Origin of the sequence: Streptomyces sp. NPDC002463 (assembly GCF_042889835.1) — a bacterium.
Classification (GTDB): Bacteria; Actinomycetota; Actinomycetes; order Streptomycetales; family Streptomycetaceae; genus Streptomyces; species Streptomyces nymphaeiformis.
Map to the genome: position 1 here is coordinate 1 of NZ_JBIARL010000014.1, position 113,074 is coordinate 113,074.

Here is a 113,074-nt window from a genome sequence, read left to right on the forward strand (position 1 = left end):
GGGGGGGGTTTGGGGGGGGGGGGGGGGGGGGGGGGGGGGGGGGTGGGGTGTGGGGGGGGGGGGGGGGGGGGGGTGGGTGCCGGCGGGGGGGGGGGGGGGGGGGGGGGGGGGGGGGGGGGCGGGCGGGGGGGGGGGCGGGGGGGCCCCCCCCCCCACCGCCGGTGCTAGCCCTTCGCGCGCAGGACCTTCAGGAATTCGCGCATCCAGGTGGGGTGGTCCGGCCAGGCCCGGGAGGAGACCAGGAGGCCGTCGACCACGGCCGCGCTGTCCTGGAAGGTCGCACCCGCCGCCTGCATGTCGAGTTCCAGGGCCGGGTAGGCCGTGACGCGGCGGCCCTCCAGGCTGCCGACCGCCGCCGTCAGGAGCGGGCCGTGGCAGATCTGGGCCACCGGCTTGTCCGCGTCGAAGAAGGCCTTGAGGATCTTGCGGAGCTCGGGGTCGTTGCGCAGGTACTCCGGCGCCCGGCCGCCCGGGATCACCACCGCCACGTACGCGCCCGGGTCGACCTCCGAGAAGGCCAGGTCGGCCGGCCAGGTGTAGCCCGGCTTCTCCGTGTACGTGTCGTACCCCGGCTCGAAGTCGTGGACGACGAAGCGGAGCGTCTTGCGGGCCGGGGCCGCGATGTCGACCTCGTAGCCCTCCTCCAGAAGCCGCTGGTAGGGGTACATCACCTCCAGCGACTCCGCCGCGTCCCCGGTCACGATCAGGATCTTCGCCATGGCTCTCCCAGATCACAGATGGTCGGTCCGTCGTGCTGCGCCCATGCTCGCGTACACCGTGCCGCCGGCGGGGCGCTTTACCAAGAGGTCATGTGTCGCTGTCCAAAGCGTCAAACTTCCCCCGCTCTTTTGTACGCATACGGCTCATGACGGTTCGGGGGTCGGGGGCGATAGGCTTTTCCCGTGATCAGCGCGATACGCCGTGGGGGCAGCGAAGCCCCCGGCTGCCGCCCGGTCCGCGACAGCGGCCGGGTCGACCGTGCGTTCGATCCTCTCCGTCCGGGCGTGCCACGCTCCGTGGCCGATAACGTCCTGGGCATCTCTCATCCGGGCATAACGTCGACTTCGACCGGAATCACCGCGTCGTGGCGTTGTGTCCTTTCTTCCACCGACGTCACGCAACGGCGCGCGACAGGAGTCAGAGGACATGCAGACCAAGCTGGACGAAGCAAAGGCCGAGCTGCTCGAGAGGGCCGCCCGGGTAGCTGAGCACAGCCCTGTCGGAGGGCGACTTCCGACGGGCCCGGAAGGCGCCGGTGAGCGTCCGGACCGGGACACCGTGCTCGACTACCTCCAGCGCTACTACCTGCACACCGCGCCCGAGGACCTCACGGACCGCGACCCGGTCGACGTGTTCGGCGCCGCGCTCTCTCACTACCGGCTCGCGGAGAACCGCCCGCAGGGCACCGCGAACGTGCGCGTCCACACTCCGACGGTGGAGGAGAACGGCTGGACCAGCAGCCACTCCGTCGTCGAGGTCGTCACCGACGACATGCCCTTCCTCGTCGACTCCGTCACCAACGAGCTGTCCCGCCAGGGCCGCGGCATCCACGTCGTGATCCACCCGCAGGTCCTCGTCCGCCGTGACGTGGCCGGAAAGCTCATCGAGGTCCTCTCGACCCAGATCCACGGCGAGCTGCCGCACGACGCGCTCACCGAGTCCTGGATCCACGTCGAGATCGACCGCGAGACCGACAAGGCCGACCTCAAGCAGATCACCAACGACCTGCTGCGCGTCCTGTCCGACGTCCGCGAGACGGTCGAGGACTGGGAGAAGATGCGCGATGCCGCCCTGCGCATCGCCGACGGCCTGCCCGACGAGCCCACCGCCTCCGACCTGCGGCCGACCGAGGTGGAGGAGGCCCGCGAGCTGCTGCGCTGGCTCGCCGACGACCACTTCACCTTCCTCGGCTACCGCGAGTACGAGCTGGTCAACGGCGACGCCCTGTCCGCCATCCCCGGCACCGGCCTCGGCATCCTGCGCTCCGACCCGCAGCACGGCGCCGACGACCAGGGCCACCACGCCCACCCCGTCTCGCCCTCCTTCAGCCGGCTGCCCGCCGACGCCCGCGCCAAGGCGCGCGAGCACAAGCTGCTGATCCTGACGAAGGCCAACAGCCGGGCGACCGTCCACCGCCCCTCGTACCTCGACTACGTCGGTGTGAAGAAGTTCGACACCGACGGCAACGTCATCGGCGAGCGCCGCTTCCTCGGCCTCTTCTCGTCCGCGGCCTACACCGAGTCCGTCCGCCGCGTCCCCGTCGTCAAGCGCAAGGTCCAGGAGGTCCTGGACGGCGCCGGCTTCTCGCCCAACAGCCACGACGGCCGCGACCTGCTCCAGATCCTGGAGACCTACCCGCGCGACGAGCTCTTCCAGACCCCGGCCGACCAGCTGCAGTCCGTCGTCACCAGCGTCCTGTACCTCCAGGAGCGGCGCCGGCTGCGGCTCTACCTGCGCCAGGACGAGTACGGCCGCTACTACTCGGCCCTCGTCTACCTGCCGCGCGACCGCTACACGACCCGCGTCCGGCTGCGGATCATCGACATCCTGAAGGAGGAGCTCGACGGCACCAGCGTCGACTTCACCGCCTGGAACACCGAGTCGATCCTCTCCCGCCTGCACTTCGTCGTCCGCGTCCAGCCCGGCACCGAGCTGGCGAAGCTGACCGACGCCGATGTCGACCGCATCGAGAGCCGGCTCGTCGAGGCCACCCGCTCCTGGGCCGACGGCTTCGGCGAGGCGCTCAACGCCGAGCTGGGCGAGGAGCGCGCCGCCGAGCTGCTGCGCCGCTACGGCAACGCCTTCCCCGAGGGCTACAAGGCCGACCACTCGCCGCGCGCCGCCGTCGCCGACCTCTGCCACCTGGAGGCCCTCGCCGGCAGCGGCAAGGACTTCGCGCTCTCCCTGTACGAGCCGGTCGTCGCCGGCCCCGGCGAGCGCCGCTTCAAGATCTACAAGACGGGCGACCAGATCTCCCTGTCCGCCGTCCTGCCGGTCCTCAACCGGCTCGGCGTCGAGGTGACCGACGAGCGTCCGTACGAGCTGCGCTGCGCCGACCGCACCCACGCCTGGATCTACGACTTCGGTCTGCGGATGCCGGCCGCCACCGGGAACGGCGGCGACTACATCGGCGACGACGCCCGCGAGCGCTTCCAGGAGGCCTTCGCCGCCACCTGGACCGGCCAGGCCGAGAACGACAACTTCAACTCGCTCGTCCTCTCCGCCGGTCTCAACTGGCGCGAGGCGATGGTGCTGCGCGCCTACGCCAAGTACCTGCGCCAGGCCGGGGCGACGTTCAGCCAGGACTACATGGAGGACACCCTCCGCGACAACGTCCACACCACCCGGCTGCTCGTCAACCTCTTCGAGGCCCGCATGGCCCCGGAGCGGCAGCGCGCCGGCACCGAGCTGATCGACGCGCTCCTGGAAGAGCTGGACGCCGCCCTCGACCAGGTCGCGAGCCTGGACGAGGACCGGATCCTGCGGTCCTTCCTCACCGTCATCAAGGCCACGCTGCGGACCAACTTCTTCCAGAAGTCGGCGGACGGCGAGCCGCACTCCTACGTCTCCATGAAGTTCGACCCGCAGGCCATCCCGGACCTGCCGGCCCCGCGCCCGGCCTTCGAGATCTGGGTGTACTCCCCGCGCGTCGAGGGCGTCCACCTGCGCTTCGGCAAGGTCGCCCGAGGCGGTCTGCGCTGGTCCGACCGCCGTGAGGACTTCCGTACGGAGATCCTCGGCCTGGTCAAGGCGCAGATGGTGAAGAACACCGTCATCGTGCCGGTCGGCGCCAAGGGCGGCTTCGTCGCCAAGCAGCTCCCGGACCCGTCCGTGGACCGCGACGCCTGGCTGGCCGAGGGCATCGCCTCGTACAAGACCTTCATCTCGGCGCTCCTCGACATCACCGACAACCTGGTCGCGGGCGAGGTCGTGCCGCCGGTCGACGTGGTCCGCCACGACGAGGACGACACGTACCTCGTGGTCGCCGCCGACAAGGGCACCGCGACCTTCTCCGACATCGCCAACGGCGTCGCGGAGTCGTACGGCTTCTGGCTCGGCGACGCCTTCGCCTCCGGCGGCTCCGCCGGCTACGACCACAAGGGCATGGGCATCACCGCCCGCGGCGCCTGGGAGTCCGTCAAGCGGCACTTCCGCGAGCTGGGCCACGACACCCAGACCGAGGACTTCACCGTCGTCGGCGTCGGCGACATGTCCGGCGACGTCTTCGGCAACGGCATGCTGCTCTCCGAGCACATCCGCCTGGTCGCCGCCTTCGACCACCGCCACATCTTCATCGACCCGAACCCGGACGCGGCCGCCTCGTACGCCGAGCGCCGCCGGCTCTTCGACCTGCCGCGCTCCTCGTGGGCGGACTACGACACCTCGCTGCTCTCGGCGGGCGGCGGCGTCCACCCCCGCAGCGCCAAGTCCATCCCGGTCAACGCGCAGATGCGGGCCGCCCTCGGCATCGAGGCCGGCGTCACCAAGCTGACCCCGGCCGAGCTGATGAAGGCGATCCTCCAGTCGCCCGTCGACCTGCTGTGGAACGGCGGCATCGGCACGTACGTGAAGTCCTCGGCCGAGTCCAACGCCGACGTCGGCGACAAGGCCAACGACGCCATCCGCGTCGACGGCCAGGACGTCCGCGCCCAGGTCATCGGCGAGGGCGGCAACCTCGGCGCGACCCAGCTGGGCCGCATCGAGTTCGCCCGCACCGGCGGCCCCGAGGGCCAGGGCGGCAAGGTCAACACCGACGCCATCGACAACAGCGCCGGCGTCGACACCTCCGACCACGAGGTCAACATCAAGATCCTGCTCAACGGGCTCGTCGCCGAGGGCGACATGACCGTCAAGCAGCGCAACAAGATCCTCGCCGAGATGACGGACGAGGTCGGCGCGCTCGTCCTGCGCAACAACTACGCGCAGAACACCGCCCTGGCCAACGCCGTCGCCCAGTCGCCGTCCCTGCTCCACGCCCACCAGCGGTTCATGCGCCGCCTGGGCCGCGACGGGGCCCTCGACCGCTCCCTGGAGTTCCTGCCCAACGACCGGCAGATCCGCGACCTCCTCAACGGCGGCAAGGGCCTGAGCCAGCCCGAGCTCGCCGTCCTCCTCGCGTACACCAAGATCACGGTGGCCGACGAGCTGATCGGTACGGAGCTGCCGGACGACCCGTACCTGCGCGGGCTGCTCCACGCGTACTTCCCGACGCTGCTGCGCGAGAAGTTCGCCGAGGCCGTCGACAACCACGCGCTGCGCCGCGAGATCATCACGACGGTCCTGGTCAACGACACCGTCAACACCGGTGGCTCGACCTTCCTGCACCGCCTCCGCGAGGAGACCGGCGCGTCGATCGAGGAGATCGTCCGCGCGCAGACCGCAGCCCGGGTCGTCTTCCGCCTCGGCCAGGTCTGGGACGCCGTCGAGTCCCTCGACAACCGGGTGCCGGCCGAGATCCAGACCCAGATGCGACTGCACTCCCGCCGGCTCGTCGAGCGCGGCACGCGCTGGATGCTCAACAACCGGCCGCAGCCGCTCCAGCTCACGGAGACCATCGAGTTCTTCGCGGACCGGGTCGAGGAGGTCTGGACGCAGCTGCCGGGCCTGCTGCGCGGCTCGGACCTGGAGTGGTACCAGTCGATCCTGGACGAGCTGACCGAGGTCGGCGTGCCGGAGGAGCTCGCGCTGCGCGTCGCCGGCTTCTCCTCCGCCTTCCCGATCCTCGACGTCGTCGCGATCGCCGACCGGATGGGCAAGGAGCCGCTCGCGGTCGCCGAGGTCTACTACGACCTGGCCGACCGGCTGCGGATCACCGACCTGATGGACCGGATCATCGAGCTGCCGCGCAGCGACCGGTGGCAGTCGATGGCCCGCGCCTCGATCCGCGAGGACCTCTTCGCGGCGCACGCGGCGCTGACCGCCGACGTCCTGACGGTCGGCAACGGCACGACGAGCCCCGAGGAGCGGTTCAAGGCCTGGGAGGAGAAGAACGCGGCGATCCTGGGCCGCGCGCGGACGACCCTGGAGGAGATCCAGGGCTCGGACACCTTCGACCTGGCGAACCTGTCGGTCGCGATGCGGACGATGCGGACGCTGCTCCGCTCGCACAGCTAGTGCCGTAGACAGGACATGAGGAAGGGCCCCGCCGGTTTTCCGGCGGGGCCCTTCCTCATTCCTTCACGGGTGTCGCCGTCGAGGTCCACAGGCGGCGGGCGGCGAGCAGGGCCGCCGCGAGGAGCAGGCCGTTGCGGAGCAGCATGACGGCCACGCCGGTGGCGGTGCCGTAGAAGACCTCGTCGTAGAGGACGGGGTACGCGAGGGAGCTGAGGGCGGCCGCCGGGAGGAGCAGCAGGGCGACCGGCCGCATCACGGTGTGGCGGGAGGTCAGGCAGACGGCGGCGAGGCCGAGCAGCCAGATCATGTACTGGGGGCTGATCACCCGGCTGGTGACGGTGAAGAGCAGCACGGCGGCGAGAGCCGCGTCGAACGGGGTGGCGGGGGTCCAGCGGCGGGCCTGGAGCCGCCACAGGAGCAGCCAGGCGAAGGCGATGACGGTGAGCAGCAGGGCGAGGTGCCCGAGGCTGGAGACGTACGGGCCGACGTACTCGAAGGCGCCGTAGCGGAACTCGACCCTGCCCGGCCAGGCGCCGGCGGCGTGGGCCGTCGCGAGGGCCGTGCCCCACAGGGATTCGATCTGGATGCCGCGGCTGCCCTGCTGGCGCAGGAAGCCGAGGGACTCGGAGAAGAACAGCGCCAGGGTGGCGAGGAGTGCGAGGGCGGTGACGGCGGCGGCGGTCCAGGCCTCGCGGGTGGTACGGCCCCGGGGCGTGCCGATCAGGGCGAGCGCGGGCCACACCTTGACCATGGCGCCGATCCCGGCGAGCGCCCCGCCGAGCTGGTGGGCGGCGGTGCGGCGGGCGTTCAGGGCGAGCAGGGCGAGGACGGCGAGGGCGGTGGTCTGGACGTCGTACCGGGCGAGGGGGAGGTGGAGGAGGAGCGGGAGGCCGCAGACCCAGATCCAGGCGCCGTGGGTGAGGCGGGCGCTGTCGGCGCGGGCGAGGGCGAGCGTGACGACGGCGTCGGCGAGGAGGGTGAGGGTGACGAAGGCCTGGAAGTAGGTGAGCCAGGGGAGGATGCCCGGCGACATGATCACGAGTCCCGCGCCGGGCGGGTACTGCCAGGTGACGTCGCCGGGCGGGAAGGTGCCGGAGGCGAACTGTCCGTACCAGTGCTGGTAGAGGTCCACCTCGCGGGCCACCCCGCCGATGCCGAGGTTGTCGCGGGAGAGCAGCAGGAGCATGCCGGCCCGGCTGAGGAACCAGGCGGCGGCGAGGGCGAGGAGGGGGCCGCGGCCGACGGCGACGAAGGTGGCGGAGGTGAAGGTGTCCGAGTCGAAGGGGGACCCGGTGAGCGTGGGGGGTTCGCTTCCGGAGCGGGGCGGGGTGTCGCCCGTGGAGTCGCGGGGTGACTGGGGGTGATCGGTCGTCATCCCACCGCACTTTAGACCGCGATGTCCCTTTAATTCGGTTTCTTCGGCCCCGGCTTGGCCGTGAACTCCTCGTATGCCGCCACCACCTCCTTCGCCGGCCCGTCCATCAGCAGCGTCCCCGCCTCCAGCCACAGCGCCCGCTCGCAGGTCTCCGTGATGGTGGAGTTCGAGTGGCTGACCAGGAAGACCGTTCCGGCCTCCGCCCGCAGTTCGTCGATCCGCTGCCGGCTGCGGTGGCGGAAGCGCGCGTCGCCGGTCGACAGGGCCTCGTCGATGAGCAGCACGTCATGGCTCTTTGCGGCGGCGATGGAGAAGCGCAGCCGGGCGCCCATCCCGGAGGAGTACGTCCGCATCGGGCGGGAGATCGCGTCGTCCTTCTCGTTGATGCCGGAGAAGTCGACGATCCCGTCGTAGCGCTCGCGGATCTCCGTACGGCTCATGCCCATCGCGAGGCCGCCCAGGATCACGTTCCGCTCACCGGTCAGATCGCTCATCAGAGCCGCGTTCACGCCGAGGAGGGAGGGCTGGCCATGGGTGTAGATCCGGCCCCGGTCCACGGGCTGGACCCCCGCGACGGCCTTCAGGAGGGTGGATTTCCCAGATCCGTTCGAACCGATCAGGCCAATTGCCTCGCCCCGGTACGCGACGAAGCTGACGCCCTTCACGGCGTGCACCTCGCGGCCGGCCGGGGCCTTGCGCCGGTGCAGCATCCGGCCGAGGGCGGCGGTGGCGGCGCCCCGGCCGCCGGGGCGCCCGCCGTGGACGGTGTACGTGATGTGGACGCCGTCCGCCACGACGGTGGGCTTCCTCGTCGACTCAGCCACGGCCGTACGTCTCCTCCGCCTTCCAGAACCAGACGAAACCGCCCGCGAAGGCGAGCACGGCCCAGCCCGCCGCCAGCGCCCACACGTGCGGCGGCAGCTGCGCGGCGGTGAAGCTCTCGATCAGCGCGAAGCGCATGAGGTCGATGTAGAGCGCCGCCGGGTTGTACTGGAGCGCGATCACCACGGCCTCCGGGAAGCGCCCGCTGCCCGCCAGGTTCTGGATCGAGAACATGGCGCCCGAGGCGTACATCCAGGTGCGGAGCACGAACGGCATCAGCTGGCTGATGTCCGGGGTGCGGGCGGCGAGCCGGGCCAGCACGAGCGCCACGCCCGTGCTGAACAGCGACTGGAGGAACAGCGCCGGGACGGCGAGCAGCCAGCTCCAGGTGGGGAACTCGCCGAAGCAGGCCAGCATGACGACGAGTGCGGCGAGCGAGAAGAGCAGCTGCTGGAGCTGCTGGAACGCGAGCGAGATCGGCAGGCTCGCGCGGGGGAAGTGCAGGGCGCGGACCAGGCCCAGGTTGCCGCTGATCGCGCGGGTGCCGGCCTGGACCGTGTTGGCGGTGAAGGTCCACACGAAGATGCCCGTGATCAGGAAGGGCACGTAGTCGGGCACGCCGTTCTTCGCGTTCATCACGATGCCGAAGATCAGGTAGTACACGGCCGCATTGAGCAGCGGGGTCATCACCTGCCAGACCTGGCCGAGGCGCGCCTGGCTGAACTGGGAGGTGAGGCGGGCCGTCGCGAAGGCGGTGATGAAGTCGCGGCGGGACCAGAGCTCCCGCACGTAGACGGGGAGCGAGGGGCGGGCGCCGCTGACGCTCAGGCCGTGGCGGCGGGCGAGGGCGGCGAGGTCCTCGGCGGCGGGCGGAGCCTGCTGCTGGGGTACGGCGGGGGCCAGGGTCGTGGTCACGGGCGGGCGCTTTCGACGAGGGGTGCGGGGGCGCGTGCTGCCGTCGGCGATGGAACGGGTCCGTATCGTCGCTACGGGGAGGTTAGAGCCCTCGCACGACGGAACGCAACCGTATCGTCGCAACGACCCCGGGATATCGCGGTTGGTTAGGATGCCGTTCATGACCGATCCGACCCCCCGCCGCGCCCCCGCCGGAGCCGCCGTACTCCGCGAGGACGTGACCGAGGCCATCCGCGCCGCCGTCTTCGAGGAGCTTGCGGCCGTCGGCTACGCCCGGATGTCCATCGAGGGCATCGCGCGCCGCGCGGGAGTCGGCAAGACGGCCGTCTACCGACGCTGGAAGTCCAAGCTCTCCCTCGTCCTCGACCTCGTCGGCGCCTTCGCCGCCCAGGGCCTGCCGGCACCCGCCAGCGGCTCCCTCTACGGGGACGTGCGCGCCCTCCTCGAAGTCGCCTCGCACGCCCTGCGCCACCCGGTCGCCTCGCAGGTCATCCCGGACCTGCTCGTCGAGGCCGCCCGGCACCCCGAGATCGCCGAGACCGTCAAGGCCGTGCTGCTCGACGGGCAGCAGGGCGTCATGACCCAGATCGTCCGCGAGGCCGTCGCGCGCGGCGAACTCCCCGAGGGCGCCGACCCGGGCAAGGCCCTCGACCTGGCCGTCGGCCCGCTCTACTGGCGCCTCGTCGTCGTCCGCACGCCCCTGCCCAAGGGGTACCTGGACGAACTCGCGCGCTCGGCGGTCGCGGCGCTGCGCGCGTGACCCGGGCTACTTCACCGCGCCCGCCATCACGCCCGACGTGAACTGCCGCTGGAACGCGAAGAACACCACCAGCGGCACCACCATCGACACGAACGCCCCCGGCGCGAGCACGTCGACGTTGTTGCCGAACTGCCGGACCTGCTGCTGGAGCGCCACCGTGATCGGCGGCGACTGCGAGTCCGCGAAGATCAGCGCGATCAGCATGTCGTTCCACACCCACAGGAACTGGAAGATCCCCAGCGAGGCGATCGCCGGACCGCCGAGCGGCAGCACCACGCGCGTGAACAGCCGGATCTCACCCGCCCCGTCGAGCCGCGCCGCCTCCAGGAGCTCGCGCGGGATCTCCGCGAAGAAGTTCCGCAGCAGGAAGATCGCGAACGGCAGGCCGAACGCCGTGTGGAAGAGGACCACCCCCGCCGTCGTCTCGAACAGCCCCACCGCCCCGAACAGCTTCGACACCGGGACCAGGGCCACCTGCACCGGCACCACGAGCAGCGCCACCACGCCCAGGAACCACCAGTCCCGGCCCGGGAACTCCAGCCACGCGAAGGCGTAACCGGCGAGCGAGCCGATGAGGAGGACCAGGAGCGTGGCCGGGACGGTGATCAGGACCGTGGAGAGGAGCGAGCCCGTGATCGTGTCGTTCGCGAGGAGACGGGTGTAGTTCTCGGTGGTCAGCTGGGCCGGGGCCGTGAACACCCGCCACCAGCCGCTCGCCGCGATGTCGGACGGCGAGCGGAGCGAGGAGAGCAGCAGCCCGACCGTCGGCAGCAGCCAGAACAGGCCGGCGAGCAGGAGGAAGACCCGGACGGCGCCCCCGGCCGTACGGGCGGCGACGCGGGCGGCGAAGCCCTTCATCGGCGGGACTCCCTTCGGATGCGGCGGATGTTGACCACCATCACCGGCAGCACGAGAAGGAGCAGGACGACGGCGATGGCCGAACCGACCCCGAGATCCGCGTCCGTGCCGAAGGACGAGCGGTACAGCTGGAGCGCGAGCACGTTCGCGTCGTCCTGCGCGGAGCCCGGCGCGATGACGAAGACCAGGTCGAAGACCTTCAGCACGTTGATCATCAGGGTGACGAGGACGACCACGAGGACCGGCGCCAGGAGCGGCACCGTGATCCGCCGGAACACCTGCCACTCGTTCGCCCCGTCCACCCGCGCCGCCTCCAGGAGTTCGCGCGGCACGGCCGCGAGCCCCGCGCCGATCAGGACCATCGCGAACCCGGCCCACATCCACACGTACGCCCCGATCACGGCCGGGGTGACGAGCGAGGGGCCCAGCCACTCCACGCCGTCGTACTGCTCCCGGAAGTTGCTCGCGGGCAGCCGGAGTACGGCTCCGTCGGCGCGGTCGGCGGGCAGGGCGAAGCTGCCGTCGGCCGCCGCCGTGACCGCGGCGACCACCTTCCCGTCCCGTACGGCCTCGATCCGCAGCCCCTTCAGGCCGAGCTCCCCCGGATCGACGACGTTCGGCCTGCCGCCGCCGCCCCGGGTGAAGTCCAGCCAGGCGGTTCCGGTGATCTGCCCGTCTGCCGTCGCGGGGGCGTGCGCGGGGCGGGCGTCCTTCGGCATCCGCCCCGGCGCGACCCCGACCAGCGGGAGGAGTACGGGCACCCCGGCCCGTACCGGCGTCCTCGTCTCGTACGCGCCGCCGCCCGCCGCCTTCAGCGGGTGCACGGGCAGCGGCCGGGCCCGGGGGAAGCCGGAGGCCTCGGCGAAGGTGTCGTGGACCCCGACCCAGACCGCGTTGGCGACGCCACGGTCCGGGTCCTGCTCGTACACCAGCCGGAAGATGATCCCGGCGGCCAGCATCGAGATCGCCATCGGCATGAAGACGACGAGCTTGAACGCCGTCCCCCAGCGCACCCGTTCGGTGAGCACCGCGAAGATCAGACCGAGCGCGGTGGCGACCGCCGGGGCCACCACCAGCCAGACCAGGTTGTTGCGGACGGCGGTGCGGAGGGAGTCGTCGGTGGCGAGCGCGAGGTAGTTGTCGAGGCCGACGAAGGTGCCGCCGGAACGGTCGAAGAGCGAACGCCGGACGGAGTACCCGATCGGGTAGACGACGAGCGCGCCGAGCAGGAGCAGTGCGGGGAGCAGGAACCCCGCCGCGACCACCCTGCTCCTTCTGGTGATGCGTGGCATGGGGGCGTCAGCCCTTCGAGGAGGCCTTGTACGCCTTCGCCGCGTCGGCCTCCAGGCGCGCCTGGGTCCCGGCGATGTCCTTCGGGTTCTTCAGGAAGTCCTGGAGCGCCTTCCACTCGCCCTTGCCGGGCGTCCCGCCGAACGACTGCGGCATCTGGTCGGACATGTCGAAGCGGAAGTCGTCACCGGCGTCGATGAGCGCCTTGGCGATCTCGCGCTGGACGTCGTTCGGGTACGCCGCCGGGGCCAGGCTCTTGTTGGGGGAGAGGAACCCGCCCTCGGCCGCCCAGATCCTCGCCGCGTCCGGGGAGGCGAGGAAGGCGAGCAGCGCCTGCGCGCCCTTGGTGTCCTTCAGGGCCACGGCCGCGTCGCCCGCCGTCACCACCGGGGACGTGTCGCCCGCCTTGGGGAACGGGAAGACCTTCGCGTCCTTCCCGATCTCCGCCTTCGTCTGCGCGATGTTGACCGCGGCGAAGTCGCCCTCGAAGACCATCGCGCCCTTGGGCTGGTCGCCGCCGGTGAAGGTCTGCGTGACCGAGGCCGGGTACTCCGTCTGCAGCGCGCCGGCCGAACCGCCCGCGATCAGCGACGGCTTGCCGAAGAGCTCGGCGAGGGTCTTCAGGGCGGCGGCGACGGACGGGTCCGTCCACTTGATCTCGTGCTTCGCCAGCTGGTCGTACCTGGCCGGGCCCGCCTGGGAGAGGTAGACGTTCTCGAACCAGTCGGTGAGGGTCCAGCCGTCCGCGCCGCCGACCGAGACCGGGGTCACGCCGGAGGCCGAGACCGCCTCGGCGGTGGCGAGGAAGTCCTTCCAGGTCTTCGGCTCGGCGGCGCCCGCGTTGTCGAAGACGGCGGTGTTGTACCAGACCAGGGACTTGTTGGCGGCCTTGAAGTAGACCCCGTACTGGGTGCCGTCCACCGCGCCGAGGTCCTGCCAGCCGCGCGAGTAGTTCGCCGCGAGCGCCGCCTTGGCCTCCGGGCCGACCGGCTTCAGCCACTTCTGGGCGGCGGCCTGCTGGATCGCGCCCACCTGCGGGAGCATCGCCACGTCGGGCGGCGAACCGCCGGCGATCTTCGTACCGAGGAAGTTCACGATCGGGTCCTGCGCGGGCACGAAGGTGACGGTCGCGCCGGTGCGCTTCTCGAACTCCTTCAGGACCTTGACGAAGTTCTCCTGCTCGGGGCCCGTCCAGACGGCGGCGACCTCGATCTTCTCGCCCTTGAGGGAGAGGTCGGGTGTCGGCCCCTTCGTGGTGTCGCCGTCGTCTCCGCAGCCCGCGAGGGCGGTCAGCGCGGCTAACGCCGTCAGGGTCGCTGCGGCCTTGCGTGGACGAAGAGTTGTACGCATCGCTGCCCCGTCTCTTTCGTGCGCTTCGCTGTCCGTCCGACAGGTCTACGCCCGGGTGCGGGGCCCCGCAATACCGCCTTCGGCTTCAAGTGGGGGATCGTGATGCCCTTGTGACGTGTCGTCAGGCGTGCGGGGTGGGGGTCAGCGGGGCCACGGGTGTCGCCTCGACCGAGCGCGCCGCACGGTCGAGGGCGCTCGCCAGGAGGGCCAGGTCCGTCGGGCCGTTGCCCAGCTCGCGGACCGGGCGCCGGGTGGGCGGGTCGCCCATCCGCTCCCACTCCAGCGGGACGACCGTCGGGCGGAGCGTCGCCGTCCGGGGGATCCGGCCCGTGACGCGGCCCGCCTGGAACGGGGTCACCCGGCCGTCGGGATGCCCGAGACGGCCCCGCCCGGCCGCCGGCACGTCCGGGCCCGCCGCGACCGGGGGCGCGTCGAGCACGATCCGCAGCCGGGCGCCGTGGGCCAGCTCCGTGTCGGAGGTGCGGTCCGGGCGCGACGAGGTCGCCACGAGGTGCACCCCGAGCCGCTCCCCGTTCCGCGCGACGGCCTCCAGGGCCCGCACGACGGACCCGGCGGCGGGCCGCCCGGGGGCGCCGAGCGCGGGCGCGACCAGGGCGTCGTAGTCGTCGACGAGCACGACGAGCCGAGGCAACTGCCCCACACCACCGGCCCGCGCGGAAGCCTGCTCCCCGGAGGCGGGCCGAGGAATCCGCGCGACGGACTCCTCGGGGACGCGTCCGCCGGCGCGGCCGGTGAGGTCCTCGGCGCCGGGGTGCGGGATGCGTCCGCCGGCCCGTCCGGTGATGTCCTCGCTGCCGGGGTGGGGGATGCGGCCGCTCGTACGGCCGGTGACGTCGTCCGCGCCGGGGTAGGGCACGCGTCCGCTGGGTCGGCCCGTGACGTCGTCCGCGCCGGGGTACGGGAGGCGTCCGCTCGCCCGGCCGGTCACGTCGTCGGCCCCCGCGCGGCGGGTGCGGGCGCTCGGGTGGTCGGTGAGGTCGCCGTCGCCCGTGCGGAGGGTGCGGCTGCTCGGGCGGTCGTCGAGCGCCCCGCCCTCCCGGCGCGGCAGACGCCCACTGGGCGTGTCGGCCAGGAAGGCGTCCCCGCCGGACCGCGCCCGCGCGCTGGGACGCTCGTCGAGCGCGCCGTCCCCGGTGCGGGAGACGCGCCCGCTGGGCCGGTCGGCCAGATCACCGGCCCGGGGCACGCGCCCGCCGGCGCGGCTGCTGAGGTCCTCGCCGCCGGGGTACGGGACCCGTCCGCTGGGCCGTCCCGTGAGGTCCTCGCTGCCGGGGTGGGGGATGCGGCCGCTCGCACGTCCGGTGACGTCGTCCGCGCCCGGGTAGGGCACCCGTCCGCTGGGTCGGCCCGTGACGTCGTCCGCGCCGGGGTACGGGACCCGTCCGCTGGGCCGTCCCGTGATGTCCTCGCTGCTCGGGTGGGGGATGCGGCCGCTCGTACGGCCGGTGACGTCGTCCGCGCCGGGGTAGGGCACGCGGCCCTGCGTCTCGCCCGCGCCCGTGCGGAGGGTGCGGCCGCTCGGGCGGTCCGTGAGGTCGCCGGTGTCCGGGAGGCGGACGGTCGCGCGGGCGCCCTGCGGCACGGATTCCGCCGCGCTCGGGGCGCGCTGCCCGATCATCCGGTCGGCGGCGCGCGCCACCCCCCGGCGGTCCGCGAAGTGGCCGTCGCCCAGGAGCTCCGCCCGGCGCTTCAGCTCGGCGCCGAGCGCCTGCGCGAACTCCCGCATCCGTACCGGGTCCGAGGCGACCAGGTGCTCGGTGACGTGCGGCAGTTCCGTACAGACCGCGAGTCCTTCGCCGCGCTCGCCGCCCGCGCCGTCCACGAGGAGCAGGCCGAGGCGGTCCGGGCGGCCGCCCGCCGCGAGCGAGGCTGCGATCGAGCGGAGCAGTTCCGTGCGTCCGCTGCCGGCCGGGCCCTCGATCAGGAGGTGCGGGCCCTCCTTGGTGAGGTCCACGGCGAGCGGTCCGCGCGGGCCGGCGCCCAGGACGGCGGTGCCGTCCGCGGCGGAGGCCCAGCGGGCCATGAGGGAGGCGGGCGTGGCCCGGGCGAGCCCGAGCTCGTCGAGGAGGCGGGCCGACGGCGGCAGCGCGGCGGCCCGGGCACCCGGCGCCGCGGCCGTCTCGGGGCGCAGCGGGGCGAGGGCCCGGCCGAACCGTTCGGCCCAGGCGACGGAGACCGCGTCCACCACGCCGACCGTGCCGTGGCCCGCGAGCCGCCCGCCGGATGTACGCAGCAGCCGCAGCGCCGTCGCCACATCGCCGCTCAGGAGCGCGGCGGCCCCGCACTCGCGGAAGGCGAGGGACGCGGCGCACGCCGCCTCGTACGTGGCGGCGACCGGCGAGTCCGGGGTGGCGGACGGCGCCTCGGCGAGGCACAGGAGGTGGATGCCGGCCGCCGCGCCGACGCCCGCGAGCCGCGCGACCGTCTCGCGCAGGGCCGCGGAGCCGGGGTCGCCGTCGACGATGACGACGGTCGCCGGCCCGTCGTGGCGGGCGGCGGCCTCGGCGACGGAGGCGCGGTCGGCGCTGGGCCAGCCGGGGCCCAGCGGGCCGTCGTCGAGCCGCCGGGTCAGCTCGGCCGTACGGGCCTGGGCCTGCTCGCGGTCGTACGCCAGGAGGAGCCGGCAGTCCTGGCCGTGGGCGGGCCGGACGTGCGGGAGCCAGCCGAGCCAGCCCCAGGCCCGGCGCCGCTCCTCCAGGGAGCGGTTCCGGTCGGCGCTGATGAGCACGATCTCCAGGTCGGAGGGGGAGTGCAGGGCGGCGAGCTGGGCCACGACCGAGCGCGCGAGCCCGGTGAGCCGGTCGCCGGGGCCCGCGAGGCCCAGGGAGCCGGCCTCGCGCAGGCCGACGGTGACGGGGACGCCGGAGAGCTCGGCGCGGTCCGTCGTGCCGAGGCGGACGACGAGGGACTCGGGGTGGTCCTGGGCCCGCTCCCAGAGCCGGGGGCCGGGGCCGAGGGCGGTGAGGAGGACGGTGGCCGGGTCGGGCCAGGTGTCGGCGACGGGTGCGGGGACGGGGGCGCCGGCCCGCACGCCGGGGCCGGGGCGGGTGCCGGCGTGCGTGTCGGGGGAGGGGTGGTGGCCGGCGGCGGGGGCCGGGAGCTCCTCGCGGCCGCCCGCGAGGCGCCGGGCCCACGCGCCGAGCCCGCGCTTGGCGGGAGGCGTGGGTGCGGCGGCCGGGTCGGTCTGCCGGGTCCTGCCGTGCGGCTCGGCCCCGCCGTGGCCGTCGAGCGCGTCCCCCGCGTGCGCGTGGCCCCCGTCGTGGACCTCGCCGAACGCGATGCCGCGCGCCCCGCCGTGCGTGGTGTCGTCCGAGGGCGCCCCCCGGTCCGTCTCGTGGGCGACGCGCAGGTGGCCCTCGCCGTCCGGGGCGGTCGCCAGCGCGTCCGTACCGGCGGCGCCCGTCAGGCGCAGGGCGGACTCGCCGAGGCGCAGCAGCGCGCCCGGCCGGAGCGGGACCGGGCGGTCGCCGACGGGGGCGCCGTCGAGCGTCGTGCCGTTCGTGGAGCCGCGGTCGCAGACCGTGACCCGGCCGTCCTCGCCGACGGTCACCGTGCAGTGGGAGCGGGAGACGTCCGGGTCGTCCAGCGGCACGTCCGCGTCGACGGAACGGCCGATTCTGATCGCTCCGCCGTGCAGCAGGTGCACCCCGCCCGCGTCCGGCCCGGCGACCACGTGCAGTCGGGCGGAGGCCGTCTCGTCGGCCCGGTCGTCCGGGCCGGGGACCTGGAGGGAGAGCACCGCGCCGTCGACGAGCGGCGGCTCGCCGAGGACGCAGCGCCGGCCGTCGAGCCGCTCCGCGCCCGCGTAGAGCACGGTGCTGCCCGAGGCGGAGGTCTCGGGGCCGGTGACGGCGGCGGCGAGGTTCGAGGCCACGGCGGCCAGGGCCGTCCCGGCGGGGGCCGTGACGAGCACGTCGCAGGCGCGCCCGGCGCCGTGGCCGGCGTACGGCGCGAGGACGGTCAGCCGGATCTGCATCGCCGTCAGCGGTCCCTTCTGCGCGAGCCGGCTCGGCAGGGGGGAACCGCCCTGTGTCTCCCCCCACCCGGCACGGACGCATCGCCCGGTACAGGTCGGCACGGCGCGGGGGCTCCCGACCCCGTCGATGCGACGTGCTGTAGGCATCCTCGCACCTGCCACCGACAACACGCCCGCGGGTCGGCCACAAGTGATCTTGAATGGTCGGCCGAGGACGGGAAATAGCCTGGTTGGGCATGCCTTCGGAGCATGCCTGGCAACCGTCGCCCGCCCTGGAGCGTCTTCTTCCGGACAAGTTCCGTTCGCCCCGGCCCCGCGACGGGCCCCCGGCGAGCACCGGACACCGCAGCGGAATCGGCCTGTGGGCGACCGGTCTGTGACCCGTTCGGCGGCACTAAAGTGGGTCGGACGCCCGGACGGGTCACAACAGAGGACAGGGACCCCGGGGACACATCGGGAAACACCCCAGGACCACGATCAGCAGGGAGCGCGTGACGTGCGGCCTATCGGCAGCAAGTACCTGCTCGAGGAGCCGCTCGGCCGCGGCGCCACGGGCACCGTCTGGCGAGCCCGCCAGCGGGAGACGGCGGGCGCCGAGGCGGCCGTGCCCGGCGAGCCCGGCGAGACCGTCGCGATCAAGGTCCTCAAGGAGGAGCTGGCCAACGACGCGGACATCGTGATGCGCTTCCTGCGCGAGCGGTCCGTGCTGCTCCGGCTCACCCACCCGAACATCGTGCGCACCCGCGACCTGGTCGTCGAGGGCGATGTCCTCGCGCTCGTCATGGACCTCGTCGAGGGCCCCGACCTGCACCGGTACATCCGGGAGAGCGGCCCGCTCACCCCGGTCGCCGCCGCGCTCCTCACCGCCCAGATCGCCGACGCGCTCGCCGCCAGCCACGCCGACGGCGTCGTCCACCGCGACCTCAAGCCGGCCAACGTCCTGCTCGCCGAGCAGGGCGGCCAGATGCACCCGATGCTGACCGACTTCGGCATCGCGCGCCTCGCCGACTCCCCGGGCCTGACCCGCACCCACGAGTTCGTCGGCACGCCCGCGTACGTGGCGCCGGAGTCCGCCGAGGGCCGCCCGCAGACCTCCGCCGTCGACATCTACGGCGCGGGCATCCTCCTCTACGAGCTGGTCACCGGCCGGCCTCCGTTCGCGGGCGGCACCGCCCTCGAGGTCCTCCACCGGCACCTCAGCGAGGAGCCCCGCCGCCCCTCGACGGTGCCCGGACCGCTGTGGACGGTCATAGAGCGCTGCCTCAGCAAGAACCCCGACCAGCGGCCGAGCGCCGTGAACCTCGCCCGCGGCCTGCGCGCGGTCGCCGCCGGCATCGGCGTGCACGCCACGCCCGCCCAGATCGAGGCCGCGGAGGGCGTCGGCGCGCTCCTCGCCCCCGACCCGGCGCCCGCGCCGGTCCCGGGGACCCCGGAGACGCAGACCCCGGGCGCCGCCGACCCCACCCAGGTGCTGCCCACCGGCGCCGCCGGGGCCGCGGCCGCCGCCGGGATGCCCCCGCAGTACGACCCCGCCGCCGCGACCAGCGTCATGCCGACCAGCGGCCCCGCGGACGCCGCCGACCCGACGGCCGTCATGCCCCCCGTACCGCAGGGCCCTCCGGCGGAGGACCCGCACCCCTGGCAGAGCCAGCTGCGGCAGGTCCGCGACCGCAACGAGCAGACCCAGGTGCAGTACCTGGACCCGAGCGACGACCCGCTGCGCCGCCGCCCGCAGCGCCGGCCGCAGCAGCCCCAGCAGCCCGGTCCGTACGGGCAGCAGCACGGGCAGCAGCCGCCCCCGCCGTACCAGCAGCAGCGCCCGGCCCCGCAGCGCGCGCCCCAGCCGTACCAGCAGCAGCCGCAGCAGTACGCACCCCCGCCCCCGCCGCAGCAGTACGCCGCCCCGCCCCAGCAGCAGTACACGCCGCCGCAGCCGCCGCCCCAGGCCCCCGCGCCCCGCGAGCCGCGCCCGCCGCGCCAGCGCAGCGCGAACCCGGTGCACATCCCCGGTCTCGGCTGCCTCAAGGGCTGCCTGATCATGATCGTCCTGTTCGTGGTCGCCGGCTGGCTCGTCTGGGAGCTCACCCCGCTCCAGGACTGGGTCGCCCAGGGCAAGGGCTACTGGGAGGCCATCGGCGACGGCATCTCGACGGTCACCGACTGGTTCTCCTCGATCTTCGATTCCACCGGTTCCGGGGGTACTACCGGCGGTACGGGGCAGTAACACTGCCGATTTGTCGACTTCCGAGGGGTGATTTCCCCTCGGAGGTCGAGACCGGCGGCCGTGGACGCGTAGCTTTGTCGAGAACCGCAGCCGCTGAGGGAGCAGTCTTGGCACGGAACATCGGCAGCCGCTACACCGCCCACCAGATCCTCGGGCGGGGCAGCGCCGGAACGGTGTGGCTCGGCGAGGGACCCGAGGGGCCCGTCGCCGTCAAACTGCTGCGCGAGGACCTGGCGTCCGACCAGGAGCTCGTCGGCCGCTTCGTCCAGGAGCGGACCGCGCTCCTCGGCCTCGACCACCCCCGCGTGGTCAAGGTCCGCGACCTCGTCGTCGACGGCAACGACCTCGCCCTCGTCATGGACCTCGTCCGCGGCACCGACCTGCGCACCCGGCTCGACCGGGAGCGGCGCCTCGCGCCCGAGGCCGCCGTCGCGATCGTCAAGGACGTCGCCGAGGCCCTCGCCGTCGCCCACAAGGCCGGGATCGTCCACCGGGACGTCAAGCCGGAGAACATCCTGCTCGACATGGAGGGCCCGCTCGGCCCCGGCGGCGCCCACCCCGCCCTCCTCACCGACTTCGGCGTCGCCAAGCTGATCGACACCCCCGGCCGCACCAAGGCCACCCGGATCATCGGCACCCCCGACTACCTCGCCCCCGAGATCGTCGAAGGCCTCCCGCCGCGCGCCGCCGTCGACATCTACGCCCTCGCGACCGTCCTGTACGAGCTGCTCGCCGGCTTCACCCCGTTCGGCGGCGGCCACCCCGGCGCGGTCCTGCGCCGCCACGTCACCGAGACCGTCGTCCCGCTCCCCGGCATCCCCGAGGAGCTGTGGCAGCTGATCGTCCAGTGCCTCGCCAAGGCCCCCGCCTCCCGGCTGCGCGCCTCCGAGCTCGCCGCCCGCCTCGCGGACGTCCTGCCGCTGCTCAAGGGCATCCCGCCGCTGGACGTCGACGAGCCCGACGCCGAGCCGGCCCCGGAGCCGTACGAAGAGGACACCTACTCCACCAGCACGGGCGCGGGCGAGCCCGGCCCCCGCCGCGCCGCCGTCCCGCTCGTCCCCGGCGCCTCCGCCGACTCCAACCGCGACACCCACACCTCCATGCGGGTCCCGGCCCCCGACGAGCTCTCCGGGGGCCCCCTCGGCACCGCCCGCGCCCCGCGGCCCGCCGGCGCCCGCCGCCCCGGCTCGGCCCGCCACAAGGCCGGGGCGGTCCGCAAGAGACGGATCACCCTCGCCGTCGCGGCCGTCGTGATCGCGGGCGCGCTCGGCACCGGCGGCTACCTGGCGGCCTCCGGCGACGGGGACGCTCCGCCGCAGGACTCCAAGCAGTCCTCCCAGCCGTAGGTTCGGCTCCAGGCCCGGAGCCGTTACGCTGGACGCGTGGCAGTCGTCGATGTATCCGAAGAGCTGAAGTCCCTCTCCTCGACCATGGGGTCGATCGAGGCCGTCCTGGACCTCGAGAAGCTGAGGGCCGACATCGCCGTGCTCGAAGAGCAGGCCGCGGCCCCGTCCCTGTGGGACGACCCGGAGGCGGCGCAGAAGATCACGAGCAAGCTTTCGCACCTCCAGGCCGAGGTCCGCAAGGCCGAGACCCTGCGCGGCCGGATCGACGACCTCGGGGTGCTCTTCGAGCTCGCCGAGGAGATGGACGACCCGGACACCCTCGCCGAGGCCGAGACGGAGCTGGTCTCCGTCCGCAAGGCCCTCGACGAGATGGAGGTCCGCACCCTCCTCTCCGGCGAGTACGACGAGCGCGAGGCCCTGGTCAACATCCGGGCCGAGGCCGGCGGCGTCGACGCCTCCGACTTCGCCGAGCGGCTCCAGCGCATGTACCTGCGCTGGGCGGAGCGCCACGGCTACCCGACGGAGATCTACGAGACCTCGTACGCGGAAGAGGCGGGCATCAAGTCCACCACCTTCGTCGTGAAGGCCCCGTACGCCTACGGCACGCTCTCCGTCGAGCAGGGCACCCACCGGCTCGTCCGCATCTCGCCCTTCGACAACCAGGGCCGCCGCCAGACCTCCTTCGCCGGCGTCGAGGTCCTGCCGGTCGTCGAGTCCTCGGACCACGTCGAGATCGAGGAGTCGGACCTGCGCGTCGACGTGTACCGCGCCTCGGGCCCCGGCGGCCAGGGCGTCAACACGACCGACTCGGCCGTGCGCATCACGCACCTTCCGACCGGCATCGTCGTCTCCTGCCAGAACGAGCGCTCCCAGATCCAGAACAAGGCGAGCGCCATGAACGTCCTCCAGGCCAAGCTCCTCGAGCGCCAGCGCCAGGAGGAGCGGGCCAAGATGGACGCCCTCAAGGACAGCGGCAGCTCCTGGGGCAACCAGATGCGTTCGTACGTGCTCCACCCGTACCAGATGGTCAAGGACCTCCGTACGGAGTTCGAGGTCGGCAACCCGCAGTCCGTCCTGGACGGCGAGATCGACGGCTTCCTGGAGGCGGGCATCCGCTGGCGCAAGCAGTCGGAGAAGTAAGCCCCTCGCTCGTACGGGACCGGGCCCCGCACCTTTCGGTGCGGGGCCCGGTCCCGTTCCGTGGCCGTCCGCGGATTCGCTGACGCAAGCGGAAGCGGTGCTGTCGGGGCGCTTTGTCGACAAGGGAACTACCGCTGCCGGGCCCGGAGTTCCGGGTTTACGTCACAGTTGCATCGTCGCATGTCGGTCACCTGGTGATCTTTCGGGCATCGCACGCGCAACGACCTTGACGCTTCATCGGAAACTCGGAAGGGTGGCGTACTGGCATGCGCTTTCCTGGGACGCGTGTGAACGGGGGCCGGTCCAGTGATTCCGTCGCCCTTGCCGCGCGGGCCCGAGCGCTGCCCCATGACGAGATGAGCTACTGGGGGTAGCAGCCAGATGACCAACAAGACGCGAGTCCGCCTGGTGCGGGTCGCGGCCAGTGCCGTGATCATCGCCGGTGCGTCCCTGACGGCGGCCGGTGCCGCGCAGGCCGTCGGCGGGTTCGGAACCGACACCAACCAGACCCAGGACGCGGGTCTCGGTATCCAGTCCGAGGGCGAAGACGACGGCGGCAACGCGATCCTCGGCCAGATCTCCGGTGGCCAGGACACCACGGGTACCACGGGTACGACCGGTACGGACGGCTCCACGGGCTCGACGGGTACGGACGGCTCCACCGGTACCACGGGTACGACGGGTACGGACGGCTCCACGGGCTCGACCGGTACCGACGGTTCCACGGGCTCGACGGGTACGGACGGTTCCACCGGTACCACGGGTACGACCGGTACGGACGGCTCCACGGGCTCGACGGGCACGGACGGCTCCACCGGTACCACGGGCACGACGGGTACGGACGGCTCCACGGGCTCGACCGGTACCGACGGTTCCACGGGCTCGACGGGTACGGACGGCTCCACCGGTACCACGGGTACGACCGGTACCGACGGCTCCACCGGTTCCAACGGTACCGACGGCTCCAACGGCTCCGACAGCTCCACCGGCTCCAACGGCTCCAACGGCTCCAACGGGTCGAACGGCTCCAACGGGTCCAATGGCTCGAACGGCTCGAACGGCACCGACGGCTCCAACGGGTCGACCGGCACCAGCACGAGCAGCAGCGGCTCCAACGGCACCAGCGGGAACGGGTCCTCGACCAGCGGTTCCACCTCCACCACCGGTGGCAGCTCGACCACCGACGGTGGCGCCGGCACCTGCACCGTCGACCTCGACGGCGCCGAGTGCGTGGACACCCCGAACAACACCGACCCGAACCAGGGCGGCTCGCAGCCGGTGCAGCAGGGTGACGCGAAGGAGGAGCTCGCCGAGACCGGTGCGGCCGAGACCTCGTTCCTGATCATCGGCGCCGCGACCATGATCGCCGGCGGCATCGGCTTCCGTATGCTGCCGCGTCTCGTGGGCGGCGGTCGCGCCGCCGTCTGAGGCGCGTGACGCATGACGAAGGGCCGGGGAGTCGACTCCCCGGCCCTTCGTCATGGTTCCGGCTCGTGGGCGCCGCTCGCGCCCTCCGTCAGGCCGCCTGGATCGCGGCGAGCAGGGCGATCGCCGCGAGCAGCGCGACCGCCAGCGTCAGCAGCATCGCGGGCGACAGTCCCTGAGGGGTCAGGCGCTCCCGGTTCGCGCGGCAGACGGGGCAGCGGCCCTCGGCGACCGGGGCCGCGCAGTTGGCGCACACCAGTCGGTCGTAGGTCATGCGCTCTCCTCCTCCCGCACTGGGGTACACACCAGGACAACGTCCGGAGGGGTCCGGACGTTCCCCCTACCACTGTGCCAGCTCTGCGGCGTTTCGGCGCGCCCCACCGGTTCGCCCGGCTTCCGTCCGGAAGGGCGAAAAGGATAAACCGCGCAAGCCAGGACCGCGACTGCGCGGGCCGTGCCCGGTCGCGTAAGGTCACGCACACCTACTCCCGGCCGACCGTGGTGCATCCGTGATCCGATTCGACAACGTCTCCAAGTCCTATCCGAAGCAGAGCCGCCCCGCGCTCCGGGATGTCTCCCTGGAGATCGAGAAGGGGGAGTTCGTCTTCCTCGTCGGTTCCTCCGGCTCCGGAAAGTCGACTTTCCTGCGACTGCTCCTGCGTGAGGAGCGTGCCAGCCAGGGCCAGGTGCACGTCCTCGGCAAGGACCTGGCCAGGCTCTCCAACTGGAAGGTGCCGCAGATGCGGCGCCAGCTGGGCACCGTCTTCCAGGACTTCCGCCTGCTGCCGAACAAGACCGTCGCCGAGAACGTGGCCTTCGCGCAGGAGGTCATCGGCAAGCCGCGCGGCGAGATCCGCAAGGCCGTGCCGCAGGTGCTCGACCTGGTCGGACTCGGCGGCAAGGAGGACCGGATGCCGGGCGAGCTCTCCGGCGGTGAGCAGCAGCGCGTCGCCATCGCCCGGGCCTTCGTCAACCGGCCGATGCTGCTGATCGCCGACGAGCCCACCGGCAACCTCGACCCGCAGACCTCCGTCGGCATCATGAAGCTGCTCGACCGGATCAACAGGACAGGGACCACCGTCGTCATGGCGACCCACGACCAGAACATCGTCGACCAGATGCGCAAGCGCGTCATCGAGCTCGAAAAGGGCCGCCTCGTCCGTGACCAGGCGCGCGGCGTCTACGGCTACCAGCACTGACGGCGGGGGATCCAGAACACCATGCGCGCCCAGTTCGTGCTCTCGGAGATCGGTGTCGGTCTCCGTCGCAACCTGACGATGACCTTCGCCGTGATCGTCTCCGTCGCCCTGTCCCTCGCCCTCTTCGGTGGCGCCCTGCTCATGCGCGAGCAGGTCAGCACGATGAAGGACTACTGGTACGACAAGGTCAACGTCTCCATCTTCCTCTGCAACAAGGCGGACGCGGCCACGGCGGCCAAGTGCGCCAAGGGTGCCGTCACCCGCCAGCAGTGGGAGCAGATCGAGGCCGATCTGAAGAAGATGGACATCGTCGAGTCCGTCCATCACGAGACGGCCGACGAGGCGTTCGCCCACTACAAGCAGCAGTACGGCGACACCGCCATCGCCTCCGTGGTGACGCCGGACCAGATGCAGGAGTCGATCCGGGTCAAGCTCAAGGACCCGGAGAAGTACAAGGTCGTCGCCACGGCCTTCGCCGGCCGGGACGGCGTCGAGTCGGTCCAGGACCAGCGGAACATCCTGCAGAACCTGTTCGACCTGATGAACGGCATGAACATCGCCGCGCTCGGCGTCATGGGCCTGATGCTGGTCATCGCGCTCATGCTGATCGTCAACACCGTCCGCGTCTCGGCCTTCAGCCGACGCCGCGAGACCGGCATCATGCGGCTCGTCGGAGCGTCCAGCTTCTACATCCAGATGCCGTTCATCATGGAGGCCGCCTTCGCCGGCCTCCTCGGCGGCGGCGTCGCCTGCGTGCTGCTGCTCGTCGGCCGGTACTTCCTGATCGACCACGGCATCGCGCTCGCCGACAAGATGCAGCTGGTCAACTTCATCGGCTGGGACGCGGTCCTCGCGAAGCTCCCCCTGGTGATCGCCATCGGCCTCCTCATGCCGGCCGTGGCCGCCTTCATCGCGCTGCGCAAGTACCTGAAGGTGTGACAAGACACCTGTGACAACGGATGGCGTCGTACGGCCAAAGCCCGTGCGGCGCCATTGTCTTGTCCTAGAGTGGGCGCCATGCCGGCCGGCGGTGGCGATCTCTGTATCCGGCCCCGCGGAGTCGTCCGTGGGGCCGTTCTGACGTTGGTGTTCACCGGGGTTCTCGCCGCCGCTGCCGCCACCGGGTCGCTGCCCCGGCAGGACCCCGTGGGGGAGAGGCGGGCGGCGCCGGTTCGTGCGGTGGATGGGGCGACCGTCGACAGTGCCGCTCTCGCGCAGGCCGCCGCCGCGGCCATGGCCGACGGGAAGTCGGGGAAGAAGGCCGCCGAGGAGTTCGTCAGCCGCAGTGGCGACCGGTGGGGCGCGGTGTACGACAAGAAGGAGTACGCCGAGTTCGAGCAGGCCCTCGGCGGTGCCTACACCGGGGTCGGTCTGTCCGCGGGGCGCCTCGGCGCGAGCGGGGTGCGGGTGACGCGGGTGCAGGCCGGCGGGCCCGCCGGCAAGGCGGGGCTGCGGGTCGGTGACCGGCTCGTCTCCGTCGACGGGCGGCCGGTCGACGGGCTCTCCGTCTCCGAGGTGGTCTCGCTGCTGCGCGGTGACGGCGTTCCCGGCTCGTCCGTCGTCCTGGGCGTCGAGCGCGGCCGGGCCGCCTGGACGCAGCCGCTGCGCAGGGCCCGGCTCGCGACGGACCCGGTCACCGTCCGTCGCCTCGACGACGGGGCCGTGCTGATCCGGGTCGCCGCCTTCACCAAGGGCGCCGGCACGCGCGTGCGTGACGCGGTGCGGGCCGCCCCGGCCGGCGCCGGAGTCCTCCTGGACCTGCGGGGCAACTCGGGCGGCCTGGTCGCGGAGGCCGCCGTCGCCGCCTCCGCCTTCCTCGACGGCGGGCTCGTCGCCACGTACGACGTGGAGGGCGAGCAGCGGGCCGTGTACGCGGAGGGCGGCGGGGACACCGGCCGGCCCCTGGTGGCGCTGATCGACGGGGGCACGATGAGCGCGGCCGAGCTGCTCACCGGCGCCCTCCAGGACCGGGGCCGGGCGGTCACCGTCGGTTCGCGGACCTTCGGCAAGGGCTCGGTCCAGATGCCGAGCGCGCTGCCCGACGGCTCCGTCGCCGAGCTGACCGTCGGCCACTACCGCACCCCCGCGGGGCACGCCGTCGACGGCCGCGGCATCACGCCGGACCTGGCGGCGGAGGACGGGGCCGAGGAGCGGGCGAGAACGGTATTGAGTGGCCTCGGAGGGGGCTCGTAGTGCGAAAATGGCCGCACTATGGCAAAGGGACTCGTGAACGTGCAGGGCAAGCCTGCGAAGAAGGCATCGGACAAGGCGCCTGAGCGCAAGCTCATCGCGCAGAACAAGAAGGCGCGGCACGACTACCACATCATCGACACCTACGAGTGCGGTGTGGTGCTCATGGGCACCGAGGTGAAGTCGCTGCGCATGGGCCGGGCCTCGCTGGTCGACGGCTTCGTCCAGATCGACGGCCACGAGGCGTGGCTGCACAACATCCACGTGCCCGAGTACATGCAGGGCAGCTGGACCAACCACCACGCGAAGCGGAAGCGGAAGCTGCTGCTGCACCGGGCCGAGATCGACAAGCTGGAGTCGAAGTCGCAGGAGACGGGTCACACGATCGTGCCCCTCTCGCTGTACTTCCTGAACGGCCGGGTGAAGTGCGAGATCGCGCTGGCCAAGGGCAAGAAGGAGTACGACAAGCGCCAGACCCTGCGGGAGAAGCAGGACACGCGCGAGACGAACCGGGCGATCGCGTCGGCACGGCGCCGGCAGCGGGCGGCGCAGAGCGCGTAGGGTCCTGCGCCTCGCCCCGTTAATGCGCTGGCAACCGGGACCGTCGGTCACGTACGATGGGACCTGCACCCCACAGAGGGTGCGACCTTTGAAAAAACAACATGGGGATGATCGGTTTCGACAGCGGATGTCGAAGCAGTGGGAAGCGTGTCGAGGAAGCGGCAATGATCTCGTAAACCATATGTCGCAACCAATAATCGCCAACACCAAGAGCGATAACTCCCGCTTCGCCCTCGCTGCCTAATTTTAGGTAACGAACAGAAGCCTCTGTGAGGAGCGTCAGCCCGGGGGTGGTCCCGACCCGGATCCTGGCGTCATTTAGGGATCTAAACCTCCAGCCCCGGTCACGGGGGTTGGAGGGAAATCAAACAGTGGCTGAGCCCGTTCCGGACTTGTCTGGGTGATCCGGAGGGCTGAGAAACTCGTACCAGACTGCACACGGAGAAGCCCTGATTCCGCACCGTTGGACGCGGGTTCGATTCCCGCCATCTCCACTCATCCCATGTGGGCACAGGCCCGGTGGTCGCGCGAGCGACTGCCGGGCCTTTGTCATGCCGTGTCGTGGCGCCGGCCCTCTTGTGGGCTTGGTCTGGACCTGACACCCTGCGGGGCGCCGCCCCCCACGCCACGGCACTCCCGGAGGTACGTATGCGTCACAGACCCCTCGCGGTCCTGCTCATGCTCCTCGCCCTCCTCGTCCCCGCCACCCTGCCCGCCGGAGCCGCCGCGCCCGCGCCGGTGCAGGTCTACGGCGCCTGGCACTGCGGAGACGACTACTGCACCTGGTCCACCGTCCGCGACGTCGCCGAGTTCGACGCCAAGAACCACTGGCTGATCGACCGCGGCGACGGACGCCCCTCGGTCAACCTGGTCGTCCTCAGCTTCGTCGACCCGCTCAAGCTGCTGCACCGCACCACCGACGCGACCACCGCGAACGGCGTGCCGGTCGGCATGAGCCGCGGGATCGTCCAGTACTTCACCTCGCGCGGGATACGCGTGATGCTCTCCATCGGCGGGATCACGTACACCGACGCCTGGGACGCCGCCCTCGCCGAGAACGCCACGCAACTGGGGCTCGACGCCGCCTCGGTCGCCGCGGACCTCGGCGTCGGCATCGAGATCGACTACGAGCAGAACACCGCCCCGAACCTCGTCGGGCTCCAGGCCTTCGTCGACGCCTACCGGTCCGTCCACCCCTACGACGCCTCCGGTACGCGGCCGGCCGCGCGGCTCACCATCGACACCGCCGCAGGCGACCGCTGGCTCATCGACATCAACCGCAAGGCCACCGCCGACTGGCTGCGCACCGACAGCCCCGTGCTCGACTACGCGAACGCGATGGTGCCCGCCCGGCCCACCTCGGCGAGCTCGCACATCGCGAACTGGCAGGAACACCTCGACGGCAAGCCGCAGTTCTCGCCGCCGGTCGCCCCGCTCGCCCCCGCCAAGCTCACCGCGGGGCTCTACCTCGCGTACGGCCGCAGTCCGCTGCCGGAGTGCACCGACTTCGCGAACTCGCTGCAGAAGGCGACCGGTGACTGGGTGCGGAACGCGGCGCCCCACGGGGCCGGGACCACGCCGGGGCTGCTCGGCTACATGTTCTGGGCCGCCGAGAAGCCGTCCACCCGTGGGCTCGGCACCCAGGAGCCCGACGGCTGCGCGGGAGGCGCCGGAGCCGGGGCCACCGCGTACGGAGTGCCCGTACCGATGGGGCCGCTGCGGCAGGGCTAAGCCCCTTCCTGTGCACGGCGGCCCACACCCGTCGCCGTGCACAGGGCCAGGGCCAGGGCCGCCGCCGTCACCGGGATCAGGAAGCCGAAGGCGGCGAAGGGGGCGTGGTCGGCGGCCCAGCCGCCGGTGGCCGAGCCGGTGGCGATGCCCGCCAGGAGCGCGGTCACGGCGAGGGCCATGCCCTCGTTGAGCTGGGCCGCCGGGGCGAGGCGCTGGATCAGGCCCATGCCCGTCACCATCGTCGGGGCCGTCGCCATGCCCGCGAGGAGGAGGCCGGCGGCCAGGGCGAGCAGGGAGCCGGTCGAGGCGCCGAGCAGCGGCATCGCCATCAGGACGGTCATCGCGGCCAGGCAGGTGCGCAGGCGGGCGGTGCGCCGGGCGTGGCCGTAGAGGAGGCCCGCCGCGCAGGAGCCCGCGGCCTGGAGGGCGAGGACCGGTCCCGCGACGGGCCCGTCCACGTACGCCAGGGTCACGACCTCCATGGAGCCGAAGACCGCGCCCGTGGCGAGGAAGACCGCGAGCAGGGGCGCCATGCCCGGGACCCGTAGCGGAGAGCCCGCCGCCGTGCGCGGGGCGACCGGGGGCTCCGTGGAGCGCTGGGCGCTGAGGATCAGGACGCCGGAGAGGAAGAGGAGGGCCGCGGTGAGCGTGCCGGCCTCGGGGAAGAGCGCCGAGCACAGGACGGCGGCGAGCACCGGCCCGAGCATGTAGCAGAGCTCGTCGACGGCCTGTTCGAAGGCGTTGGCGGTGTGCAGCGCGTCCGGGTCGTCGCGGAAGAGGTGGGCCCAGCGGGCCCGGGACATGCCGCCCGTGTTCGGGGTGGTGGCGGTGACGGCGGTCGTGAGGAAGAGCGCCCAGGCGGGGGTCCGCTCGTGGACGCAGAGCAGGAGGACCAGGTGGCCCAGGACCGCGTAGGCGGTGGCCGGGACCGCGATCCTGGCCTGGCCGTACCGGTCGACGAGCCGGGCGATGAGCGGGCCGGTGACGGAGCCGACGGCGAGGCCGGTGGCGGCGACCGCGCCGGCGAGGGCGTAGGAGCCGTACGCCGCGGCGATCATGATCACGGCGCTGACGCCGAACATGCCCATGGGCAGTCGGGCGATCAGGCTGCCGACGGTGAAGGCGCGGGTGCCGGGGTGGGTGAAGAGGCGGAGGTAGGGGTTGCGGGGGAGCGCGCGGGGCGTTTCGCGGTAGCGGGGGGCGAGGGCCGGGCCCGCCGGGGTGAGGGTGAGGTCCGGTTGCGGCATGGATCAAGGGTCCGTTGGCATGGCCCTGCCGGTCCAACACCTACGCGGTGGTGATTCACGCACCTGTGTTGTTAGATGCGTGCATGCCCGCTCCCCGTGACGTCGAACCACGGCTCCTGCGCGCCTTCACCGCCGTCGCCGAGGAGCTCCACTTCACCCGTGCCGCCGCCCGCCTCTACCTCGCCCAGCAGGCCCTCAGCCGTGACATCCGGCGCCTGGAGCGGGAGTTGGGCACCGACCTGTTCGTGCGGACCACCCGGCAGGTCGCCCTCACCCCCGACGGCGAACGCCTCCTCCCGTACGCCCGCCGGGTGTTGGCCGCCCACGACGAGCTGACCGACGCCTTCCACGGCGCACCCCGGCCGCTCCTCGTCGACCTCAACAGCCCCGACCTCGTCCAGGAGCGCGTCCTCCTCCGGGCCCGTGAACTCGCCCCGGAGCAGGAGCTGATGGCCCGCTACGAGAGCGGACTCACCGGCGCCGTCCAGTCCATCCTCGCCGGCCGGCTCGACACCTCCTTCGGCCGGTACGGGGGACTCGACGCCCGGCTCAGGGCGCGGCTCGACTTCCAGTTCATGCGGTACGAGCCGATGGCCGTGATCCTCCCCGAGGACCACCCGCTCGCCGGCCTGCCCGAAGTCCCGCTCGCCCGGCTCGCCGGGGAGCGGATCTACGCCGGGGCCGGGAACGACCGCACCCCCGAGTGGACCGACCTCGCCGCCCGCCTCTTCGCAGGGCGCGGCATCGAGGTCGCCCCGCCCGCGCCGCTGGCGATCGGACGCGAGGAGTTCCGCCGGATCATGGCCAAGCACCGCCACCCGGTCCTCGCCGTCGTCGACTTCCCGCCCATGCCGAACTGCGTCACCCGGCCGCTCGTCGCCCCCGTCCCCCTGTCGCCCGTGAGCCTGGTGTGGCGCAAGGGACTCCGCCACCCCGGCCTCGACGCCCTGCGCCGGGCGGCCGCGGAGCTCGGCGCCCGGGAGGGCTGGCTCGTCCGGCCGCCCGGCGCCTGGCTGCCGGAGGGGGAGCCCGGGCCGCCCGCATAGGGCGGGGGCGCTCACCACGGGGGCGCTCACAGGGGGTGCGTACGCCGGGTGAGAGCAAGGTTCCGTCACCGTCACCTCACGGCACCGGACTGAAACGCGCCCTTCCTAGCGTCGGACGCATCAGGGATCCGACTCCGTGGAGGTGCGAGATGGGTGGCCGCTGGATCGAACGCTGGGAACCGGAGGACGAGACCTTCTGGCGCGAGAAGGGAGAGCGGATCGCCCGGCGGAACCTGCTCTTCTCCGTCCTCTCCGAACACATCGGCTTCTCCATCTGGAGCCTGTGGTCGGTCATGGTCCTCTTCATGGGCCCCCAGTACGGGGTCGACCCCGCCGGCAAGTTCTTCCTCATCGGCACCGCCACCTTCGTCGGCGCGCTGATCCGCATCCCGTACACCTTCGCCGTCGCCCGCTTCGGCGGCCGCAACTGGACGATCTTCAGCGCCCTGCTGCTCCTGCTGCCCACCGGCCTCGCCTTCGCGGTGATGCACCCCGGCACCCCGTACACCACCTTCGTCCTCGTCGCCGCCCTCACCGGCGTCGGCGGCGGCAACTTCGCCTCCTCGATGACCAACATCAACGCCTTCTTCCCGCTGCGGAAGAAGGGCTGGGCGCTGGGCCTCAACGCGGGCGGCGGCAACATCGGCGTCCCCGTCGTCCAGCTCGTCGGCCTCCTCGTCATCGGCACCGCCGGAGCGATGCACCCGAGGATCGTGCTCGGCGTCTACCTGCCGCTGATCGTCGCCGCCGCCGTCTGCTCCGCGCTCTTCATGGACAACCTCGCCCCCGTGAAGAACGACACCGGAGCCGTCAAGGAGGCCGTGACCGCCCGCCACACCTGGATCATGGCGTTCCTGTACGTCGGCACCTTCGGCTCCTTCATCGGCTACAGCTTCGCCTTCGGCCTCGTCCTCCAGACCCAGTTCGGCCGCACCCCGCTCCAGGCCGCCTCGCTCACCTTCATCGGTCCGCTGCTCGGCTCGCTCATCCGGCCCGTCGGCGGCTCCCTCGCCGACCGGCACGGCGGCGCCCGCATCACCCTGTGGACCTTCGCCGCGATGGCCGCCGCCACCGGCGTGGTGATCTACGCCTCCGTCGTCGAGTCCCTCGCCGTCTTCCTCGTCGGCTTCATCGGCCTCTTCGTCCTCAGCGGCCTCGGCAACGGCTCCACGTACAAGATGATCCCGGCGATCTTCCTCGCCCAGGGGCACCGCAAGGGCCTCGCGGGCGAGCCCGCAGAGGCCTACGGGCGGCGACTCTCCGGAGCCTCCATGGGCCTCATCGGCGCCGTCGGCGCGCTCGGCGGCCTCGGCATCAACCTCGCCTTCCGCCAGTCCTTCCAGACCGCCGGCACCGGCACCGCCGCCTTCGTCGCCTTCCTCGCCTTCTACGCGGCCTGCATGGCCGTCACCTGGGCGGTATACCTTCGGGCGCCCGGCGCCGTCCCCGAGACCCCCGAGGCGGTCACGGAGCCCGAGGCCCGGTCCGGCTACGCGCGGGTGTGACCCCCGGTGCCCGGCGCGTACCGTAACGACGAGGAAATACGGGCGAACCCCGACCGACACGCACCCCCGTCAGGCTCAGGCCCCATGGACGAGCAAGAACACGGCCCCCTCGCCGGCTTCACGATCGGCGTCACCGCGGCACGGCGCGCCGACGAGCTGATCGCGCTGTTGCGCCGGCGCGGCGCGGCCGTCGTCCACGGACCGGCCCTGCGGATCGTGCCCCTCGCGGACGACACCGAACTCCTCGCCGCCACCAAGGAGCTCATCGACCACGCCCCGGACGTCGTCGTCGCCACCACGGCGATCGGCTTCCGGGGCTGGGTCGAGGCCGCCGAGGGCTGGGGGCACGGGGACGAGCTCCTCGCCGTCCTGCGGGACGTCGAGCTCCTCGCCCGCGGGCCCAAGGTCAAGGGGGCGGTACGGGCCGCCGGGCTCACCGAGTCCTGGTCGCCCTCCTCCGAGTCCATGGCCGAGGTCCTCGACCGGCTCCTCGCGGAGGGCGTCGAGGGCCGGCGCATCGCGCTCCAGCTGCACGGGGAGCCGCTGCCCGGGTTCGTGGAGGCGCTCACCGCGGGTGGCGCCGAGGTCGTCGGCGTACCGGTCTACCGCTGGATGCCGCCCGAGGACCTCGGGCCGCTCGACCGGCTCGTCGACGCGACCCTCGCGCGCGGCCTCGACGCGGTCACCTTCACCAGCGCGCCCGCCGCCGCCTCGCTGTTCTCCCGGGCGGCGGAGCGGGGCGTACGGGACGAACTCCTCGCCGCCCTCCGGCACGACGTGCTCGCAGTGTGCGTGGGGCCCGTGACGGCGCTGCCGCTCCAGGCCGAGGGCATCGACACGTACCAGCCGGAGCGCTTCCGGCTCGGGCCGCTCGTCCAGCTCCTCTGCAAGGAGCTGCCCGCCCGCTCCCGGGTCCTGCCGGTCGCCGGGCACCGCGTCGAGGTCCGCGGGCACGCCGTCCTCGTCGACGGCGGCCTCCGGCCCGTCCCGCCCGCCGGCATGGCGCTCCTCGGCCTCCTCGCCCGCCGCCCCGGCTGGGTCGTCTCCCGCGCGGACCTCCTGCGGGCCCTGCCGGGCGCGGGCCGCGACGAACACGCCGTCGAGACGGCGATGGCCCGCCTGCGCACCGCCCTCGGCACGCCGAAGCTGATCCAGACCGTGGTGAAGCGGGGCTACCGGCTGGCGCTCGACCCGACGGCGGAGGAGAAGTACGACGGCTAGGGGCCTGTCTTTCGGATCATGCCGGGCCCGTGGGGCCCGGCATGATCCGAAAGACAGGCCCCTCACCCCCCGGCAGGCGCCCCGCGCCTGACACCAGGCCCCCCTGTGGCGTACGCTCGACGGCTGCCCAGTGCACGTGAGAAGGGGGCCTTAGGTGGCCGCGCAGGAAGCCGTGGACACGGTCAGAGACCGTGAGATCGGTGTCGAGCAGGAACATCTGGATCAGGTCTACCGCCGCCTCGAGGAGAAGATCCACGAGGCGGAGTTCCTGATGAACGACGCCGCCCAGCGGGGCCAGGTCGGCACGCCCGGCGCCCTCGCCGAGCGCGACGCCCAGGTCTTCCGGGCCGGCATCCACCTCAACCGGCTCAACAACGAGTTCGAGGACTTCCTCTTCGGTCGGATCGACCTGCTGTACGGCAAGGACGGGAAGAAGGGCCCGGACGGCGCCTACACGTCCGTCGAGCCCGCCGAGGACGCCGTACGGCCCGACAACACCGCCGAGATCGGCGAGACCCTCCACATCGGGCGGATCGGCGTCCTCGACTCCGACTACGCGCCGCTCGTCATCGACTGGCGCGCGCCCGCCGCCGCGCCGTTCTACCGGTCCACCCCCGTCGACCCCGGCCGCGTCGTGCGCCGTCGTGTCATCCGCTCCAAGGGCCGTCAGGTCCTCGGCGTCGAGGACGACCTCATGCGCCCCGAGCTGCGGGCCACCCTCGACGGGCGCGAGCTGCCCGTGATCGGCGACGGCGCCCTGATGGCCGCCCTCGGCCAGGCCCGCAGCCACACCATGCGGGACATCGTGTCCTCCATCCAGGCCGAGCAGGACCTCGTCATCCGGGCGCCCGCCGCCTCCGTGACGTACGTCGAGGGCGGGCCGGGCACCGGGAAGACGGCGGTCGCGCTGCACCGGGCCGCCTACCTGCTCTACCAGGACCGCCGGCGGTACGCGGGCGGCATCCTGATCGTCTCGCCGACCCCGCTCCTCGTCTCGTACACCGAGGGCGTCCTGCCCTCCCTCGGCGAGGAGGGCCAGGTCGCGATCCGCGCCGTCGGCTCGCTGGTCGACGGCGCCGAGGCCACCGCGTACGACGAACCGGCCGTCGCCCGCGTCAAGGGCTCCTCCCGCATGCTCCACGTGCTCCGCAAGGCCGCCCGCGGCGCCCTGGACAGCCCGGACGCCCCGCAGCTCCTGCGCGTCGTCGCCTTCGGGCGCCGGCTCGAACTCGAAGCCGACGAGCTGCGCCGCATCCGGCACAACGTCCTCGGCGGCACCGCCCCCGTCAACCTGCTCCGCCCGCGCGCCCGCCGGCTGCTCCTCGACGCGCTGTACGCCAAGTCCGGCGCCGCCGGCCGGCACAGCGACCCCGAGCTCGCCGCCGAGCTGCGCTCCTCCTTCGACGAGGACGTGTCGACCGAGGACTCCTTCCTCGGCTTCCTCGACGCGTGGTGGCCGGAACTCAGCCCCCGCCAGGTCCTCGACGCGATGACCGACGAGCGGCGGCTCGGCCGCTGGGCCCGCCGGATCCTCAACCCGGGCGAGGTGCGCCGGCTCGCGCGCTCGCTGCGCCGCCGGGAGCTCTCCGTCCACGACGTCGCCCTCCTCGACGAGCTGAACACCCTGCTCGGCGCCCCGGCCCGGCCCCGCAAGAAGCGGGAGTACGACCCGCTGGACCAGCTCACGGGCCTGGAGGAGCTGATGCCCGTACGGGAGGAGACCCAGCGGGAGCGGGCCGAGCGGCTCGCGGCGGAGCGCACCGAGTACGCGCACGTGATCGTCGACGAGGCCCAGGACCTGACGCCCATGCAGTGGCGGATGGTCGGGCGGCGCGGCCGGCACGCCACCTGGACGGTCGTCGGCGACCCGGCGCAGTCCTCCTGGTCGGACCCGGACGAGGCGGCGGAGTCCCGCGATGAGGCCCTCGGCACCCGGCCGCGGCGCCGCTTCGAGCTCACCGTGAACTACCGGAACCCGGCGGAGATCGCCGAGCTGGCCGCGAAGGTCCTCGCGCTCGCCATGCCGGGCAAGGAGTCGCCGCGCGCGGTCCGCTCGACGGGCGTCGAACCCCGCTTCGTCGCCCTCGGCGAGGCGGCGGATCTGGCCGAAACCGTACGTTTGGAGGCCGAGCGGCTGCTCGGCGAGGTGGACGGGACGGTCGGTGTCGTCGTCGCGATGAACCGGCGCGCGGAGGCCGCCGGCTGGCTCGCCGGGCTCGGCGACCGGGTCGTGGCGCTCGGCTCCCTGGAGGCGAAGGGCCTGGAGTACGACGCGACGGTGGTCGTCTCGCCCGCGGAGATCGCGGACGAGTCCCCGGCCGGCCTGCGGGTGCTCTACGTGGCGCTGACCCGGTCCACGCAGGCCCTGACGGTGCTCTCGGGCGACCGGGACATGCCGGACGAGGCCGGGGTCCCGGACCTGCTGCGGGACTGAGCGGCCGGGGTGCGGGGCGGGGTCCGCTCCGCCGCCCGGGGCTGATTTCAGGTCAACCTGCGGCGCTGGAATCACCAGGCAGGGTGGTTTGTTAGCCTTGTCGTGGCACCGGCTCGATCCAAGCCCCCGGGCCCAACCTTCGTCCCTCAGAGGGACCACTTGCCGCGAGGCGAGCATGGCGGGTCGGTGCCACTCAGATGTACGTACAAAGTTGAGGCCCCTGTCACCTCCGGGTGACGGGGGCCTCTTCTGTTTCCCCGCGACTTCTCGTATGGTGGAAACTACTTTCCGAAAACAAAATGACCGTATTACCTGCTACCGGCAGGTAGGTGCGACCATCGGAGGGCGCCGCCAGGCAACCAGCCGGGGCGGCGTAGCAACGAAGCTCAGGGAAAGCAGAGGAACTCGGCCATGGCAACGGCGCCCAGCGTCTCGTACTCGATGACGGTCCGGCTGGAGGTTCCCGCGAGCGGAACCGCGGTCTCCCAGCTCACCACGGCGGTGGAGTCCCACGGCGGATCCGTCACCGGCCTCGACGTGACCGCCTCCGGCCACGAGAAGCTCCGCATCGACGTCACCATCGCGGCCACCTCGACCGCGCACGCCGACGAGATCGTCGCGCAGCTGCGCACCATCGAGGGCGTCGTGCTCGGCAAGGTCTCCGACCGCACGTTCCTCATGCACCTCGGCGGCAAGATCGAGATGGCGTCGAAGCACCCCATCCGCAACCGTGACGACCTCTCGATGATCTACACCCCGGGCGTCGCCCGCGTGTGCATGGCGATCGCCGAGAACCCCGAGGACGCGCGCCGCCTCACCATCAAGCGCAACACCGTCGCGGTCGTCACCGACGGCTCCGCCGTCCTCGGCCTCGGCAACATCGGCCCGATGGCCGCCATGCCCGTCATGGAGGGCAAGGCGGCCCTGTTCAAGCGCTTCGCCGACATCGACGCCTGGCCGATCTGCCTCGACACCCAGGACACCGACGAGATCGTCGCGATCGTCAAGGCGATCGCCCCCGGCTTCGCGGGCATCAACCTGGAGGACATCTCCGCGCCCCGCTGCTTCGAGATCGAGGCCCGGCTGCGCGAGGCCCTCGACATCCCCGTCTTCCACGACGACCAGCACGGCACCGCCATCGTCGTCCTCGCCGCCCTCACCAACGCGCTGCGCGTGGTCGGCAAGGGCATCGGCGACGTACGGGTCGTCATGTCCGGTGCCGGCGCCGCCGGTACGGCCATCCTCAAGCTGCTGATCGCGGCGGGCGTGAAGCACGCCGTGGTCGCCGACATCCACGGTGTCGTGCACGCGGGCCGCGAGGACCTGGTCGACGCCGCCCCCGGAACCCCGCTGCGCTGGATCGCCGACAACACCAACCCCGAGGGCGTCACCGGCACCCTCAAGCAGGCCGTCGTCGGCGCGGACGTGTTCATCGGCGTCTCGGCCCCGAACCTGCTGGGCGCGGAGGACGTCGCCGCCATGGCCGAGGGCGCCATCGTGTTCGCGCTCGCGAACCCCGACCCGGAGGTCGACCCGGCCGCCGCCCGGCAGACGGCCGCCGTCGTCGCCACCGGCCGCTCGGACTTCCCGAACCAGATCAACAACGTGCTGGTCTTCCCGGGCGTGTTCCGCGGTCTGCTCGACGCCCAGTCCCGTACGGTCAACACCGAGATGATGCTCGCGGCGGCCTCCGCCCTCGCCGACGTGGTCACCGAGGACGAGCTGAACCCGAACTACATCATCCCGTCGGTCTTCAACGACAAGGTCGCCGGCGCGGTCGCCGGAGCCGTCCGGAACGCGGCGAAGGCCGCGGGCGCGGGCGCGGCGCCCGGCGGGCGCTGACGGCGCGTCGCGGGTCGCGGAGCCGTAAACCCGCCTTTAGGGTGGCGTTTCGGCTCCGCGCTGTTTCCGCGGCGTCGACCGAACGTCACCACCACGGGGCTCTGGCGCTTTTCGTGTGACCCGAGGGGGTGCCGGATTGGCGTTCCCGCCGCTGGTGGGGGCAGGATGCGTGTTTGGGCGCGCGGGTCTGTCATTTGACCCGGGTCCGGGGACTGTCCGAGGGCCCTGGCAGCATCGGCTTCGCTGTACCCAATCACGCGGCTTCCGCCGCGTGGCACGCCTCACAGGCAAGAAGAACACGGGAGTAACAACATGAACCGCAGTGAGCTGGTGGCCGCTCTGGCCGACCGTGCCGAGGTGACCCGCAAGGACGCCGACGCCGTGCTGGCCGCTCTCGCCGAGACCGTTGGTGAGGTCGTCGCCAAGGGCGACGAGAAGGTCACCATCCCCGGCTTCCTGACCTTCGAGCGCACCCACCGTGCCGCTCGCACCGCTCGTAACCCGCAGACCGGCGACCCGATCGACATCCCGGCCGGCTACAGCGTGAAGGTCTCCGCGGGCTCGAAGCTCAAGGAAGCCGCCAAGGGCAAGTAAGGCGGCCTAGAGGCGACGAAAGGGCGGCCACCCTGTCAGGGGGTGGCCGCCCTTTCGTATGAGCCCGTACGGGCCCTTGCGGGCCCTTGGCGCCTTACAGGGCCCCGGCCGGGGCCCTGTGCGGTACGTCAGACCAGCGCGCTGCCCGGCAGCTCGACCTTCGCGCCCAGCTCCACGAGCTTCTCCATGAAGTTCTCGTAGCCGCGGTTGATCAGGTCGATGCCGTGGACCCGGGAGGTGCCCTGGGCCGCGAGCGCCGCGATCAGGTACGAGAAGCCGCCGCGCAGGTCGGGGATGACCAGGTCGGCACCCTGGAGCTTCGTCGGGCCCGACACGACCGCGGAGTGCAGGAAGTTCCGCTGGCCGAAGCGGCAGTCGGAGCCGCCCAGGCACTCGCGGTACAGCTGGATGTGCGCGCCCATCTGGTTCAGCGCGGACGTGAAGCCGAGCCGGGACTCGTACACCGTCTCGTGGATGATGGAGAGGCCGGAGGCCTGCGTCAGGGCCACGACCAGCGGCTGCTGCCAGTCCGTCTGGAAGCCGGGGTGCACGTCCGTCTCCAGGTGGATCGCGTTGAGCGAGCCGCCCGGGTGCCAGAAGCGGATGCCCTCGTCGTCGATCTCGAAGGCGCCGCCGACCTTCCGGTACGTGTTGAGGAAGGTCATCATCGAGCGCTGCTGGGCGCCGCGCACGTAGATGTTGCCCTCGGTCGCCAGCGCCGCCGACGCCCAGGAGGCCGCCTCCAGGCGGTCCGGGAGCGCCCGGTGGGTGTAGCCGTCGAGGCGGTCGACACCGGTGATCCGGATGGTCCGGTCGGTGTCCATGGAGATGATCGCGCCCATCTTCTGCAGGACGCAGATCAGGTCCTCGATCTCGGGCTCCACGGCCGCGTTCGACAGCTCGGTGACGCCCTCCGCGAGGACCGCCGTGAGCAGCACCTGCTCGGTCGAGCCGACCGAGGGGTACGGGAGGCGGATCTTGCAACCGCGAAGGCGCTGCGGGGCCTCCAGGTACTGCCCGTCCGCCCGCTTCTCGATGGTGGCGCCGAACTGGCGCAGCACGTCGAAGTGGAAGTCGATGGGCCGGCCGCCGATGTCGCAGCCGCCCAGGCCCGGGATGAACGCGTGGCCGAGGCGGTGCAGCAGCGGGCCGCAGAAGAGGATCGGGATGCGCGACGAGCCGGCGTGGGCATCGATGTCAGCGACGTTCGCGGACTCGACGTGCGTCGGGTCGAGGACGAGCTCGCCGGGCTCCTCGCCCGGGCGGACCGTCACTCCGTGCAGCTGGAGCAGCCCGCGGACCACGCGGACGTCACGGATGTCTGGAACGTTGCGCAGGCGGCTGGGGCCGCTGCCGAGCAGGGCGGCGACCATCGCCTTGGGCACGAGGTTCTTCGCGCCGCGAACGCGGATCTCGCCCTCGAGCGGGGTTCCGCCGTGGACAAGCAGGACATCGTCTGTGCCGGTCATGTATCTCGCGTTCCGAAAGTGGGGTCCGACGGGTGGCCAGAGAAAAGGGTAAGGGTCCATGAGACCCCCTTCGGGTGCCTCGGGGGGCCTGCCAGATGTAATGAATTCGGCACAACACCCTCTGCTTCCGTGAACGTGCGGAGCGTCACCGTCCGCTTGTCTGTGCGGGGTGGCCCGACGCCGCCGTCCCGTCCCTCCTGAGCTGCGGTGGGCTCCGCCTTCCCGCCTTCGCGCCCGACAACCCTCCGCGAACGCCGAAGATGCGGGATCATGTGTCGCATGACCGAGGTGTCCTCGCTCACAGGACGGCTGCTCGTGGCCACCCCCGCGCTGGCGGATCCGAACTTCGACCGCGCGGTCGTCCTGCTGCTCGACCACGACGACGAGGGCTCCCTCGGCGTCGTCCTCAACCGGCCCACGCCGGTGACCGTCGGTGACATCCTCGCCCCCTGGGCCGCCCTCGCCGGCGAGCCCGGCGTCGTCTTCCAGGGCGGTCCCGTCTCGCTCGACGCGGCCCTCGGCGTTGCCGTGATCCCCGGCGACGAGGGCCCCCTCGGCTGGCGGCGGGTGTACGGCGCGATCGGCCTGGTCGACCTGGAGGCCCCGCCCGAGCTGCTCGGACCGGCCCTCGGCTCGCTGCGGATCTTCGCGGGGTACGCGGGCTGGGGCCCCGGCCAGCTGGAGTCCGAGCTCGGCGACGGCGCCTGGTACGTGGTCGAGTCGGAGCCCGGCGACGTCTCCTCGCCGCACCCCGAGACGCTCTGGCGGCAGGTGCTGCGACGGCAGCGCGGAGAGCTCGCGATGATCGCCACGTACCCCGACGACCCGTCCCTCAACTGACGTCCCGGGCTTTCAGTACCCTTGGCGGTTATGAGCACTCTCGAGCCCGAGCGCGGGGCAGGTACGGGAACCCTCGTCGAGCCGACGCCGCAGGTGTCCCACGGTGACGGCGACCACGAGCGCTACGCCCATTACGTCCAGAAGGACAAGATCATGGCGAGCGCCCTCGACGGCACGCCCGTCGTGGCGCTGTGCGGAAAGGTCTGGGTGCCGGGGCGCGACCCCAAGAAGTACCCGGTCTGTCCGATGTGCAAGGAGATCTACGACTCCATGGGCGCCGGCGGCGGCGACAAGGACAAGGGCGGCAAGGACAAGTAAGAGGTCCTGACGCCGGGGCGGCCCCCGTCGTGCGTACTTCGGTACGCACGGCGGGGGCCGTTTCGCGTTCTGCGGCGCGGTCCTCGGGGCGGGTCGATGTGGCCGATGTGGTCGAGACCTCTTGTCGGCCCGCCGGAGCCGCGCCTAACCTCACGCGTGTTGTGCAGCACGAAACGCTCATTGCATATGTTGCAACGCACGCATTCGGAGGGGACCTGCCGTGAAGTCCGTCGTGAAACCGCCCGCCCGCCTCATCTCCCCGGCCGCCGCACTCCTGCTCGCCGCCCTCACCGCCACCGCCTGCGCGCCCCAGACCTCCGGGGGCACCGCCACGGCCGACGACAAGAGCGGGACCCTGCGCGTCTGGCTCTTCCAGGAGGTGGGCAACAAGCCCAAGGAACAGGTCGTCCGGCAGGCCGTCGCCGCCTTCGAGAAGAGCCACCCGGGGGCGAAGGCCGAGGTCGAGTACATCCCCGTCGAGACCCGCGCCCAGCGCGTCAAGGCCGCCTTCAACGACCCCGCCTCCGCGCCCGACCTCATCGAGTACGGCAACACCGACACCGCCGGATACGTGAAGGACGGCGGACTCGCCGACATCAGCGCCGAGTTCGCCGCCTGGGACGAGGCGAAGGACACCGACCCCACCGCCCGGCAGTCCGTCACCGTCGGCGGCAAGGTCTACGGCGCCCCGCTCTTCGTCGGCGTCCGCGCCCTCTACTACCGCACCGACGTCTTCCGCGAACTCGGCCTCGGCGCCCCCAGGAGCCAGGCCGAACTCGTCTCCACGGCCCGGAAGATCCGCAAGGCGAAGCCCGAGCTCTACGGCATCGCCGTCGGCGGCGCCTACACCTACGGCGCCATGCCCTTCGTCTGGGCCGCCGGCGGCGAACTCGCCACCGCGCACGGCGACACGTACAAGGCCGCCGTCGACAGCGAGGCCGCCCGCGCGGGCATCAGCACGTACACCTCGCTCTTCGGCGACGACAACTGCCCCGCCGCCAAGTGCGCCCAGATGGGCGGCAACGCCACCGTCACCGCCTTCGCCTCCGGCAAGGCCGGCATGGCCATCGGCGGCGACTTCAGCCACGCCGCCGTCGAATCCGGCACCGTGAAGGGCAAATACGCCGTCGTCCCGCTCCCCGGCAAAACCCCCGGCTCCATCGCCCCCGCCTTCGCCGGCGGCAACAACATCGGCGTCCTCAGGAGCACCTCGCACCGCACCCTCGCCGTCGACCTCCTCAAGTCGCTGACCGGCAAGGAGACCCAGGGCAGGCTGTTCGACGCGATGGGCTTCCTGCCCACGTACACCGACGTCCGCGCGGACGCGGCCCGGCGGCAGCCCTTCGTGAAGCCCTTCATCGACACCCTCGGCGCCGGCACCAGGTTCGTCCCGGCGTCCCCCGGCTGGGGACGGATCGACGCCTCCCTCGTGCTGCCCACGATGTTCCAGGAGGTCGTCAGCGGCCGCAAGGACGTGAAGACGGCGTCCGGCGACGCCGCGAAGAAGATGGACGCGGCGTTCGCGGCCGCGGGCTGAACCCCATGACGACCCAGCTCACCCGGGCCGCCGGGCCGGTGGAGACCGAGCCGGTGAAGACCGCCTCGCCGCCCGCCCGCACCCCCCGGCGCACCGGCCCCTGGACCCCCTGGCTCTACCTGCTGCCCGCCCTCGCCGTCCTCGGCGGACTCCTCGTCTACCCCGTCTACCAGCTCGGCCTGATCTCCTTCCTGGAGTACACCCAGGCCCAGGTCAGCGGCGGCGAACCCACCTCCTTCCAGGGCCTCGGCAACTACACGGCGCTCTTCACCGACCCCCAGTTCCGGCAGGTCCTCCTCGCCACCGTCCTCTTCGCCGCCGCCTGCGTCGTCACCACCCTCGCCGTCGGCTGCTCCCTCGCCGTCCTCCTCACGCGCGTGCGTGCCCTGCCCCGGCTCCTCCTGATGCTCGCCGCGCTCGGTGCCTGGGCGACCCCCGCCGTCACCGGCTCCACCGTCTGGGTCTTCCTCTTCGACCCCGACTTCGGCCCCGTCAACCGGCTGCTCGGCCTCGGCGACTTCTCCTGGACGTACGGGCGCTACAGCGCCTTCGCGCTCGTGCTCCTCGAAGTCGTCTGGTGCTCGTTCCCGTTCGTGATGGTGACGGTCTACGCAGGCATCAGGGCCATCCCGTCCGAGATCCTGGAGGCCGCCGCCCTCGACGGCGCCTCGCAGTGGCGGATCTGGCGCTCGGTCATGGCCCCGGTGCTCCGGCCGGTCCTCGTCGTCGTCACGATCCAGTCGATCATCTGGGACTTCAAGCTCTTCACCCAGATCTACGTGATGACGAACGGCGGCGGCATCGCCGGCCAGAACCTCGTCCTCAACGTGTACGCCTACCAGAAGGCCTTCGCCTCCTCCCAGTACAGCCTGGGCTCGGCGATCGGCGTCGTCATGCTGCTGATCCTGCTGGCCGTGACGCTCGTGTACCTGCGGCTGCTGCGACGTCAGGGGGAAGAACCGTGAGCCCTTCGCAGATACGGTTCCGCTTCCGGCGTCCCGCCCGTCCCGGACGCCTCGCCGCCGAGACCGTCACCCTGCTCGTCGCGGCCGCCGTCGCCTTCCCGCTGTACTGGATGCTCCTCTCCGCCCTCAAGCCGGCCGGCGAGATCCAGTCCACGCGGCCGCGGCCGTGGACGCTCTCCCCGTCCCTCGACTCCTTCCGGCGCGTGTTCGAGCAGCAGGACTTCGGCCGGTACTTCGTCAACTCGCTGATCGTCGCCGGCACGGTCGTCCTCGCCTCCGCGCTGATCGCCTTCCTCGCGGCGACGGCCGTCACCCGGTTCCGCTTCCGGTTCCGCACGACGCTGCTCGTCATGTTCCTGATCGCCCAGATGGTGCCGGTCGAGGCCCTGGCCATCCCGCTGTTCTTCCTCATGCGGGACGCCGGCCTGCTCAACACCCTCGGCTCGCTGGTCCTGCCGCACCTCGCGTTCTCCCTGCCGTTCGCGATCTGGATGCTGCGCGGCTTCGTGAAGGCGGTCCCGGAGGCGCTGGAGGAGCAGGCACGGGTCGACGGCGCGAGCCGCAGCCGGTTCCTGTGGCAGATCCTCTTCCCGCTGGTCCTCCCCGGCCTCGTCGCGACCAGCGTCTTCTCGTTCATCTCGACCTGGAACGACTTCCTCTTCGCGAAGTCGTTCCTCATCAGCGACACCTCGCAGTCGACCCTCCCGATGGCGCTGCTCGTCTTCTTCAAGCCCGACGAGAACGACTGGGGAGGAATCATGGCCGGGTCGACCGTGATGACCGTCCCGGTGCTCGTCTTCTTCGTACTCGTACAGCGCCGCCTGGTCTCCGGACTCGGCGGGGCGGTGAAGGACTGACGTGATGATCCACCCCATGGACCTGATCCCGGCACCCGCGCGCGTGGAGGGGCCGTACCGCTGCGGCTTCGTCCTCGACCGCAGGACCACCCTGTACGCCGCCCCCGGCACCGAGACCACCGAACGCTGGCTGCGCACCACGATCGGCGCGGCCCTCGCGCTCCCGCTCCGGGAGACCGCCGACGAGAACGCCACCCACGGCATCCGGCTGCGCATCGACGAGACCCTCGCCCCCGAGGCGTACCGGCTCCACGTCGTGATCAACGAGGTGGTCGAGATCATCGGAGGCAGCTCCGCCGGCGTGTTCTGGGGCGCCCAGACCCTCCGCCAGCTCCTCGGCCCCGACGCCTTCCGCAAGGCGCCGGTGAAGAGCAGGCCGATCGCGGCCCTCGTCGCGCAGACCATCGAGGACGCTCCCCGTTTCGGCTGGCGCGGCCTCCTCCTCGACGTCTCCCGGCACTTCCTGCCCAAGGACGACGTCCTGCGGTACCTCGACCTGCTCGCCGCCCACAAGCTGAACGTCCTCCACCTCCACCTCACCGACGACCAGGGCTGGCGCATCGAGATCGAGCGCTACCCGAGGCTCACCGAGGTCGGCGCCTGGCGGGCCCGTACCAAGTGGGGACACCGGGCCTCGCCGCTCTGGACGGAGACCCCGCACGGCGGCTTCTACACCCAGGACGACATCCGCGAGATCGTCGCCTACGCCGCCGAGCGGCACATCACCGTCGTCCCCGAGATCGACCTCCCCGGCCACGCGCAGGCCGCCATCGCCGCATACCCCGAACTCGGCAACACCGACGTCGTCGACACCACGGCCCTCACCGTCTGGGACACCTGGGGCGTCAACCCGAACGTCCTCGCCCCCACCGAGGCCGTCCTGCGCTTCTACGAGGGCGTTCTCGAAGAGGTCCTCGGCCTCTTCCCGTCGACCTTCGTCCACATCGGCGGAGACGAGTGCCCCAAGGACCAGTGGAAGGCCTCCCCGGCCGCCCAGGCCCGCATCCAGGAGCTGGGGGTGGGCGACGAGGACGGACTGCAGTCCTGGTTCATCCGCCACTTCGACCGCTGGCTCGCCGCCCGGGGCCGCCGCCTGATCGGCTGGGACGAGATCCTGGAGGGCGGCCTCGCCGACGGAGCGGCCGTGTCGTCCTGGCGGGGATACGCGGGCGGGATCGCCGCCGCCGAGGCAGGCCACGACGTCGTCATGTGCCCCGAGCAGCACGTCTACCTGGACCACCGCCAGGCACCGGGCGACGAGGAGCCCATGCCCATCGGATACGTCCGCACCCTCGCCGACGTCTACCGCTTCGAGCCCGTCCCGCCCGGCCTCGCGCCGGAGGCCGCCGCCCACATCCTGGGAACCCAGGCCAACGTCTGGACCGAGGTCATGGAGAACCGCTCCCGCGTCGACTACCAGGTCTTCCCGCGCCTCGCCGCCTTCGCCGAGGTCGCCTGGTCCGCGCTGCCCGCGCCCGAGGCACGCGACCACGCCGGCTTCGAGCGCCGCATGCGCACCCACTACCTGCGCCTGGACGCCCTCGGCGTCGACTACCGCCCGCCCGCCGGACCCCGCCCCTGGCAGCAGCGCCCGGCCCCGGAAGGAATCGAATGCAGCCTCGGGAGGCCGCTGGAGGGCACACCCCCGAACGTGTGAGGGACCCGAAGCACCCCGTCACCCAAGCGCGGCGAATCGGAACCCACCGTCACAGCCCGGGCGTCCGGGACGGAACAGTCCTTCGCGGACCCTCGCGCTTGACTCCTCGGAAGATGTGCCAGAGTTGCCACGTCCGGCCTGTGAGCACGTACGGTACGCCCACACGCAGGCGCGTCGTACCGCCGCTCGCAGGCGCGACGGCCGGGCACAGTCGGGGACCACCGGGGACACCGGGAAGGGGCAGCGGGTTGACCACGCACGCACCACAGACGGCGCAGTCCGTGACGCTGCCCGCCTCGCTCGACGAGGCCGTGGCAGCCCTCACGGCCATGCCGGCCGCCGTGCCCGTCGCCGGTGGCACCGACCTCATGGCAGCCGTCAACAAAGGCCAGCTCCGCCCCGCCGGACTCGTCGGACTGAGCCGCATCAACGAGATCCGCGGCTGGCAGTACCAGGACGGCCACGCCCTCCTCGGCGCGGGCCTCACCCACGCCCGGATGGGCCGCCCCGACTTCGCCGCCCTCATCCCGGCCCTCGCCGCCGCCTCCCGCGCGGCCGGGCCGCCCCAGATCCGCAACGCCGGCACCCTCGGCGGCAACATCGTCACCGCCGCCCCCACGGGCGACTCGCTGCCCGTCCTCGCCGCCCTGGAGGCCGACCTCGTCGTCCTCGGCCCGCTCGGCAGCCGCGAGATCCCCGTCTCCCACCTCCTCGCGGGCCGCGACCTGCTCGCCCCCGGCGAGCTCGTCGGCTTCGTCCGCGTCCCGCTGCTCCACGCCCCCCAGGTCTTCCTCAAGGCCACCGGCCGCACCGGCCCGGCCCGCGCCACCGCCTCCGTCGCCGTCGTCCTCGACCCGGCCCGGCGCGGCGTGCGCTGCGCCGTCGGCGCCGTCGCGCCCATGCCGCTGCGCCCCCTGGAGGCCGAGCGCTGGATCGCCTCGCTGGTGGACTGGGACAACGACCGGGAGCTCGCCCCGGAGGCGCTCGCGGCGTTCGGCGAGTACGTCGCCGCCGCCTGCATCCCGGACCCGCCGGGCGACGAACAGTTGCCGCCGGCCGTACTGCACCTGCGGCGCACCGTCGCCGCTCTCGCCCGACGGGCACTGGGGAGGGCACTGGCATGAGCGACGCGCACAAGGGTCAGACGGGCGGCTGGGAGCCGATCCCGCAGAGCGAGGGGTACGACGGCGACGCGACCGCCTTCGTGCAGCTGCCGCCCGACTTCATGCTGGACGGCGTCCCCCTGGAGGCGCCGGGCCACGGCTACGTACCGCCGATGATCACCCCGCTCCAGCCGCTCACGCAGCCGGCGGCGACGGACCCGGCGGCGACGGGCACCTGGTCGGTGCACGTCCCGACGGAGGCGCAGCAGACGCAGTACTTCGAGGGATTCGAAGGCAGCGAGTACCGGGAGCAGGACGCCTCGTTCCAGGACGCCTCGTTCCAGGGGGTGGAGCACTTCCAGCCGCCGGCGTACGTGGAGAACGCGGTCGTCGAGGTGGCCGAGCACGTCGAGCCGGACCCGCACGCGACGGCCGAGTGGCGCTTCGAGGAGGCGGGGGCCACGGGCCAGTGGCAGATCCCCGCGGAGCCGGAGGCCCCGGTGGCCTCCGCCCCGTACGCCGAGGCCCCGGCGACGCTGCCGGGCGGCGCACCGGCGCCCTGGGCGCTCCCGGAGGAGCCGGCGGCGGAGGAGCCGGTGGCGGTTCCGGAGGCCGTATCGGACGTCGTGGAGGACGTCGCACCGGAACAGGAACCGGAACAGGAGCCGGAAGCGGCGCCCGCTCCGGCGCCCGCGGCCGAGGTCGTACCGGAACAGGCTCCGTCCGAGGAGGCCCCCGCGGCCCCGCTCCCGACCGACGCGCTCGACGTGTCCACGGACAGCGACGAGCACCCGCACACCTCGTACACCCTGCGGGTCAACGGCACCGACCGGCCCGTCACCGGCTCCTGGATCGGCGAGTCGCTGCTCTACGTGCTGCGCGAGCGCCTCGGCCTCGCGGGGGCCAAGGACGGCTGCTCGCAGGGCGAGTGCGGCGCGTGCAACGTGCAGGTCGACGGCCGGCTCGTGGCCTCCTGCCTGGTGCCCGCGGCGACCGCCGCCGGGAGCGAGGTGCGGACGGTCGAGGGCCTCGCGGTCGACGGCGAGCCCTCGGACGTGCAGCGGGCGATGGCCAGGTGCGGCACGGTCCAGTGCGGCTTCTGCATCCCCGGCATGTGCATGACCGTGCACGACCTCCTGGAGGGCAACCACGCTCCCACGGAGCTGGAGACCCGCCAGGCCCTCGCCGGCAACCTCTGCCGCTGCTCCGGCTACCGCGGTGTGCTCGAAGCCGTCCGGGACGTCGTCGCCGAGCGCGAGGCCGCCGCCGCGGCCGCCGCGCCCGAAGCGGCCGACGAGGTCCGTGTCCCGCACCAGATTCCCCACCCGCACGACGGAGGCATGGCGTGAGCAGCGACGCGACCACCGCGGCTCTGGACACCCCGGACCAGGAGGGGGTCGCGCGCGGAATCGGCGCCTCGCTCCCGCAGACCGATGCGCGGGCGAAGGCCGAGGGCACCTTCCCGTACGCCTCCGACCTGTGGGCCGAGGGGCTGCTCTGGGCCGCGATCCTGCGCTCGCCGCACCCGCACGCCCGGATCGTGTCGATCGACACCACGGCGGCGACGGCGATGCCGGGCGTACGGGCCGTGGTGACGGCCGCCGACGTGCCGGGCGCGGCGACGTACGGCCGCAGGGTCGCCGACCGGCCCGTCTTCGCCGCCGAGCTGGTCCGGCACCACGGCGAGGCCCTCGCGGCCGTCGCCGCCGACCACCCGGACACGGCGCGCCTGGCGGCGGCGGCGATCGCGGTCGAGTACGAGCTGCTCGACCCGGTGACGGACCCGGAGAAGGCCTTCGAGGCCGAGGCGCTGCACCCCGACGGAAACCTGATCCGGCACATCCCGCTCCGCTTCGGGGACCCCGAGGCGACGGGCGAGGTGGTGGTCGAGGGCCTGTACCGGATCGGCCGGCAGGACCCGGCGCCGATCGGCGCCGAGGCGGGCCTCGCCGTTCCCCGCCCCGACGGAGGCGTCGAGCTGTACACGGCCTCCACCGACCCGCACACCGACCGCGACCTGGCCGCCGCCTGCTTCGGGCTGCCGCCGGAGCAGGTCAAACTGGTCGTCACGGGAGTCCCCGGCGCCACCGGCGACCGCGAGGACCCGGGCTTCCAGATCCCGCTGGGCCTGCTCGCCCTCCGCACCGGCTGCCCGGTCAAGCTGACGGCCACGCGCGAGGAGTCCTTCCTCGGCCACGCCCACCGCCACCCCACCCTGCTGCGCTACCGCCACCACGCGGACGCGGAGGGCCGCCTGGTGAAGGTGGAGGCGCAGATCCTGCTGGACGCGGGCGCGTACGCGGACTCGTCGTCGGAGTCGCTCGCGGCGGCGGTGGCCTTCGCGTGCGGCCCGTACGTGGTGCCGCACGCCTTCGTGGAGGGCTGGGCGGTCCGTACGAACAACCCCCCGTCCGGCCATGTGCGGGGCGAGGGCGCGATGCAGGTGTGCGCGGCGTACGAGGCACAGATGGACAAGCTGGCGGCGAAGCTGGGCGTGGACCCGGCGGAGCTGCGCATGCGGAACGTCATGGCGACGGGCGACATCCTGCCGACGGGCCAGACGGTGACGTGCCCGGCCCCGGTGGCGGAACTCCTGGCGGCGGTAAGGGACTTCCCCCTGCCGCAGCTCCCCAAGGACACCCCGGAGGGCGACTGGCTGCTCCCCGGCGGCCCCGAGGGAGCGGGCGAACCCGGCGCGGTGCGACGGGGCGTGGGGTACGCGCTGGGCATGGTGCACATGCTGGGCGCGGAGGGCACGGACGAGGTCTCGACGGCGACCGTCCGGGTCATGGACGGGGTGGCGACGGTCATCTGCTCGGCCGTGGACACGGGCTCCGGCTTCGCGACCCTCGCCCGCCAGATCGTCCAGGAGACCCTGGGCATCGACGAGGTCCACGTGGCCCCGGTCGACACGGACCAGCCTCCGGCGGGCCCGGCGGCGCACGGCCGCCACACCTGGGTGTCGGGCGGGGCGGTGGAGCGCGCGGCGAAGATGGTCCGCACGCAGCTGCTCCAGCCGCTGGCCCACAAGTTCGGCATGTCGACCGAGCTGCTCCAGATCACCGACGGCAAGATCACCTCGTACGACGGAGTCCTGTCGACGACCGTCACGGAGGCGATGGACGGCAAGGAGCTCTGGGCCACCGCCCAGTGCCGCCCCCACCCCACCGAGCCCCTCGACGAATCCGGCCAGGGCGACGCGTTCGTCGGCCTCGCGTTCTGCGCGATCCGCGCGGTGGTGGACGTGGACATCGAACTCGGTGCGGTACGCGTGGTGGAGATGGCCGTCGCCCAGGACGTCGGCCGCATCCTCAACCCCGCCCAGCTGGCCGCCCGCATCGAGGCCGGCGTCACCCAGGGCGTCGGCGCGGCCCTCACGGAGAACCTCCGCACGGCCCGCGGTCTGGTCCGCCACCCCGACTTCACGGGCTACGCACTCCCGACATCCCTGGATGCCCCGGACATTCGCATCGTGAAACTCGTCGAAGAACGCGACGTGGTGGCCCCCTTCGGCGCCAAGGCCGCGAGCGCGATCCCCGTCGTCACCTCACCCGCCGCAGTGGCCTCAGCGGTACGCGCGGCAACGGGCCGCCCGGTCAACCGCCTCCCGATCCGCCCGCAGGCGGCGGTGGCCGTGCCCAATTCGTAACCATGTGATGTCCGTTGCTTGTGCAACCGGGAGGTGCGGACTGTCGTCGTTCCTGACTACAGTGGACTTCTTGACTGTGCGGTACACGGCATGGTGGTTCACCGGGGGAGGACGCGGACATGCGAGCAGAGTTGGAGGGCATGACGTCCGGGATGCGGACGCAGGCCGTCAAGTACAGCGCGGACTCCATGGCTGAGTTCAAGAAGGGGATCGACAGCCTCATCACCGAACTCGACGCGACGATGAAGCTGACAGCCGGCCCGAACAGCACCGTGTCGGTGATCGACCGGAGCAAGTTCGGTGGTGGCGGCGCCGCTTGGGCCGAGGCGCAGGGCGCCTACGCCGGGTACTCCAAGGTGCGCCAGAGCCTGGTGGACCTGTCCAAGCTCCTCAGGGACTGCCTGGAGGGGCTCGGCATCGCGGTCCTCGCCTCCCAGGACGGCATCGAGGCGATGGACGAGGACATCAAGCTGAAGATGCGCGGCATCTACGAACGCACGAAGGGTGCGCACGACAAGGCGCAGGCGCAGCAGCAGGCGACCACCCAGGGCAAGCCGGCGGACAACGGCAGCGAGGGCACGTCGGGCGGCGGCTCCTACCAGTAGGCGCGCACGACACACAGGGGACACGGGGAAGAGGCGAAGGATGATTCCGGCAGACGGCGGCGACGGCGGCGGCGGGTACAGCGGGACCAATTTCCGCGCCATGGATCACCAGACGATGCTGGCCTGGCTCGACGAGGCCAGTTCGTACTACGTCGGCGACGCGGCAGACGTGCTGCGCTCGACCGGCCAGAAGCTGACGGAGATGGCCGACCGACTCGTCAAGCGCATGAAGGACATGGACTGGGAGGGCGAGGCGGAGAAGGCGTTCTCCGAGTGGGCCCTCTCGGTGGCCAAGTCGACCTCGGACCTCGGCACGTACAGCGACGACGGCGCGTACTGGATGGACGGCAACGCCACGGCCATCGGCGCTGCTGCCAGCGCCATCCCCAGGTACACCTCGTACGCGAGCGCCAAGGCGAACCTGGAAGCCGCGATCAAGTACCACAACGACCCGGACGCGCAGACCGTGGCCCGCGAGGCGAAGAAGGCGAGCGACGATCTCGCGGCCATCGAGGGACAGCAGGAGGCGAACAGGCTGGCGGCCGCCGCCGAGATGGAGCGCCTCTCGTCCACGTACTCGTGGAACAGCCAGCAGATGTCGAACCAGCAGCCACCGACGTTCCCGCCGCCGCCGGGGGCGTTCGTTCCGCGGAGTGGGGACGGCCGGGGTGGCACCGAGTACATCGGTTACTCCCCTCAGAGTGAAAGCCGCTCCACGGGTACGGACTCGAGTGCGACGACGCAGCAGACGCGGTCATACCAGGACACGACGCGGACCACGCCCGACACGAACGTCGTGCTGCCGTCCCAGGACACGACCGGGCCGACGCATGTCATCCGCCCCGAGGTCCGGCCCGACGCGCCCGTGGACCTCGGCATCGACAGCACCGACACCCTCCCGCACACTCCGACCGCGCCGACGACGCAGACCCCGGGCGGCCCGCCGCCCATCACCAAGCCGGACGGCGGCACGCCCCCGTTCGTGACGACCGGCGTGCCTCCGCTGACCGTCAAGGGCGGCCCGGGCCCCCTCGGCCCGACCTCGCCCCTCACCGGCGGCACGGGCAACACCCGCAACCCGCTGACCGGCGGCCTCCGCACCACGACGCCCAACATGCCCCGCGAGGGCATCAGCGGCGGCCGTGCGGTCCCCAGCACCACGGGCCGCCCGCAGACCGGCATCCCGCGCAGCACCGTCATCGGCAACGAGCCCACCGGGCAGAACCGGACCGGCATGGGCCGGGCCATGGGCGGCGGGCACGGCATGGGCGGCCCCATGGGCGGCGCGGCCGGGCAGAACGGCATCAGCGGCGGCCGCCGTCTCGCCGGTGAGACCGGCGGTGTCGTCGGCGGCAGGGCACAGCGCGCCGGCGTCGCTGGTGCCGGGAAGCCCTTCACGGCCGGTGGCTCGGGCCTCGTACGTGGAAACGCCGCGAAGCCGGACGAGCGTGAGGAACAAAGCGGAGAGCGTCCCGACTACCTCGTCGAGGACGAGGAGACCTGGCAGCAGGGCCGCCGCGTGGCGCCGCCCGTCATCGACTGATCAGCGCGAGGAAGAAGATGCGTACCAGCAGTATTCGTCGGAGCCGTGCCCGAGTCACCGCCTCGGCCGCCTTGGGGATGCTGCTGGTGGGCATCGCATCCGTCCCCGCCCACGCGGAGAGCGTCCGGGCCAAGCAGTGGCATCTGGACGCCTTCGGTGCCGAGAAGATCTGGCAGCTCAGCACCGGCGAGGGCGTGACCGTCGCGGTGATCGACTCCGGTGTGGACAAAAGCATCCCGGACCTTCGTGGTCAGGTGCTGGAAGGCAAGGATTTCGCGTCGAGTGAAGAGTCGGGAGACGAGTTCACCGACTACGACGGTCACGGTACGGGACTTGCCGCCATGATTGCTGGTACCGGGGCGAGAGACGGCGGGAACGGAGCCTTCGGTCTGGCGCCGGGTGTCAAGATCCTCCCCGTCCGCGTTCCTGGCGTGTCCGGGGGCGACACCAACATGGTCGAGGGCGATGAGAGGTTCAACCGCATCACCCCTCAGGCGATCAGGTATGCGGCCGATGCCGGCGCCAAGGTCATCAACATCTCCCTTGGCACCACCACGGGTTCGCAGACACTCACCGATGCGGTGAAGTATGCCCTGGACAAGGGCTCCCTCGTCTTCGCCGCTGTAGGGAACAGCGGCGACAAGAGCAATGAAGTCGAATACCCGGGAGCCACCCCCGGCGTGGTTGGTGTCGGGGCCGTCGACAACAAGGGCAAGCGCATCCCGATGTCCGAATACGGCCCCCAGGTGGACGTTGTCGCCCCAGGCGTGGACATCGTGCACGCCTGCAGCGGAGGCACCGGCCTCTGCAAGTCCGTCGGCACCAGTGACGCCACCGCCCTCGCCTCCGCCTCTGCCGCGTTGCTCTGGTCGAAGCACCCCGACTGGACCAACAACCAGGTCCTGAAGGTCATGCTCAACACCATCGCCGGTCCCAGCGGGGGCGAGAAGCGCAGCAACCACGTCGGCTACGGGGCCCTTCGCCCTCTCCGTACGCTGAAGACGCCCGGCGACCCCGGCCCGGCCGACGTCCGGCCCATCGACGACCTCGCCGAGGCGTCGACGGCGTCCCCCACGCCCTCCGGCAAGGGCGACCTTCCGTCTGCCACTTCGGCTCCCGCCGACTCGTCCGTCGCCCCCGCCCCGGCCCCTCAGGCCGTTGCCACCGACGACGACGGCAACGCCACCCTCTGGATCGGCCTCGGGATCGGTGCCGCCGTGCTGCTCGGGGCCGCGATCGCTGTGCCCGTACTCCGTTCGCGGCGGGGCTGAGTCCCGCCCCCTGCCGTCGGCCGTCCGTAACTCACCCATGGGGAAGTAGATGTCGTTCGACGAGGAATGGAGCCAAGTCCGCAGCGAGACCGCGGCGATGAGGCTCAACAGCGTGCCCATGGTCGCCGGCGGCGGTAGCGGCGGTGGTGCCAGCGATTACAAGGTGACGTCCGCCGACCTGAAGGCCATCGGCAACGAGGCCCAGGAGCTGTTCCACTGGTTCGAGCGGGACGCCTTCCATGCGGGCGCCCAGACCGACACCGCGGCCAAGAGCCTCGACGGCGACGGGTTCCTGACCGGCTCGGCGATGTGGACGATGTGGGGCACCTGGCGAGACCAGGCCGAGGCGCTCCTCAGCGCCTGCGCGCACATCCACAACCACCTGGAAGACACCGTCATCAGCCACACCAACCATGAAGAAGTGCTGGTCACGAACTTCGCCATGTCAGAGATCGACAAGCACTTCAACTGAGCCGGACCGGCAACGGTGGCTGACGAGGTAAACAGATGCTGAAGTTCGACCAGGTCCTCCACGCTAGGCTCGGCAGCCTCAAGGAGGCCGTCACCGTCTGGTCGGAGACGGTGACCAAGCTGGAGAAGAGCAAGGAGAAGGCCGAGACCGGCCTCCAGCGCAAGGCCGACAAGGCCGACTGGAGGGGCGAGAACGCCGGCGTGACGCAGGCGTTCGTCCGGAAGACCGCCAAGGAGTTCGGTGACGCCCTCACCGAGGCGAGCAGCATCCGCAACATCCTGCGGGACGCGGAGAGCGAGTTCCAGGCCGCCAAGACCGAGCTGGAGAAGCTCGTGGCGGAGGCCCCGGGCAAGGGTATGCGCATCGACCAGGAAGGCGTCGTCAGCCATCTCATCCGGCCTGACAGCCGGTCCAAGGATTATGACGGCCCCAAGCCCCAGCCGGCCGACTTCGAAGCCATGAACGCGGCGATCAAGGCCGCGATCGACCGGGCGAACAACGCCGACGACGTCGCCTCCCGCGCCCTGCGCGGACTCGTCGGCAGCGACAAGATGAACTTCTCCGGCACGAATTACGACTCCCTCAAGGCCGCCTCGAAGGTGCAGGACGCCGAGGACGCGCACGCCGCCTACGAGCTGTACAAGAAGGGCGACGACGCCACCCCCGAGGAGATCGACAAGCTCAACGCCCTCTTCAAGGCCAACCGGAAGGACCCGTACTTCGCCGAGAAGTTCGCCCTGGAGGTCGGGCCGAAGGGCAGCATGGAGTACTGGGCCGACATGGGAGATCCGAGCGACGGCTCCCGGCTCGGCATCGACCACCGTGACAAGCTCAAGGAACTCCAGACGAACTGGAGTCTGACGCTTGCCACCGCGACCCATTCCACGAGCCCCGAGATGGAGCAGTGGAAGGCCGACGTCATCAAGGCCGGCAGCGAGCCGATCCAGACGCGCGGCACCAGCCCGTACGGCTTCCAGGTCATGAGCAACCTGATGCGGGTTGGCGACTACGAGGACAAGTTCCTGAAGGATTACGGCACCGGCCTCGTCATCACCGAGCGGAAGATGACGCACGACGGTCATCTGCCGCCCGACCGGGCCTGGCACGCGATGGGTGGCATGCCGAGCCACCTGAACTGGCAGGGCGGTGGCCTCGGCGACGATCCCATGATCGGCTTCATGGAAGGCCTCGGGCACAACCCCAAGGCGTCGACGGACTTCTTCAACGGCGACATCGACCTCACGCCCGAGAACAGTAAGGATGACAAGAAGCTCGATCCGTTCGACTACTTCACCAAGGACCGGAAGTGGCCCGACGAGGTCAACGACAAGGGTGACCTGTCGAAGGAACCGGGCTACGACGCGCTGGGTCACGCCCTGGAGTCCGCGACCACCGGCCATCCGTACGATGCCGATCCAGACGGTCTCAAGGACGCGCGGACCAAGGACAGCGCGGAGGTCATGCAGAAGGTCGTCGAGCGGTACGGCAGCGACCCCAAGTACATGCACGAGCAGCCGGGCATCGACGACAGCCTCGGCAAGATGGGCGCCGCGTACATCGACGAGCTGAACCGCTCTCTGGAGACGGACAGCGACACGACGATGGAAGAGAAGAGGGACTCCCCCTTCGGCTCCAACGACGCCAAGGGCAAGTCCCGGTTCGGCTCCGAATTCGACACGGGGCTGCTCTGGAACCGCGGCGACGCCATCAATTTCATGGGCATCGTGGCGCAGAGCGAGACCGGCCACTCGACACTCTCGGCAGCCGAGATGCTGTATACGACGAGCGTCCTCGACGAGGTGGGCCCGAAGCCCGGACCCACCTTCGACGAGCGGGACCTCACCGATGCGAAGACGACTGTGCGGATCGGGTCGGAGGCGCAGGGAATCATGGACGAGACGCGCATGGCGCAGATCGACGAGGATTACGCGAAGGACTCAGAGGAGCACAAGAAGGCCGTCGGCAAGACGACCGAATGGGTCAAGTTCGGGGTCGGCGCAGTCGCGGCGGGCGGTGTCGTCGCCGTGACCGGCGGTGCCGGTGGCGTACTCGTACCGCTGGCAGCCGAGACGGTGGGCGGCGCGGTGACGACCTTCATCGGTATGCAAGCCGACGATACGGCGGAGAAGTTCGAGGAGGACGAGCTGCTCAAGAAGAGCTCGGACGAGCTGAAGGCGAACGCACTGGAAACGGGCAAGCAGAACTCGCTCAGGCCGGGTACCGCCTACGCGACCGCCCCCGGCTGGAGCAGAGACGCAAGCAACGACCTCGACGAGCTACTGGTTAAGTACACCCTGGACTCCCGCTTGCACGGCCATGACAACAATCTCCCTGACCCGTACAAGAAGAAGTGACACGCATGCGCTCTGCGCTGGCACGAATCGGAACGGCCGTCGCCGTCGCCGTGGTCCTCACGAGCTGCTCCGGTGGCGACGCTACGGAGGAGCCGGAAGGCCTGGCAGCGAACGCGGTCTGCGGTGGCTTCGCCAAGGACGCCGAAGCCACGGCCGCGCTCGAGGCCGCCACGGGGAGTGAGCGCTTCGACGATGACCTGTCGAAGCCCCAGAAGGCCCTGGACGGACTGCGCGATGCGACCCGCGCACCACTCGCCGACTCCTACCGGCCGCTGCCGGTGCCGTACTGCTGGCTCCTGCCTGCCGAGGGCGGGGAGAAGACCCTCAAGGTGGATTTGAGCCCGACCAATATCAAAAAAGCCCCAGGGCTGACTCCCGGGCACGCCAAAAGGGTGACCTCCTACGCTTCGGGACTGCAGGCCTTCTCCTCCTCTGGGCTCGGCTTCCTCTATTTCCCCTGCGATCTCAAGGAGCCTGCCCACGACTTCGTCGTCGAAGTGCAAGTCTGGGGCCCCCCGGGGGTTCCTGAGACGGACCTGGCGCAGCGGACCCGGCTGATCACCCTCGCCAACGCAGCGGCCCGGAAGGTCTCGGCGGAGCTGAGCTGCCAGGGGGACGGTCTTGCCACCGGGGTACCAGTGGCCATCCCGAACCCGTCCTCGGCGCCCTGAGAAGCCACTCCATGCGCACACAGTTCACAGGTTCGTGCTTCCGGTCGCCGCCCTCGCGATGGCGGCGACCGGCTGTACGACGGGAACCGACGACGGCACCGCCGCCAAGGGGCAGACCGTCACGGAGGTCTGCGGTGGATTCGCAGAGGAGCCCGGTGTGGCCTCGGCTCTTGAGGCCGTCGCCGGCAAGGGCGTCCGGCTGACGAACGACCGGTCCGAGCCGGACAGGGTCGTCAGCGAGCTGTGGAAGACCGCGCGGACACCGCAGAGCGGAAAAGAGTGGATGGAGGGCATCCCGTTCTGCATGCTGGAGGCGGCGGAGGACGGGAAGAACATCCTGACCATCACCCTCCGGGAGGCTCTTGCCACCCCCGGCCGTGATGACGGCAAGGATCTCGTGACGTCCTACTCCACCGGCCGGCTGGCGACCTCGTCCGACCGCTTCGCCACGGTTTACTTCCCGTGCCGCCTCCAGGCCCCGGCGCACGAGATCGTCCTCGACGCCGAGCTGGAGCGCGCGGACGAGAACGGGGCCGACCACCCGGGCATCAGGGACGAGCAGATCACCCTGGCCAACGCGGCGGCCGCGCATGTGGCCGCCGAGCTCGGCTGTGCGGGCACGGGACTGGTCACGGGCGTACCGGCGAAGACGCGGCCCTGAGGCCACCGCACCGGTCGGCTACGCGCCGAGCACCGGCATCGCTCCGATCCGGCCGCCCCGGGCGATGAAGACGCGGTTGCCGCCGCTCGCCAGCTGGTAGGTGCCCTCGCGCTTCATCTCGATGACGAAGAGCTGCTCGTGGGTGTCCTTGTGGACGACCCGGACGTAGCTGCTGTCCGGGGAGTGGAGCCAGACCGTCGCGCCCGCCACGGCCGGCGGGTTGACGGTGCCGGGGCCGGTTCCGTCCAGGACCTCGTACCAGTCGGAGACGGGGAAGCGGACGCCCCGCATGGTGCTGTACCGGTAGGCGTTGTAGCTGTTGACCGCGAAGACGAGGTCGCCGTCGGCGGTGGGCGTGCCCCAGTCGCCCTGCAGACCGGTCTTCTCCTCCCACAGGAAGTCGCCGCGGTCGAGGCGGCGGGCCGTCAGCTTGCGGCCGCCGAAGTAGGCGATGTTGTTGTCGCCGAGTGCCGGGGCCTGGCCGTCGGTGCCCTGGCCCTTGATCTCCCAGTCCGTCTCGCCCGTCTCCGTGTACAGGGCGGCGCAGCGTCCGTCCCTGCCGTGGATGACCAGCCGCTTCCTGCCCACGGCCGCCTTCGCGGGGCCGTTCTGGGAGCGCGGGGACGGCATCGGGCGCGACCACGTGGTGGCGAGGGTCCAGGCGTCGACGGCGCACAGTTCGTCGTCCTTCGTCACCAGGTAGACGTGCGTGTCGTCCGCGGCGAGGACGTCGTCGACATCGGACCGCGTCTGCCAGACGGGGGCGCCGGTGGAGGCGACGAACGCGTTCAGGGCGCCCTTCTTGTCGACGCCGACGACGAGCCGGTCGGCGACGGACACGAAACCGGCGTCCGCGTCGATGTTCCGGGCCCGCCACCGCTCCTTGCCGTTCGTGACGGACAGCGCGAGCAGACCGCCCGTCTTCGCCTGCACGATCACCACGTCCCGTACGGGCAAAGGCAGTTCGCCCTCGGCGGCCACCACGTCGAGCGGTCCCCACAAGGCCTTCGGGGCCTCGCCCGGTTTCAGGTCGATGGACGAGACGAATGCGGCCTCGGGGGTCGCCACGGCGGGTGGCACGTCGGCAGTCGGCGAGTTCGATCCACCGTCCCGGCTCAGCCACCAAGCTCCCGCCCCGCCGCCCGCGCCGAGGACGGCCACGCTCACGGCGGCGCTGGTGAGGAAGCGGCGCCGGGACGGTGCCGCGGAGGGTACGGCGGTGTCCTCGGGCGCAGCCAGGCGCTTCGTGGCCGTCTCGCGCCGCTTGATGTCCTCGGCCAGCGGACCCTTGTGCCACGCCCGGTCGGCGCCCTTCGGCGGGGCGAAGGCCTCCGCGATCCGCGGGGGAGCCGGGCGGAACGCCGGGTCCTTCGCCAGGCACGGGCCGATCAGCTCCTGGAGCTCCGGCGGCACCAGGCTCAGGTCGGGCGTGCCGTGCACGACCTCGTACTGGACCGCTGCCACGTGCGCGCCGTCGAAGGCGCGCCGCCCGCCCGCCGCGTACGCGAGGACCGCGCCGAGCGAGAAGACGTCCGCCGCCGGCCCGACGCGCTGCCCGAGGACCTGCTCCGGCGCCCCGTAGCCGGGGGTGACCGGGATCTGGCCCGTGGTCGTGAGGGTCAGGCCGTGCTCGGGGCGGGCGATGCCGAAGTCGATGATCCGCGGGCCGTCCGAGGTGAGCACGATGTTCGCGGGCTTGAGGTCGCGGTGGACCAGACCCGCCGCATGGATGTCGTGCAGGGTGCGCGCGAGCCGGGCGGCGAGGGCGCGGACCGTCGGCACGTCCATCGGACCGTACGCGCGGACGGCCTCTGCGAGCGTCGGGCCGGCGAGGAACTCGGCCGCGATCCACGGCCGTCCGCCCTCCGTCTGCGCGGCGAGGATCCGCGCGACGCCCTTGCCGGTGACGGCCCGCGCCATGTCCGCCTCGCGGACGAACCGCTGCGCGAGGTGCTGGTCGTGGGCGAGTTCGGGGCGCAGGACCTTGACGGCGGCGGGCGCCCCGGAGCCGTCCCGGCCGATGTACACCTTGCCCATGCCGCCCTCTCCGAGGACGCCGAGGAGCCGGTACGGGCCGAGCCGGAGCGGGTCGCCGGCGGCGAGGGGCTGAGGGGTCACGAGGCTGCTTTCCGGGTCGGGGAGGGTCGAGCGGGCGGGGCGATGGGTGGGATCAGGCGAGAGGGACGGCCATGACGGAGGTCTTGCCGGCGCCGATGACGCGCGTCCGTTCCTTGTCGACGACCAACCGGCGGGCGTCCGTCGGGATCACCCAGGCCGAGCGCCTGGTGCCCACGTCGACGGCGTTCAGACCACCTCGTACGGGCGCGTACACGTGCCTCTCGCCGACCACGGGGGCCGCGAAGTAGTCGGGAGTCAGAGGTCGGTCGGTGGCGCCCTCCTTCCAGTACTCGATTCCGGTCTGAGTCTGGACGGCCACGATCCCCGGTTCGTACCGGTTCTCCTGCGCGTAGACGATGCCGTCCGCGACGGCCGGCACGCCGTACGAGGTGGCGGCGGAACCGTAGCCGTACTCCCAGGCGATCCGACCGTCGGTGAGGCGCAGGGCCCGGAGGCGGTCCCCGCCGAAGTACGCGTGCCGTTCGTCGATCGCGAGCTGGCCGGGGATGAAGTTCGCGGAGTCCTTCAGCGGCAGGCGGCGCTGCCACAGTCGGCGTCCGGTCCCCACCTCGCGGGCCTGGACGAGGAACGACTTCAGGTCGCCACTGTTCTTGCCCAGGATCAGCCGGCCGCCGGCGACCTGGGAGAGCCATGGGCGGACGCCGTCCCATGCGTACGGCTGCCGCCACGCCTCCTTGCCGGTGCGCAGGTCGACCGCGATCAGGTGCCAACCCTTCTCGTTCACGTCCGGGTCGATGCTGTGGTCGCCGCGCCGCGAGGCGGCGAACAGCAGCCCGCCGCCGACGGTGAGGAGTTGCGTACCCGAGCTCGTGCCGTCGAACCCCTTCAGCACGATCGTCCGGGCCGCCTCCTTGCCGGTGCGCGGGTCGAGCGTGTGGATCCTCAGGGCGCCCCTGCCGTCGTAGTCGCCGTCGGAGCGGTAGAAACGCGTGCCGTCGGTGGTGACCTGGTGCGGCTCCATGACCGCCTTGTCCGACCAGAGTTCGGTGCCGTCCTTCAGGTCCAGGACGCGGAACGAGACCGTCTCGGCGAAGCCGACCACGTCGCCGGCGAGGAGCGGAGTGGTCTTCTCCTCCCGGTCCAGCGACTCCCCCCGCCACAACGCCGCCGGCGCCCCGTCCGAGGCCGTGGTCGCCGGGATCGCGGTCGGGCCGGCGGTGGACGGGCTGCTGTCACCGCCGTCCCGGGAGCCCAGCCACGCCCATGCCCCCGCGCCCGCACCCGCGAGGCCCAGGAGGGACGCCGTGCCCAGGGTGAGGGCGCGGCGGCGGGAGAGGGGGGTGTCCGGGGCCGTCGGTGCCGTGGCCGAGGCCGCCGGGGCCGGGAGGCGACGGGGGGTGTGGAGCCAGACGTCGGTCGCGCGGCGGGCGATGTCGGCGAGGAGCAGGGGCGGCAGGTGGTCCGCGAAGTCGCCGTGGCCGTCGTGGAGGTGGTCCGTCAGCGTGCCCGTGGTGGGGCGGGCCGACGGGTCCTTCACGAGGCAGGCCGTCAGGAGGGGGAGGAGCGACTCCGGTACACCGGTGAGGTCGGGGTCGGCGTAGCGCACACGGTAGAGGAGGTCGGCGGGGGAGCCCGTACCGAACGGGCCGTGGCCGCTGGCGGCGAAGACGAGGACTCCCGCCAGGGCGAACACGTCGCCCGCCGGGGTGTGCTCCTCGCCGCTCGCCTGCTCCGGCGACATGAACGCGGGCGTGCCGGCCGCCGCCCCCGTGCGGGTGAGGTGGTCGTCGCCGGCCGCGCGGGCGATGCCGAAGTCGATGATCTTCGGGCCGTACGCGGTGACGAGGACGTTCGAGGGCTTCAGGTCGCGGTGGACCACGTCCGAGGAGTGCAACTGCGCGAGGGCCCCGGCGAGCGCCGCGCCGAGGGCGCGGACGGTCGGTTCGGGAAGCGGGCCGCCGAGCGCGACGGCCTCGTCGAGCGGCGGGCCGAGGACGTACTCGGTGGCCAGCCACGGGGTTTCGGCCAGCGGGTCGGCGTCGACGACGGCCGCGCCGTGCCGCGCGCCGATGATCCGCGCCGCGTCGGTCTCGAGGCGGAAGCGGCTGCGGAAGGCCGGATCGGTCGAGAGACGGGCGTGCACCGTCTTCAGGGCGACCGTACGGCCGCCGGGCGTGCGCGCCAGGTAGACCGTGCCCATGCCGCCGGAGCCGAGGCGGGCGAGGAGTCGGTACGTGGCGACGGCGGCCGGGTCGTCGTGGGTCAGGGGCGACAGCATGAGGTCAGGTCCGGGAGGTGGTGTCGGTGGGGAGTTCGGCTGCCAGGAGTTCCGAGGACTGGCGGGCCAGCGCCGCCACCACCCGGCCCGGCAGCCAGCCGGGGGCGAGCAGGGCGCCGGCCGAGTTCAGGACCGTCCGGTGCGGGGTGGGCGGCGCGAGGGCCGCCATCACGTCGGCGGCGGCCGGGCGGTCCGCCGGGTCGCGGGCCAGACAGGAGGAGACGACCGGCCGCAGGGCGGGCGGGAGTTCGTCACGTTCGGGCACGGTGTGGCCGGTCGCGGCGTACGAGAGGACCGCGCCCAGCGCGTGGACGTCACCCGGCGGGCGCGGTCGGCCCCCCGCCGTCTGCTCGGGCGCCAGCGCGCCCGGGTCGAGGCCCGGGAGGCCGGTGCGCGGTTCGCCGTCGGCCGCGGCGGCCCGTACCGCGCCGAAGCACGTCAGCCGGGGGCCGTCGGCGGTCAGCAGGACCGCGGCGGGGGACACCCCGGCGTGCGTCAGGCCCTGCGCGTGCGCGGCGGCCAGCGCCTCGGCGAGGGCGGCGCCGACGGCCCGTACGGTCGCCTCGGGCAGCGGCCCGCCGTGGACGGCGAGGGCCACGGGGAGGGGGAGCAGGGGGAGGTAGGGGGTCGCGTACCAGGGGGTTTCGCCGGGGGACGACAGGTCCGTGACCGCGGCGATCCAGGGCCCGAGGAGGCGGCGGCCCGCGTCGGCCTCCGCCACGAAACGGGCGGGGTCGGCGCCGGGCAGCGGGGCGCTCAGGAGGACCGTGCGCTCCCCGTCGCTCGTACGGGCGATGAACCGGCGGCAGGGGACGGCCGCGCCGAGCTGGTGGGGCGGGTCGAGGCGGGTGATCAGCCGGTACGGACCGATCCGCCGCGCGGATTCCTCCCGCGTGCGCGACTGCTCCACGTGTACGTCCCCCCGTCGTTCCGGCGCCCCGTGGCGACGGAGGCGGGACGAGCCTATCGAGGCGGGAGGGGAGGGCCGTGGCGGGGAGAGCGAGGGGACGGTCCGCGGCGGGTGGCCGGGGCCGGGAACGGTCGTCGGGCTGCCGCCCGGGCTGCCCTTCGTCCTAAATGAGTTGCGAAGGTGAAGTATTCGTGGGGGTGTCGTGGCGGCTGCGAATATGCGCCATTTCCTGGCCACGACTGCTCGAACGGGCGCCCGAAGGCTAAGATCGCGGTGCTTCCCCGGTTATGAAACTTGCTGAGGTGAAGCCGTCATGGTCGCAGTGGGCGCGGAAGCAGCGGGGGAAGCACATGTCGTTCGAGGAGGAGTGGGCGTCCGTACGGTCCACGGCGACGGCCAACGTGGACATGAGGCTCAACCAGCTCGCCCCCGAGCCCGGTGGTGGCGGCGGAGGCAACGCCGACCTGAGCGTCGACCAGGACAAGCTCGGCGCCATCGGCAGCGCCGCGTACGCGCTGCACGGCCGGCTGGTCAAGGACGGCAACCACGCCCGTACGAGCACCACGGAGGCGGGGACGGGCCTGGCCGGCCACGGCTTCCTCACCGGCTCCGCGCTGACCACCGTCCAGGAGACGTGGAGCTCGCAGCTGAACACGCTCCTCGACGCCTGCGCCCAGATCTCCAACCACCTCGACTACAGCGCGGCCTCGCACGCCAAGGAAGAGGCGGACATCGCGGCGGCCCTGTCCGCCTCCAAGATCGACCAGTACCTCAAGTAGGCGGGGGACCTGCTGTGCTGACCTTCGACAACGTGTACCAGGCGCCGCTCGACCGGATGAAGGCCGCGGCCGACGACTGGGCCGCCATGAAGGGCAAGCTCGACACGCTCGCCCAGGACGCGACGACGACGATGGCCGCGAAGGCCAGGGACGACTACTGGCGCGGGGTGAACGCCGAGGTCACCAAGCCGTTCGTGGACAAGACCGCGAAGGAGTTCGGCGACGCCGCCAAGGCGGCCGACGGCATCCACAAGGTCCTGGAGGACGGCTACCAGGCCTTCAAGAAGGCGAAGGACGACCTCAAGAGGATCGTCGACACCGAGGCCCCCGCCAAGGGCTTCCGGGTGACGGCCCGCGGCACCGTCGAGGCCGTCGAGCCGCTGTCGCAGACCAAGGACCAGGGGATGCGGCACGACCCCGACTTCCAGGAGATGGTCCGCAAGGAACGCGCCGACATCGACGCGATGCAGCGGCGGATCGACGCGATCGTCGAGACCTGCGACGACGCCGACGTGTCCTGCGCCAACGCGCTCAAGGCCGACATCACCGCCGACCAGCACAACTTCAGCGCCCCGAAGTACACCAGCCTCGACGCCGAGGAGGCGCAGCGTGCCGTCGACCTCGCCAAGAAGGGCCGGGAGATCTCGCACGAGGAGCTGACGCGCCTCAACGAGCTGCTGCAGGACAACAGCGGCTCCAAGGAGTTCGCCCGGACCTTCTACAACGGCATGGGGCCGAGGGGCGCCCTGGAGTTCTTCGGGCAGCTGTCCACGGACACGTACGACTACGCCAAGGTCGACAAGCAGCGCCTCGCCGACGTCCAGGAGCTCCAGAAGAACCTGGGCCTCAACCTGGCGACCGCCACGCAGGGCGGCGACGCCTGGACCGAGAAGTGGTCCGCGGACATGCGCAAGCTCGGCACGGAGCGCATCCCGCTCGTCAAGTACGACAACAACCCGGCGTACGGCTACCAGTTGCTCGGCGGCATCATGCGCTACGGCGACTACGACAAGAAGTTCCTGGTCCCGATCGCCGAGCACGTCACCCAGCTCCACGCGAAGGACCCGTACCTCTTCGCCAACAGCAAGCCGATGATGGCGGGCGGCCTGCAGAACCAGTACAACCCGTCGGGCGTCAACGGCGCCGGCTTCGACCCGATGATCTCGATGCTGGAGGCGCTCGGACACAGCCCGGAGGCGGCGAAGGACTTCTTCTCGAAGGAGCCGACGTCGTACAACCAGGACGGGAGTGTGGGCGGGACGGTCGATCTCGATCCGAAGAAGGAGGACGATCAGCAGAGCTACCTGGACTTCTTCGCGAACAAGGACTACACGTTCTTCGCCGACGTCGAGGGGCACAACCCGGACGACCTCACCACGACCATGGGGTACATGCCGGATGCCCTGGGGCACGCCTTGGAATCGGCGACGCTCGGCCATGCCTGGGACGACGCGACGCCGGAACTGAAGCGTGACGAGAAGACGGCACAGATCATGAAGGACGTCCTTCTGAAGTACGGCGACGCCGAACTGCTCAAGAAGTGGCAGCCCACGCTGGCGGACAGCCTCGGCAACATGGGCGCCGGCTACATCGACGATCTCAACTGGGCTTTGGACAAGGGCACTCCGGACAGTGTCTTCCATCCGACGAAGGAGCCGTCGTCTCATCCCGTGTTCGATCGGGATGATACGGTCAAGTTCCTGAGCGCTCTCGGTCAGCATCCGGACGCCTACGCCACGGTCTCCACGGCCGAACGCCTCTACACCACGAGTGTTCTGGAAGCGCAGGTCGGCCCGGACGGCAGGATCGACGAGGGGCATGCCCGAGGCGCCGCGTTCACGGGTGCCACGCTTCAGGGTCTGCTCGACCAGTCCCGAGGGGACCAGGTCGAGGCCGAGGGCATGAAGAAGCACGAGGACTACGAGAAGGCGCAGGCGAAGAAGGCCGCCTGGGTGGGGTTCGGCACCACCGCGGCCATCGCGGCCGGCGTCGCTTTTCTGCCCGCGACCGCCGCCGCTGCCGGCGCGGCCGCCATCCTCGTACCCCTCGCGGTCGACACGGGCTCGGGGGCGATGGAGCAGCTGGCCGGGCAGGTCATCGGCGACTGGTCGGAGAAGTCGGTCGACGACCACAAGGACAAGACCGAGGGGCAGATCCACGACGACAACGCCGCGATGTACGAGGCCGGCCGGTACAGCGCCGAGTCGCCGATGGAGCGGTTCCTGAGCGAGCACCGCAGTCAGGTGAGCAGCGACTTCCGCCAGGACATGATCGAGTCCGTGAGCAACGGCTACATGAACGGCAACACTCACGCCAGGCAGACCGGCAACGCCCCCGAGACCGGCTGATCCGCCGTCGCCCCGCCCCGACGAGGAATCCCGAGGAACACGATGAGAAGAGCGTCCGCGTCCGTGTCGACCGTGCTGGCCTTCGGGCTGCTTCTCACTGCATGCGGGAGCGGCGAGGAGGTGCCACAGGTGGCCCAGAAGTGCGACGGGACGCTCTCACCCACGGCCGTCGGGGGGCTTGAGACCGTGCTGGGTACGAAGGGGTACCACTCGGAAGGCTTCGGTCTGGAGCGGACGGCGACGACGCTGATCGAGGACCAGGCGAAGGACAGCCGGCCGTCGGGGCACCCCGCGATGTGCGAGGTCATCACCGATGCCGACTCCCGGCGCGGAGTCAGGGTCGACGTCATGCTGTCCGAGAACGCCAGCCTGTACGACGACGGCACCGACTGGAGGCCCGGTGGTCGCCACCTCTACGGGATGGGCCGTGAGGCGAACACGGACAACAAGTCGGCGTACCTCTTCGTCGAGTGCACCAGCCCGCAGCTGAAGGGGTCGGACAAGACGCCGGCCCTCATCAATGCCAAGTTCGAGTTCGAGAAGCCGGCGAAGACCTCCTACCCCCCCAACACCCCCGCCACCCGCGAGGCCTACCTCACCGTCCTCCACTCCGTCACGCTCGCCGTCGTGAAGAAGCTCGGCTGTGAGGGCGACGCGGGGCTCCCCGAGACCCCCGTCTTCACCGAGAAGAAGTGGCGCGGCGAGCAGTAGGCCCGCCGTCGGCGGTCGTCAGTCCTCGGCCGTCTCGGCCGTCTCGGCCGTCGGGGTCAGCTGGGACAGGAGCAGGACCGTCCCGCGGGTGATCAGTGCCGCGAGGAGGATCGTCCCGAAGCCCTCGACCTGCATGTTGCCGAGCTTCGGGCCCAGCCAGGACAGCAGCCACCAGACCAGGGCGTCCTGGACGTAGCCGGCGAGGCCGAAGGCCAGGAGGGCGGGGAGGGGGACGCGGCCCGACGGGCCGACGAAGATCAGCTGGTTGACGATCGTCATGACGATGACCGCCATCAGGACGGCGAGGACCTTGTCCAGGGTCTCCGTGCCGGCCAGGGTGATCCCGGGCAGGAGGCCGCAGGCGAGGCCCACGCCGATGAGGATGCCCACTCTGCGTCTGCCTTGATCGTTCATGGGCGGACTGTGGCACACCGTGCGGCGCGCTGTGAAGGTCCCGTGAGCTCCCGTCGGGGAGCTCGCTTGGAGACCGTGGCGGGATTCGAACCCACGTAACTCGCTTTGCAGGCGAGCCCCTCAACCACTCGGGCACACGGTCGTGTTGTGCACGAGTACGACCGTAGGCGGGGGTCGGGAGGGGCTCAAGGGTTCCGGGGGTCGTGCCATACGACTGACACACCGCCGCAACATCGCGTGCGTGGTCGTACGTCCAAGGGTCGAGGCGGACCGGGACTCCTGACAGGGGCCATCTCCCGGTTCACCTCTTACTCTGGGGGGATGAGCGCCCTCGAACCGCGCGACGCCGACGTCGCCCCCGCCCCCGGACCCCCTGCCGCACCCGGCGCAGCCAAGGGGTCCGTCCTCGACCCGGACCATCGGGCGCTCAGCATCGGCATGGTCTCCGTCGTCCTGCTCATCGCCTTCGAGGCGACCGCCATCGGCACCGCCATGCCCGTCGCCGCCCGTGAGCTGCACGGCATCGCGCTCTACGCCTTCGCCTTCTCCGCGTACTTCACCACCAGCCTCTTCGGCATGGTCCTGGCCGGCCAGTGGTCCGACCGGAGCGGGCCCCTCGCGCCCCTCACCGCCGGCATCAGCGCCTTCGCCGCCGGACTCCTCCTCTCCGGGACCGCCGGCGCCATGTGGATGTTCATCCTCGGCCGCGCGGTGCAGGGCCTCGGCGGCGGCCTCGTCATCGTCGCCCTGTACGTCGTCGTCGGCCGGGCCTACGCCGAACACCTCAGGCCCGCGATCATGGCCGCCTTCGCCGCCAGCTGGGTCGTGCCCTCCATCGTCGGACCCCTCGCCTCCGGGACGATCACCGAGCACCTCGGCTGGCGCTGGGTCTTCATCGGCATCCCCGCCCTCGTCGTCTTCCCGCTGGCCCTCGCCCTCCCCGCGATACGTCGCACCGCCTCCGGCCCCGCCGACCCCGAGACGCCCGTCGCCCCCTGGGACCGGCGCCGGATCGTGCTGGCCCTCGGCATCTCGGCCGGCGCGGCCCTCCTCCAGTACGCGGGCGAGGAACTGCGTCCCATCGCCCTCCTGCCCGCCGTGGCCGGCTGCGCGCTGCTCGTGCCCGCCGTCCGCGGGCTGCTGCCGCGTGGCACCTGGCGGGCCGCCCGCGGCCTGCCCGCGGTCATCCTGCTCCGCGGCATCGCCGCCGGGACCTTCATCGCCGCCGAGTCCTTCATCCCCCTGATGCTGGTCTCCGAACGCGGCCTCAGCCCCACCCTGGCCGGCTTCTCCCTGGCCCTCGGCGGCCTCACCTGGGCGCTCGGCTCCTGGATCCAGTCCCAGACGTGGACGGAGCCGTACCGGGAGCGGCTCGTCGTCCTCGGCATGGCGCTCATCGCGCTCGCCATCGCCGGCGCGCCCAGCGTGCTCATCGAGTCCGTTCCGGCGTGGGTGGTCGCGGTGGTGTGGGCCTTCGGCTGCTTCGGCATGGGCGCGGTGATCTCCTCGACCAGCGTGATCCTGATGAAGCTCTCCGCCCCCGAGGAGGTCGGCGCCAATTCGGCCGCGCTCCAGATCTCCGACGGCCTCTCCAACGTCCTGCTGCTCGCGGCCGGCGGCGCGGCCTTCGCGGCGCTCGGCGGCGGCGCGGTGGGCCACGCGATGGACGCCGGCGCGTCCACCGGCTCCCACCCGGCGGCCTTCGCGGCCGTCTTCCTGCCGGTGGCCGCGGTGGCGGCGGTCGGGGTGTGGGTCGCGACGCGGTTGCACGCGACGGGGGCGGATGCCGGGGCCTGAGCCTCGGGTGGTACCAATCTGACCCCACTCGGTGGTACCGTTTTGGTATGGCCATGAACCTGCGTCTCCGCGACGACCAGACCGAGGCTCTCAAGCTGCGCGCCGAGCAGGAGGGCACCAGCATGCACGCGATACTGCTCCAGGCGGTCGACGACTACCTCGCCCGCACCGCCCAGCAGGCGATCGTGCGGAAGACCGCCATGGAGCAGGCGGCCAAGTGGCACGAGCTGATGGAGAGGCTCAAGTGAGCTGCGTGTACCTCTCCGCAGAGGACGTCCTGGTCGTCGCCGAGCACGCGGTGGACGACCAGGACGTCGTCGTTCGCGACGCGGGACTGCTGGAATCGGCCGTCCACCGGCCGTCCGCCGCCATGTTCGGCGAGGAGGCGTACCCCGACCTTCTCCACAAGGCCGCCGCACTGCTCCAGTCGCTCGCGATCAACCGCCCCTTCCTCGACGGCGACAAGCGCACGGCCTGGCTGTCCTGCGTCACGTTCCTCGCCATGAACGGGGTCCAGCTCCGCCCGGACGTCGACGCGGCGGAACGCCTGGTCATCGCCGTAGCGACTGGTGAGACCGACGAGGTGAAGGTGATCGCGCAGGGGCTGCGCGAGCTGATCGACGATCACGTGAGCTGAATCGCAACCGCCCCGCCCCCACCCCGTTCGATACGTGGTTCCAACCGGGCCGCCGGTAAGGTGGCCCGGTTGTCATATCTGGACTGTCATTCCGTGACGAGCGTCGAACCCGGAGATCGTGACTACTACCGCCACCTCCTCCCATCACCTTTCTCCCGCCTTCCCCGGACGGGCCCCGTGGGGTACCGCTGGCAAGCTGCGTGCCTGGCAGCAGGGCGCGATGGAGAAGTACATCCAGGAGCAGCCCCGTGACTTCCTCGCGGTCGCCACGCCCGGCGCCGGCAAGACCACCTTCGCGCTGACCCTCGCCTCGTGGCTGCTGCACCACCACGTCGTGCAGCAGGTCACCGTCGTCGCACCCACCGAGCACCTCAAGAAGCAGTGGGCGGCCGCCGCGGCGCGGATAGGGATCAAGCTGGACCCCGACTACAGCGCAGGACCGCTGAGCAAGGAGTACGACGGGGTCGCGATCACGTACGCCGGTGTCGGCGTGCGGCCCATGCTCCACCGCAACCGTTCCGAACAGCGCAAGACCCTCGTCATCCTCGACGAGATCCACCACGCCGGAGACTCCAAGTCCTGGGGCGAGGCCTGCCTGGAGGCCTTCGAGCCCGCCACCCGGCGCCTCGCCCTCACCGGTACCCCGTTCCGGTCCGACACGAACCCGATCCCCTTCGTCACGTACGAGGAGGGGAACGACGGCATCCGCCGGTCGTCGGCCGACTACACCTACGGCTACGGCAACGCGCTCGGCGACGGCGTCGTCCGGCCGGTCATCTTCCTCTCCTACAGCGGCAACATGCGCTGGCGCACCAAGGCCGGCGACGAGATCGCCGCCCGCCTCGGCGAGCCGATGACCAAGGACGCCGTCTCGCAGGCCTGGCGCACCGCGCTGGACGCCAAGGGCGAGTGGATGCCGAACGTCCTGCGGGCCGCCGACCGGCGGCTCACCGAGGTCCGCAAGTCCATCCCGGACGCCGGCGGCCTCGTCATCGCCTCCGACCAGGACTCGGCCCGCTCGTACGCCAAGCTGATCCGCGAGATCACCGGCACCAAGGCCACCGTCGTCCTCTCCGACGACACCGGCGCCTCGAACCGCATCGACGAGTTCAGCGAGAACACCGACCGCTGGATGGTCGCCGTCCGCATGGTGTCCGAGGGCGTCGACGTCCCCCGCCTCGCCGTCGGCGTGTACGCGACGACCATCTCGACCCCGCTCTTCTTCGCCCAGGCCGTCGGCCGCTTCGTGCGATCCCGCAGGCGCGGCGAGACCGCGTCCGTGTTCCTTCCCACGATCCCCAGCCTCCTCGGATTCGCCAACGAGATGGAGGTCGAGCGCGACCACGTCCTCGACAAGCCGAAGAAGGCCGGCGAGGACGAGGACCCGTACGCCGAGTCCGAGAAGGAGATGGCCGAGGCCGAGCGCCAGCAGGACGAGGACACCGGCGAGCAGGACATGCTGCCCTTCGAGGCGCTGGAGTCCGACGCCGTCTTCGACCGCGTGCTGTACAACAGCGCCGAGTTCGGCATGCAGGCCCACCCCGGCAGCGAGGAGGAGCAGGACTACCTCGGCATCCCCGGCCTCCTCGAACCCGACCAGGTCCAGCTGCTCCTCCAGAAGCGCCAGGCCCGGCAGATCGCGCACAGCCGCAAGAAGCCGGACACCGAGGCGGACCTGCTGGAGCTTCCGGCGGAACGGCGCCCTGTCGTTTCCCACAAGGAGCTGCTCGAACTGCGGAAACAGCTCAACACGATGGTCGGCGCGTACGTCCACCAGAGCGGCAAGCCGCACGGCGTGATCCACACCGAGCTGCGCCGGGTCTGCGGCGGGCCGCCGAGCGCGGAGGCGACCGCCGGACAGATCCGTGAGCGGATCAAGAAGGTGCAGGAGTGGGCGACGCGGATGCGCTAGCCCTTGAAGCGTGAACGAGGCCCGTACGCCGGTGTGCGTACGGGCCTCGGGCGTCCCGTGGCCACGGGAACGGGCCCGGATGCCGGCCCCCACGGTCGGCCTCCGGACGCCTCCACGGTACGGGCACGACATAGCCGATCTTGTCAGCCAAAGTCCCTCGTCCGACCGACGAAGGTCCCGAACCGTCTCGTTCCGGTCGGCGGCGCCCGGATTCTGGACGAGGTCTTCCGCTGAGCGGAGCGCGCCGCTACTGTCCCGGCTCACAAGCAATCGCCCCGTGGCAGCGCCGCCGCGGAGCGCAGCCGGTGTACCCCTTCCTGCCGGCGGCCTCTGACGTGCGTCGCCGCGGGACCGGCGCCGCAACTCCGTGAGAGCCCGCCGCCACACACCCTGAAGGAGAGGGCGTCGTGACCGCGGAGACCTCCCAGACGCTCGACCGGGGACTCAGAGTCCTCAAACTGCTCGCCGACACCGACCACGGCCTGACGGTCACCGAGTTGTCCAACCGACTCGGCGTCAACCGGACCGTGGTCTACCGGCTCCTCGCCACGCTCGAGCAGCACGCCCTCGTCCGACGCGACCTCGGCGGACGCGCCCGCGTCGGCCTCGGCGTGCTGCGGCTCGGGCGCCAGGTCCACCCCCTGGTGCGGGAGGCCGCGCTGCCCGCGCTGCGCTCGCTCGCCGAGGACATCGGGGCGACCGCCCACCTGACCCTCGTCGACGGGGCGGAGGCGCTCGCTGTCGCCGTCGTCGAGCCGACCTGGACCGACTACCACGTCGCCTACCGGGCCGGCTTCCGGCACCCGCTCGACCGGGGCGCCGCGGGCCGCGCGATCCTCGCCGCCCGCCAGGGCGGACTGACCGAGCCCGGCTACACCCTCACCCACGGCGAACTGGAGGCCGGCGCGAGCGGTGCCGCGGCGCCGCTGGTGGGCGTCACGGGCGTCGAGGGCAGCGTCGGCGTCGTGATGCTCGCGGACGCGGTGCCGGAGCGGGTGGGGCCGCGGGTGGTGGACGCGGCGCGGGAGGTCGCCGACGCGCTGCGCTAGAGCGCGCGGCGACGGGCCCCCTTCTGCGCCCGGACCGCCCGCGGGCCGACGCCCCGGCCCGCCCTCGTGTGGCGCCCGCGCCCGGCGGGGCGGTGCCCGCTGCCGTGTGGGCAATCGTCCCGCTGGGGCGGGACGGGTGGGCACGCGGGACGGCGCCCTCAGCGGCGCCTCCGCGTTCCGAGCCTGGACCCGCACCCCAGTGGCGGCGCACGACGTGGTGCGGGTCAGGGTGCGGGAGCCTCTGGCGCCGGCAGGCGCGGGTCCGTTGTGCCCACCCTCCCCCAAGCTCTCGGCTTCGCTCGAGCAGGGGGACCCCCTCGCCCCAGCGGAACGACTGCCCGCAACGGAGCCCGGCAGCGTCGCCCGCAACGGGCCGGGCATGAGGCCGTGACGGTGGGGTGGTGTTCGTCCCAGTAGCCTGGGGGCGTGTTCTCCAGCCTCTCGCGTCCCCGCGCCCTCGCGCTCTGCGCGCTCCCCGTCGCCGCGCTCTTCGCCGTCGTCGGGCTCGCGCCGCTGCCGTTCGCGATCGCGCAGCCCGGCACGACCGCCGACGTGCTCGGCAAGGACCAGGGGCGGGAGATCATCACGATCACCGGCGCCCCCGTCCGGCCGACCGACGGCCAGCTGCGGATGACGACGATCCTCGCGACCGGGCCGTCCGAGGACGTGGACCTCGGGGACGTGACCGACGCCTGGTTCCGTACCGACCGGGCCGTCCTGCCGCACGACTCCGTCTACCCCGCGGGGAAGTCCGACGCCGAGATCGAGAAGCACAACCTCGGTCAGATGAAGGAGTCGCAGGACGCGGCCACCCTCGCCGCGCTCGGGTACCTGAAGGAGGACCCGGAGAAGGTGAAGGTGACCCTCCACCTCGCGGACGTCGGCGGGCCCAGCGCCGGGCTGCTGTTCTCCCTCGGCATCGTCGACAAGCTCGACGGCGACGGGAACGGCGGCGACCTCACCAACGGCAAGATCATCGCCGGTACGGGCACGATCGACCCGGACGGGACGGTCGGCGCGGTCGGCGGGGTCTCCCTGAAGACGCAGGCCGCCGCCCGGGACGGGGCCACCGTCTTCCTCGTGCCGAAGAAGGAGTGCTCGGACGCCCGGGCCGAGCAGCCGAAGGGCCTCCGGCTCGTGCCCGTGACCACGCTCAGCGACGCGGTGGCGTCCCTGCGGGCCCTGGGGCAGGGGCAGGAGTCGAAGGTCCCGTCCTGCTGAGCCCGCCCTTGCCGGCGGCCGGTGTGCCGGCGGCCGATGCCGCACGGGGCGCGTCCATCGCCCGCCAGGACGGGAAGACCAGCGGGCAGAGCGTGGCCAGGAAGTAGACCCCGGCGAGGCTGAGCAGCGTCGCCGTGATGCCCATCCGCTCCACCAGGAAGCCCGCGGCGAGTCCGCCGAGCGGGGTCGTGAGCAGCACGCTGGCCGTGCTGGCGCTGCCGACCCGGCTGCGCAGCCCCTCGGGGACGATCTCGTAGAAGACCGCGCCGAGGATCGGGTTGAGCACCCCGGCTCCGAGGCCGCCGAGCGCCATCACCACGAGCAGCGGCGGGGTGGTGTCGGTGAGGGCCGCCGTCACGTACACGGGGGCGCCGCAGAGCAGGAAGCCGACGGCGAGGACCGGGCGGCGGGGGAAGCGGTGACCGACCGCCGCGTACAGCAGGGCGCCGGCGAGGGCGGAGCCGCCGAAGACGGCGACGAGCAGACCGAGAGCCGCCGAACCGCCGAGCTCCTCCCGGGCGTGCACCGGCAACAGCACCGAACTCCAGCTCTGGGCCAGGCCGTTGGTGACCATCACCATGAGGTTGACGCCGAGGAGCAGCCGGGTGCGGAGCATGAACGCGTAGCCCTCGCGCAGGTCGGCCCGGTACACGGCCAGGGACAACGGCGGTGCTCCGCGCACCGGTTCGGCGGACGGGATGCCGCGCAGGCCCAGGAGGACGAGGAGCGCGGAGACGCCGAAGGTCGCGGCGTCGATGTACAGGACGGAGTCGGCACCGAGGAGCGCCACGAGCAGACCGGCGAGCGCGGCACCGGTCATCCGGGCGCCGCGCGAGACGGCGTCGTAGAAGCTGGTGGCGCGGCCGAGCGGGGTGCCGGCCCGCTCGGCGAGGTCGGGCGTGAGGACGTTGCGGGCGGTCTCGCCGGGGGCGTGGAAGAGGCCGGTGACGGCCATCAGCGCGCACAGCATCCAGAACCGGAGCACGCCGGCGTGGTTGAGCAGCGGGATGGCGGTGAGCGCCAGGGCGCAGACCAGGTCGGAGGCGATGGAGACCCGGCGGCGGCCGATCCGGTCGATGACGGGGCCGCCGACGAGGGCCGAGAGGAGGACGGGCAGCGCGGTGCAGAAGGCGACGAACCCGGCCTTGCCGGGGCTGCCCGTGGTCTCCAGGGCGAACCACGGGACGGCGATGAGGGTGAGTGAATTGCCGCTGATGGAGATGGCGTTGGCGGCCAGGACGGTGGCCAGTGGTGTGCGGTCGCGCTTCGTCGTGAGCGCTTCGTGTCCCCCCGGCGCGGTCATGCGGCGAAGGCGATCGGCTGTCGCGCGGGCGTGGCCAGGCGGAGGCCCAGCTCGACGAGCCTCCAGCCGAGCTGGACGCGGAGCGGCGGGGAGGCCGCGTCGGGGCCGCGGACCTCGGCGGCGTGGTGGAGTTCGGCGGCGTTCAGGTGGTGCAACTGGAGGTGGATGTCGGCGTGCATGACTCCGTGGTTCCTTCCGTCAGTTGTCGTGCTGCGGGAACGCGTGCAGGTGCATCCGTACGCGCTCGGCGCCCGGCGCGTCGGGGTCGGCGGTTTCGCTGTACTCGTCGATCAGTGCGTGGATCTTCTGGTTCAGCTCGCGCAGCCGCTCCGGCGGGAGGTTCAGCCTGAAGTCGCTGAAGTCCGAGGCGCCGGCCCAGGCCTCGTCCCAGGTGTGGCGGGTGGCGACCCAGGTCGACAGCTCCTGGGTGTGGATGGTCGCGATCTCGTGCATGACGACGTCGAGGGCGCCCTGGACCTCGGGGTCGGGGTTCCTGTGGAGCGTCTCGTCGAAGTGCGTCCCCCGGTGGGCCGCCTTCCACCAGCGCTCCCGGCCCTTGCCGCGCGTCGGGTCGTCCACGATGAAGTCGTGGGCGGCGAGCTGGCGCAGGTGGTAGCTGGTGGCCCCGCTGGACTCGCCGAGCCGCTCGGCCAGTTGGGAGGCGGTGGCAGGCCCGTAGCGGCGCAGGGCGCGCAGCAGCTGGATGCGCAGGGGGTGGGCGAGGGCGCGCAGGGAGCGCGGGTCGAGCGTGCGGGTCAGGGGCTCGACGGGCTGCGTCTCGGGCTGTGTCTCGGGCGGCGCGGGCTGCTCTTCGGGCATGGCTTCACGGTAGAGTTGCAAAGAAGTCTCTGCAAGGGTTTTTTGCAGAGACTTCTTTGCAACTCTGGGAGCGTGTCGTGCCTACGCCGTCGGCTCGCCCGCCGCCGCCTGCTCCACCAGCGGGATGATCCGCAGCGGAACCGGGTTCTCCATCACGATCGCCGTCGACGCCCGCACGATCCCCTCGAAGGCCACCACCTTGTCGATCACCCGCTGGAGGTCCGCGTTCGAGCGGGCGACCAGCCGGCAGAGCATGTCGCCGTGGCCCGTCGTCGTGTGCAGCTCCAGGACCTCCGGCACCGTCGCCAGATGGCCCCGTACGTCCGCGCCCTGACCCTGCTTGATCTCCAGGGTCGCGAAGGCCGTCACCGGATAGCCCAGCGCAGCCGGGTCCACCTGCGGCCCGAAGCCCCTGATCACGCCGCTCGCCTGGAGCCGGTCGAGGCGCGCCTGCACCGTCCCGCGCGCCACCCCCAGACGCCGCGAGGCCTCCAGGACCCCGATGCGCGGCTCGCGCGCGAGGAGCGCGATCAGCCGGCCGTCCAAATGATCGATCGCCACAGCGGTCTCCCCGTGGTCAGGATGTACAAGTCGCACGGCCATACTGGCCGGTCGCTGTGCAGATTGACCAGTGGATAAGCAAACTCTTGCGCACCTTGCAGAACGGCGGGACATTGCTGCCATGACTGAGACCATCGATCACACCCCTTCCACCGCGCGTGAGGCCGATCCCTTCCCGGTCAAGGGAATGGACGCGGTCGTCTTCGCCGTCGGCAACGCCAAGCAGGCCGCGCACTACTACTCCACGGCCTTCGGCATGAAGCTGGTCGCCTACTCCGGACCGGAGAACGGCAGCCGCGAGACCGCCAGTTACGTCCTCACCAACGGCTCCGCCCGTTTCGTGTTCACCTCCGTCATCAAGGTCGCGACCGACTGGGGCCGCTTCCTCGCCGAGCACGTCGCCGAGCACGGCGACGGCGTCGTCGACCTGGCGATCGAGGTGCCGGACGCGCGCGCCGCGTACGCCTACGCCGTCGAGCACGGCGCCACCGGCATCACCGAGCCCTACGAGCTGAAGGACGAGAACGGCACCGTCGTCCTCGCCGCCATCGCCACGTACGGCAAGACCCGCCACACCCTCGTCGAGCGCTCCGGCTACGACGGTCCCTACCTGCCGGGCTTCGTCTCCGCCAAGCCGATCGTCGAGCCCCCGGCCAAGCGGACCTTCCAGGCCATCGACCACTGCGTCGGCAACGTCGAGCTCGGCAAGATGAACGACTGGGTCGGCTTCTACAACAAGGTCATGGGCTTCACGAACATGAAGGAGTTCGTGGGCGACGACATCGCGACCGAGTACTCGGCGCTGATGTCGAAGGTCGTCGCGGACGGCACCCTCAAGGTGAAGTTCCCGATCAACGAGCCGGCGATCGCGAAGAAGAAGTCGCAGATCGACGAGTACCTGGAGTTCTACGGCGGCGCCGGCGTGCAGCACATCGCCCTCGCCACCAACGACATCGTCGCCTCCGTGCGCGCGATGCGGGCCGCCGGTGTCCAGTTCCTCGACACCCCCGACTCGTACTACGACACGCTCGGCGAGTGGGCGGGCGAGACGCGCGTCCCGATCGAGACCCTGCGCGAGCTGAAGATCCTCGTAGACCGCGACGAGGACGGCTACCTGCTGCAGATCTTCACGAAGCCGGTCCAGGACCGTCCGACCGTCTTCTTCGAGATGATCGAGCGGCACGGGTCGATGGGCTTCGGCAAGGGCAACTTCAAGGCGCTGTTCGAGGCGATCGAGCGCGAGCAGGAGAAGCGCGGCAACCTGTAGCCGCCGTCGGTGAGGGGTCCCGGGGCCTGGCCCCGGGACCCCTCACGCATGTCCGGCCCCGGCCCACGCGGGGGGTGGGCCGGGGTGACTACCCCCGCGCAGGCCCCGAGGCCGTCGCGACCGACGAATTCCCCGTCCCCGCGGACCGCTCCGGCCGGACCTCCGCCGGAAGCCCGTCCGACGGTTCACCCAGCGCCGCCAAGGCCTCCGACGCCCTCCGCGCGCGCAGCGGAGAGAACTCCGGGTTGATCCGCAGCGCCTCCTCCAGATGGCGGCGGGCCGGTCCCGGCTGGTCGAGGGCGCGTTCGATCTCGCCCCGGTGGTACATGAAGGGCGCGCTCCGGAGGCCCTCCTCGGTGGCCCGCTTGGCGTACCCGAGGGCCTCCTTCGACGCGCCAGAGCGGTGCAGGGCCCAGCCGAGGGCGTCCGCCACCTGCACCGAGCGGTGGCCCCGGGCCCACTCCGCCCGCATGCGGACGGCCGCGGCCGCCGGGTCGCCGTGGTCCGCGTCGAGAAGGCCCAGCGTGGCCTCCGCGCCCGGCCGACCGCTCGTCCGCAGCCGCCCGTACAGCGCCCGCGCCTCCCCGTCGCGGCCCAGCGACTCGTACAGCTCGCCCGCCTCGAGCAAGTACTCCGGCAGCGGCAGCCGCTCCAGGGCCGCCCGCCAGCCGCGCACCGCCTCCTCCGTGCGGCCGAGGGCCGCGAGCGTTCGCGCCCGGCCGGCGAGCGAGGGCCCGTGGTCCCGCACGAGCCGCAGCGCCGCCCCGTACCGCCCGAGGGCCTCCGCCGGCTCGCCCCGCTCCCACGCCAGGTCCCCGAGCCGCGCGAGGGCCGCCGCCTTCTCCGTGTCCGTCTCCGCGAGCGCCGCCGCGTCGAGGGCCGCCGCGTCGGCGTCCTCGCGCCAGCCCCGGTCGCGGTAGGTCTCCGCGGCCCTGCCCCGCACCATCGCGCCCGCGTGGAGCCTCTCAAGGCTCTCCATGGCCTTCTGGGCCGCCTGGTACTCCCCGAGCCCGTTGTACGCGTCGATGAGGACCGGATACACCGGCCAGCGGCTCGGATCGGCCTTCCGTACCCGCTCGCCCCACTCCTTCGCCGTCCTCCAGTCGCCCCGCGCCCCCGCGAGCGCCCCGAGACCCAGCTGCGCGTCCGGATTGCCGCGGGCGGCGGGCCGTTCGGCGAGCGAGCGGCGCAGTGCCCGCTCGGCCCGCGGATAGTCCCGCACGTCTCCGAGCCGGCTGCCCCGCTCCGTGTACGCCGCGCCCAGCTCCGCCCAGGACGCCTCGTCCTCCGGGTGGGCCCGCAGCCACTTCTCCCGGTCCGCGATCAGCGCGGCCAGGTCCGGCAGCGCGGCCTGCGCGCCCGCGTGGGCCGCGATCACCGCCCGCTCCGCCGGTCCGGGCGGGGGTGGCGGACCCTGCCCGGCGAACTCCGGGACGTACAGCAGCGCCGTCGCCGCGAGCACCGCGCCCACCCCGGCCGCCAGGACCGTCCTCGACACGTTCTCGGTCTTCATGGCGCTCACTGTGCGTCCGCGTCCGCCCCTACGAAGAGCGCGCGAAGCGCCCGCTCCGGCGGGTTCACACCGATGGACGACGGTGCCACGCTGGACGCATGGACGATCTTCTGACGCGGCTGCGCGCCGGGCTTCCCGCCGAGGCGCTGCTCACCGATCCGGACGTGACCGACTCCTACGCGCGCGACATGGCGAGTTTCTGCGAGGCCGGCGTCCCCGCGGCCGTCGTGCTTCCCCGTACGGTCGAACAGGTCCAGCACGTCATGCGCACCGCGACCGAACTCCGTGTCCCCGTCGTCCCGCAGGGTGCCCGCACGGGCCTGTCAGGCGGCGCGAACGCCTCCGACGGCTGCATCGTGCTCTCCCTCGTCAAGATGGACCGCATCCTGGAGATCAACCCGGTCGACCGGATCGCCGTCGTCGAACCGGGCGTCGTCAACGCCGTGCTGTCCCGCGCCGTCGCCGAACAGGGCCTCTACTACCCGCCGGACCCCTCCAGCTGGGAGACCTGCACCATCGGCGGGAACATCGGCACCGCCTCAGGCGGCCTGTGCTGCGTCAAGTACGGGGTGACCGCCGAGTACGTGCTCGGTCTGGACGTCGTCCTCGCCGACGGGCGGCTTCTGCGCACCGGCCGGCGCACCGCCAAGGGCGTCGCCGGGTACGACCTCACCCGGCTCTTCGTCGGCTCCGAGGGCAGTCTCGGCATCGTCGTCGGGGCCGTGCTCGCGCTGAAGCCGCAGCCGCCGGAGCAGCTCGCGCTCGCCGCCGAGTTCCCCTCCGCGGCCGCCGCCTGCGAGGCCGTCTGCGCGATCATGGAGCGCGGTCACACCCCTTCGCTGCTCGAACTCATGGACCGCACCACCGTCCAGGCGGTCAACAAGCTGGCGCGCATGGGTCTGCCCGACACCACCGAGGCCCTCCTCCTGTGCGCCTTCGACACCCCGGACCCGGCCGCCGATCTGGCCGCCGTCGGGGAGCTGTGCGCGGCGGCGGGCGCCACCGAGGTCGTCCCTGCCGCGGACGCCGCCGAGTCCGAACTCCTCCTCCAGGCGCGCCGGCTCTCCCTCACCGCCCTGGAGACGATCAAGTCCGCGACGATGATCGACGACGTGTGCGTGCCGCGGACGCGGCTCGCCGAGATGCTCGACGGCACGGCCGTGATCGCCGAGAAGTACCGCCTGACCATCGGCGTCTGCGCGCACGCGGGCGACGGCAACACCCATCCCGTCGTCTGCTTCGACCACACCGACGAGGACGAGTCGCGGCGGGCGCGGGAGTCCTTCGACGAGATCATGGCGCTCGGGCTCGCCCTCGGCGGCACGATCACCGGCGAGCACGGCGTGGGCGTCCTCAAGAAGGAGTGGCTGGCACGGGAGCTGGGCCCGGTCGGCCTCGAGCTCCAGCGCGGGATCAAGGCCGCCTTCGACCCGCTGGGGCTGCTCAACCCCGGAAAGCTGTTCTGAACGAGCCGGGTTCACAGCTCGCCGTCCTGGGACTCGTCCGACGGCCACGGGTCGCGCAGCCACAGGTCGTCGGCGACCACGGTGGTCGCCAGGATCTCCGCGAGCCCGTCGTCGATGCCGAGCCGCTCGGACTCGGTGCCCGGCGGCACCGCGCGCAGGGTCCGCTCCAGCCAGGCGGACACCTGCGCGGAGGGGGCTTCGAGCAGGGCGTCGCCGTCGGGGGAGGAGAGCGCCATCAGGATGACGCTGCGGCCGTCGACCTTCGTGGGCCAGATGCGGACGTCCCCGTGGCCGCAGGCCCGGAAGACGCCCTCGACGAGCAGTTCGCGCGCGAAGGTCCAGTTGACCGGGTGGTCCGTGCCGACGTGGAAGGTGATGTGGACGGCGTACGGGTCGTCGGTGCGGTAGGCGAGCCGGGCGGGGACGGGGACGGAGCGCTCGGGGGAGAGCACCAGCTTCAGCTCCAGCTCGCGCTCGACGGTGGTGTTGTCGGTGTTCTGCATGGCCGTGCTCCTTCTCGCGGACGGGCCCCGGACGGGCCTTCACCTGGAGAGAGCGGGGTGGTCGCGGTTCATTACGCGACTTCGCGAAGTTTTTTCGGGAAGTTTTTCCGGGGGGTCCACCGGGCAGGATGCAACGGCCCGAACATCACAGGGAGTGATCGGTTCCGGTGTGCGTCCCCCCGAAGGCGGGCTTTCTCGCGGGCTCTTTGTTCCCTCGGGGACGTTCTTCGTTACTGTCCTCCTTGGGTGCGGCACGCCCGGCGCGCGGCCGTGCGGATCAAAGGCGTTGTGACTGAACGGAGTCGGGGCAGTGGCTACTCCTCCTGGAGGCGGCGGAGAGGTACCGCAGGCGGGGTACTACCCGGACCCGTCCATTCCCGGATACATCCGGTACTGGAACGGGGGTGCGTGGGTGCCCGGCACGAGCCGGCCCGCCCCCGCGGACGGCGAGGTTCCGTCCCAGCCGCCCGCCGCGGCGACCCCGGCCGGCCCGATCCTGGCCTCCAGCCCGGCCCCGGCCCCGGCCTCGGCCCCGGCCTCGACCCCTGCCCCGACCTCGACCCCTGCCCCGGCCCCGGCCTCGACCCCTGCCCCGACACCGGTGGCCTCCGCGCCCGTTCAGACCTCCGCGCCCGCAGTGGCGCAGGCGCAGGCGCAGGTGCAGGCGTCCCCGCACGTACCCGTCCAGGCCCAGGCCCCCACACCGACGCCCGCCCCCGTCCCCGTCCCCACGGTGGAGGAGACCGGGCCCGTCTTCCTCGACGAGGAGCCGCTCGCGCCGGAGCCCGCGTCGGCCTGGCAGGCGGACTCCTCCCGGCAGACCGGATTCGGCGGCGACCTCGACCGGAAGGTCTCCTGGGGCACACCCCGGACGCCCGACCCGCGCACCCCGGCGGAGTGGCCGGTCGCGGGCGCGAGCGAGCCGGAGGAGGAGCGGCCCGCCGCCCCTTCGCCCGTCCCGGACCCCCGGGCGACCGGGGGAGCGGCCCGCCTCGGCGGCATGCCGGTCACCCCGATTCCGACGCCCGCCCCGGCCCCCCAGCCCACGCCTCAGCCGCAACCCCGGCCGCACGTCCAGGCGCAGCCCCAGCCGGCACCGGCCCCGGCCCCCGCCGCAGCGACCCCGGCACCCGCACCCGCCCCCGTCCCCACCCCTTCCTGGGCCCAGCAGCCCCAGCCCCAGCCCCAATCCCAGCCCCGGGAACAGCAGCCGGTCGTCCCCTGGAAGCCGCCCGTCGAGGACGTGTTCCAGGCGGCGGCCCGCGCGCAGTCCGCCGCCCGCCCCGCCGGGCTCGGCCGGCGCCTGGTCGCCCGGCTGATCGACAGCGTCGTCCTGGGCGCGCTGGTCGGCGCGGCCTCCGTGCCCTTCGTGACCGCGGCGATCGACCACATCGAGGGCAAGATCGAGGCGGCCAAGCAGTCCGGCACCACCGTCCAGGTCTGGCTGCTCGACTCGACGACCTCCGTCCAGTTCGGCATGGCGCTCGCCTCGCTGTTCGTGATCGGCATCCTGTACGAGGCGCTGCCCACCGCCAAGTGGGGCCGCACCCTGGGCAAGAAGCTGTGCGGGATCGAGGTGCGGGACATCGAGGCGCACGAGCCGCCGACGTTCGGGAAGGCGCTCCGCCGCTGGCTCGTCTACAGCGTCCTGGGGCTCCTGGCCATCGGTGTCGTCAACGTCCTGTGGTGCCTCTTCGACCGGCCCTGGCGGCAGTGCTGGCACGACAAGGCGGCGCGCACCTTCGTGGCGCGCTGACCGGAGGTCCCCCGAACGGGCTGCGATCTTTTGCGGGGCCGTCGCCCCCGGGATGCACTGCCCCCATGAGCACCGACCAGCCGCCGCCCGGCGAGCCGCCCGAGGACGACCCGTTCAGCAAGAGGCCTCCGGAGCCGCCGCCGGGAGGCCCGCCGTCGGAGCCACCTCCGGGAGGAGGGCCACCCCCGGGCGGAGGGCAACCCCCGGGCGGAAGCCCGCCGCCGGGAGAACCCCCGCCAGGAGGCCCGCCGCCTCCGCCCGGCGGCCCCCCGCCAGGGAGCCCGTACGGCTCCCCGTACGGCGGCGGCGGTTCCCCGTACGACAACATGCCTCCGCCTCCGCCCCCGTACGGCAGTCCCTACGGCGGCGGTTACGGCGGGGCCGATCCGCTCTCCGGGATGCCGCCGCTCGCGGAGACCGGTCGGCGCGTCCTCGCCCGGCTCATCGACTGGGTGATCGTCGCGGTGCCGCTCGCGATCATCGGCATCCCGTTCGACATCTATCACCGCGCGACGCAGAACGGGAACGGCTTCGACAACACGGTCAACAGCCTCAACGGCGGCAGCCAGCTCGTCTTCCAGCTCATCACGATCGTCGCGTACGTCGCCTACGACACGGTGCTGACGGCCAAGGACGGCCGGACGATCGGCAAGCGGCTGATGAAGCAGCGGGTCGCGATGCTCAACGACGGATCGACGCCCCCGATGAGCCAGTCGCTGCTGCGCGCCGTCGTGCTCTGGCTGCCCGCGCTGATCTGCTGCGCCTGCCTGTGGCCGCTGCTGATCCTCATCCTGATCGTGCTCGACAAGCCGTACAAGCAGGGTCTGCACGACAAGGCGGCGAAGACGGTGGTCGTCACCGTCCCCCGGTAGGAGGGCAAGGGACGAAGCGTCACGAACCGATCCGGGTCTCGGCCCCCGCGCCCACGCGCTGGGCCGGCACCCGGATCTCTTCGTTCACAGGGGTATTGACGGGCCGCTCGCGTCCCGGCATCGTCACCGCAACGAGGGCGCCGAGCAGCAGGCCGGCGGCGCAGATCACCGCGATGCCCAGGGTCGTCGTCGTACCGGAGAGCAGCAGCAGGGCGACGGTCGTGAGGACGACGGTGGCCGAACCGTAGGTGAGCTGTGCGGCGTTCGGACGCTGCATGACGGGTACCGCCCCTCGAGTTCGGTTCGACTCTACGACGGTGGATGCCCGGAGGGTGTGACAGGTAAGCGTGACCTAACCCACGTTGCCGGTGCACGGGGGGCGCACGGGGTCACGAAATCGCCAATTCTCCTTCACCGTGCGCCCACTGAGTGTTCGATAATCGGAAACTCGATCCTGCATAGTGCACTTGACCCGTTCAAGTCAAGATCTGTCTTTTCTGGCCCCACTCCGGTCGAATGTCGTCACTTGTGACGCGCGACCCCGCCGGACGGACACCCCACCTTCGGTCCGAGAGCGCGGGCGCCGGGGAGGACAACATCAAGTGACCAACAGACGACGGGCGATCAGAGCGTCCGCAGTCGTCGTGGCGCTCGCGGCCACCGCCGCCACCGCCTCGACCTTCACCACCGCCTGGGCCGACAACCACGGCAGCGTGACGCCGGCCGGCATCCAGACCGTCGACAAGACGACGGTCGACCACGACCTCGACGGCCCCTTCAGCGAGCAGCAGGAGCAGCAGCGCCAGGCTGCCCTGGAGCAGGTGCTCAACGGCGACGCCAAGGTCGAGAGCCGTAGCGGCTCCAAGGTCGTCAAGCTCGACAACAAGAAGTACGTCGAGCTCGCCCGCGAGAAGACCGACAAGATCTTCACGATCCTCGTCGAGTTCGGCGACCAGGTGGACAACACCACCCTGGTCGACCGCGAGGACGACGACACGCCCGAGCTCAAGCCGAAGTACGGCGGCACGCCCGGCCCGCTGCACAACTCCATAGCCCAGCCCGACCGTGCGCACGACAACTCCACGGCCTGGCAGGCGGACTACAACCAGAAGCACTTCCAGGACCTGTACTTCGGTACCGGCAAGGACGCCGCCGGTAAGCCGAAGCACTCCCTGAAGACCTTCTACGAGAAGACCTCGTCCGGCCGCTACTCGGTCGACGGCGCCGTCTCCGACTGGGTCAAGGTCCCGTACAACGAGGCCCGTTACGGCTCGAACTGGTGCGGTGAGACCAACTGCATCAACGTCTGGGACACCGTCCGTGACGGTCTCAACGCCTGGGTCGCCGACCAGAAGGCCAAGGGCCAGACCGACGCCCAGATCAAGGCCCAGCTGGCCTCGTACGACCAGTGGGACCGTTACGACTTCGACGGCGACGGCAACTTCAACGAGCCCGACGGCTACATCGACCACTTCCAGCTCGTGCACGCGGGCGAGGACGAGTCGGCCGGCGGCGGCGCCGAGGGCAAGAACGCCCTCTGGGCCCACCGCTGGTACGCCTACGGCACCGACGCGGGCAAGACCGGTCCGGCGAACAACAAGGCCGGCGGCACCCCGATCGGCGACACCGGCATCTGGGTCGGCGACTACACGATGCAGCCGGAGAACGGCGGCCTCGGCGTCTTCGCCCACGAGTACGGCCACGACCTGGGCCTGCCGGACAACTACGACACCTCCGGCGGCGAGAACTCGACCGGGTTCTGGGACCTGATGTCCTCCGGCTCGTGGCTCGGCGAGGGCAAGGACGCCATCGGCGACCTGCCCGGCGACATGAGCGCCTGGGACAAGCTCCAGCTCGGCTGGCTGAACTACGCCAAGGTCAACGACTGGCAGCGTGGCACCAAGACCACCCACAAGCTGGGCGTCTCGGAGTACAACACCAAGAACCCGCAGGCGCTCGTCGTCGAGCTGCCGAAGAAGTCCGTCACCACCGACGTCGTGGCCCCCGCCGAGGGCGCCTCGCAGTGGTGGAGCAACATGGGTGACGACCTCAAGAACACCCTGACGCGCTCCGTCGACCTGACGGGCAAGTCCTCGGCCTCCCTGGACCTCCAGGGCTGGTGGGACATCGAGAAGGGTTACGACTTCCTCTACGCCGAGGTGTCCACGGACGGCGGTGCCAACTGGACCGCCCTCGACGGCACCGCCGACGGCGTGGCCCTGCCGCGCGACGCGAGCGGCGCCCCGTCGCTGACCGACGTCTCCGGCGGGCACAAGAAGCTGTCGTACGACCTCGGCGCCTACGCGGGCAAGAAGTTCGACCTCCGCTTCCGCTACCAGACGGACGGCGGCGCGGGCGGCAAGGGCTTCACGGCCGACGCCATCACGCTGACCGCCGACGGTGCCCCCGTTTTCTCGGACGGCGCCGAGAACGGTGACAACGGCTGGGTCGCCAAGGGCTTCTCGCGGATCGCGAAGGGCTTCAGCAAGGAGTACGAGCAGTACTACATCGCGGAGAACCGCCAGTACGTCTCGTACGACAAGACCCTCAAGACCGGCCCGTACAACTTCGGTTTCACGGGTGACAAGGCCAGCTGGGTCGAGCACTACGCGTACCAGAACGGCCTGCTCATCTGGAAGTGGGACCTGTCCCAGAAGGACAACAACACCTCCAAGCACCCGGGCGTGGGCCGGATCCTCCCGATCGACTCGCACCCGAGCCCGCTGAAGTGGTCCGACGGCACGCTGATGCGCGCCCGCGTCCAGGGGTACGACTCGCCGTTCACGATCGCTCGCACCGACGGCTTCCAGCTGCACAACAAGGGTGTCGCCACCTGGGTCCCGTCCCAGGCCGGCAACCCGACCTTCGACGACCGCAAGGGCGTCTACTGGTTCGCCGAGAACCCGCGTGCGGGTGTCCAGGTAACTGACACCAACACCAAGATCCAGGTCGTCAAGGAGCCGAAGGATGGCCAGACGATCACGGTTCAGGTCGGTCCCTCGACCAAGTAATTTGTAAAACCGCAGGTCAAAGCATGATCGGCCGTCGCCCTCTAGCGGGCGGCGGCCGTTCGTGTTTAGGTGCGTCTGACCAGTTCTTATTGACATCCGATCCACGGGGGAGTGGTTCCGCATGCCCAACGGAGGGTTCTGCAAACTGCCGGGAGGCAGTGTGGTCGTCGCCATAGGGCTGCCCAGCCCCGCCGGCGACGGCGCCACCGTCCGCTTCCTGGTCCACGCGGCCAACCGTGCCCGCGCCCTCACCCGACTGCGGAACCTGGGGCTGCGGGCGGTCTACCTCCGAGGCAACTCCGAGCCGCCCACCTCGGACGAGATCACCGCCGTCCTGCACCACCCGGACGGCCTGCTGTGGAGATCCACCCCACACGAGCTGTGGCACCCCGCACGGTTCCTCCCGAAGGAACCGGCCGCGTAGAGCCCCCTCCCGGCGGCGCCCGCGATCTGAGCCCGTGGGCCGGGCCGGGCGCGCTACGCCACGACCGGCTCGCCCCGCAGTTCCACGCCCGCCGCCCGGAGCTCCTCCAGGGCCCGCTCCGTGGTCTCCCTGGCCACGCCGGCCGTCAGGTCGAGCAGGACATGGGTCCGGAAGCCCTCCCGCGCCGAGTCCAGGGCGGTCGCCCGGACGCAGTGGTCGGTGGCGATGCCGACCACGTCGACCTCGGTGACGTCCCGCCCGCGCAGCCACTCCGCGAGCGTCCTGCCGTTCTCGTCGCGCCCCTCGAAGCCGCTGTACGCCGCGGAGTACGCGCCCTTGTCGAAGACGGCGTCGATCGCCCCGCTGGCGACGGCGGGCGCGAAGTTCGGGTGGAAGCCGACGCCCTCCGTGCCGGCCACGCAGTGCACCGGCCAGGAGGACACGTAGTCCGGCTCCTCGCCGGCCGGGGCGAAGTGCGCGCCCGGGTCGACGTGGTGGTCGCGGGTGGCGACGACGTGCCGGTAGGAGGTGCCCGCCGTCTGGCCCACCAGGTCGGTGATCGCGGCGGCGACGTCCGCGCCGCCGGCCACCGCGAGGCTGCCGCCCTCGCAGAAGTCGTTCTGAACGTCCACAACGATCAATGCGCGGTGCATGGCGGGTGTCCTTAGCGCGTCGGGGAGGGGTGGGTTCGAGCCTAGAGACTTCCCCCTCCCATCGGGAGGGGGCGTCCCCGAGGAGTGCCAGGGCCTGTCTTTCGGATCATGCCGGGCTCGCGGGGCCTGATCCGAAAGGCAGGCCCTAGGCGTACTCGGTGGGCAGGACCGGCTCGCCCCGCGACAGCTGCATCGCCGACATCGGCAGCCCCGCACGGGCCGCGATGTGCCGGTTCCTGGCGGCCTCCAGGGGCTCCCGGGCCACCACGTCGCCGCCCTTGACCAGCTCGACGAGCAGCTGGTGGTCGGCGAGCTCCGGCGGGACCGGTCCGGTGCCCAGGACCTCCGCCTCGGCGACCCCGGCCGCGTCGGGCCGGCGCGCCGCCCACTTGCGGCCGCCGACGGAGGCCTTGCCGCCCAGCGACTTCTTCGCCACCGGGACCAGGGGCGCCTTCGGGTCGGCCGAGGCGGCCCGGGCGACCAGCTTGTAGACCATGGAGCAGGTCGGGTGGCCGCTGCCGGTGACGAGCTGCGTGCCCACCCCGTACGCGTCGACGGGGGCCGCCGCGAGCGAGGCGATGGCGTACTCGTCGAGGTCCGAGGTGACCACGATCTTGGTGTTCCGGGCGCCGAGCTCGTCCAGCTGCGCCCGCACCCGGTGGGCGACGAGCAGCAGGTCGCCGGAGTCGATCCGTACGGCCCCGAGCTCGGGCCCGGCGACCTCGACGGCGGTGCGGACGGCCTCGGCCACGTCGTACGTGTCGACGAGCAGGGTCGTGCCGCGCCCGAGGGTCTCCACCTGGGCCCGGAAGGCGTCCCGCTCGCTGTCGTGGAGCAGGGTGAAGGCGTGGGCGGAGGTGCCGACGGTCGGGATGCCGTAGCGGAAGCCGGCGGCGAGGTCCGAGGTGGCCTGGAAGCCGCCGACGTACGCGGCGCGGGAGGCGGCGACGGCCGCCAGCTCGTGGGTGCGCCGGGCGCCCATCTCGATCAGGCGCCGCTCGCCGGCGGCGGCCGACATGCGGGAGGCGGCGGCCGCGATGGCCGAGTCGTGGTTGAGGATCGAGAGGATCACGGTCTCCAGGAGCACGCACTCCGCGAAGGAGCCCTCGACGCGCAGCACGGGGGAGCCGGGGAAGTACACCTCGCCCTCGGGGTAGCCCCAGATGTCGCCCGAGAAGCGGTAGCGGGCCAGCCACTGGAGGGTCGGCTCGTCGACGATGCCGTGCTCGCGCAGGAAGCCCAGGACGGCGGGGTCGAACCGGAAGTTCTCGACGGCGTCGAGGACCCGGCCGATGCCCGCGAGGACGCCGTAGCGCCGCCCCTCGGGCAGCCGCCGGGTGAAGACCTCGAAGACGGAGCGCCGGTCGGCGGTGCCGGCCCGCAGGGCCGCCTGGAGCATGGTCAGCTCGTACTGATCGGTGAAGAGCGCGGTCGACGGCACGTCCACCGGCAGCCCAAGGTCCGCAGCGTTCATGTCGGCGATGCTAGCGCAGAAATCGTCAGAGTGACGAATAGTGCGGTCGTCGTGGGGCTGTAAGGGGTGCATGTGCTGTGCCCCGTTTGCGCGACCGGCCCCCAGGGGTGACAACATGGGGTGAGTGAGCGTCGCGCCTATTGAGATCGAACGTACGGAATCGGCCGAGGAGGTCTCCGCGGTCGTCGAACCCGACGTGCCCTGGGTGACCCTCGTGCACAACGATCCGGTCAACCTGATGAGCTATGTCGAGTACGTCTTCCAGTCGTACTTCGGATACTCCAAGGACAAGGCGCACAAGCTGATGCTCGACGTGCACAACAAGGGCCGCGCGGTGGTCTCCAGCGGCACCCGCGAGGAGATGGAACGGGACGTGCAGGCGATGCACGGCTACGGCCTGTGGGCGACCCTCTCCCAGGACCGCTTCTGATGGCCGGGCACTTCGAGACGCTCCCCGGCGGCGGTGCGGCCGTCGCGCTCGACGACGTCGAGATCTCCATCCTCCGCTCCCTCGCCGTCCAGCTCATGGAGCTGATCGGCCCCGGCGACGAGCCCGCCGCCGACGCGGACCCGCTGGCCGCGCTCTTCGCCGAGGGGCCCAGCGAGCCGCCGTCCGACCCCGCCCTCCGGCGCCTCTTCCCCGACGCGTACGGGGACGACAGCGAGGAGCTGCGGGCGGCCGCCTCCGACTTCCGCCGCTACACCGAGAACGACCTGCGGGCCCGCAAGCGCGAGGACGCCCTCGCGGTCGTCCGCGCCCTCGACTCCCTGTCCACCGAGGCGGCGGGGGAGGGCGGTGCGGTCCTGAAGCTCACCCCGGACGAGTCCCGGGCCTGGCTCGGCGCGCTCAACGACCTCCGGCTGACCATCGGGACCCGCCTGGAGGTCACGGACGACGAGCAGAGCGAGGAGCTGTACCGGCTGCCGGACTCCGACCCGCGCAAGCCGATGGTGATGGCGTACCTCTGGCTGGGTGCGCTCCAGGAGTCCCTCGTCGCGACCCTGATGCCCTGAGTCCACGCCGACTCTTCCGGCTGTTCGCTCAGCGGACGCTCAAATCCGCATAACGAATGCGTTATGAGAGCGTCCGCTTTGCTGTCTTGTGCGCCTTTTAACCCCGTTATTTTGTGGCGTGCGCCACACACAACTCCGTCGATCACCCCCCACCCCGTGATAAATCTTCACGACCACTCGGGCACGCCACCCCTGTTCCCGAGGGCGCTTGGGCCGGCTGACCGCCGGTAGCACTCCATCCATATCCGGGGGGATCAGGAACTGATCCGCAGCAGACGCACTCGCAGTCGCGCGGATCAGCATGGAGAAAGGGGCACCACCATGACCTCAGTGCAGGTCGATCAGCAGCACGACGGCAATGAGGCCGCGGACTCCGCCTCGGGCGAGGGTTACCACCGGGCACTCGGCGCCCGCCAGATCCAGATGATCGCCATCGGCGGCGCCATCGGCACCGGACTCTTCCTCGGTGCGGGCAAGGGCATCTCCATCGCGGGACCGAGCCTGATCCTCGCGTACGCGATCGCGGGCCTCGTCATCTTCTTCATCATGCGGGCGCTCGGCGAGCTCCTCATGTACCGCCCGGTGTCGGGCTCCTTCTCGGAGTACGCCCGCGAGTTCATCGGCCCGTTCGCGGGCTTCGCGACCGGATGGACGTACTGGCTCTTCTGGGTCGTCACCGGCATCACCGAGGTCACCGCCGCGGCGACCTACATGACGTACTGGTGGGACATCCCGCAGTGGCTGTCCGCCCTCGTCTTCACCGTGATCCTCTACGCCGCCAACCTGATCTCCGTGAAGCTCTTCGGTGAGCTGGAGTTCTGGTTCTCCATGGTCAAGGTCACCGCGATCGTCGGCATGATCCTGATCTGCGCCGGCATCCTCACCCTCGGCTTCTCCGACGCCGGAGCCACCGCCTCCGTCACCCACCTGTGGGACCTGGGCGGCTTCTTCGCCGGCGACGACGGCATCTTCTCGACCCTGATGACCCTCCAGATGGTCATGTTCGCGTTCCTCGCGGTCGAGCTGGTCGGTGTGACGGCGGGCGAGTCGAAGGACCCCAAGACGGTCCTCCCGAAGGCCATCAACACCGTGCCGTGGCGCATCGCCGTCTTCTACGTCGGCGCGCTGATCATGATCCTGTCGGTCGTCCCGTGGACCGCGTTCAAGCCGGGCGTCTCCCCGTTCGTCGAGGCCTTCGAGCGGATGGGCCTCGGCATCGGCGCCGCGATCGTCAACTTCGTCGTCCTCACGGCCGCCCTGTCCTCCTGCAACTCGGGCATGTACTCCACCGGCCGCATGCTGCGCGACCTCGCGCTCAACGGCCAGGGTCCGAAGGTCTTCACCAAGCTGACCAGGTCCGGCACGCCGCTGGTCGGCACCACGGTCTCGGCCGCGCTGATGATGGTCGGCGTCTGGATCAACTACCAGTGGCCCGGCGACGCGTTCAACTACGTCGTCTCCTTCGCCACCATCTCCGGCATGTGGGCCTGGATCGTCATCCTGATCTGCCAGATCCGCTACCGCCGCAAGGCCGACCGCGGCGAGCTGCCCCAGTCCTCCTTCAAGGCGCCCGGCGGCATCTGGTTCAGCGTCTTCTCGCTCGCCTTCATCGGCATGGTGATCGTGACCATGGGCATGGACAAGGACAACCGGGTCGCGCTGTACGGCGCGCCGGTCTGGGGCCTGGTCCTCGCCGTCTCCTACCTGGTCCTCAAGGCCCGCAACCCCGAGGGCGCCGCCTTCGCCAAGCGCGCCTGACCTGCACCTTCTCAGCATTCGGGCCGTTCCGTACCACTTATCGGTACGGGACGGCCTATCTGCTTATCCTGTCGGCATGCTGACCATCACCCGTGCCCTGTACGACCAGATCGTGGCGCACTCCCGCGCGGACCACCCCGACGAGGCCTGCGGCGTGGTCGCGGGTCCGGTCGGCAGCGGACGCCCCGAGCGGTTCATCCCGATGCTCAACGCCGCCCGCTCGCCCACCTTCTACGAGTTCGACTCCGCGGACCTGCTCAAGCTCTACCGCGAGATGGACGACCGGGACGAGGAGCCCGTCATCGTCTACCACTCGCACACCGCGACCGAGGCCTACCCGTCCCGCACGGACATCTCGTACGCGAACGAGCCCCAGGCCCACTACGTCCTCGTCTCCACCGCCGACACCGACGACGCCGGCCCCTTCCAGTTCCGCTCCTACGCGATCGTCGAGGGCGTCGTGACGGAGGAGGAGGTCAAGGTCGTCGAGGCGTACGAGTAGGACGCGAGGCGGGCGGAGGGTGACGCTCCGCCCGCGTCGTCCATCAGCCGGTCAGAAACCATCCACCATGTGAGATCACATTCCGAAACCCGGACCGGGAATCGATACGATGAGCCCATGGTTTCCCACGACGTGAGCGAAGAGACTCCGAGCACCACCCTGCTCGTGGCACGCCTGCACGTCGACCTGTGCCGCCTCGCCAGCGCGATCTGTACTTCACGCTGTACCGCACGCGCGGCGCTCTGAGCCCCCGGCCGAGCGCCCTCACGTACGAACGTACGACCCCCTCCGCGCGGGGCCACAGAAGCGCGCCCATCACGCCACTTCCGACAGGAGCCCACGCCATGGCCATCGAGGTCCGCATCCCGACCATCCTCCGCACCTACACCGACGGCGAGAAGGCCGTCGAGGGCAGCGGCGACACCCTCGGCAAGCTCTTCGCCGACCTGGACTCCCGCCACCCCGGGATCGAGGCCCGCATCGTCGACGGCGGCAAGCTCCGCCGCTTCGTCAACGTCTACCTGAACGACGAGGACGTCCGCTTCCTCGACGGCATCGACACCCAGCTCACCGACGGCGACAGCGTCACGATCCTGCCGGCCGTCGCCGGCGGCATGGTCTGATCCACATGCGTTACGACTCCTCGCTGGCCGCCGTCGGCAACACGCCGCTGGTCCGCCTCCCCCGGCTCTCGCCCTCGGACGACGTCCGCATCTGGGCGAAGCTGGAGGACCGCAACCCCACCGGCTCGGTCAAGGACCGCCCCGCGCTCCACATGATCGAGCAGGCGGAGAAGGACGGCCGCCTCACCCCCGGCTGCACCATCCTGGAGCCGACCAGCGGCAACACCGGCATCTCCCTCGCCATGGCCGCCAAGCTCAAGGGCTACCGCATCGTCTGCGTCATGCCGGAGAACACCAGCGAGGAGCGCCGCCAGCTGCTCGCCATGTGGGGCGCGGAGATCATCTCCTCCCCGGCCGCGGGCGGCTCCAACACGGCCGTACGCGTCGCCAAGGAGCTCGCCGCCGAGAACCCGTCCTGGGTGATGCTCTACCAGTACGGCAACCCGGACAACGCGGGCGCCCACTACGCCACCACCGGCCCCGAGATCCTCGCCGACCTCCCCTCCATCACGCACTTCGTGGCGGGCCTCGGCACCACCGGCACCCTCATGGGCGTCGGCCGCTACCTCCGCGAGCACAAGCCCGACGTCAAGATCGTCGCCGCCGAACCGCGCTACGACGACCTCGTCTACGGCCTGCGGAACCTCGACGAGGGCTTCGTGCCCGAGCTGTACGACGCCTCCGTCCTCACCACCCGCTTCTCGGTCGGCTCCGCCGACGCGGTCACCCGCACCCGCGAACTCCTCCAGCAGGAGGGCATCTTCGCGGGCGTCTCGACCGGCGCCGCCCTGCACGCGGCCATCGGCGTCGGCAACAAGGCCCTCAAGGCCGGCGAATCCGCCGACATCGCCTTCGTCGTGGCCGACGGCGGCTGGAAGTACCTCTCGACGGGCCTCTACACGGCCAAGACGACAGAGGAAGCGATCGAGGCGGTCCAGGGCCAGCTCTGGGCCTAGTCGTGGGCACAACGGAACGGCGCGCCAAGCCGCGCCCAGACTCCCGAGCCTGAACCCGCACCCGCGCTACCGCGCCAAGTGGCGGACCTGGTCCCACACGACCGGGTCCGCCATCCCCACTCTCCGGCGGAACTCCCACACCGGCACGTCCCGCAGCTCATCCGTCTCCAGGAAGCTCGGCCGCCCCTGGGCGTCACCCACCGACCCCGGCGGCAGCGCGATGACCCCGGGCCGCTCGTCGTGGTACTTGCTGGTGATCTTCACGACGACCGCGCTGTCCCCCCGTACGACGAGCACCAGACAGGGCCGGTCCTTGGACCCGGGCCCGTCCTCGTACGGCACGTCGGCCCACCAGATCTCGCCGGCCCGCGGAAGCCGCTCCGGCACCCGCCCCCGCGGCGCGGGCCGACCCGGAGGCCGCGTACGACCCGCCGGCCGCCGCGACGACCGCCTCCGCCCTCCCCCAGACTTCGTCCGGGGGGACCCCCAGGCGACCGCCACCACCAGCGCGATCACCACGACCGCGACCAGCGCGGGCCACCACGACGTGTCCATACCTCAAGAAGGTACCGGCGCGCGTCCCACCCCGCCGCCGCGCCCCGCCATCCATCCGAACCGGTGACAGAGCCCGTGAGTTCGCCCACAACGGGCCACCACGAAGGAGCGGCGGGCCCGGGTGCGCCTTACGCTCGACAGACCGCACAGCCTCCCCTCCCTCAGCGCGCTTTCCGCACCCGTCCACGGAGGTTCTCGCTCCATGAAGCTCACCGTCGTCGGCTGCTCCGGGTCGTTCCCGTCCGCGGACTCGGCCTGTTCGAGCTACCTCGTCGAGGCCGACGGCTTCCGGCTGCTCCTCGACATGGGCAACGGCGCCCTGGGCGAGCTGCAGCGCCACATCGGTCTGTACGACCTCGACGCGATCTTCCTCAGCCACCTGCACGCGGACCACTGCATCGACATGTGCGGGTACTTCGTCGCCCGCTACTACCGGCACGAGGGCGGACGCTGCGACGCGATCCCCGTCTACGCGCCGGAGGGTGCCGAGCAGCGGCTGACCACGGCGTACGCCGACACGCCCTCGGACAGCTCGATGAGCGAGGTCTTCGACTTCCACACGCTGAAGTCGGGCAGCAGCTTCGAGATCGGCCCCTTCTCGGTCCGTACGGAGAAGGTGTGCCACCCGGTCGAGGCGTACGGCATCCGGGTCGAGCACGGCGGCCGTGCCCTCACGTACTCCGGGGACACCGGCGTCTGCGACGCGCTGCACGACCTCGCCGACGGCGCCGACCTCTTCCTCTGCGAGGCGTCCTTCACACACGGCAAGGAGGACGTCCCGGACCTCCACCTCAACGGCCGGGAGGCCGGGGCGCACGCGGCCCGCGCGCGGGTGGGACGCCTGGTGCTGACCCACATCCCGCCGTGGACGGACGCCGAGCAGAACCTGCGGGACGCGCGCGAGGTCTACGGGGGCCCGTCGGAGCTGGCGCGGCCGGGCGCGGTCTACGAGATCTGAGAAGCGGTCCGAGCAACGGGAAGGGCCCCGGAACCATCCAGGTTCCGGGGCCCTTCCCGCGTACGGGCGGGATTCACGCCTTGGTGAGGTCCTCGATCTCCTCCTCGGGCTCGCGGCCCGGGGTGGGGAGGTTGAACTTGGTGATCGCGAAGCGGAAGACCACGTAGTAGATCGCCGCGAAGACGAGGCCGATCGGGATGATCATCCACGGCTTGGTCGCGAGGTTCCAGTTCAGCAGGTAGTCGATGCCGCCGGCGGAGAAGGTGAAGCCCGCGTGGACGCCGAAGGCCCAGGTGACGGCCATGGACACGGCGGTCAGGACCGCGTGGATCGCGTACAGGACCGGCGCGATGAACATGAACGTGAACTCGATCGGCTCGGTGATGCCGGTGACGAAGGAGGTCAGCGCGAGGGAGACCATCATGCCCATGACGGCCTTGCGGCGCTCGGGGCGGGCGGCGTGGGCGATGGCGATCGCGGCGGCCGGGAGGCCGAACATCATGATCGGGAAGAAGCCCGACATGAAGATTCCGGCGCTCGGGTCACCGGCGAAGAAGCGGTTGAGGTCACCGTGGACGACCTCGCCGGCGGCGTTGGTGAAGTCACCGATCTGGAACCAGGAGACGGTGTTCACGAACTGGTGCATGCCGACCGGGATCAGCGCGCGGTTGATGAGGCCGAAGAGGCCGGCGCCACCGGCACCGAGGCCGGTCATCCACTCGCCGAAGCTGGAGATGCCCTCACCGATCGGCTCCCAGACCAGGCCGAAGACGACGCCGACGGCGGTGCCGACGAAGGCCATGATGATCGGGACGAGACGGCGGCCGTTGAAGAAGCCGAGCCAGTCGACGAGCTTGGTGCGGTGGAACCGCTGCCACAGGACGGCCGAGAGCAGACCCATCAGGATGCCGCCGAGGACACCCGGGTTGTTGTACGTCGCGGCGACGTCGACACCCTTGTTGGCGGTCGTGTTGACGACGGCCTCGGTGATCGGGAAGGCCTTCAGCACGTTGCTGTAGACCAGGAAGCCGACGAGCGCGGCCAGGGCGGTGGAGCCGTCCGCCTTCTTGGCGAAGCCGATGGCGACGCCGATGCAGAAGAGCAGGGGCAGGTTGTCGAAGACCGCGCCGCCGGCCGTGGCGAACACGGAGGCGACCTTGTCCCAACCGAGTCCGTCCTTGCCGAAGACGTCGGCCTGGCCGAGACGGAGCAAGATACCCGCGGCCGGCAGAACGGCGATCGGCAGCTGCAGGCTGCGACCGACCTTCTGCAGGCCCTGGAACAGGCCGGATCCGCGCTTCTTCGCGGGAGCGGCGGCCTGGGCGGTGGCCGTACTCATCAACTTCCTCCAGTAAGGCAAGGCGCCGCCAGAGGTGGGAAAAGGGGGTGACGGCGGCGTCTCGTGGAACGCGGTGGTCTGGACCGCGTGGTCTACACCAATGAGTGGTGTAGACCAGTTGTAGCACGTGAGACTTAGATAAGGAACCTGCGAATTCTGTGCACTCGGCCATAGCCTGAAATGCACGACAAAAGGCCCCCGGACGGTCAGGTCCGGGGGCCTTTCATGGGCCTTACGAGGGGGCCGAAAGCCCCGAAAACGGTCAGGCCTCGCCGTGCGGTCGCAGGCTGATCTCAGGGTGATCGAGGCGCTACCCGACGTTCCGGTAGGGAGCTACTTGACGTTCTCCCGCTCGATCTCCTCCTCGATCTCGTCCGGCTCGCGGCCGGGCGTCTGGAGGTTGAACCTGGTGATCGCGAACCGGAAGATCACGTAGTACACGACCGCGAACCCGAGCCCGATCGGGATGATCAGCCACGGCTTCGTCGCGAGGTTCCAGTTGATCACGTAGTCGATCAGGCCGGCCGAGAAGCTGAAGCCGTCCTTCACGCCGAGCGCCCAGGTCAGCGCCATCGAGACGCCCGTCAGCACGGCGTGGATCACGTACAGCACCGGCGCGATGAAGAGGAACGAGTACTCGATCGGCTCGGTGATGCCGGTGACGAACGAGGTCAGCGCGACCGACAGCATCATGCCGCTGACCGCCTTCCGCCGGTGCGGCTTCGCGGTGTGGGCGATCGCGAGCGCGGCGGCGGGCAGCGCGAACATCATGATCGGGAAGAAGCCCGTCAGGAACTGACCGGCGTTCGGGTCGCCCGCGAGGAACATGGGGATGTCGCCGTGCACCACCGTGCCGTCCGGCTTGGTGTACGTGCCGAACTGGAACCAGATGGGCACGTTCAGGAACTGGTGCAGGCCGATGACGAGGAGTGCGCGGTTCGCGAGGCCGAAGATGCCCGAACCCCAGGCGCCGAGCCCGACCAGCCAGTCGCTGAAGTTCTCCAGGCCGTCGCCGATCGGCGGCCAGACCCACAGGCACAGCGAGGCGAAGACGATCGCCACGAACGTCATGATGATCGGCACGAGTCGGCGGCCGTTGAAGAAGCCCAGCCAGTCGACGAGCTTCGTCCGGTGGTACCGCTGCCAGAACCAGGCGGCCATCAGGCCCATGAGGATGCCGCCGAAGACGCCGGGGTTCTGGTACGTGTACCCGCTGAAGGCCTGCTCGGGCGAGAGGCAGCCGCCGTTGATGTCCACCGTGCCCTTCGGGCAGGTCTCGGGGAACTGGCGCAGCACGTTGTAGTAGACGAGGAAGCCGACCACGGCGGCGAGCGCGGTCGAGCCGTCCGCCTTCTTCGCCATGCCGATCGCGACGCCGATGCAGAACAGCAGGGGGAGGCCGAGGTTGCCGTCGAGCAGCGCGCCGCCGGCGCCCGCCATCACCTTCGCGACGTTGTCCCAGCCCAGGCCGTCGGCGCCGAACACGTCCGGCTGCCCGAGGCGGTTGATGATGCCGGCCGCCGGGAGGACGGCGATGGGGAGCTGGAGGCTGCGGCCCATCTTCTGGAGGCCCTGGAAGAGTCCGTTCCAGGACACGGACTTCTTCGGCCTGGGTTCCGGTTTCGGTGTCGCGGCGGGGCTGTCGGTGCTCATCGGCGTCCTCCCTGCCCGGAACAAGCCGGGCCCGCATCTCGTTGCAGACTGGTGTAGACCAGTTGCGGTAGGCTCCGGGAGCCCGCTGAGGACAGGCCGCCGGTGATCGTCATCATTCGGCAGAACGGCGGCACTCGCTCGCGAAGTTGGGCCAACCGTGGGTTACCGTGACAAAGCGGACCGCAGGTGCGCCGAGATTCGCGTTCTCGCGAACGGAACGGACAGGGAGAAACACATGGCCAGCAAGGCTGAGAAGATCATCGCCGGGCTCGGCGGCATCGACAACATCGAAGAGGTCGAGGGCTGCATCACCCGCCTGCGCACCGAGGTCGTCGACGCCGCGCTCGTCGACGAGGCCGCCCTGAAGGCCGCCGGCGCCCACGGCGTCGTGAAGATGGGCACCGCCATCCAGGTCGTCATCGGCACCGACGCCGACCCGATCGCCGCGGAGATCGAAGACCTGATGTGAGCCACTGACTCACATCGACGAGGGCCCGTTCCGGCAGGGGGACGGGCCTTCTGTCATACCGGGAACGGGCCACCCGCCCCCGGGCGGAACGGGCCCTCCGCCATGTCCGGCTAGGCTCGTCCCATGTCTCGCATCGACGGCCGTACCCCCGAACAGCTCCGCCCCGTCACCATCGAACGGGCCTGGAGCAAGCACGCCGAGGGCTCCGTCCTCATCTCCTTCGGCGACACCAAGGTCTTCTGCACCGCCTCCGTCACCGAAGGCGTCCCGCGCTGGCGCAAGGGCAGCGGCGAAGGCTGGGTGACCGGCGAGTACTCCATGCTCCCCCGCGCCACCAACACCCGCGGCGACCGCGAATCCGTCCGCGGCAAGATCGGCGGCCGCACGCACGAGATCTCCCGCCTCATCGGCCGCTCCCTGCGCGCCGTCATCGACTACAAGGCGCTCGGCGAGAACACGATCGTCCTCGACTGCGACGTCCTCCAGGCCGACGGCGGCACCCGCACGGCGGCGATCACCGGCGCCTACGTCGCCCTCGCCGACGCCATCACCTGGGCGCAGGACAAGAAGCTGGTGAAGGCCGGCCGCAAGCCCCTCACCGGCACCGTCTCCGCCGTCTCCGTCGGCATCGTCGGCGGCGTCCCCCTCCTCGACCTCTGCTACGAGGAGGACGTCCGCGCCGACACCGACATGAACGTCGTCTGCACCGGCGACGGCCGCTTCGTCGAAGTCCAGGGCACCGCCGAGGCCGAGCCCTTCGACCGCACGGAGCTCAACGCCCTCCTCGACCTCGCGTCCGGCGGCTGCGCCGAACTGGCCGAGATCCAGCGCAAGGCCCTCGAAGGAACCCTCTGACACCTCGCTGCGTCCTGACGGGCGGGCCACCGGATACGATCCGGGCGCCCGCCCGTCCGCATGTCATGTACGTATTTGGGGGAGGACCCGCCTTGAAGCGCCGTCTCGCACTCGCCACGGCCACGGCCGCCGCGCTGACCACCGTCCTGAGCGGCTGCGGAGCCCTCGACACGGCGATGGACTGCGTCAACACCGCCGACGCGATAGCCACGTCCGTCCAGAACCTCCAGCAGGCCGTCTCCAACGCCTCGAACGACGTGACGCAGATCGAGGAGTCCCTGAACTCGATCTCCACGGAGCTCGGCAACATCAAGAACACCACGGACAACGCCGACCTCTCCAAGGCCGTCGACGACCTCACCAAGGGCGTGGACTCGGTCCGTACGGCGGTCAAGAACGGCGACACGACCCCGGACATCACGCCGATCACGGACGCGGCGGGCGAGGTGGCCAAGGTCTGCACCCCGGGCTGATCCCGGTGGTCCGCCCCGGATAATCGGGGCATGACCCGACAGCGCCTGATCCTCGCCACCCGCAACGCGGGCAAGATCACCGAACTCCACGCGATCCTCGCCGACGCGGGCCTCGACCTCGAACTCGTCGGCGCGGACGCGTACCCGGAGGTCCCCGACACCAGGGAGACGGGCGTCACCTTCGCCGAGAACGCCCTCCTGAAGGCCCACGCCCTGGCCCAGGCCACCGGCCTCCCGGCCGTCGCCGACGACTCCGGCCTCTGCGTCGACGTCCTGAACGGCGCCCCCGGCATCTTCTCGGCCCGCTGGGCCGGCGCCCACGGCGACGACAAGGCCAACCTGAACCTGCTCCTGGCCCAGCTGTCCGACATCGACGACGCCCACCGAGGCGCCCACTTCGCCTGCGCGGCGGCCCTGGCGCTGCCCGACGGCACGGAGCGGGTGGTCGAGGGCCGGATGCCGGGCACCCTCCGCCACGCCCCGGTCGGCACGAACGGCTTCGGCTACGACCCGATCCTCCAGCCGGAGGGCTACGAGGTGACGTGCGCCGAACTGACCCCGGCCCAGAAGAACGCGATCAGCCACCGGGGCAAGGCGTTCCGGGCCCTCGTCCCGGTGGTGCGGGAACTCGTCGAGTAAGTGCGGCCGGGGGGACTCGAACCCCCACGGGTGTTACCCCACTGGGACCTAAACCCAGCGTGACTGCCAATTCCACCACGGCCGCCGGCGTGCGCCCGGCCATGCTACTGGCCGGGCGCCGCGCCCATAAGGCGCAGGGTCAGATACCCAGGTCCCGGATGATCTTGGCGACGTGGCCGGTGGCCTTCACGTTGTAGAAGGCGTGCTCGACCTTGCCCTCCTCGTCGACCACGACGGTGGAGCGGATCACGCCCGTCACCACCTTGCCGTACAGCTTCTTCTCGCCGAAGGCGCCGTACGCCGCCAGGGTCTCCTTGGACGGGTCGCCGACCAGCGTGACCTTCAGGTTCTCCTTCTCGCGGAACTTCGCGAGCTTCTCCGGCTTGTCGGGCGAGACGCCGATGACGTCGTAGCCGGCGGCGGCCAGGACGTCGAGGTTGTCGGTGAAGTCGCACGCCTGCTTGGTGCAGCCCGGGGTGAGCGCCGCCGGGTAGAAGTAGACGATGACCTTGCGGCCCTTGTGGTCCGCGAGGGAGACCTCGTTGCCGTCCGCGTCGGGAAGGCTGAAGGCGGGGGCGGTGTCGCCGGGCTGCAGTCGCTCGCTCATGGCTGGCTCTCCTCGGAATGTTCGCGTACGCGTTCCAGAGCCTAATGGGGTCTCATGGGGGTCTGGCGCGACCCGATCGCGGCAGAGCTGACAGACTGAACGTCAACGACCGATTACGACTACGGAGGCAGCGCGGTGTCGGATGCCAGGACCCCTGCGCAGATCGAGGCGGACATCGTCCGCCGGCGCGAGCAGCTCGCCGTCACTCTCGACGAGATCGGCATTCGGATGCACCCGAAGACGATCATCGGGGACGCCAAGGCCAAGGTCGCCGCGTCCGTCGACCAGACGGCCGGACGTGCCTTCGTCGCCGTCAACCGGGTCGTCTCCGACGTGAAGGCCCGCTTCACCCACGAGGACGGCGCGCCCCGCCTGGAGCGGGTCGTCCCGGCGGCCGTCGTGGCCCTCGCCGTCGTCGGCCTGATCGTCTCGTCCTCTCGCAGGCGCAAGGCGTGACCCGACCCGGCTACGGGCGACACGCCCGGGCAGGTAGGTTCACAGGGTGAGCGAGAACACGCACGACAAGCTGCCCATCCGGATGCTCCACGACCGGGTCCTGGTCCGCACCGACTCCCCGGAGGGTGAGCGGCGTTCCGGCGGGGGCATCCTGATCCCGGCGACGGCCGCCGTCGGCAAGCGTCTGGCCTGGGCCGAGGTGGTCGCGGTCGGTCAGAACGTCCGCACCGTCGAGATCGGCGACCGGGTGCTCTACGACCCCGAGGACCGCGCCGAGGTCGAGGTGCGGGGTGTCGCGTACGTCCTGATGCGCGAGCGCGACCTGCACGCGGTGGCCGCGGACCGCTTCCAGGGGACGACGGACTCGACCGGGCTGTACCTGTAGGACCGAATGAGCGAAAGGCCCTGGTGACCGGAGTCACCAGGGCCTTTGCCCGTTCTTTGCTAGCCTGGAGACACCCCGACGAGACGCGCCGTACCGGGTTTCACGACAAGACGACGCACCCCTGTTGATCCGTCTCGCGGAGGTTCGTCGTCATGGCCTGGGTCCTTCTCCTCCTCGCCGGTCTGCTCGAAGTCGGCTGGTCCATCGGCATGAAGTACACCGAGGGCTTCACCCGCCTCTGGCCGAGCGTCTTCACGGTCGCCGGGATCGTCGCCTCGATGGTGCTGCTCGCCCAGGCCACCAAGACCCTCCCCATCGGTACGGCCTACGGCGTCTGGGTCGGCATCGGCGCGGCCGGTGCGGCGGTGCTCGGCATGGTGGTGCTCGGTGAGCCGGCGACCGCCGCCCGTATCTTCTTCGTCTGCCTGCTGCTCGTCGCCGTCGTGGGACTCAAGGCGACCAGCGGTCACTGACGCGTCGTACGCGAAGGGCCGGGGCCGTGGCCGGGGCCGCGCGACGCCGCGCCCGGTCCCGCCTCGCCCGTCTCGTACCAGCCCTCGGCCCCGTCCGGCGCCGAGGGGACGGGCGGCGCCTCCGCCCCCGGCATCAGCCGGAGCTCGAAGTCCCGGGCCGGTGTCCCGTCCAGGGCCTCACGGGTGAACCGTGCCCAGATCTCGGCCGGCGCCCCGCCGCCGTCCATCCGCGGCCGCCCCAGGGCGCCGTACAGCGATTCCTGCGAGCCGGACTCGGGGTCCTGGCCCATGAGCGCGACGACCGTCGCGAGCTCCGGGGTGTAGCCGGCGAACCAGGCGGCCCTGTCGTCCTCCGCCGTGCCGGTCTTCCCGGCGGCCGGGCGGCCCGCGGCCTGCGCGGCCGTGCCCGTGCCCGTCTCGACGACGCTCCGCAGGATCGACGTGGTCGTGTCGGCGGCCTCGCGGCTCACCGCCTGCCGGCGGGGGGCGGCGGGCAGGTCGAGCCGCCGACCGTCGCGGCTGATGTCCTCGACGAGGCGGTACGTGCCGTTCCGGCCGTGCGCGGCGAGCGTCGCGTACGCCGAGGCCATGTCGAGGACGCTGGCGGTGGCGGGGCCGAGGGCGATGGACGGGGAGGCGGTGAGGTCGGGGGTGGAGCCGGGCAGGCCGAGGGCGATCGCGGTGCGCCGTACCTGCGAGGGGCCGACGTCGACCGCCATCTGGGCGTACACGGTGTTCACCGACAGGTCCGTGGCGGCGCCGACGGCGATGTCGCCGTAGCTCGCGTCGTCCTCGTTGGCGGGGTCGTACGCGCCGCCGTTCCACCCTTCCACCGGGCGCCGGTTGGTGCCGTCGTAGAGGGTGTACGGGGTGATGGGCAGGCCCTGCTGGGTCTGGGCGCCGTTCTGCACGGCGGCCGTGAAGACGAAGGGCTTGAAGGTGGAGCCGACCTGGTAGTCGCGGCGGGTGGCGTTGTTGACGTACTGCTGGGTGTAGTCGACGCCGCCGTACATGGCGAGGACCTTGCCGGTCGCCGGGTCGACGGCCGCGGCCCCGACCCGTACGTACCGGTCGGTGGGGGCGCTCGCCGGGTCGAGCCGGGAGACGACCCGGTCCTCGACGGCGTCGACGAGGGCCTCCTGCTTGGCGGGCTCCAGGGTGGTGGTGATGCGGAAGCCGCCGCCGGCGAGGGTCTTCTCGTCGACGATCCCGTGGTCGGTGAGGTACTCCTCGACGGCCTGGACGAGGTAGCCGCGCTGGCCGGAGAGGGCGGTCGCGGCGCGGGCGGTCTGGGGGGCGGGGAAGCGGGCGGCGGCGCGGGCCGCGGGGCTGAGCCAGCCCTCGCCGACCATGCCGTCGAGGACGTAGTGCCAGCGGGCGACGGCCTTGGCCCGGTTCTCGGGGTGGGTGGTGACGTCGTAGGCGCTGGGGGCCTTGAGGAGGGAGGCGAGGTACGCGCCCTCCGCGGTGTCGAGCCGCTCGACGTCCTTGCCGTAGTAGGCGCGGGCGGCGGCCTGGATGCCGTACGCGTTCCGGCCGAAGTAACTGGTGTTCAGATAGCCCTGGAGGATCTCCTCCTTGCTCTTCTCGCGGCCGAGCTTGAGCGCGATGAAGAACTCCTTGGCCTTGCGGCTGAGGGTCTGCTCCTGCCCCAGGTAGTAGTTCTTCACGTACTGCTGGGTGATGGTGGAACCGGACTGGCGGCCCTTGCCGGTGACCGTGTTCCAGGCGGCGCGGACCATGGCCTTGGGGTCGACGGCGCGCGAGGTCTGGAAGTCGCGCTCCTCGGCGGCGAGGACGGCCCGCCGGACGGCGAGCGGGACCTGGTCGAGGCGGACGCTCTCGCGGTTGACCTCGCCGTCGCGGGCGAGGGGGGTGCCGTCCCGGTAGAGGTAGACGTTGGACTGGGCGACGGCGGCGGCGTTGGCGGGCGGGATCTCGACGAGGAGGTAGCCGGCGGCGAAGGCGCCGGCGAGCAGCAGCACGCCGAGCAGGAGGGTCCCGAGGAGGGTCCGTAGGACCCGGCGGGGGCGTCGGCGCCGTACCGGGGCGGGGAGGGTGGGGTCCCTGGGTTCCCAGCGGCTCGGATGGGGATCGTCGTCACTCGTGTCGGAGGAAGGGGACATAGCACCACATACTGCACGGAACGTGAGGAAACTCCCTCAACCGACCCGAAGGTGGCGCGAAAACCGCTCGCGGCACGCCGGACGAGACCACTAGGGTCGTGCGCTTCGCCGTTCACCGCTCCGAAGGGACAGGCATGCTGCGGCTGTACGCGACGGTGGCCGCGGGCGGATTCCGGCGCTTCGCCGCCTACCGCGTGGCCACGGCCGCGGGCGTCTTCACCAACACCGTCTTCGGCCTCGTCCTCTCCTCCACCTACATCGCCCTCTGGCACGAACGGCCGAGCCTCGGCGGCTACTCCATGGACGACGCCCTCGCCTACGTGTGGATCGGCCAGGCGCTCATCACCGTCTGCGGGCTGATGGGCGGCGGCTTCGAGGACGAGCTGATCGAACGGATCAGGACCGGCGACATCGCCGTCGACCTCTACCGCCCCGCCGACCTCCAGGCCTGGTGGTTCTCGGCCAACGCCGGCCGCACCGCCTACCAGCTGCTCGGCCGCGGGGTCGCCCCGATGGCGGTCGGCGCGCTCGTCTTCCACTTCACGCTGCCGTCGGGGCCGGGCGGCTGGCTCGCGTTCCTCCTGGCGGTGGCACTGGGCTCGGTGGTCGGCTTCGCGATCTGGTACCTGGTGGCGATGAGCGCGTTCTGGCTGCTCGACGGCCAGGGAGTGGTGCAGGTGGCCTGGCTGGCCGGCCTGTTCTTCTCGGGGATGCTGCTCCCCCTGAACGTCTTCCCGGGCACGCTGGGCGAACTCGCCCGGCTGCTGCCGTGGGCGTCGCTGCTCCAGGTGCCGGCCGACGTGTACCTGGGGAGGTACGAGGGCTGGGAACTGGCGGGGGCGTACGCCTTCCAGGGCTGCTGGGCGCTGGTGCTGCTGGGAGCGGGGAGGGCGGCGCAGGGGGCGGCGACGCGGAAGATGGTGGTGCAGGGTGGGTAGGCCTCGCGGGTCTCAGGTGACCGTGGCCGACTCCCGGCGCACGGACGGGGAGGCGGGAATGCGGGCTTCCCGGCGCACGGACGGGGAGACGGGGATACGGGCTTCCCGGCGCACGGACGGGGAGACGGGGATACGGGCTTCCTGGCGCACGTACCGGATGGTCGCGGGCATGTGGATCCGCTCCACGATGGCGTACCGCTCCTCCTTCGCCCTGACCCTCGTCACCAGCTTCTGCGTCACCTTCTTCGACTTCGTCGTGATCCTCCTGATGTTCGGTCAGGTGCGGGGCCTGGGCGGCTTCTCGTTCGCGGAGGTCGCTCTCCTCTACGGGACGGCCGGCACCTCCTTCGGGATCGCGGACCTGACGATGGGCTCGCTCCAGCGGATGGGGAGGCGGGTCAGGGACGGCACGCTGGACACCTTCCTGATGCGGCCGGCGCCGCTGCTCGCGCAGGTCGCGGCGGACAAGTTCGCGCTGCGGCGGTTCGGCAGGGTCGCGCAGGGCCTGATGGTCCTGGTCTGGGGGCTGTTCCTGCTCCACGTGGAGTGGACGCCGCTGAAGGCGGTGCTGCTGCCGGTGACGGTGGTGTGCGGGGCGGTGATCTTCGGCGCGGTGATGGTGCTCGGCGCGTCGACGCTGTTCTGGATCCAGGACGCGGCGGAGGTCACGAACTCGTTCACGTACGGCGGGAACACCCTCCTCCAGTACCCGCCGACGATCTTCGCGCAGGACCTGGTGCGGGGTGTCGTGTACGTCGTACCGCTGGCGTTCGTGAGCTGGCTGCCCGCGCTGTACGTCCTGGGCCGGCCGATGCCGGCGGGGGTGCCGGAGTGGGCGGCGTTCGCGTCGCCGCTGGTGGCGGCGGTCTGCTGCGGGGCCGCGGGGCTGGCGTGGCGCGCGGGAATCCGCTCGTACAGATCGACAGGAAGCTGAGGCGTGATGCCCTTCATCGAACTGAACGGGGTCGAGAAGACCTTCACGATCCGCCGCAGGGCAGGCCTGCTCCGCCGGGAGAAGAAGGAGGTCAGGGCGGTGGACGGCATCTCCTTCGCGGTCGAGCGCGGGGAGATGGTCGGCTACATCGGCCCGAACGGCGCGGGGAAGTCGACCACGATCAAGATGCTCACGGGCATCCTCACCCCCAGCGGCGGCCGCCTGCGGGTCGCGGGCATCGACCCGTCGCGGGAGAGGACCCGCCTGGCGCAACGGATAGGAGTGGTCTTCGGCCAGCGCACGACGCTCTGGTGGGATCTTCCCCTGAAGGACTCGTACCGGCTGACGCACCGCATGTACCGCATCCCCGACGCCCGCTACGAGGAGAACCTCGCCCGCTGCGTGGACCTCCTCGACCTGGACGACCTGCTCGACGTGCCCGTACGGCAGCTCTCCCTCGGCCAGCGGATGCGCGGCGACATCGCGGCGGCGCTGCTGCACGATCCGGAGGTGCTGTACCTGGACGAGCCGACGATCGGCCTGGACGTGGTGTCGAAGGCGAGGGTGCGCGAGTTCCTGAAGGACCTGAACGCGACCCGGGGCACCACGGTGTTGTTGACGACCCACGACCTCACGGACATCGAGCAGCTCTGCTCCCGGGTGATGGTGATCGACCACGGGCGCCTGATGTACGACGGCGAGCCGGCCGGCCTGCACGCGGTGGGCGAGAGCGAACGGCTCCTGGTGGTGGACCTGGAGCGGGAGCTGCCCCCGATCACGGACGTGCCCGGGGCCCGTTTCGTACGGTCGGAGGGACCGCGTCAGTGGCTCGCGTTCCCGGCGACGGCGTCGGCGGCCCCGCTGGTGGCGGCGGTGGCGTCGAGACATCCCCTCCTGGACCTCTCGGTGCGGGAGCCGGACATCGAGGCGGTGATCGCGAAGATGTACGGGGGAACTCGGGAGGACCGCCGGGAGTCCCTGAGGTAGGAGGTCGAGTCCATGGTGAGTTTCTCGTACACGGCTGCGGACGAGGAGAAGAGCAGAGGCGTCCGGCGCATGAAGACGCTGGCCACGTCCCTGCTGCTCGTCGTGGCCGTGATCTACGGCCTGGCGACGTGGGCGCGGAACGCGGGCTGGGGGGCCTGGGCGGGCTACGTCGCGGCGGCGGCGGAGGCGGGCATGGTCGGCGCGCTGGCGGACTGGTTCGCGGTGACGGCCCTGTTCCGGCGCCCGCTGGGCCTGCCGATCCCCCACACGGCGATCATCCCGACGAAGAAGGACCAGCTGGGAGCGTCCCTCGGCACGTTCGTAGGAGAGAACTTCCTCTCGGCGGATGTCGTACGAGGCAGACTCCACGCCCTGGGAATCGGCCGCCGTCTGGGGGCGTGGCTGGCGGACCCGGCACACGCGGACCGGGTGACAGCGGAGCTGTCGACGGCCCTGCGAGGCGCACTGACGGTCCTGCGGGACGCCGACGTGCAGGCGGTCGTGGGGGAGGCGATCACGCGCCGCGCCGAATCGGCCGAGATCGCCCCGGGCCTGGGCAAGACACTGGAGAAGATCGTCGAGGACGGAGCGCACCGCAGGGCGGTGGACCTGATCTGCACCCGGGCGCACGACTGGCTGGTCACGCACGGGGACTCGGTGATGGACGCGGTGCAGGGCGGCGCCCCCGGCTGGACCCCGCGCTTCGTGGACCGCAAGATCGGCGAACGGGTGTACCGGGAGCTCCTCCGCTTCATCACGGAGATGCGGGACATGCCGGGCCACCCGGCGCGCGGTGCGATCGACCGCTTCCTGGGCGACTTCGCGGCCGACCTCCAGGCCGACACGGACACCCGCGCCCGCGTGGAACGCCTGAAGTCGGACCTCCTGGCCCGCCCGGAGGTCCAGGACATCATCGCCTCGGCCTGGTCCTCGGTCCGGTCCCTGATCATCGCGGCGGCCGAGGACGACCGCAGCCAACTCCGCCTCCGCGCCCGCGCCTCCCTGATCTCCCTGGGCACCCGACTGGCGACGGACACCCGCCTTCAGGCGAAGGTCGAGGGCTGGGCGGAAGACGCGGCGGCATACGTCGTCACGACCTACCGCCACGAGATCACATCCCTGATCACGGACACGGTCGCCGGCTGGGACGCCACCCAGACCTCCCGCAAGATCGAGGCCAACATCGGCCGCGACCTCCAGTTCATCCGCATCAACGGCACGGTGGTGGGCGCGCTGGCGGGGTTGCTGATCTATACGGTGAGCCGGGCGGTGGGGGGTTAGCGGGCCCCGCTCACGGGCGACGGGGCATCGGGTCGGCCTTCCCGCGGGTGACGGCCAGGAGGTCAGGCCTTCCCACTCGTCACGGCCCGGGAGGTCAGGCCTTCCCGCGCGTCACGGCCCAGGAGGTGGCAGCCATGGCCCCGGCGACGGAGAAGACGGCGGGCCAGGCCCCGATCTTCTTGGCGAGCGGGTGGGACCCGGCGAACGCGGCGACGTAAGCCGAGGTCAGCCCGACAGACGCCTTCACCCCACCCACCTGCTGCCACTCACGCGCGGCCACACCACCGGCGGCAGCGAGCACGACACCCCCAAGGGGCCGCTTCTTGGTCCACCGAGCGACGGCGTACCCACCGACGAGCCCGGCGGCGGCTATGGCGGGGGAGGGGATGCGGGGCATGGCGGGGGCCTTCCTGGTCGACTGATCGATGGATCGATGGATCGCTCTTCGAGCGTACGGGAGTCAGCTGGGAGCCTTCTGGGCGCACTGGGGGCAATGGGTCTCGTCGCCGAGGGGCCGGAAGAGCATGGGCTGGGTGTGGTCACCGGCGCATTCCCGAGCGCCTTCGAGGCGAGCGGAGATCCGGGGCCCGGCCGGGGCAGGCAGGGATCGGGCGGGTACGTCACGCAGGAGGTACCGAACGAGCCCGCCCGGCCGGTGTACAGGCGTGCCTCCGGTGGGGAGGCAGCGCTGGATGTGCTCGTGGACGTCGGTGGGGGTATGGCCGGCGTCGAGCCAGCGGGCGGCGAGGCGGGCGAGTTCGTCGCGCATGCCGGGTGGGATGTGGCGGAGGGCGGGGGAGAGGATCGGCAGTGCGCCGATGAGCGCGCGGCCCTCTTCGAGCCGAGGCGAGTCCTCCTCCACGACTTCCGGGGGAAGGTTGGAGATGTCTTCGACAGGGTTCTTCTTTGGATGACCGTCGGTCGACGGGGTCACCGGCACACCGACGGCCGGTTTCCGAGGACTCGGTGCGACCTGCGAGGACGCTGGTACGGGCTCCCGCGCAAGGAGCTTGGCGGCCTGGTCGGCGGTCAACGGGGCGCTGGACACAAGCTGTTGGGTCACCCACCGTCCCCCGCCCACCTGCACCCGCCGCTCGTGCACGAACCCCTCCTCCTTGAGCTGCCGCTTGGCGCGCCCGAAGGCGCATGCCCCGATCCGGGCACGTTCAGCTGTACGGGAGAGCGACTCGCGGGCGCCTCGGGGGAGGGAGAGCTGCCAGGTCAGAAGCCGAACGGCGTCGGAGGAGAGCCGAGGATGCCGGATGATCTCGTGCGAAAACTGGGTGAAGGCGCGCGAGGGCGCGTTAAAGTGCCGATAGATCACAGTGGACGCCTATTCCACGGGTGGTTGAGGCCCTCGCCGACAGCTGTGAACTGTCGACGGGGGCCGTTTTGCGCGAAGCTAACGCAGACGACCCACCCGGGTGGGCACAGTAAGCGAAGACCGCTCATGTGGGTGACTGACTCCAAGTCGGGCTTATGCGTAGCGATCTGGCATGCTCAACCCCTTATACGGGTGAGGGGCGTGGCGATGAAGACGATCGGGCTGATCGGTGGGATGAGCTGGGAGTCGACGGCGGAGTACTACCGCTTGCTGAACGAGTTCACGCGCGACTTCCTCGGTGGACTCCACTCGGCGCGGTGCGTGCTCTACTCGGTCGACTTCGCGGAGATCGAGCAGCTGCAGGTCCAGGGGCGCTGGACGGAGGCCGGCGAGATCCTGGCCGCGGCTGCTCAGGCCCTCGAAGCGGCAGGCGCGGACATGGTGTTGATCTGCACCAACACCATGCACAAGGTCGCCGACCAGGTCGAGGCGGCGGTTTCGATCCCCCTGCTGCACCTGGCCGACGCCACGGCGGAGACCGTACGGGCGGCGGGTCTGCGCCGAGTCGGCCTGCTGGGCACCGCGTTCACCATGGAGCAGGACTTCTACCGAGGCCGTCTGGAGGCCGGCGGACTGGATGTGCGCGTCCCGGGCGCTGACGGGCGTGCGGAGGTTCACCGCGTGATCTACGAGGAACTGTGCCTGGGCATCGTGCGGGAGGAGTCGCGCGCCGCCTACCGGAAGGTCATCTCGGATCTGGTCGCTGACGGCGCGGAAGGCATCATCCTGGGCTGCACCGAAATCGAGCTGCTCATCGGTTCCGAGGACAGCCCCGTCCCGATCTTCCCCACTGC

99 protein-coding genes, 2 tRNA genes, 1 other RNA gene, 1 pseudogene and 1 riboswitch (1 of these 104 cut by a window edge) are annotated in these 113,074 nt (G+C 71.5%); of the genes and pseudogenes, 69 read left to right on the forward strand and 34 right to left on the reverse strand.

All coding sequences use genetic code 11. The annotated features are described in order from the left end of the window. Positions 1–164: 164 nt before the first annotated feature. Complete coding sequence (locus ACFYX3_RS26585; protein ID WP_376593518.1) at positions 165–719, reverse strand: DJ-1/PfpI family protein; 555 nt, start codon at positions 717–719, stop codon at positions 165–167. A 427-nt stretch (positions 720–1,146) separates the two neighbouring features. On the opposite strand from ACFYX3_RS26585, the gene ACFYX3_RS26590 reads away from it, so the two are divergent. Continuing rightward, the gene (locus ACFYX3_RS26590) at positions 1,147–6,114 is read left to right on the forward strand and encodes an NAD-glutamate dehydrogenase (protein ID WP_389018130.1); all 4,968 of its coding nucleotides are present in this window, start codon (positions 1,147–1,149) and stop codon (positions 6,112–6,114) included. A 55-nt stretch (positions 6,115–6,169) separates the two neighbouring features. On the opposite strand, the gene ACFYX3_RS26595 is transcribed toward ACFYX3_RS26590, so the two are convergent. From ACFYX3_RS26595 to ACFYX3_RS26605, 3 genes are read right to left on the reverse strand one after another with little or no spacing between them, the layout of a single operon-like run. After that, positions 6,170–7,489 (reverse strand): glycosyltransferase 87 family protein, encoded by a 1,320-nt coding sequence (locus ACFYX3_RS26595; RefSeq protein ID WP_389018133.1) that lies wholly within the window; start codon positions 7,487–7,489, stop codon positions 6,170–6,172. Between the two features lie 29 nt (positions 7,490–7,518). Further along, the gene (locus tag ACFYX3_RS26600) at positions 7,519–8,313 is read right to left on the reverse strand and encodes an ABC transporter ATP-binding protein (RefSeq protein WP_389018136.1); all 795 of its coding nucleotides are present in this window, start codon (positions 8,311–8,313) and stop codon (positions 7,519–7,521) included. Then, positions 8,306–9,226 carry an ABC transporter permease gene (locus ACFYX3_RS26605; RefSeq protein ID WP_382659051.1) on the reverse strand — a complete coding sequence of 307 codons (921 nt, stop codon included), beginning with the start codon at positions 9,224–9,226 and terminating at the stop codon, positions 8,306–8,308. Before ACFYX3_RS26605 ends, ACFYX3_RS26600 begins: the two co-directional genes overlap by 8 nt. Before the next feature lie 160 nt (positions 9,227–9,386). On the opposite strand from ACFYX3_RS26605, the gene ACFYX3_RS26610 reads away from it, so the two are divergent. Beyond that, positions 9,387–9,986 (forward strand): TetR/AcrR family transcriptional regulator, encoded by a 600-nt coding sequence (locus ACFYX3_RS26610; protein ID WP_376593508.1) that lies wholly within the window; start codon positions 9,387–9,389, stop codon positions 9,984–9,986. A 6-nt stretch (positions 9,987–9,992) separates the two neighbouring features. Here the strand turns inward: ACFYX3_RS26610 and ACFYX3_RS26615 are convergent, their stop codons facing one another. The 4 genes from ACFYX3_RS26615 to ACFYX3_RS26630 all read right to left on the reverse strand — a co-directional run bounded on the left by ACFYX3_RS26615 (position 9,993) and on the right by ACFYX3_RS26630 (position 17,481). After that, positions 9,993–10,844: a carbohydrate ABC transporter permease gene (locus tag ACFYX3_RS26615; protein WP_389018141.1), complete on the reverse strand. Its 852-nt coding sequence runs from the start codon at positions 10,842–10,844 to the stop codon at positions 9,993–9,995. Continuing rightward, the gene (locus tag ACFYX3_RS26620) at positions 10,841–12,136 is read right to left on the reverse strand and encodes a carbohydrate ABC transporter permease (RefSeq protein WP_389018144.1); all 1,296 of its coding nucleotides are present in this window, start codon (positions 12,134–12,136) and stop codon (positions 10,841–10,843) included. The genes ACFYX3_RS26615 and ACFYX3_RS26620 overlap by 4 nt, the downstream gene beginning before the upstream one ends. Before the next feature lie 7 nt (positions 12,137–12,143). Continuing rightward, on the reverse strand, positions 12,144–13,484 hold the full coding sequence (locus ACFYX3_RS26625) for an ABC transporter substrate-binding protein (RefSeq protein WP_389018147.1): 1,341 nt from the start codon (positions 13,482–13,484) through the stop codon (positions 12,144–12,146). Positions 13,485–13,605: 121 nt separating this feature from the next. After that, the gene (locus ACFYX3_RS26630) at positions 13,606–17,481 is read right to left on the reverse strand and encodes an FHA domain-containing protein (protein ID WP_389018150.1); all 3,876 of its coding nucleotides are present in this window, start codon (positions 17,479–17,481) and stop codon (positions 13,606–13,608) included. 496 nt (positions 17,482–17,977) lie between these two features. Here ACFYX3_RS26630 and ACFYX3_RS26635 point away from each other — a divergent pair, with 496 nt between their 5' ends. The 4 genes from ACFYX3_RS26635 to ACFYX3_RS26650 all read left to right on the forward strand — a co-directional run bounded on the left by ACFYX3_RS26635 (position 17,978) and on the right by ACFYX3_RS26650 (position 23,619). Then, complete coding sequence (locus ACFYX3_RS26635; RefSeq protein ID WP_389018153.1) at positions 17,978–19,705, forward strand: serine/threonine-protein kinase; 1,728 nt, start codon at positions 17,978–17,980, stop codon at positions 19,703–19,705. A gap of 107 nt (positions 19,706–19,812) precedes the next feature. After that, positions 19,813–21,051, forward strand: a complete 1,239-nt coding sequence (locus ACFYX3_RS26640; protein ID WP_389018156.1) for a protein kinase — start codon at positions 19,813–19,815, stop codon at positions 21,049–21,051. Between the two features lie 36 nt (positions 21,052–21,087). Next, complete coding sequence (gene prfB / locus ACFYX3_RS26645; RefSeq protein ID WP_385660750.1) at positions 21,088–22,191, forward strand: peptide chain release factor 2; 1,104 nt, start codon at positions 21,088–21,090, stop codon at positions 22,189–22,191. 381 nt (positions 22,192–22,572) lie between these two features. Beyond that, on the forward strand, positions 22,573–23,619 hold the full coding sequence (locus ACFYX3_RS26650; RefSeq protein WP_389018160.1) for a hypothetical protein: 1,047 nt from the start codon (positions 22,573–22,575) through the stop codon (positions 23,617–23,619). An 88-nt stretch (positions 23,620–23,707) separates the two neighbouring features. Here ACFYX3_RS26650 and ACFYX3_RS26655 read toward each other — a convergent pair whose 3' ends face one another. Beyond that, positions 23,708–23,890, reverse strand: a complete 183-nt coding sequence (locus ACFYX3_RS26655; protein ID WP_116160717.1) for a hypothetical protein — start codon at positions 23,888–23,890, stop codon at positions 23,708–23,710. Between the two features lie 235 nt (positions 23,891–24,125). Here ACFYX3_RS26655 and ftsE point away from each other — a divergent pair, with 235 nt between their 5' ends. From ftsE to ACFYX3_RS26685, 6 genes are all read left to right on the forward strand, one after another. Continuing rightward, entirely contained in the window at positions 24,126–24,815 is a 690-nt protein-coding gene (ftsE, locus tag ACFYX3_RS26660; RefSeq protein WP_030692056.1) for a cell division ATP-binding protein FtsE, read from the forward strand. Between the two features lie 21 nt (positions 24,816–24,836). After that, positions 24,837–25,754 carry a permease-like cell division protein FtsX gene (ftsX, locus tag ACFYX3_RS26665; protein ID WP_389018164.1) on the forward strand — a complete coding sequence of 306 codons (918 nt, stop codon included), beginning with the start codon at positions 24,837–24,839 and terminating at the stop codon, positions 25,752–25,754. 78 nt (positions 25,755–25,832) lie between these two features. Beyond that, positions 25,833–27,008 (forward strand): S41 family peptidase, encoded by a 1,176-nt coding sequence (locus ACFYX3_RS26670; RefSeq protein ID WP_389018167.1) that lies wholly within the window; start codon positions 25,833–25,835, stop codon positions 27,006–27,008. An 18-nt stretch (positions 27,009–27,026) separates the two neighbouring features. After that, the gene (gene smpB, locus ACFYX3_RS26675; protein ID WP_221517614.1) at positions 27,027–27,566 is read left to right on the forward strand and encodes an SsrA-binding protein SmpB; all 540 of its coding nucleotides are present in this window, start codon (positions 27,027–27,029) and stop codon (positions 27,564–27,566) included. A 103-nt stretch (positions 27,567–27,669) separates the two neighbouring features. Beyond that, positions 27,670–28,063, forward strand: a transfer-messenger RNA (tmRNA) gene (gene ssrA, locus ACFYX3_RS26680). Between the two features lie 151 nt (positions 28,064–28,214). After that, complete coding sequence (locus ACFYX3_RS26685) at positions 28,215–29,297, forward strand: hypothetical protein (protein WP_389018171.1); 1,083 nt, start codon at positions 28,215–28,217, stop codon at positions 29,295–29,297. Here the strand turns inward: ACFYX3_RS26685 and ACFYX3_RS26690 are convergent. Beyond that, the gene (locus ACFYX3_RS26690) at positions 29,294–30,544 is read right to left on the reverse strand and encodes an MFS transporter (RefSeq protein WP_389018174.1); all 1,251 of its coding nucleotides are present in this window, start codon (positions 30,542–30,544) and stop codon (positions 29,294–29,296) included. The two genes, ACFYX3_RS26685 and ACFYX3_RS26690, sit on opposite strands and share 4 nt — an antisense overlap. A gap of 83 nt (positions 30,545–30,627) precedes the next feature. On the opposite strand from ACFYX3_RS26690, the gene ACFYX3_RS26695 reads away from it, so the two are divergent. From ACFYX3_RS26695 to ACFYX3_RS26720, 6 genes are all read left to right on the forward strand, one after another. Continuing rightward, positions 30,628–31,590, forward strand: a complete 963-nt coding sequence (locus ACFYX3_RS26695) for a LysR family transcriptional regulator (RefSeq protein WP_389018177.1) — start codon at positions 30,628–30,630, stop codon at positions 31,588–31,590. 149 nt (positions 31,591–31,739) lie between these two features. Then, positions 31,740–33,095 (forward strand): nitrate/nitrite transporter, encoded by a 1,356-nt coding sequence (locus tag ACFYX3_RS26700; RefSeq protein WP_389018180.1) that lies wholly within the window; start codon positions 31,740–31,742, stop codon positions 33,093–33,095. 84 nt (positions 33,096–33,179) lie between these two features. Continuing rightward, a complete protein-coding gene (locus ACFYX3_RS26705) occupies positions 33,180–34,316 on the forward strand; it encodes a uroporphyrinogen-III synthase (protein WP_389018183.1) in 1,137 nt (378 codons plus the stop codon). A 154-nt stretch (positions 34,317–34,470) separates the two neighbouring features. Continuing rightward, the gene (locus ACFYX3_RS26710) at positions 34,471–36,750 is read left to right on the forward strand and encodes a HelD family protein (protein WP_389018186.1); all 2,280 of its coding nucleotides are present in this window, start codon (positions 34,471–34,473) and stop codon (positions 36,748–36,750) included. Positions 36,751–37,161: 411 nt separating this feature from the next. Beyond that, positions 37,162–38,592: an NAD-dependent malic enzyme gene (locus ACFYX3_RS26715; protein WP_352028564.1), complete on the forward strand. Its 1,431-nt coding sequence runs from the start codon at positions 37,162–37,164 to the stop codon at positions 38,590–38,592. Between the two features lie 312 nt (positions 38,593–38,904). After that, the gene (locus tag ACFYX3_RS26720) at positions 38,905–39,186 is read left to right on the forward strand and encodes an HU family DNA-binding protein (protein ID WP_015033921.1); all 282 of its coding nucleotides are present in this window, start codon (positions 38,905–38,907) and stop codon (positions 39,184–39,186) included. 128 nt (positions 39,187–39,314) lie between these two features. On the opposite strand, the gene murA is transcribed toward ACFYX3_RS26720, so the two are convergent. Then, positions 39,315–40,655, reverse strand: coding sequence for a UDP-N-acetylglucosamine 1-carboxyvinyltransferase (murA, locus tag ACFYX3_RS26725; protein WP_116160727.1), 1,341 nt, complete (start codon positions 40,653–40,655; stop codon positions 39,315–39,317). 279 nt (positions 40,656–40,934) lie between these two features. Here murA and ACFYX3_RS26730 point away from each other — a divergent pair, with 279 nt between their 5' ends. The 16 genes from ACFYX3_RS26730 (at position 40,935) to ACFYX3_RS26805 (ending at position 59,158) form a co-directional block, all read left to right on the forward strand. Then, positions 40,935–41,495 (forward strand): YqgE/AlgH family protein, encoded by a 561-nt coding sequence (locus tag ACFYX3_RS26730; RefSeq protein WP_116160728.1) that lies wholly within the window; start codon positions 40,935–40,937, stop codon positions 41,493–41,495. Between the two features lie 30 nt (positions 41,496–41,525). After that, positions 41,526–41,813, forward strand: a complete 288-nt coding sequence (locus ACFYX3_RS26735; protein ID WP_015033918.1) for a DUF3039 domain-containing protein — start codon at positions 41,526–41,528, stop codon at positions 41,811–41,813. Between the two features lie 232 nt (positions 41,814–42,045). Continuing rightward, on the forward strand, positions 42,046–43,350 hold the full coding sequence (locus ACFYX3_RS26740; protein ID WP_389018666.1) for an extracellular solute-binding protein: 1,305 nt from the start codon (positions 42,046–42,048) through the stop codon (positions 43,348–43,350). Between the two features lie 5 nt (positions 43,351–43,355). Continuing rightward, a complete protein-coding gene (locus ACFYX3_RS26745) occupies positions 43,356–44,315 on the forward strand; it encodes a carbohydrate ABC transporter permease (protein WP_389018192.1) in 960 nt (319 codons plus the stop codon). Continuing rightward, complete coding sequence (locus tag ACFYX3_RS26750; protein WP_389018195.1) at positions 44,312–45,172, forward strand: carbohydrate ABC transporter permease; 861 nt, start codon at positions 44,312–44,314, stop codon at positions 45,170–45,172. Before ACFYX3_RS26745 ends, ACFYX3_RS26750 begins: the two co-directional genes overlap by 4 nt. Before the next feature lie 16 nt (positions 45,173–45,188). Further along, positions 45,189–46,829, forward strand: a complete 1,641-nt coding sequence (locus tag ACFYX3_RS26755) for a beta-N-acetylhexosaminidase (RefSeq protein ID WP_389018198.1) — start codon at positions 45,189–45,191, stop codon at positions 46,827–46,829. Positions 46,830–47,077: 248 nt separating this feature from the next. Next, positions 47,078–47,953: an FAD binding domain-containing protein gene (locus ACFYX3_RS26760; RefSeq protein WP_389018201.1), complete on the forward strand. Its 876-nt coding sequence runs from the start codon at positions 47,078–47,080 to the stop codon at positions 47,951–47,953. Beyond that, on the forward strand, positions 47,950–49,281 hold the full coding sequence (locus ACFYX3_RS26765; RefSeq protein ID WP_389018204.1) for a 2Fe-2S iron-sulfur cluster-binding protein: 1,332 nt from the start codon (positions 47,950–47,952) through the stop codon (positions 49,279–49,281). The genes ACFYX3_RS26760 and ACFYX3_RS26765 overlap by 4 nt, the downstream gene beginning before the upstream one ends. After that, positions 49,278–51,581, forward strand: a complete 2,304-nt coding sequence (locus tag ACFYX3_RS26770; RefSeq protein ID WP_376584612.1) for a xanthine dehydrogenase family protein molybdopterin-binding subunit — start codon at positions 49,278–49,280, stop codon at positions 51,579–51,581. The genes ACFYX3_RS26765 and ACFYX3_RS26770 overlap by 4 nt, the downstream gene beginning before the upstream one ends. A 119-nt stretch (positions 51,582–51,700) precedes the next feature. Beyond that, positions 51,701–52,186: a hypothetical protein gene (locus tag ACFYX3_RS26775; RefSeq protein ID WP_376584610.1), complete on the forward strand. Its 486-nt coding sequence runs from the start codon at positions 51,701–51,703 to the stop codon at positions 52,184–52,186. A gap of 40 nt (positions 52,187–52,226) precedes the next feature. Further along, on the forward strand, positions 52,227–53,729 hold the full coding sequence (locus tag ACFYX3_RS26780) for a hypothetical protein (RefSeq protein WP_389018207.1): 1,503 nt from the start codon (positions 52,227–52,229) through the stop codon (positions 53,727–53,729). A gap of 77 nt (positions 53,730–53,806) precedes the next feature. After that, positions 53,807–55,000: a type VII secretion-associated serine protease mycosin gene (gene mycP / locus ACFYX3_RS26785; protein WP_389018210.1), complete on the forward strand. Its 1,194-nt coding sequence runs from the start codon at positions 53,807–53,809 to the stop codon at positions 54,998–55,000. A 49-nt stretch (positions 55,001–55,049) separates the two neighbouring features. Then, positions 55,050–55,472, forward strand: a complete 423-nt coding sequence (locus ACFYX3_RS26790; protein ID WP_389018213.1) for a hypothetical protein — start codon at positions 55,050–55,052, stop codon at positions 55,470–55,472. A 35-nt stretch (positions 55,473–55,507) separates the two neighbouring features. Further along, a complete protein-coding gene (locus ACFYX3_RS26795; protein WP_389018216.1) occupies positions 55,508–57,826 on the forward strand; it encodes a hypothetical protein in 2,319 nt (772 codons plus the stop codon). 5 nt (positions 57,827–57,831) lie between these two features. Continuing rightward, positions 57,832–58,497 carry a hypothetical protein gene (locus ACFYX3_RS26800; RefSeq protein WP_389018219.1) on the forward strand — a complete coding sequence of 222 codons (666 nt, stop codon included), beginning with the start codon at positions 57,832–57,834 and terminating at the stop codon, positions 58,495–58,497. 34 nt (positions 58,498–58,531) lie between these two features. Continuing rightward, a complete protein-coding gene (locus tag ACFYX3_RS26805; protein WP_389018222.1) occupies positions 58,532–59,158 on the forward strand; it encodes a hypothetical protein in 627 nt (208 codons plus the stop codon). 18 nt (positions 59,159–59,176) lie between these two features. Here ACFYX3_RS26805 and ACFYX3_RS26810 read toward each other — a convergent pair whose 3' ends face one another. Genes ACFYX3_RS26810 through ACFYX3_RS26820 form a run of 3 tightly spaced genes read right to left on the reverse strand, consistent with a single transcriptional unit; the run spans position 59,177 to position 64,425 of the window. Then, positions 59,177–61,276, reverse strand: coding sequence for a PQQ-binding-like beta-propeller repeat protein (locus ACFYX3_RS26810; protein ID WP_389018225.1), 2,100 nt, complete (start codon positions 61,274–61,276; stop codon positions 59,177–59,179). 52 nt (positions 61,277–61,328) lie between these two features. Continuing rightward, a complete protein-coding gene (locus ACFYX3_RS26815) occupies positions 61,329–63,515 on the reverse strand; it encodes a PQQ-binding-like beta-propeller repeat protein (protein WP_389018228.1) in 2,187 nt (728 codons plus the stop codon). A gap of 4 nt (positions 63,516–63,519) precedes the next feature. Next, the gene (locus tag ACFYX3_RS26820; RefSeq protein ID WP_389018230.1) at positions 63,520–64,425 is read right to left on the reverse strand and encodes a serine/threonine protein kinase; all 906 of its coding nucleotides are present in this window, start codon (positions 64,423–64,425) and stop codon (positions 63,520–63,522) included. A 350-nt stretch (positions 64,426–64,775) separates the two neighbouring features. On the opposite strand from ACFYX3_RS26820, the gene ACFYX3_RS26825 reads away from it, so the two are divergent. From ACFYX3_RS26825 to ACFYX3_RS26835, 3 genes are all read left to right on the forward strand, one after another. Then, entirely contained in the window at positions 64,776–65,204 is a 429-nt protein-coding gene (locus ACFYX3_RS26825) for a hypothetical protein (RefSeq protein WP_389018669.1), read from the forward strand. A gap of 14 nt (positions 65,205–65,218) precedes the next feature. Next, positions 65,219–67,552: a hypothetical protein gene (locus ACFYX3_RS26830; protein ID WP_389018233.1), complete on the forward strand. Its 2,334-nt coding sequence runs from the start codon at positions 65,219–65,221 to the stop codon at positions 67,550–67,552. Between the two features lie 129 nt (positions 67,553–67,681). Beyond that, complete coding sequence (locus ACFYX3_RS26835) at positions 67,682–68,263, forward strand: hypothetical protein (protein WP_389018236.1); 582 nt, start codon at positions 67,682–67,684, stop codon at positions 68,261–68,263. Positions 68,264–68,281: 18 nt separating this feature from the next. Here the strand turns inward: ACFYX3_RS26835 and ACFYX3_RS26840 are convergent, their stop codons facing one another. Further along, complete coding sequence (locus ACFYX3_RS26840) at positions 68,282–68,677, reverse strand: hypothetical protein (RefSeq protein WP_389018239.1); 396 nt, start codon at positions 68,675–68,677, stop codon at positions 68,282–68,284. A 67-nt stretch (positions 68,678–68,744) separates the two neighbouring features. After that, positions 68,745–68,819 (reverse strand) — tRNA-Cys (locus tag ACFYX3_RS26845). Positions 68,820–68,998: 179 nt separating this feature from the next. Here ACFYX3_RS26845 and ACFYX3_RS26850 point away from each other — a divergent pair. The 6 genes from ACFYX3_RS26850 (at position 68,999) to ACFYX3_RS26875 (ending at position 75,293) form a co-directional block, all read left to right on the forward strand. After that, the gene (locus ACFYX3_RS26850) at positions 68,999–70,474 is read left to right on the forward strand and encodes an MFS transporter (protein WP_389018242.1); all 1,476 of its coding nucleotides are present in this window, start codon (positions 68,999–69,001) and stop codon (positions 70,472–70,474) included. A 47-nt stretch (positions 70,475–70,521) separates the two neighbouring features. Then, positions 70,522–70,722 carry a ribbon-helix-helix protein, CopG family gene (locus ACFYX3_RS26855; RefSeq protein ID WP_030221768.1) on the forward strand — a complete coding sequence of 67 codons (201 nt, stop codon included), beginning with the start codon at positions 70,522–70,524 and terminating at the stop codon, positions 70,720–70,722. Next, complete coding sequence (locus tag ACFYX3_RS26860; protein ID WP_389018246.1) at positions 70,719–71,111, forward strand: type II toxin-antitoxin system death-on-curing family toxin; 393 nt, start codon at positions 70,719–70,721, stop codon at positions 71,109–71,111. Before ACFYX3_RS26855 ends, ACFYX3_RS26860 begins: the two co-directional genes overlap by 4 nt. Before the next feature lie 115 nt (positions 71,112–71,226). Beyond that, positions 71,227–73,023 (forward strand): DEAD/DEAH box helicase, encoded by a 1,797-nt coding sequence (locus tag ACFYX3_RS26865; RefSeq protein ID WP_382659112.1) that lies wholly within the window; start codon positions 71,227–71,229, stop codon positions 73,021–73,023. Between the two features lie 407 nt (positions 73,024–73,430). Continuing rightward, on the forward strand, positions 73,431–74,072 hold the full coding sequence (locus ACFYX3_RS26870; RefSeq protein WP_116160749.1) for an IclR family transcriptional regulator: 642 nt from the start codon (positions 73,431–73,433) through the stop codon (positions 74,070–74,072). Positions 74,073–74,498: 426 nt separating this feature from the next. Continuing rightward, positions 74,499–75,293 carry a S16 family serine protease gene (locus ACFYX3_RS26875; RefSeq protein WP_389018251.1) on the forward strand — a complete coding sequence of 265 codons (795 nt, stop codon included), beginning with the start codon at positions 74,499–74,501 and terminating at the stop codon, positions 75,291–75,293. Here ACFYX3_RS26875 and ACFYX3_RS26880 read toward each other — a convergent pair. The 4 genes from ACFYX3_RS26880 to ACFYX3_RS26895 all read right to left on the reverse strand — a co-directional run bounded on the left by ACFYX3_RS26880 (position 75,226) and on the right by ACFYX3_RS26895 (position 77,976). Further along, positions 75,226–76,596, reverse strand: coding sequence for an MFS transporter (locus tag ACFYX3_RS26880; protein ID WP_389018254.1), 1,371 nt, complete (start codon positions 76,594–76,596; stop codon positions 75,226–75,228). The two genes, ACFYX3_RS26875 and ACFYX3_RS26880, sit on opposite strands and share 68 nt — an antisense overlap. Continuing rightward, positions 76,593–76,775, reverse strand: coding sequence for a hypothetical protein (locus tag ACFYX3_RS26885; protein WP_389018257.1), 183 nt, complete (start codon positions 76,773–76,775; stop codon positions 76,593–76,595). The genes ACFYX3_RS26880 and ACFYX3_RS26885 overlap by 4 nt, the downstream gene beginning before the upstream one ends. A gap of 19 nt (positions 76,776–76,794) precedes the next feature. Continuing rightward, complete coding sequence (locus ACFYX3_RS26890; RefSeq protein ID WP_389018260.1) at positions 76,795–77,415, reverse strand: ArsR/SmtB family transcription factor; 621 nt, start codon at positions 77,413–77,415, stop codon at positions 76,795–76,797. A gap of 81 nt (positions 77,416–77,496) precedes the next feature. Further along, a complete protein-coding gene (locus ACFYX3_RS26895) occupies positions 77,497–77,976 on the reverse strand; it encodes an Lrp/AsnC family transcriptional regulator (protein WP_116160754.1) in 480 nt (159 codons plus the stop codon). Between the two features lie 121 nt (positions 77,977–78,097). Between ACFYX3_RS26895 and hppD the strand changes: the two genes are divergently transcribed. Further along, complete coding sequence (gene hppD / locus ACFYX3_RS26900) at positions 78,098–79,243, forward strand: 4-hydroxyphenylpyruvate dioxygenase (RefSeq protein ID WP_352028538.1); 1,146 nt, start codon at positions 78,098–78,100, stop codon at positions 79,241–79,243. Between the two features lie 88 nt (positions 79,244–79,331). Here the strand turns inward: hppD and ACFYX3_RS26905 are convergent, their stop codons facing one another. Further along, positions 79,332–80,756, reverse strand: a complete 1,425-nt coding sequence (locus tag ACFYX3_RS26905) for a tetratricopeptide repeat protein (protein ID WP_389018266.1) — start codon at positions 80,754–80,756, stop codon at positions 79,332–79,334. 98 nt (positions 80,757–80,854) lie between these two features. On the opposite strand from ACFYX3_RS26905, the gene ACFYX3_RS26910 reads away from it, so the two are divergent. Then, complete coding sequence (locus ACFYX3_RS26910) at positions 80,855–82,222, forward strand: FAD-binding oxidoreductase (RefSeq protein WP_389018269.1); 1,368 nt, start codon at positions 80,855–80,857, stop codon at positions 82,220–82,222. 11 nt (positions 82,223–82,233) lie between these two features. Here ACFYX3_RS26910 and ACFYX3_RS26915 read toward each other — a convergent pair whose 3' ends face one another. Beyond that, positions 82,234–82,725 carry an SsgA family sporulation/cell division regulator gene (locus ACFYX3_RS26915; protein WP_359510950.1) on the reverse strand — a complete coding sequence of 164 codons (492 nt, stop codon included), beginning with the start codon at positions 82,723–82,725 and terminating at the stop codon, positions 82,234–82,236. A 292-nt stretch (positions 82,726–83,017) separates the two neighbouring features. Here ACFYX3_RS26915 and ACFYX3_RS26920 point away from each other — a divergent pair, with 292 nt between their 5' ends. Continuing rightward, positions 83,018–84,481, forward strand: coding sequence for an RDD family protein (locus ACFYX3_RS26920; RefSeq protein WP_389018673.1), 1,464 nt, complete (start codon positions 83,018–83,020; stop codon positions 84,479–84,481). Positions 84,482–84,546: 65 nt separating this feature from the next. Beyond that, positions 84,547–85,353: an RDD family protein gene (locus ACFYX3_RS26925; protein WP_389018272.1), complete on the forward strand. Its 807-nt coding sequence runs from the start codon at positions 84,547–84,549 to the stop codon at positions 85,351–85,353. Between the two features lie 19 nt (positions 85,354–85,372). Here ACFYX3_RS26925 and ACFYX3_RS26930 read toward each other — a convergent pair whose 3' ends face one another. Beyond that, positions 85,373–85,630 carry a hypothetical protein gene (locus ACFYX3_RS26930; protein WP_184929788.1) on the reverse strand — a complete coding sequence of 86 codons (258 nt, stop codon included), beginning with the start codon at positions 85,628–85,630 and terminating at the stop codon, positions 85,373–85,375. Between the two features lie 325 nt (positions 85,631–85,955). Here ACFYX3_RS26930 and ACFYX3_RS26935 point away from each other — a divergent pair, with 325 nt between their 5' ends. Both ACFYX3_RS26935 and ACFYX3_RS26940 read left to right on the forward strand, forming a co-directional pair. Beyond that, a complete protein-coding gene (locus tag ACFYX3_RS26935; protein ID WP_389018277.1) occupies positions 85,956–88,364 on the forward strand; it encodes an immune inhibitor A domain-containing protein in 2,409 nt (802 codons plus the stop codon). Positions 88,365–88,485: 121 nt separating this feature from the next. Continuing rightward, on the forward strand, positions 88,486–88,788 hold the full coding sequence (locus ACFYX3_RS26940) for a hypothetical protein (protein WP_376584562.1): 303 nt from the start codon (positions 88,486–88,488) through the stop codon (positions 88,786–88,788). 53 nt (positions 88,789–88,841) lie between these two features. Here the strand turns inward: ACFYX3_RS26940 and ACFYX3_RS26945 are convergent, their stop codons facing one another. Continuing rightward, the gene (locus ACFYX3_RS26945) at positions 88,842–89,441 is read right to left on the reverse strand and encodes an isochorismatase family protein (RefSeq protein ID WP_389018281.1); all 600 of its coding nucleotides are present in this window, start codon (positions 89,439–89,441) and stop codon (positions 88,842–88,844) included. Positions 89,442–89,586: 145 nt separating this feature from the next. After that, positions 89,587–90,915 (reverse strand): nicotinate phosphoribosyltransferase, encoded by a 1,329-nt coding sequence (locus tag ACFYX3_RS26950; RefSeq protein ID WP_382658906.1) that lies wholly within the window; start codon positions 90,913–90,915, stop codon positions 89,587–89,589. Between the two features lie 124 nt (positions 90,916–91,039). Between ACFYX3_RS26950 and clpS the strand changes: the two genes are divergently transcribed. The 7 genes from clpS to ACFYX3_RS26985 all read left to right on the forward strand — a co-directional run bounded on the left by clpS (position 91,040) and on the right by ACFYX3_RS26985 (position 95,768). After that, the gene (gene clpS / locus ACFYX3_RS26955; RefSeq protein WP_041129438.1) at positions 91,040–91,345 is read left to right on the forward strand and encodes an ATP-dependent Clp protease adapter ClpS; all 306 of its coding nucleotides are present in this window, start codon (positions 91,040–91,042) and stop codon (positions 91,343–91,345) included. Then, on the forward strand, positions 91,345–91,929 hold the full coding sequence (locus tag ACFYX3_RS26960; protein ID WP_389018285.1) for a DUF2017 domain-containing protein: 585 nt from the start codon (positions 91,345–91,347) through the stop codon (positions 91,927–91,929). Before clpS ends, ACFYX3_RS26960 begins: the two co-directional genes overlap by 1 nt. 321 nt (positions 91,930–92,250) lie before the next feature. Next, positions 92,251–93,687 (forward strand): amino acid permease, encoded by a 1,437-nt coding sequence (locus tag ACFYX3_RS26965; protein ID WP_389018288.1) that lies wholly within the window; start codon positions 92,251–92,253, stop codon positions 93,685–93,687. Between the two features lie 76 nt (positions 93,688–93,763). Beyond that, complete coding sequence (locus ACFYX3_RS26970; RefSeq protein ID WP_389018291.1) at positions 93,764–94,189, forward strand: Mov34/MPN/PAD-1 family protein; 426 nt, start codon at positions 93,764–93,766, stop codon at positions 94,187–94,189. A 117-nt stretch (positions 94,190–94,306) separates the two neighbouring features. After that, on the forward strand, positions 94,307–94,435 hold the full coding sequence (locus ACFYX3_RS26975) for a putative leader peptide (RefSeq protein ID WP_312882985.1): 129 nt from the start codon (positions 94,307–94,309) through the stop codon (positions 94,433–94,435). Between the two features lie 98 nt (positions 94,436–94,533). After that, a complete protein-coding gene (locus tag ACFYX3_RS26980) occupies positions 94,534–94,812 on the forward strand; it encodes a MoaD/ThiS family protein (RefSeq protein ID WP_116160770.1) in 279 nt (92 codons plus the stop codon). Between the two features lie 5 nt (positions 94,813–94,817). Further along, positions 94,818–95,768, forward strand: coding sequence for a PLP-dependent cysteine synthase family protein (locus ACFYX3_RS26985; RefSeq protein WP_389018296.1), 951 nt, complete (start codon positions 94,818–94,820; stop codon positions 95,766–95,768). A gap of 66 nt (positions 95,769–95,834) precedes the next feature. Here the strand turns inward: ACFYX3_RS26985 and ACFYX3_RS26990 are convergent, their stop codons facing one another. Next, a complete protein-coding gene (locus ACFYX3_RS26990; protein WP_389018299.1) occupies positions 95,835–96,323 on the reverse strand; it encodes a type II toxin-antitoxin system PemK/MazF family toxin in 489 nt (162 codons plus the stop codon). Between the two features lie 202 nt (positions 96,324–96,525). Between ACFYX3_RS26990 and ACFYX3_RS26995 the strand changes: the two genes are divergently transcribed. Then, positions 96,526–97,281, forward strand: a complete 756-nt coding sequence (locus tag ACFYX3_RS26995; RefSeq protein WP_389018302.1) for an MBL fold metallo-hydrolase — start codon at positions 96,526–96,528, stop codon at positions 97,279–97,281. Between the two features lie 73 nt (positions 97,282–97,354). Here ACFYX3_RS26995 and ACFYX3_RS27000 read toward each other — a convergent pair whose 3' ends face one another. Then, a complete protein-coding gene (locus ACFYX3_RS27000; protein WP_041129430.1) occupies positions 97,355–98,620 on the reverse strand; it encodes a PTS transporter subunit EIIC in 1,266 nt (421 codons plus the stop codon). Between the two features lie 333 nt (positions 98,621–98,953). Then, positions 98,954–100,273 carry a PTS transporter subunit EIIC gene (locus tag ACFYX3_RS27005; protein WP_382658895.1) on the reverse strand — a complete coding sequence of 440 codons (1,320 nt, stop codon included), beginning with the start codon at positions 100,271–100,273 and terminating at the stop codon, positions 98,954–98,956. A 235-nt stretch (positions 100,274–100,508) separates the two neighbouring features. Here ACFYX3_RS27005 and ACFYX3_RS27010 point away from each other — a divergent pair, with 235 nt between their 5' ends. The 4 genes from ACFYX3_RS27010 (at position 100,509) to rdgB (ending at position 102,709) form a co-directional block, all read left to right on the forward strand. After that, a complete protein-coding gene (locus tag ACFYX3_RS27010) occupies positions 100,509–100,742 on the forward strand; it encodes a PTS glucose/sucrose transporter subunit IIB (RefSeq protein ID WP_086831905.1) in 234 nt (77 codons plus the stop codon). Between the two features lie 123 nt (positions 100,743–100,865). Next, positions 100,866–101,597, forward strand: coding sequence for a ribonuclease PH (rph, locus tag ACFYX3_RS27015; RefSeq protein WP_116160775.1), 732 nt, complete (start codon positions 100,866–100,868; stop codon positions 101,595–101,597). A gap of 65 nt (positions 101,598–101,662) precedes the next feature. Further along, the gene (locus ACFYX3_RS27020) at positions 101,663–102,070 is read left to right on the forward strand and encodes a hypothetical protein (RefSeq protein WP_389018307.1); all 408 of its coding nucleotides are present in this window, start codon (positions 101,663–101,665) and stop codon (positions 102,068–102,070) included. A gap of 30 nt (positions 102,071–102,100) precedes the next feature. Further along, positions 102,101–102,709, forward strand: coding sequence for an RdgB/HAM1 family non-canonical purine NTP pyrophosphatase (gene rdgB, locus ACFYX3_RS27025; RefSeq protein ID WP_389018310.1), 609 nt, complete (start codon positions 102,101–102,103; stop codon positions 102,707–102,709). A gap of 1 nt (position 102,710) precedes the next feature. On the opposite strand, the gene ACFYX3_RS27030 is transcribed toward rdgB, so the two are convergent. Beyond that, a tRNA-Leu gene (locus ACFYX3_RS27030) sits at positions 102,711–102,794 on the reverse strand. 54 nt (positions 102,795–102,848) lie between these two features. Then, complete coding sequence (bcp, locus tag ACFYX3_RS27035; RefSeq protein ID WP_352028523.1) at positions 102,849–103,316, reverse strand: thioredoxin-dependent thiol peroxidase; 468 nt, start codon at positions 103,314–103,316, stop codon at positions 102,849–102,851. Positions 103,317–103,451: 135 nt separating this feature from the next. Between bcp and ACFYX3_RS27040 the strand changes: the two genes are divergently transcribed. The 3 genes from ACFYX3_RS27040 (at position 103,452) to ACFYX3_RS27050 (ending at position 104,630) form a co-directional block, all read left to right on the forward strand. Next, positions 103,452–103,772 (forward strand): DUF3618 domain-containing protein, encoded by a 321-nt coding sequence (locus tag ACFYX3_RS27040; RefSeq protein WP_389018313.1) that lies wholly within the window; start codon positions 103,452–103,454, stop codon positions 103,770–103,772. A gap of 46 nt (positions 103,773–103,818) precedes the next feature. Further along, on the forward strand, positions 103,819–104,157 hold the full coding sequence (locus ACFYX3_RS27045) for a co-chaperone GroES (RefSeq protein WP_116160781.1): 339 nt from the start codon (positions 103,819–103,821) through the stop codon (positions 104,155–104,157). 48 nt (positions 104,158–104,205) lie between these two features. Continuing rightward, positions 104,206–104,277: riboswitch (guanidine-III (ykkC-III) riboswitch) on the forward strand. A 32-nt stretch (positions 104,278–104,309) separates the two neighbouring features. Beyond that, complete coding sequence (locus ACFYX3_RS27050; RefSeq protein WP_376584535.1) at positions 104,310–104,630, forward strand: DMT family transporter; 321 nt, start codon at positions 104,310–104,312, stop codon at positions 104,628–104,630. Here the strand turns inward: ACFYX3_RS27050 and ACFYX3_RS27055 are convergent. Further along, positions 104,624–106,756, reverse strand: coding sequence for a transglycosylase domain-containing protein (locus ACFYX3_RS27055; protein ID WP_389018317.1), 2,133 nt, complete (start codon positions 106,754–106,756; stop codon positions 104,624–104,626). The genes ACFYX3_RS27050 and ACFYX3_RS27055 overlap by 7 nt on opposite strands. Before the next feature lie 137 nt (positions 106,757–106,893). Between ACFYX3_RS27055 and ACFYX3_RS27060 the strand changes: the two genes are divergently transcribed. Continuing rightward, positions 106,894–107,694, forward strand: a complete 801-nt coding sequence (locus ACFYX3_RS27060; protein WP_389018676.1) for an ABC transporter permease — start codon at positions 106,894–106,896, stop codon at positions 107,692–107,694. 12 nt (positions 107,695–107,706) lie between these two features. Here the strand turns inward: ACFYX3_RS27060 and ACFYX3_RS27065 are convergent, their stop codons facing one another. Continuing rightward, complete coding sequence (locus ACFYX3_RS27065) at positions 107,707–107,865, reverse strand: hypothetical protein (protein ID WP_389018690.1); 159 nt, start codon at positions 107,863–107,865, stop codon at positions 107,707–107,709. On the opposite strand from ACFYX3_RS27065, the gene ACFYX3_RS27070 reads away from it, so the two are divergent. From ACFYX3_RS27070 to ACFYX3_RS27080, 3 genes and pseudogenes are all read left to right on the forward strand, one after another. After that, positions 107,852–108,628 carry an ABC transporter permease gene (locus ACFYX3_RS27070; RefSeq protein ID WP_385660795.1) on the forward strand — a complete coding sequence of 259 codons (777 nt, stop codon included), beginning with the start codon at positions 107,852–107,854 and terminating at the stop codon, positions 108,626–108,628. The genes ACFYX3_RS27065 and ACFYX3_RS27070 overlap by 14 nt on opposite strands. A gap of 6 nt (positions 108,629–108,634) precedes the next feature. Next, a complete protein-coding gene (locus tag ACFYX3_RS27075) occupies positions 108,635–109,615 on the forward strand; it encodes an ATP-binding cassette domain-containing protein (RefSeq protein WP_389018320.1) in 981 nt (326 codons plus the stop codon). A 12-nt stretch (positions 109,616–109,627) separates the two neighbouring features. Continuing rightward, a pseudogene (locus ACFYX3_RS27080) lies at positions 109,628–110,896 on the forward strand (DUF445 domain-containing protein); the annotation flags it as partial. Between the two features lie 94 nt (positions 110,897–110,990). Here ACFYX3_RS27080 and ACFYX3_RS27085 read toward each other — a convergent pair. After that, positions 110,991–111,293, reverse strand: coding sequence for a hypothetical protein (locus tag ACFYX3_RS27085; RefSeq protein ID WP_359510923.1), 303 nt, complete (start codon positions 111,291–111,293; stop codon positions 110,991–110,993). Between the two features lie 63 nt (positions 111,294–111,356). Further along, positions 111,357–111,758 carry a hypothetical protein gene (locus tag ACFYX3_RS27090; RefSeq protein WP_389018323.1) on the reverse strand — a complete coding sequence of 134 codons (402 nt, stop codon included), beginning with the start codon at positions 111,756–111,758 and terminating at the stop codon, positions 111,357–111,359. A 669-nt stretch (positions 111,759–112,427) separates the two neighbouring features. On the opposite strand from ACFYX3_RS27090, the gene ACFYX3_RS27095 reads away from it, so the two are divergent. Then, positions 112,428–113,074 carry the 5' portion of an aspartate/glutamate racemase family protein gene (locus ACFYX3_RS27095; protein WP_389018326.1) on the forward strand. Its footprint extends 58 nt past the window's final position, so the window shows 647 of its 705 coding nt (coding positions 1–647); its start codon is at positions 112,428–112,430; its stop codon lies beyond the right edge, outside the window.

What these genes read in the sequence shown, in the direction of transcription:
- ACFYX3_RS26765 (WP_389018204.1), top strand. Translation starts at nt 47,950, where the DNA reads ATGAGCGACGCGCACAAGGGTCAGACGGGCGGCTGGGAGCCGATCCCG.
- ACFYX3_RS26735 (WP_015033918.1), top strand. Translation starts at nt 41,526, where the DNA reads ATGAGCACTCTCGAGCCCGAGCGCGGGGCAGGTACGGGAACCCTCGTC.
- ACFYX3_RS26615 (WP_389018141.1), bottom strand. Translation starts at nt 10,844, where the DNA reads ATGAAGGGCTTCGCCGCCCGCGTCGCCGCCCGTACGGCCGGGGGCGCC.
- ACFYX3_RS26620 (WP_389018144.1), bottom strand. Translation starts at nt 12,136, where the DNA reads ATGCCACGCATCACCAGAAGGAGCAGGGTGGTCGCGGCGGGGTTCCTG.
- ACFYX3_RS26990 (WP_389018299.1), bottom strand. Translation starts at nt 96,323, where the DNA reads ATGGACACGTCGTGGTGGCCCGCGCTGGTCGCGGTCGTGGTGATCGCG.
- ACFYX3_RS26965 (WP_389018288.1), top strand. Translation starts at nt 92,251, where the DNA reads ATGACCTCAGTGCAGGTCGATCAGCAGCACGACGGCAATGAGGCCGCG.
- ACFYX3_RS27075 (WP_389018320.1), top strand. Translation starts at nt 108,635, where the DNA reads ATGCCCTTCATCGAACTGAACGGGGTCGAGAAGACCTTCACGATCCGC.
- ACFYX3_RS26755 (WP_389018198.1), top strand. Translation starts at nt 45,189, where the DNA reads ATGGACCTGATCCCGGCACCCGCGCGCGTGGAGGGGCCGTACCGCTGC.
- ACFYX3_RS27070 (WP_385660795.1), top strand. Translation starts at nt 107,852, where the DNA reads ATGGTCGCGGGCATGTGGATCCGCTCCACGATGGCGTACCGCTCCTCC.
- rdgB (WP_389018310.1), top strand. Translation starts at nt 102,101, where the DNA reads ATGACCCGACAGCGCCTGATCCTCGCCACCCGCAACGCGGGCAAGATC.
- ACFYX3_RS27000 (WP_041129430.1), bottom strand. Translation starts at nt 98,620, where the DNA reads ATGAGTACGGCCACCGCCCAGGCCGCCGCTCCCGCGAAGAAGCGCGGA.
- ACFYX3_RS26905 (WP_389018266.1), bottom strand. Translation starts at nt 80,756, where the DNA reads ATGAAGACCGAGAACGTGTCGAGGACGGTCCTGGCGGCCGGGGTGGGC.
- ACFYX3_RS26695 (WP_389018177.1), top strand. Translation starts at nt 30,628, where the DNA reads ATGCCCGCTCCCCGTGACGTCGAACCACGGCTCCTGCGCGCCTTCACC.
- ACFYX3_RS26970 (WP_389018291.1), top strand. Translation starts at nt 93,764, where the DNA reads ATGCTGACCATCACCCGTGCCCTGTACGACCAGATCGTGGCGCACTCC.
- ACFYX3_RS26610 (WP_376593508.1), top strand. Translation starts at nt 9,387, where the DNA reads ATGACCGATCCGACCCCCCGCCGCGCCCCCGCCGGAGCCGCCGTACTC.
- mycP (WP_389018210.1), top strand. Translation starts at nt 53,807, where the DNA reads ATGCTGCTGGTGGGCATCGCATCCGTCCCCGCCCACGCGGAGAGCGTC.
- ACFYX3_RS26855 (WP_030221768.1), top strand. Translation starts at nt 70,522, where the DNA reads ATGGCCATGAACCTGCGTCTCCGCGACGACCAGACCGAGGCTCTCAAG.
- hppD (WP_352028538.1), top strand. Translation starts at nt 78,098, where the DNA reads ATGACTGAGACCATCGATCACACCCCTTCCACCGCGCGTGAGGCCGAT.
- ACFYX3_RS26985 (WP_389018296.1), top strand. Translation starts at nt 94,818, where the DNA reads ATGCGTTACGACTCCTCGCTGGCCGCCGTCGGCAACACGCCGCTGGTC.
- ACFYX3_RS27050 (WP_376584535.1), top strand. Translation starts at nt 104,310, where the DNA reads ATGGCCTGGGTCCTTCTCCTCCTCGCCGGTCTGCTCGAAGTCGGCTGG.
- smpB (WP_221517614.1), top strand. Translation starts at nt 27,027, where the DNA reads ATGGCAAAGGGACTCGTGAACGTGCAGGGCAAGCCTGCGAAGAAGGCA.
- ACFYX3_RS27005 (WP_382658895.1), bottom strand. Translation starts at nt 100,273, where the DNA reads ATGAGCACCGACAGCCCCGCCGCGACACCGAAACCGGAACCCAGGCCG.
- ACFYX3_RS26950 (WP_382658906.1), bottom strand. Translation starts at nt 90,915, where the DNA reads ATGAACGCTGCGGACCTTGGGCTGCCGGTGGACGTGCCGTCGACCGCG.
- ACFYX3_RS26910 (WP_389018269.1), top strand. Translation starts at nt 80,855, where the DNA reads ATGGACGATCTTCTGACGCGGCTGCGCGCCGGGCTTCCCGCCGAGGCG.
- ACFYX3_RS26730 (WP_116160728.1), top strand. Translation starts at nt 40,935, where the DNA reads ATGACCGAGGTGTCCTCGCTCACAGGACGGCTGCTCGTGGCCACCCCC.
- ACFYX3_RS27020 (WP_389018307.1), top strand. Translation starts at nt 101,663, where the DNA reads ATGTACGTATTTGGGGGAGGACCCGCCTTGAAGCGCCGTCTCGCACTC.
- ACFYX3_RS26880 (WP_389018254.1), bottom strand. Translation starts at nt 76,596, where the DNA reads ATGACCGCGCCGGGGGGACACGAAGCGCTCACGACGAAGCGCGACCGC.
- ACFYX3_RS26685 (WP_389018171.1), top strand. Translation starts at nt 28,215, where the DNA reads ATGCGTCACAGACCCCTCGCGGTCCTGCTCATGCTCCTCGCCCTCCTC.
- ACFYX3_RS26840 (WP_389018239.1), bottom strand. Translation starts at nt 68,677, where the DNA reads ATGAACGATCAAGGCAGACGCAGAGTGGGCATCCTCATCGGCGTGGGC.
- ACFYX3_RS26585 (WP_376593518.1), bottom strand. Translation starts at nt 719, where the DNA reads ATGGCGAAGATCCTGATCGTGACCGGGGACGCGGCGGAGTCGCTGGAG.
- ACFYX3_RS26995 (WP_389018302.1), top strand. Translation starts at nt 96,526, where the DNA reads ATGAAGCTCACCGTCGTCGGCTGCTCCGGGTCGTTCCCGTCCGCGGAC.
- ACFYX3_RS26720 (WP_015033921.1), top strand. Translation starts at nt 38,905, where the DNA reads ATGAACCGCAGTGAGCTGGTGGCCGCTCTGGCCGACCGTGCCGAGGTG.
- ACFYX3_RS27010 (WP_086831905.1), top strand. Translation starts at nt 100,509, where the DNA reads ATGGCCAGCAAGGCTGAGAAGATCATCGCCGGGCTCGGCGGCATCGAC.
- ACFYX3_RS26655 (WP_116160717.1), bottom strand. Translation starts at nt 23,890, where the DNA reads ATGACCTACGACCGACTGGTGTGCGCCAACTGCGCGGCCCCGGTCGCC.
- ACFYX3_RS26885 (WP_389018257.1), bottom strand. Translation starts at nt 76,775, where the DNA reads ATGCACGCCGACATCCACCTCCAGTTGCACCACCTGAACGCCGCCGAA.
- ACFYX3_RS26780 (WP_389018207.1), top strand. Translation starts at nt 52,227, where the DNA reads ATGATTCCGGCAGACGGCGGCGACGGCGGCGGCGGGTACAGCGGGACC.
- ACFYX3_RS26915 (WP_359510950.1), bottom strand. Translation starts at nt 82,725, where the DNA reads ATGCAGAACACCGACAACACCACCGTCGAGCGCGAGCTGGAGCTGAAG.
- ACFYX3_RS26630 (WP_389018150.1), bottom strand. Translation starts at nt 17,481, where the DNA reads ATGCAGATCCGGCTGACCGTCCTCGCGCCGTACGCCGGCCACGGCGCC.
- ACFYX3_RS26790 (WP_389018213.1), top strand. Translation starts at nt 55,050, where the DNA reads ATGTCGTTCGACGAGGAATGGAGCCAAGTCCGCAGCGAGACCGCGGCG.
- ACFYX3_RS26930 (WP_184929788.1), bottom strand. Translation starts at nt 85,630, where the DNA reads ATGCAGCGTCCGAACGCCGCACAGCTCACCTACGGTTCGGCCACCGTC.
- ACFYX3_RS27055 (WP_389018317.1), bottom strand. Translation starts at nt 106,756, where the DNA reads ATGTCCCCTTCCTCCGACACGAGTGACGACGATCCCCATCCGAGCCGC.
- ACFYX3_RS27085 (WP_359510923.1), bottom strand. Translation starts at nt 111,293, where the DNA reads ATGCCCCGCATCCCCTCCCCCGCCATAGCCGCCGCCGGGCTCGTCGGT.
- ACFYX3_RS26850 (WP_389018242.1), top strand. Translation starts at nt 68,999, where the DNA reads ATGAGCGCCCTCGAACCGCGCGACGCCGACGTCGCCCCCGCCCCCGGA.
- ACFYX3_RS26980 (WP_116160770.1), top strand. Translation starts at nt 94,534, where the DNA reads ATGGCCATCGAGGTCCGCATCCCGACCATCCTCCGCACCTACACCGAC.
- bcp (WP_352028523.1), bottom strand. Translation starts at nt 103,316, where the DNA reads ATGAGCGAGCGACTGCAGCCCGGCGACACCGCCCCCGCCTTCAGCCTT.
- ACFYX3_RS26795 (WP_389018216.1), top strand. Translation starts at nt 55,508, where the DNA reads ATGCTGAAGTTCGACCAGGTCCTCCACGCTAGGCTCGGCAGCCTCAAG.
- ACFYX3_RS26745 (WP_389018192.1), top strand. Translation starts at nt 43,356, where the DNA reads ATGACGACCCAGCTCACCCGGGCCGCCGGGCCGGTGGAGACCGAGCCG.
- ACFYX3_RS27065 (WP_389018690.1), bottom strand. Translation starts at nt 107,865, where the DNA reads ATGCCCGCGACCATCCGGTACGTGCGCCAGGAAGCCCGTATCCCCGTC.
- ACFYX3_RS26705 (WP_389018183.1), top strand. Translation starts at nt 33,180, where the DNA reads ATGGACGAGCAAGAACACGGCCCCCTCGCCGGCTTCACGATCGGCGTC.
- rph (WP_116160775.1), top strand. Translation starts at nt 100,866, where the DNA reads ATGTCTCGCATCGACGGCCGTACCCCCGAACAGCTCCGCCCCGTCACC.
- ACFYX3_RS26650 (WP_389018160.1), top strand. Translation starts at nt 22,573, where the DNA reads ATGACCAACAAGACGCGAGTCCGCCTGGTGCGGGTCGCGGCCAGTGCC.
- ACFYX3_RS26590 (WP_389018130.1), top strand. Translation starts at nt 1,147, where the DNA reads ATGCAGACCAAGCTGGACGAAGCAAAGGCCGAGCTGCTCGAGAGGGCC.
- ftsX (WP_389018164.1), top strand. Translation starts at nt 24,837, where the DNA reads ATGCGCGCCCAGTTCGTGCTCTCGGAGATCGGTGTCGGTCTCCGTCGC.
- ACFYX3_RS26825 (WP_389018669.1), top strand. Translation starts at nt 64,776, where the DNA reads ATGTCGTTCGAGGAGGAGTGGGCGTCCGTACGGTCCACGGCGACGGCC.
- ACFYX3_RS26890 (WP_389018260.1), bottom strand. Translation starts at nt 77,415, where the DNA reads ATGCCCGAAGAGCAGCCCGCGCCGCCCGAGACACAGCCCGAGACGCAG.
- ACFYX3_RS26945 (WP_389018281.1), bottom strand. Translation starts at nt 89,441, where the DNA reads ATGCACCGCGCATTGATCGTTGTGGACGTTCAGAACGACTTCTGCGAG.
- ACFYX3_RS26700 (WP_389018180.1), top strand. Translation starts at nt 31,740, where the DNA reads ATGGGTGGCCGCTGGATCGAACGCTGGGAACCGGAGGACGAGACCTTC.
- ACFYX3_RS26960 (WP_389018285.1), top strand. Translation starts at nt 91,345, where the DNA reads ATGGCCGGGCACTTCGAGACGCTCCCCGGCGGCGGTGCGGCCGTCGCG.
- ACFYX3_RS26595 (WP_389018133.1), bottom strand. Translation starts at nt 7,489, where the DNA reads ATGACGACCGATCACCCCCAGTCACCCCGCGACTCCACGGGCGACACC.
- ACFYX3_RS26625 (WP_389018147.1), bottom strand. Translation starts at nt 13,484, where the DNA reads ATGCGTACAACTCTTCGTCCACGCAAGGCCGCAGCGACCCTGACGGCG.
- ACFYX3_RS26775 (WP_376584610.1), top strand. Translation starts at nt 51,701, where the DNA reads ATGCGAGCAGAGTTGGAGGGCATGACGTCCGGGATGCGGACGCAGGCC.
- ACFYX3_RS26975 (WP_312882985.1), top strand. Translation starts at nt 94,307, where the DNA reads ATGGTTTCCCACGACGTGAGCGAAGAGACTCCGAGCACCACCCTGCTC.
- ACFYX3_RS26670 (WP_389018167.1), top strand. Translation starts at nt 25,833, where the DNA reads ATGCCGGCCGGCGGTGGCGATCTCTGTATCCGGCCCCGCGGAGTCGTC.
- ACFYX3_RS26815 (WP_389018228.1), bottom strand. Translation starts at nt 63,515, where the DNA reads ATGCTGTCGCCCCTGACCCACGACGACCCGGCCGCCGTCGCCACGTAC.
- murA (WP_116160727.1), bottom strand. Translation starts at nt 40,655, where the DNA reads ATGACCGGCACAGACGATGTCCTGCTTGTCCACGGCGGAACCCCGCTC.
- ACFYX3_RS26940 (WP_376584562.1), top strand. Translation starts at nt 88,486, where the DNA reads ATGCCCAACGGAGGGTTCTGCAAACTGCCGGGAGGCAGTGTGGTCGTC.
- ACFYX3_RS26715 (WP_352028564.1), top strand. Translation starts at nt 37,162, where the DNA reads ATGGCAACGGCGCCCAGCGTCTCGTACTCGATGACGGTCCGGCTGGAG.
- ACFYX3_RS26690 (WP_389018174.1), bottom strand. Translation starts at nt 30,544, where the DNA reads ATGCCGCAACCGGACCTCACCCTCACCCCGGCGGGCCCGGCCCTCGCC.
- ACFYX3_RS26800 (WP_389018219.1), top strand. Translation starts at nt 57,832, where the DNA reads ATGCGCTCTGCGCTGGCACGAATCGGAACGGCCGTCGCCGTCGCCGTG.
- ACFYX3_RS26925 (WP_389018272.1), top strand. Translation starts at nt 84,547, where the DNA reads ATGAGCACCGACCAGCCGCCGCCCGGCGAGCCGCCCGAGGACGACCCG.